At 41.8% G+C, this 115,343-nt stretch carries 93 protein-coding genes and 1 tRNA gene (1 of these 94 running past the window's edge); 57 read left to right on the forward strand and 37 right to left on the reverse strand.

Going from position 1 to position 115,343, the window contains the following annotated elements:
- The 11 genes from Q0058_RS05285 to Q0058_RS05335 form a co-directional block, all read left to right on the forward strand.
- Nucleotides 1-2,261, forward strand: a 2,261-nt coding sequence (locus Q0058_RS05285; RefSeq protein WP_298221701.1) for a T9SS type B sorting domain-containing protein, incomplete at its 5' end; no start/stop codon positions are given.
- A gap of 122 nt (nt 2,262-2,383) precedes the next feature.
- Nucleotides 2,384-2,992, forward strand: a complete 609-nt coding sequence (udk, locus tag Q0058_RS05290; protein ID WP_298221702.1) for a uridine kinase — start codon at nt 2,384-2,386, stop codon at nt 2,990-2,992.
- Between the two features lie 123 nt (nt 2,993-3,115).
- Complete coding sequence (locus Q0058_RS05295; RefSeq protein WP_298221703.1) at nt 3,116-3,445, forward strand: septum formation initiator family protein; 330 nt, start codon at nt 3,116-3,118, stop codon at nt 3,443-3,445.
- A gap of 21 nt (nt 3,446-3,466) precedes the next feature.
- Nucleotides 3,467-4,825, forward strand: coding sequence for a methylmalonyl-CoA mutase subunit beta (locus tag Q0058_RS05300; protein WP_298221704.1), 1,359 nt, complete (start codon nt 3,467-3,469; stop codon nt 4,823-4,825).
- A 16-nt stretch (nt 4,826-4,841) separates the two neighbouring features.
- Nucleotides 4,842-6,965, forward strand: coding sequence for a methylmalonyl-CoA mutase (gene scpA, locus Q0058_RS05305; protein WP_298221705.1), 2,124 nt, complete (start codon nt 4,842-4,844; stop codon nt 6,963-6,965).
- 46 nt (nt 6,966-7,011) lie between these two features.
- Nucleotides 7,012-8,064 carry a hypothetical protein gene (locus tag Q0058_RS05310; protein ID WP_298221706.1) on the forward strand — a complete coding sequence of 351 codons (1,053 nt, stop codon included), beginning with the start codon at nt 7,012-7,014 and terminating at the stop codon, nt 8,062-8,064.
- A gap of 92 nt (nt 8,065-8,156) precedes the next feature.
- A complete protein-coding gene (locus tag Q0058_RS05315; RefSeq protein ID WP_298221707.1) occupies nt 8,157-9,767 on the forward strand; it encodes a hypothetical protein in 1,611 nt (536 codons plus the stop codon).
- A gap of 163 nt (nt 9,768-9,930) precedes the next feature.
- Nucleotides 9,931-10,851 (forward strand): T9SS type A sorting domain-containing protein, encoded by a 921-nt coding sequence (locus tag Q0058_RS05320; protein ID WP_298221708.1) that lies wholly within the window; start codon nt 9,931-9,933, stop codon nt 10,849-10,851.
- Between the two features lie 186 nt (nt 10,852-11,037).
- On the forward strand, nt 11,038-11,736 hold the full coding sequence (locus Q0058_RS05325; RefSeq protein ID WP_298221709.1) for a hypothetical protein: 699 nt from the start codon (nt 11,038-11,040) through the stop codon (nt 11,734-11,736).
- Between the two features lie 56 nt (nt 11,737-11,792).
- Nucleotides 11,793-11,866: transfer RNA gene (locus tag Q0058_RS05330), tRNA-Pro, on the forward strand.
- An 829-nt stretch (nt 11,867-12,695) separates the two neighbouring features.
- The gene (locus tag Q0058_RS05335; RefSeq protein ID WP_298221710.1) at nt 12,696-13,823 is read left to right on the forward strand and encodes a methionine aminotransferase; all 1,128 of its coding nucleotides are present in this window, start codon (nt 12,696-12,698) and stop codon (nt 13,821-13,823) included.
- Between the two features lie 16 nt (nt 13,824-13,839).
- Here Q0058_RS05335 and murB read toward each other — a convergent pair whose 3' ends face one another.
- From murB to recF, 6 genes are all read right to left on the reverse strand, one after another.
- A complete protein-coding gene (gene murB / locus Q0058_RS05340) occupies nt 13,840-14,853 on the reverse strand; it encodes a UDP-N-acetylmuramate dehydrogenase (protein ID WP_298221711.1) in 1,014 nt (337 codons plus the stop codon).
- Nucleotides 14,854-14,883: 30 nt separating this feature from the next.
- Nucleotides 14,884-16,752: an asparagine synthase (glutamine-hydrolyzing) gene (gene asnB, locus Q0058_RS05345; RefSeq protein ID WP_298221712.1), complete on the reverse strand. Its 1,869-nt coding sequence runs from the start codon at nt 16,750-16,752 to the stop codon at nt 14,884-14,886.
- 2 nt (nt 16,753-16,754) lie between these two features.
- Nucleotides 16,755-17,828 (reverse strand): glycosyltransferase, encoded by a 1,074-nt coding sequence (locus tag Q0058_RS05350; protein ID WP_366869716.1) that lies wholly within the window; start codon nt 17,826-17,828, stop codon nt 16,755-16,757.
- A complete protein-coding gene (locus Q0058_RS05355; protein WP_298221713.1) occupies nt 17,828-18,502 on the reverse strand; it encodes a DUF2461 domain-containing protein in 675 nt (224 codons plus the stop codon). The genes Q0058_RS05350 and Q0058_RS05355 overlap by 1 nt, the downstream gene beginning before the upstream one ends.
- 2 nt (nt 18,503-18,504) lie before the next feature.
- Nucleotides 18,505-19,200, reverse strand: a complete 696-nt coding sequence (locus Q0058_RS05360; RefSeq protein ID WP_298221714.1) for a rhodanese-like domain-containing protein — start codon at nt 19,198-19,200, stop codon at nt 18,505-18,507.
- Between the two features lie 71 nt (nt 19,201-19,271).
- Nucleotides 19,272-20,351 (reverse strand): DNA replication/repair protein RecF, encoded by a 1,080-nt coding sequence (gene recF / locus Q0058_RS05365; RefSeq protein ID WP_298221715.1) that lies wholly within the window; start codon nt 20,349-20,351, stop codon nt 19,272-19,274.
- Between the two features lie 238 nt (nt 20,352-20,589).
- On the opposite strand from recF, the gene Q0058_RS05370 reads away from it, so the two are divergent.
- From Q0058_RS05370 to Q0058_RS05395, 6 genes are all read left to right on the forward strand, one after another.
- Nucleotides 20,590-21,375 (forward strand): tetratricopeptide repeat protein, encoded by a 786-nt coding sequence (locus Q0058_RS05370; protein WP_298221716.1) that lies wholly within the window; start codon nt 20,590-20,592, stop codon nt 21,373-21,375.
- Between the two features lie 69 nt (nt 21,376-21,444).
- Nucleotides 21,445-22,014 carry a 6,7-dimethyl-8-ribityllumazine synthase gene (gene ribH / locus Q0058_RS05375; protein ID WP_298221717.1) on the forward strand — a complete coding sequence of 190 codons (570 nt, stop codon included), beginning with the start codon at nt 21,445-21,447 and terminating at the stop codon, nt 22,012-22,014.
- 143 nt (nt 22,015-22,157) lie between these two features.
- On the forward strand, nt 22,158-24,029 hold the full coding sequence (gene mutL, locus Q0058_RS05380; protein WP_298221718.1) for a DNA mismatch repair endonuclease MutL: 1,872 nt from the start codon (nt 22,158-22,160) through the stop codon (nt 24,027-24,029).
- Nucleotides 24,026-24,775 carry a rhomboid family intramembrane serine protease gene (locus Q0058_RS05385; RefSeq protein WP_298221719.1) on the forward strand — a complete coding sequence of 250 codons (750 nt, stop codon included), beginning with the start codon at nt 24,026-24,028 and terminating at the stop codon, nt 24,773-24,775. Before mutL ends, Q0058_RS05385 begins: the two co-directional genes overlap by 4 nt.
- A gap of 79 nt (nt 24,776-24,854) precedes the next feature.
- Nucleotides 24,855-25,727 carry a rhomboid family intramembrane serine protease gene (locus Q0058_RS05390; protein WP_298221720.1) on the forward strand — a complete coding sequence of 291 codons (873 nt, stop codon included), beginning with the start codon at nt 24,855-24,857 and terminating at the stop codon, nt 25,725-25,727.
- Nucleotides 25,727-26,776 carry an endonuclease/exonuclease/phosphatase family protein gene (locus tag Q0058_RS05395; protein WP_298221721.1) on the forward strand — a complete coding sequence of 350 codons (1,050 nt, stop codon included), beginning with the start codon at nt 25,727-25,729 and terminating at the stop codon, nt 26,774-26,776. Before Q0058_RS05390 ends, Q0058_RS05395 begins: the two co-directional genes overlap by 1 nt.
- Here the strand turns inward: Q0058_RS05395 and Q0058_RS05400 are convergent, their stop codons facing one another.
- The 9 genes from Q0058_RS05400 to Q0058_RS05440 form a co-directional block, all read right to left on the reverse strand.
- Nucleotides 26,777-27,388 carry a WbqC family protein gene (locus tag Q0058_RS05400; RefSeq protein WP_298221722.1) on the reverse strand — a complete coding sequence of 204 codons (612 nt, stop codon included), beginning with the start codon at nt 27,386-27,388 and terminating at the stop codon, nt 26,777-26,779.
- 29 nt (nt 27,389-27,417) lie between these two features.
- A complete protein-coding gene (lepB, locus tag Q0058_RS05405; RefSeq protein WP_298221723.1) occupies nt 27,418-28,962 on the reverse strand; it encodes a signal peptidase I in 1,545 nt (514 codons plus the stop codon).
- Between the two features lie 74 nt (nt 28,963-29,036).
- A complete protein-coding gene (dapB, locus tag Q0058_RS05410) occupies nt 29,037-29,738 on the reverse strand; it encodes a 4-hydroxy-tetrahydrodipicolinate reductase (RefSeq protein WP_298221724.1) in 702 nt (233 codons plus the stop codon).
- A complete protein-coding gene (locus Q0058_RS05415; RefSeq protein ID WP_298221725.1) occupies nt 29,735-30,298 on the reverse strand; it encodes a DUF5683 domain-containing protein in 564 nt (187 codons plus the stop codon). The genes dapB and Q0058_RS05415 overlap by 4 nt, the downstream gene beginning before the upstream one ends.
- Nucleotides 30,299-31,198, reverse strand: coding sequence for a ParB/RepB/Spo0J family partition protein (locus tag Q0058_RS05420; protein WP_298221726.1), 900 nt, complete (start codon nt 31,196-31,198; stop codon nt 30,299-30,301).
- A 4-nt stretch (nt 31,199-31,202) separates the two neighbouring features.
- Nucleotides 31,203-31,970, reverse strand: a complete 768-nt coding sequence (locus tag Q0058_RS05425) for an AAA family ATPase (protein ID WP_298221727.1) — start codon at nt 31,968-31,970, stop codon at nt 31,203-31,205.
- Between the two features lie 246 nt (nt 31,971-32,216).
- Nucleotides 32,217-33,098, reverse strand: coding sequence for an SDR family oxidoreductase (locus Q0058_RS05430; protein ID WP_298221728.1), 882 nt, complete (start codon nt 33,096-33,098; stop codon nt 32,217-32,219).
- A gap of 46 nt (nt 33,099-33,144) precedes the next feature.
- Entirely contained in the window at nt 33,145-36,459 is a 3,315-nt protein-coding gene (locus Q0058_RS05435) for a T9SS type B sorting domain-containing protein (RefSeq protein WP_298221729.1), read from the reverse strand.
- A gap of 160 nt (nt 36,460-36,619) precedes the next feature.
- Nucleotides 36,620-36,964: a tRNA-binding protein gene (locus Q0058_RS05440; protein WP_298221730.1), complete on the reverse strand. Its 345-nt coding sequence runs from the start codon at nt 36,962-36,964 to the stop codon at nt 36,620-36,622.
- 101 nt (nt 36,965-37,065) lie between these two features.
- Between Q0058_RS05440 and Q0058_RS05445 the strand changes: the two genes are divergently transcribed.
- Both Q0058_RS05445 and Q0058_RS05450 read left to right on the forward strand, forming a co-directional pair.
- Nucleotides 37,066-38,481, forward strand: a complete 1,416-nt coding sequence (locus tag Q0058_RS05445; protein ID WP_298221731.1) for a glycogen/starch synthase — start codon at nt 37,066-37,068, stop codon at nt 38,479-38,481.
- Nucleotides 38,482-38,485: 4 nt separating this feature from the next.
- Nucleotides 38,486-39,760 (forward strand): glucose-1-phosphate adenylyltransferase, encoded by a 1,275-nt coding sequence (locus Q0058_RS05450; protein ID WP_298221732.1) that lies wholly within the window; start codon nt 38,486-38,488, stop codon nt 39,758-39,760.
- A 78-nt stretch (nt 39,761-39,838) separates the two neighbouring features.
- On the opposite strand, the gene Q0058_RS05455 is transcribed toward Q0058_RS05450, so the two are convergent.
- Both Q0058_RS05455 and Q0058_RS05460 read right to left on the reverse strand, forming a co-directional pair.
- Entirely contained in the window at nt 39,839-40,228 is a 390-nt protein-coding gene (locus tag Q0058_RS05455; RefSeq protein ID WP_298221733.1) for a cytochrome c, read from the reverse strand.
- An 85-nt stretch (nt 40,229-40,313) separates the two neighbouring features.
- Entirely contained in the window at nt 40,314-41,246 is a 933-nt protein-coding gene (locus Q0058_RS05460; protein ID WP_298221734.1) for a peptidylprolyl isomerase, read from the reverse strand.
- 109 nt (nt 41,247-41,355) lie between these two features.
- Here Q0058_RS05460 and Q0058_RS05465 point away from each other — a divergent pair, with 109 nt between their 5' ends.
- The 7 genes from Q0058_RS05465 to Q0058_RS05495 all read left to right on the forward strand — a co-directional run bounded on the left by Q0058_RS05465 (nt 41,356) and on the right by Q0058_RS05495 (nt 49,958).
- Entirely contained in the window at nt 41,356-42,711 is a 1,356-nt protein-coding gene (locus Q0058_RS05465) for a T9SS type A sorting domain-containing protein (protein ID WP_298221735.1), read from the forward strand.
- A gap of 203 nt (nt 42,712-42,914) precedes the next feature.
- The gene (gene trmD / locus Q0058_RS05470) at nt 42,915-43,592 is read left to right on the forward strand and encodes a tRNA (guanosine(37)-N1)-methyltransferase TrmD (protein ID WP_298221736.1); all 678 of its coding nucleotides are present in this window, start codon (nt 42,915-42,917) and stop codon (nt 43,590-43,592) included.
- Between the two features lie 175 nt (nt 43,593-43,767).
- Nucleotides 43,768-44,118: a 50S ribosomal protein L19 gene (gene rplS, locus Q0058_RS05475; RefSeq protein WP_298221737.1), complete on the forward strand. Its 351-nt coding sequence runs from the start codon at nt 43,768-43,770 to the stop codon at nt 44,116-44,118.
- A 211-nt stretch (nt 44,119-44,329) separates the two neighbouring features.
- Nucleotides 44,330-45,553 carry an NADP-dependent isocitrate dehydrogenase gene (locus tag Q0058_RS05480; RefSeq protein ID WP_298221738.1) on the forward strand — a complete coding sequence of 408 codons (1,224 nt, stop codon included), beginning with the start codon at nt 44,330-44,332 and terminating at the stop codon, nt 45,551-45,553.
- Between the two features lie 199 nt (nt 45,554-45,752).
- A complete protein-coding gene (locus tag Q0058_RS05485) occupies nt 45,753-48,167 on the forward strand; it encodes a TonB-dependent receptor (protein WP_298221739.1) in 2,415 nt (804 codons plus the stop codon).
- A 5-nt stretch (nt 48,168-48,172) separates the two neighbouring features.
- Complete coding sequence (locus Q0058_RS05490; protein WP_298221740.1) at nt 48,173-48,994, forward strand: DUF4249 domain-containing protein; 822 nt, start codon at nt 48,173-48,175, stop codon at nt 48,992-48,994.
- Nucleotides 48,995-49,295: 301 nt separating this feature from the next.
- Nucleotides 49,296-49,958, forward strand: a complete 663-nt coding sequence (locus Q0058_RS05495) for a thiamine diphosphokinase (RefSeq protein WP_298221741.1) — start codon at nt 49,296-49,298, stop codon at nt 49,956-49,958.
- Here Q0058_RS05495 and Q0058_RS05500 read toward each other — a convergent pair.
- A complete protein-coding gene (locus Q0058_RS05500; protein ID WP_298221742.1) occupies nt 49,955-50,782 on the reverse strand; it encodes an alpha/beta hydrolase in 828 nt (275 codons plus the stop codon). The two genes, Q0058_RS05495 and Q0058_RS05500, sit on opposite strands and share 4 nt — an antisense overlap.
- Before the next feature lie 35 nt (nt 50,783-50,817).
- Nucleotides 50,818-51,462 carry a hypothetical protein gene (locus Q0058_RS05505; RefSeq protein WP_298221743.1) on the reverse strand — a complete coding sequence of 215 codons (645 nt, stop codon included), beginning with the start codon at nt 51,460-51,462 and terminating at the stop codon, nt 50,818-50,820.
- 146 nt (nt 51,463-51,608) lie between these two features.
- Here Q0058_RS05505 and nudK point away from each other — a divergent pair, with 146 nt between their 5' ends.
- From nudK to uvrB, 3 genes are read left to right on the forward strand one after another with little or no spacing between them, the layout of a single operon-like run.
- Nucleotides 51,609-52,190 (forward strand): GDP-mannose pyrophosphatase NudK, encoded by a 582-nt coding sequence (gene nudK / locus Q0058_RS05510; RefSeq protein ID WP_298221744.1) that lies wholly within the window; start codon nt 51,609-51,611, stop codon nt 52,188-52,190.
- A gap of 34 nt (nt 52,191-52,224) precedes the next feature.
- A complete protein-coding gene (rlmF, locus tag Q0058_RS05515) occupies nt 52,225-53,172 on the forward strand; it encodes a 23S rRNA (adenine(1618)-N(6))-methyltransferase RlmF (RefSeq protein ID WP_298221745.1) in 948 nt (315 codons plus the stop codon).
- 51 nt (nt 53,173-53,223) lie between these two features.
- Nucleotides 53,224-55,215 (forward strand): excinuclease ABC subunit UvrB, encoded by a 1,992-nt coding sequence (uvrB, locus tag Q0058_RS05520; protein ID WP_298221746.1) that lies wholly within the window; start codon nt 53,224-53,226, stop codon nt 55,213-55,215.
- Here uvrB and Q0058_RS05525 read toward each other — a convergent pair.
- A complete protein-coding gene (locus Q0058_RS05525) occupies nt 55,212-55,568 on the reverse strand; it encodes a nuclear transport factor 2 family protein (protein WP_298221747.1) in 357 nt (118 codons plus the stop codon). The two genes, uvrB and Q0058_RS05525, sit on opposite strands and share 4 nt — an antisense overlap.
- Before the next feature lie 332 nt (nt 55,569-55,900).
- Here Q0058_RS05525 and Q0058_RS05530 point away from each other — a divergent pair, with 332 nt between their 5' ends.
- The 5 genes from Q0058_RS05530 (at nt 55,901) to Q0058_RS14530 (ending at nt 63,124) form a co-directional block, all read left to right on the forward strand.
- Nucleotides 55,901-58,786: a response regulator gene (locus tag Q0058_RS05530; RefSeq protein WP_298221748.1), complete on the forward strand. Its 2,886-nt coding sequence runs from the start codon at nt 55,901-55,903 to the stop codon at nt 58,784-58,786.
- A 136-nt stretch (nt 58,787-58,922) separates the two neighbouring features.
- Nucleotides 58,923-59,876 (forward strand): hypothetical protein, encoded by a 954-nt coding sequence (locus tag Q0058_RS05535; protein ID WP_298221749.1) that lies wholly within the window; start codon nt 58,923-58,925, stop codon nt 59,874-59,876.
- Between the two features lie 16 nt (nt 59,877-59,892).
- The gene (locus tag Q0058_RS05540; RefSeq protein WP_298221750.1) at nt 59,893-60,048 is read left to right on the forward strand and encodes a hypothetical protein; all 156 of its coding nucleotides are present in this window, start codon (nt 59,893-59,895) and stop codon (nt 60,046-60,048) included.
- A gap of 2 nt (nt 60,049-60,050) precedes the next feature.
- On the forward strand, nt 60,051-63,032 hold the full coding sequence (locus tag Q0058_RS05545) for a tail fiber domain-containing protein (RefSeq protein ID WP_298221751.1): 2,982 nt from the start codon (nt 60,051-60,053) through the stop codon (nt 63,030-63,032).
- A complete protein-coding gene (locus Q0058_RS14530; protein WP_366869718.1) occupies nt 63,029-63,124 on the forward strand; it encodes a UvrB/UvrC motif-containing protein in 96 nt (31 codons plus the stop codon). Before Q0058_RS05545 ends, Q0058_RS14530 begins: the two co-directional genes overlap by 4 nt.
- Here Q0058_RS14530 and Q0058_RS05550 read toward each other — a convergent pair.
- Nucleotides 63,121-63,522 carry a TerB family tellurite resistance protein gene (locus tag Q0058_RS05550; protein WP_298221752.1) on the reverse strand — a complete coding sequence of 134 codons (402 nt, stop codon included), beginning with the start codon at nt 63,520-63,522 and terminating at the stop codon, nt 63,121-63,123. The genes Q0058_RS14530 and Q0058_RS05550 overlap by 4 nt on opposite strands.
- A gap of 101 nt (nt 63,523-63,623) precedes the next feature.
- On the opposite strand from Q0058_RS05550, the gene Q0058_RS05555 reads away from it, so the two are divergent.
- From Q0058_RS05555 to Q0058_RS05575, 5 genes are all read left to right on the forward strand, one after another.
- Nucleotides 63,624-64,376 carry an alpha/beta hydrolase-fold protein gene (locus tag Q0058_RS05555; RefSeq protein ID WP_298221753.1) on the forward strand — a complete coding sequence of 251 codons (753 nt, stop codon included), beginning with the start codon at nt 63,624-63,626 and terminating at the stop codon, nt 64,374-64,376.
- A 127-nt stretch (nt 64,377-64,503) separates the two neighbouring features.
- Nucleotides 64,504-64,935 carry a DUF1456 family protein gene (locus Q0058_RS05560; RefSeq protein WP_298221754.1) on the forward strand — a complete coding sequence of 144 codons (432 nt, stop codon included), beginning with the start codon at nt 64,504-64,506 and terminating at the stop codon, nt 64,933-64,935.
- 9 nt (nt 64,936-64,944) lie between these two features.
- Nucleotides 64,945-65,400, forward strand: a complete 456-nt coding sequence (locus Q0058_RS05565; protein ID WP_298221755.1) for a DinB family protein — start codon at nt 64,945-64,947, stop codon at nt 65,398-65,400.
- 189 nt (nt 65,401-65,589) lie between these two features.
- Nucleotides 65,590-65,958: a DUF6799 domain-containing protein gene (locus Q0058_RS05570; protein ID WP_298221756.1), complete on the forward strand. Its 369-nt coding sequence runs from the start codon at nt 65,590-65,592 to the stop codon at nt 65,956-65,958.
- Nucleotides 65,959-66,549, forward strand: a complete 591-nt coding sequence (locus Q0058_RS05575) for a DUF4142 domain-containing protein (RefSeq protein ID WP_298221757.1) — start codon at nt 65,959-65,961, stop codon at nt 66,547-66,549.
- 148 nt (nt 66,550-66,697) lie between these two features.
- Here the strand turns inward: Q0058_RS05575 and sucC are convergent, their stop codons facing one another.
- Nucleotides 66,698-67,894: an ADP-forming succinate--CoA ligase subunit beta gene (gene sucC, locus Q0058_RS05580; RefSeq protein ID WP_298221758.1), complete on the reverse strand. Its 1,197-nt coding sequence runs from the start codon at nt 67,892-67,894 to the stop codon at nt 66,698-66,700.
- Between the two features lie 276 nt (nt 67,895-68,170).
- Here sucC and lysA point away from each other — a divergent pair, with 276 nt between their 5' ends.
- Nucleotides 68,171-69,373 carry a diaminopimelate decarboxylase gene (gene lysA, locus Q0058_RS05585; protein ID WP_298221759.1) on the forward strand — a complete coding sequence of 401 codons (1,203 nt, stop codon included), beginning with the start codon at nt 68,171-68,173 and terminating at the stop codon, nt 69,371-69,373.
- A gap of 1 nt (nt 69,374) precedes the next feature.
- Here the strand turns inward: lysA and Q0058_RS05590 are convergent, their stop codons facing one another.
- The gene (locus Q0058_RS05590; protein WP_298221760.1) at nt 69,375-69,752 is read right to left on the reverse strand and encodes a YegP family protein; all 378 of its coding nucleotides are present in this window, start codon (nt 69,750-69,752) and stop codon (nt 69,375-69,377) included.
- Between the two features lie 195 nt (nt 69,753-69,947).
- Here Q0058_RS05590 and Q0058_RS05595 point away from each other — a divergent pair, with 195 nt between their 5' ends.
- On the forward strand, nt 69,948-71,228 hold the full coding sequence (locus Q0058_RS05595) for a T9SS type A sorting domain-containing protein (RefSeq protein WP_298221761.1): 1,281 nt from the start codon (nt 69,948-69,950) through the stop codon (nt 71,226-71,228).
- 1 nt (nt 71,229) lies between these two features.
- Here Q0058_RS05595 and Q0058_RS05600 read toward each other — a convergent pair whose 3' ends face one another.
- From Q0058_RS05600 to Q0058_RS05645, 10 genes are all read right to left on the reverse strand, one after another.
- Nucleotides 71,230-72,474, reverse strand: a complete 1,245-nt coding sequence (locus Q0058_RS05600; protein WP_298221762.1) for a T9SS type A sorting domain-containing protein — start codon at nt 72,472-72,474, stop codon at nt 71,230-71,232.
- 14 nt (nt 72,475-72,488) lie between these two features.
- Entirely contained in the window at nt 72,489-74,108 is a 1,620-nt protein-coding gene (gene pafA, locus Q0058_RS05605) for an alkaline phosphatase PafA (protein ID WP_298221763.1), read from the reverse strand.
- A 147-nt stretch (nt 74,109-74,255) separates the two neighbouring features.
- The gene (locus Q0058_RS05610; RefSeq protein WP_298221764.1) at nt 74,256-76,136 is read right to left on the reverse strand and encodes an OmpA family protein; all 1,881 of its coding nucleotides are present in this window, start codon (nt 76,134-76,136) and stop codon (nt 74,256-74,258) included.
- 11 nt (nt 76,137-76,147) lie between these two features.
- Nucleotides 76,148-77,095, reverse strand: a complete 948-nt coding sequence (locus Q0058_RS05615) for a type IX secretion system membrane protein PorP/SprF (RefSeq protein ID WP_298221765.1) — start codon at nt 77,093-77,095, stop codon at nt 76,148-76,150.
- Nucleotides 77,096-77,105: 10 nt separating this feature from the next.
- A complete protein-coding gene (locus tag Q0058_RS05620; RefSeq protein ID WP_298221766.1) occupies nt 77,106-84,269 on the reverse strand; it encodes a gliding motility-associated C-terminal domain-containing protein in 7,164 nt (2,387 codons plus the stop codon).
- 452 nt (nt 84,270-84,721) lie between these two features.
- Nucleotides 84,722-85,147: a hypothetical protein gene (locus Q0058_RS05625; RefSeq protein ID WP_298221767.1), complete on the reverse strand. Its 426-nt coding sequence runs from the start codon at nt 85,145-85,147 to the stop codon at nt 84,722-84,724.
- Between the two features lie 17 nt (nt 85,148-85,164).
- On the reverse strand, nt 85,165-86,109 hold the full coding sequence (locus tag Q0058_RS05630) for a nitronate monooxygenase (RefSeq protein ID WP_298221768.1): 945 nt from the start codon (nt 86,107-86,109) through the stop codon (nt 85,165-85,167).
- Nucleotides 86,109-87,725 carry a S8 family serine peptidase gene (locus Q0058_RS05635; RefSeq protein WP_298221769.1) on the reverse strand — a complete coding sequence of 539 codons (1,617 nt, stop codon included), beginning with the start codon at nt 87,723-87,725 and terminating at the stop codon, nt 86,109-86,111. The genes Q0058_RS05630 and Q0058_RS05635 overlap by 1 nt, the downstream gene beginning before the upstream one ends.
- Nucleotides 87,726-87,750: 25 nt before the next feature.
- A complete protein-coding gene (mnmA, locus tag Q0058_RS05640) occupies nt 87,751-88,938 on the reverse strand; it encodes a tRNA 2-thiouridine(34) synthase MnmA (protein WP_298221771.1) in 1,188 nt (395 codons plus the stop codon).
- A gap of 86 nt (nt 88,939-89,024) precedes the next feature.
- On the reverse strand, nt 89,025-89,774 hold the full coding sequence (locus tag Q0058_RS05645) for a hypothetical protein (protein ID WP_298221774.1): 750 nt from the start codon (nt 89,772-89,774) through the stop codon (nt 89,025-89,027).
- Between the two features lie 339 nt (nt 89,775-90,113).
- Here Q0058_RS05645 and Q0058_RS05650 point away from each other — a divergent pair, with 339 nt between their 5' ends.
- Nucleotides 90,114-91,106: a fasciclin domain-containing protein gene (locus Q0058_RS05650; RefSeq protein ID WP_298221776.1), complete on the forward strand. Its 993-nt coding sequence runs from the start codon at nt 90,114-90,116 to the stop codon at nt 91,104-91,106.
- A gap of 57 nt (nt 91,107-91,163) precedes the next feature.
- Here the strand turns inward: Q0058_RS05650 and Q0058_RS05655 are convergent, their stop codons facing one another.
- Both Q0058_RS05655 and Q0058_RS05660 read right to left on the reverse strand, forming a co-directional pair.
- Entirely contained in the window at nt 91,164-92,072 is a 909-nt protein-coding gene (locus tag Q0058_RS05655; RefSeq protein ID WP_298221778.1) for a patatin-like phospholipase family protein, read from the reverse strand.
- Nucleotides 92,073-92,077: 5 nt separating this feature from the next.
- A complete protein-coding gene (locus Q0058_RS05660; RefSeq protein ID WP_298221780.1) occupies nt 92,078-94,165 on the reverse strand; it encodes a M1 family metallopeptidase in 2,088 nt (695 codons plus the stop codon).
- Between the two features lie 155 nt (nt 94,166-94,320).
- Between Q0058_RS05660 and recG the strand changes: the two genes are divergently transcribed.
- From recG to Q0058_RS05690, 6 genes are all read left to right on the forward strand, one after another.
- Nucleotides 94,321-96,423 carry an ATP-dependent DNA helicase RecG gene (gene recG, locus Q0058_RS05665; protein WP_298221782.1) on the forward strand — a complete coding sequence of 701 codons (2,103 nt, stop codon included), beginning with the start codon at nt 94,321-94,323 and terminating at the stop codon, nt 96,421-96,423.
- 103 nt (nt 96,424-96,526) lie between these two features.
- A complete protein-coding gene (locus Q0058_RS05670) occupies nt 96,527-97,588 on the forward strand; it encodes an efflux RND transporter periplasmic adaptor subunit (protein ID WP_298221783.1) in 1,062 nt (353 codons plus the stop codon).
- Complete coding sequence (locus tag Q0058_RS05675) at nt 97,585-100,680, forward strand: efflux RND transporter permease subunit (RefSeq protein WP_298221785.1); 3,096 nt, start codon at nt 97,585-97,587, stop codon at nt 100,678-100,680. The genes Q0058_RS05670 and Q0058_RS05675 overlap by 4 nt, the downstream gene beginning before the upstream one ends.
- A gap of 1 nt (nt 100,681) precedes the next feature.
- Nucleotides 100,682-101,980: a TolC family protein gene (locus Q0058_RS05680; RefSeq protein WP_298221787.1), complete on the forward strand. Its 1,299-nt coding sequence runs from the start codon at nt 100,682-100,684 to the stop codon at nt 101,978-101,980.
- 97 nt (nt 101,981-102,077) lie between these two features.
- Nucleotides 102,078-102,944 carry a bestrophin family ion channel gene (locus Q0058_RS05685; protein WP_298221788.1) on the forward strand — a complete coding sequence of 289 codons (867 nt, stop codon included), beginning with the start codon at nt 102,078-102,080 and terminating at the stop codon, nt 102,942-102,944.
- A gap of 242 nt (nt 102,945-103,186) precedes the next feature.
- Nucleotides 103,187-104,110, forward strand: coding sequence for an AraC family transcriptional regulator (locus tag Q0058_RS05690; RefSeq protein WP_298221789.1), 924 nt, complete (start codon nt 103,187-103,189; stop codon nt 104,108-104,110).
- Here Q0058_RS05690 and Q0058_RS05695 read toward each other — a convergent pair.
- Nucleotides 104,107-104,481 (reverse strand): DUF779 domain-containing protein, encoded by a 375-nt coding sequence (locus Q0058_RS05695; protein WP_298221790.1) that lies wholly within the window; start codon nt 104,479-104,481, stop codon nt 104,107-104,109. The two genes, Q0058_RS05690 and Q0058_RS05695, sit on opposite strands and share 4 nt — an antisense overlap.
- Nucleotides 104,482-104,598: 117 nt before the next feature.
- Nucleotides 104,599-106,104 (reverse strand): aldehyde dehydrogenase family protein, encoded by a 1,506-nt coding sequence (locus Q0058_RS05700; protein WP_298221791.1) that lies wholly within the window; start codon nt 106,102-106,104, stop codon nt 104,599-104,601.
- A 275-nt stretch (nt 106,105-106,379) separates the two neighbouring features.
- Between Q0058_RS05700 and pheT the strand changes: the two genes are divergently transcribed.
- The 9 genes from pheT to Q0058_RS05745 form a co-directional block, all read left to right on the forward strand.
- A complete protein-coding gene (gene pheT, locus Q0058_RS05705; RefSeq protein WP_298221792.1) occupies nt 106,380-108,800 on the forward strand; it encodes a phenylalanine--tRNA ligase subunit beta in 2,421 nt (806 codons plus the stop codon).
- Nucleotides 108,801-108,973: 173 nt separating this feature from the next.
- Nucleotides 108,974-109,363 carry a hypothetical protein gene (locus Q0058_RS05710; RefSeq protein WP_298221793.1) on the forward strand — a complete coding sequence of 130 codons (390 nt, stop codon included), beginning with the start codon at nt 108,974-108,976 and terminating at the stop codon, nt 109,361-109,363.
- A gap of 177 nt (nt 109,364-109,540) precedes the next feature.
- The gene (locus tag Q0058_RS05715) at nt 109,541-110,089 is read left to right on the forward strand and encodes a hypothetical protein (protein WP_298221794.1); all 549 of its coding nucleotides are present in this window, start codon (nt 109,541-109,543) and stop codon (nt 110,087-110,089) included.
- A gap of 77 nt (nt 110,090-110,166) precedes the next feature.
- Nucleotides 110,167-110,526, forward strand: coding sequence for a four helix bundle protein (locus Q0058_RS05720; protein WP_298221795.1), 360 nt, complete (start codon nt 110,167-110,169; stop codon nt 110,524-110,526).
- 47 nt (nt 110,527-110,573) lie between these two features.
- The gene (locus tag Q0058_RS05725; protein WP_298221797.1) at nt 110,574-111,632 is read left to right on the forward strand and encodes a nucleoid-associated protein; all 1,059 of its coding nucleotides are present in this window, start codon (nt 110,574-110,576) and stop codon (nt 111,630-111,632) included.
- Nucleotides 111,633-111,797: 165 nt separating this feature from the next.
- Nucleotides 111,798-112,040, forward strand: coding sequence for a hypothetical protein (locus Q0058_RS05730; protein ID WP_298221798.1), 243 nt, complete (start codon nt 111,798-111,800; stop codon nt 112,038-112,040).
- A gap of 68 nt (nt 112,041-112,108) precedes the next feature.
- Entirely contained in the window at nt 112,109-113,005 is an 897-nt protein-coding gene (locus Q0058_RS05735) for an ATP-binding cassette domain-containing protein (protein WP_298221799.1), read from the forward strand.
- Between the two features lie 6 nt (nt 113,006-113,011).
- The gene (locus tag Q0058_RS05740) at nt 113,012-113,848 is read left to right on the forward strand and encodes an ABC transporter permease (protein ID WP_298221801.1); all 837 of its coding nucleotides are present in this window, start codon (nt 113,012-113,014) and stop codon (nt 113,846-113,848) included.
- A 25-nt stretch (nt 113,849-113,873) separates the two neighbouring features.
- Nucleotides 113,874-115,343, forward strand: partial view of a T9SS type B sorting domain-containing protein gene (locus Q0058_RS05745; RefSeq protein WP_298221803.1) — the 5' portion only. The gene runs 813 nt beyond the window's last position; 1,470 of the gene's 2,283 nt are visible here — the first part of the coding sequence; its start codon is at nt 113,874-113,876; its stop codon lies beyond the right edge, outside the window.

Here is a 115,343-nt window from a genome sequence, read left to right on the forward strand (position 1 = left end):
CTTTACCAACTTTAAATTCGACAGGAACCATTACTTATTTCGCAGCAGCCGGAAATGGTTGTCCGTCATTAACCAGAACACCAGTAACATTAACAATAAACGCAGCTCCGGCAGCTCCAATTTCAGGTGGAAACATCACGCAATGTCAAGTATCGCCAATACAAACATTAACCGCTACAGCTAGTGTTACGTTGGGACAAACGATTACTTGGTTTGATGCGGCTACTGGCGGAAATGTTGTGGCAAACCCTAAACTCAACAGTATCGGAACCATTACTTATTATGCAGAAGCGAATGATGTGACTTGTCATTCCTTCACAAGAACTGCGGTTATCTTGACAATCAATCCTGCTCCGGCAGCACCAATCACTGGTGGCGATATATTCCAATGTGTATCGTCTCCGGTGCAAACAATCACCGCTGTGGCTACAGTCCCTGCCACACAAACGATTACTTGGTTTGATGCGCCACTTAATGGGAACATTGTTCCAAATCCTTCCATCAATACTGCGATTTCTGTGATTTATTATGCGCAAAGCAATGACGGAACCTGTAATTCCTTGACCAGAACACCCGTAATTTTGACTATAAACCCTTTACCTGTTGTACCCAATATAGGAACTATAGTGCAACCGGATTGTTTTACAAGTACGGGTTCGGTCACCATTTTCCCTGTTCAGGCTGGTGTGACTTATAGTTTAGATGGTGGCCCATTCACAACGACCGCTTTCTATGGTTCGCTCAGCGCTGGAGTGACCCATACATTAGTCGCGAAAAATACAGGAGGTTGTCTTTCAACTCCGGCTTCAGTAATCATGCAGCCACAACCTATCACGCCTAACATTCCAACTTACGTGGTTACCCAACCTACTTGTACCAATTCAAAAGGAACCATAACCATCAATGGGGTAAGCGGTGAAACTTACAGTTTTGATGGCGGCCCGTACATCAGCACCCTAACTTACGGCAACCTGTCCGACAATTCCACCCATACGATCAAAGCCAAAAATGCTGCGGGTTGTTTCTCGCCGGTAGCCACGATAGTTTTAAACGTTCAGCCTTTAACTCCGGCAGCACCAACACTGACGCCAATACAGCCCACTTGTAAGGTACCTACTGGAAGCATATTAGTTTCTGGAGTGATCGGGCAAGCTTACAGCCTTGACGGCGGTGCCTTTTCAAACAATTTGACTTATGACCTGTTATCACCCGCGATTACACACAATGTCAGAGCTATTAATGCTACTGGATGTATTTCAGCGCCGACCAACCTGACTTTAGATCCGCAGCCTCCAACACCGAATGCGCCATCTTACATGACGGCACAGCCTAATTGCACCACAGCTTTGGGTGAGATTACCATCAACGCAGTCGTAGGAGAAACTTACAGCTTTGACGGAAGTGCTTATTCGGGTACTTTAATTTACAGCAATCTAGCACCAGCCAATTACACCATTACTGCCCAAAACATATTTGGTTGTACCTCAGCCATTGCTACTGCTATTGTGAATCCGCAACCCATCACAGCCACTCCTGCTATTAAAGATGGCGTGATCTGCGTGGATCAACTCACTGGAATACCGATCAGAACTTATACTTTAGAAACAGGCATCGACCCAGCGACACATACATTTATATGGACATTAGACAATGTAGTACAAACCAACACGGGGAATACCTTCGTAGCTACACAAGCCGGTGTTTATACTGTGATAGCAACGAACACAACTACTGGTTGCGATTCGGTAACAGCCACAGCCAACGTGACCGTTTCTTATCCTGCGTTAGGAATTACCACACAAGTATTGGGTCAGTTTGATAACGATACAAGCATTATCGTCACAGTCAATACCGGAACCGGACCATTCCTCTACCAGTTAGATCACGGGCCTGTCCAACAATCCAATATGTTTGGCTCCGTGGAACCGGGAACTCATACGATCATCGTAAAAGATGAAAACGGTTGCACCTATCTGACTACGGAACTTATTGTCCTCGGTTACCTGAATTTCTTCACGCCGAACAACGATGGCTATAATGACAAATGGAACATCGTCGGGTTAAGAGACCAACCTGATGCCACCATTTATATTTATGACCGTTACGGAAAATACATCAAACAGCTCAGACCAGAAGAAGAAGGCTGGGACGGAACGTTCAACAACACGCTCATGCCCGGAACAGATTATTGGTTTACAGCGAAGTATACCGAAAACGGTCAAGCGAAAGAATTCAAAAGCCATTTCTCTCTGGTGCGATAAATTGATTCGCCATTCATGCTAAAAAATAACAGGAATTTAATTGTCCGTGATTTCCATAAAAAACAAATTCACATTCAATTAAATTCCTATTTTTGTCTTGAAAACTATAACCCAACTATTGTATGCTAATTATTGGAATTGCAGGCGGAACCGGTAGCGGAAAAACTACCGTAGTGCACCAAATCATGAATGAATTGCCCGAAACCGAAGTCGGGATCATCTCCCAGGATTCGTATTATAAAGACAATTCCAATCTCAGTTTCGACGAACGCGCCCTGATCAATTTCGACCATCCGCGCGCCATCGATTTCGATTTACTCGTGCAGCATCTCCAAGAACTCAAAGCAGGAAACACAGTAGATCAACCCGTTTATTCTTTCGTTACGCACAACAGAACCGACGATACCGTTTTCACCCATCCTAGAAAAGTGATGATTGTCGAAGGCATCCTAATCCTCGCCCATCCCGAACTCCGCGACTTATTCGACGTCAAGATTTTCGTGCACGCCGACTCCGACGAACGCTTAATCCGCCGTTTAAAACGTGACATTGCAGAACGCGGCCGCGACATGGATGAAGTGCTCAACCGCTACCAAACGACGCTCAAACCGATGCACCAGCAATTCATCGAACCAACGAAAGCGTTTGCCGACATCATCATCCCGAACGACAAATACAACACCGTAGCAATCGATGTGGTTCGCGCCGTAATTAATCAGAGAATTTCATAAATAATTCGTACTTTTATGCTGCTTTTTTTGAGGAGCTAATCCCGCTGTACGCTATATCTTTCGCGCCGAACGCCGGCACAAAAGGATGCCGCTGCCATCGGGGCTAATACATTCAGAATCCAAATGGAAGAACAACCACAGCAAGAAAAACACTGGTTCATCAAATTCGTCAGCAATAAATACGTTTGGGTATTGCTGTTCTTCTGCGCCTGGATGTTGTTCCTCGACAATTACTCCTACTTCGATCATCGTGTCCTTGACAAAGAAATCGACGAACTCGAAGCCAACAAAAAATACTATCAGGAAGAAATCAGAAAAGACCAGGAAAACATCAAACTTTTGAAAAATCCTGACCAAATTGAAAAATTCGCGCGCGAGAAATACTATATGAAACGCGACAGCGAAGACATTTACATCATCGAATACGAAGGCGACACGGTAAAAAAATCATAAAATTTCAAATCCAAAATTCCAATGGCAGAAAATCTATTCCACGACTTTGAACCTGTTTCTTCCAAACAATGGAAACAGCAAATCCAGTTCGAACTCAAAGGCGCCGACTACAACGACACCTTACTTTGGAACAGCCCCGAAGGTATCCAAGTCAAACCGTTCTACCACGTTGACGAAGCCACAATACCTTTAGCCGTAACGACCAAAGCCACGGAATTCAAAATCGGGCAAGCCATTTTCGTACACGACATAGACAAATCCATAGCCCGAGCGATTGACAGTTGCAAACGCGGCGCGGAAAGCCTTTATTTCATGATAGAAAACGAAGAAACCGACGTTGCCAAACTATTAGAAAATCTTCCTTTAGATTCGGTTGCGATCCACTTTCATTTGACGTTCCTTTCAATCGATTTCGTAAAAAAAATTGAGACCATTGCCAAAGCAAAAAACGCAAAATTTTTCATCAACCTCGACCCGATCGGGCATTTAGCCAAAGAAGGAAACTGGTTTACAACCGCTGAAAAAGACAACTTCGAAACCTTGAATTTGCTTTCTTCTGAAAGTTCAATCCTGAGCGTTGATGGCAGTTTATACCAAAACGCAGGCGCGAACATGGTGCAACAAATCGCTTACACTTTAGCACACGTCAACGAATATTTCAACCGCATTGTAACTATCGATCAACCTATAGTTTTGAAAGTTGCCGTAGGAACGAACTACTTTTTTGAAATCGCGAAACTGCGTGCGTTACGCATTTTATTCCACCTGATTGCCAAAGAATACAACCATACACAAGATTGCCATTTATTGGTCATGCCGACCAAACGCAACAAAACGATTTACGATTACAACGTCAATATGCTGCGCACAACGACCGAATGCATGAGTGCGATTTTTGGCGGTGCGGATACGATCATCAACCAGCCTTACGATGCGTTATACCACAAAGACAACGAATTTGGCGACAGAATTTCAAGAAACCAATTGCTGATTCTCAAAAAAGAAAGTTACTTCGATAAAGTTGACAATCCGGCGGACGGCAGTTATTACATCGAAAGTCTGACGCAGCAACTTGCTGAAAAAGCACTGGCATTATTCAAAGATATCGAAGCCAACGGCGGATTCCTGAAGCAACTCAGCGATGGCACCATCAAGCGAAAAATTCAAGAAAGTGCCGATAACGAGCAAAAGCTTTTCGATGAAGGCAAAGAAATCCTGTTGGGCACGAACAAATATCCGAACAAAAACGACAAGATGAAAAACGATTTGGAGTTGTTTCCGTTCGTCAAAATCAAACCTAGGAAAACCTTGATTACGCCGATTATCGAAAAACGTCTGGCCGAACAAACAGAACAGGAACGCTTAGCTGCTGAAATATAACTTGCGAGACATTACCATGAAAAGAAAAGACCTCCAACATATCACTCTCAACGATTTCGGAACTGAAAAACGTCAAGCATCAACCGATAACTTTCTGATGGCGGAAGGTATTGAACTCCAACCGAACTATTCGAAAACCGACATCGAAAACCTAGAACATATCGGTTTCGGTGCTGGCTTCGCTCCTAACTTGCGCGGTCCGTACGCCACTATGTATGTGCGCCGCCCGTGGACAATCCGCCAATACGCAGGATTTTCTACCGCTGAAGAAAGCAATGCTTTTTACAGAAGAAACCTCGCTGCCGGACAAAAAGGCTTGTCGATCGCTTTCGATTTACCAACGCACAGAGGTTACGATTCCGATCACGAACGCGTAGTTGGCGATGTAGGAAAAGCAGGCGTCGCGATTGACACTGTTGAAGATATGAAAGTGTTGTTCGACCAAATTCCATTACAGGAAATGTCGGTTTCGATGACTATGAACGGCGCGGTTTTGCCCATTATGGCGTTTTATATCGTCGCCGCAGAAGAACAAGGTGTGTTGCCAGAACAACTTTCGGGAACGATTCAGAATGATATTTTAAAAGAATTCATGGTGCGGAATACTTACATTTATCCGCCGACACCATCGATGCAGATTATTGCCGACATCTTTGAATTCACGAGCAAAAAAATGCCGAAATTCAATTCGATTTCGATTTCTGGTTATCATATGCAGGAAGCCGGAGCCACTGCCGATATTGAACTCGCATATACTTTAGCCGATGGATTGGAATATATCAGAACCGGTTTGGCGACAGGAATGAAAATCGATGAGTTCGCGCCAAGGCTTTCGTTCTTTTGGGCGATTGGGATGAACCATTTCATGGAAATCGCTAAAATGCGGGCCGGTAGAATGATTTGGGCGAAATTGGTCAAACAGTTTCATCCGAAAGATGATAAATCGCTTGCACTCAGAACGCATTGCCAGACTTCAGGTTGGAGTTTGACCGAACAAGATCCGTTCAATAATGTTGCTCGAACTTGCATTGAAGCAGCAGCAGCAGCTTTTGGTGGAACGCAATCCTTACACACCAACGCTTTAGACGAAGCGATTGCCTTGCCTACTGATTTCTCCGCACGAATTGCCAGAAATACGCAGATATTCCTTCAGGAGGAAACCAAAATTACCAAAACCGTCGATCCTTGGGCGGGTAGTTATTACCTAGAAAGTTTGACGAATGAAATCGCGCAAAACGCTTGGAAACTCATAGAAGAGGTTGAAGAACTCGGCGGCATGACCAAAGCGATCGAAGCCGGAATTCCAAAATTGCGTATCGAAGAAGCAGCAGCCAGAAAACAAGCGCGTATCGACAGCAATCAAGACGTCATTGTGGGTGTCAACCAATACCGTTTGGACAAAGAAGATCCATTGCACATTCTAGATGTTGACAATCAAATGGTGCGCAAACAACAAATTGAACAATTGCAACACATCAAAGCGTCTCGAAATACAGAAAAAGTAAAAGAATCACTGAATCAATTAACCCTTTGTGCACAGACCGGGAAAGGCAATTTACTCGAATTGGCCGTAGATGCCGCCCGAAACAGAGCCACGCTTGGCGAAATCAGCGATGCGTTGGAAACCGTTTTCGGCAGATACAAAGCACAAATCAAATCCTTTAGTGGCGTGTATAGCAAAGAAATCAAAGACGACAAAAGTTTCGAGAAAGCCAAACAATTAGCTGATGCTTTTGCCAAAAAAGAAGGCCGTCGCCCAAGAATCATGATTGCCAAAATGGGACAAGACGGACACGACCGCGGCGCCAAAGTAGTAGCGACGGGTTATGCCGATGTTGGTTTTGATGTCGATATAGGGCCGTTATTCCAAACGCCTGCCGAAGCTGCGAAACAAGCGGTTGAAAACGACGTGCACATTCTCGGTGTTTCATCATTAGCCGCAGGACACAAAACCTTAGTTCCTCAAGTCATCGAAGAACTCAAAAAATACGGTCGTGAAGACATTATGGTCATTGTGGGCGGTGTGATTCCGGCGCAGGATTATCAATATTTGTTTGATGCCGGTGCGGTAGCAGTTTTTGGACCAGGAACTAAAATCAGCGAAGCGGCGATTAAGATTCTCGACATTTTGTTGGATTGATGCTATGCTTATGAAAAATCGGTTACCACTTTATAAACTTTGCCTTTTGTTATTCGTTGTCGCACTTTCGTCATGCTCTTCGGATGACAGCGATTATGTAGCTATTGAAACCTCTCCGGTCGTGCTTAATTTAGCGGATGTTCCTTATGCGAAATTGTCCGATTACAAGTTTTTTGAGGGCGAAATGAAAAACCAACAGCCCGCTTATGGCGTCATTGCTTTCAAACCTGCGAGTGAGCTCTTTACCGATTACGCGAAGAAAAACCGCTTTGTGTGGATGCCTGACGGAACTAAAGCCACTTACATTAATGATGGCGAAATTTTGAATTTACCGGTAGGTGCGGCATTGATTAAATCATTCTATTACAACAATGTACAACCTGCCAACACTACAAAAATTATTGAAACCCGTTTAATGATCAGGAAGTCTACAGGTTGGATTTATGCAGAATATGTATGGAACGATGAGCAAACCGATGCGTTGCTTCAAATTCAGGGAAGTACGCTTTCGCTTTCTTGGATCGATCAAAATAACGCAACACAAACCATCGATTATAAAATTCCCGGAACCAATGATTGCAAAATGTGTCATGATGTTTACGGCGAAAGCAAACCCATTGGCATCAAACCTCAAAATCTAAACAGCAATTATAACTATACTTCCGGAACCAAAAACCAGCTTTCAAAATGGATTGAATTTGGTTATTTAGAAAATAATTTACCCGCAACTATAGTGTCCATAGTAGATTATAAAGACACTTCTAAAAGTTTAGATTTGCGCGTGCGTTCTTATTTCGACATCAACTGTGCGCATTGTCATCAAAATGGTGGAAATGCTGATTTCACAGCCATTAGATTGGCATTTGATCAAACTATAAACCCAACTAATATGGGCATTTGTATTGGAGGACTTCAAGTTCCCGCTATTACCCGTGGTCGTATTGTTACGCCACAAAATGCCAGTCAATCTACTTTATTTTACATGATGAATACCACAAATCCGAGTTTTCGAATGCCGCGAGTAGGCAGGACTATCGTGCATCAGGAAGGCGTTCAGCTTGTAGAGCAATGGATTAACTCGCTTCCGGCCTGTCCTTAAAGTTAAAATTCCATCTAATAAATAATTTGTAGTATATTTGGGCTTCTTCTAGCAATTTTCAACTCTCTTATTTCTAATTTAATTTATTCGCTATGAATATATTTCAGAAGTTTAGTTGCTATGTACTTCTATTTTGCTGTTGCTTAGGTTACGCCAATCCGTCCGACAATGTGCTGCTCCAAAAAGGTTGGGATGCTTTAGTGAAAGACCATGAAAACGAGGCCTTCAGTTATTTTTGGCAAGCGTTTGAAAAAGCAAGAAAAGAAAACAACACCCAAGACAAAGCCGAATCATTGTTATATCTGGGCATCTGCTCTTTCGGCGCCAGTTCCGAAAAGGGTTTGCGTTATGTAACACAATCTTTGAGCGAATACAAAAAACTAGCATCCTCAAATCCGGAGTTTGCCAAAAAAGGCAGAAGCCGTTGCTTACAGCTCATCAGTACGATTTACAGCCGACAGAAAAAATATAAAGAAGCCATTGCGTTGAGTAAAACAGTTGTAGCGGATCTTCAAGGAACTGACGACAAAGAAGGCACTTTAGGACTCGCCTATTCCAGCCTTGGAACTTTATATGAATATCAAAAGCAAAGTGATTCTTCCGCTTACTTCTTCAAACGTGCTTTAGCGGAATTTGAGAAACAAAAAAACATCGCTTATTTGCCAACGGCCTATGTAAAAATGGGCGATTTAGCGAAGAGGAACCGCCAGAAAGAAATCAGTTTTGGCTTTTACAACAAAGCGATACAACTCGCCGATACTTCCGAGAACAAGCAAGCACAGGTGCATTCGCTCGTGGCTTTGGGAAAATGGGAACTCGATTTTAATCACGATGAAGCCAAAGCGGAGATTCATTTCCAAAAAGCAAAACTGATTTCGCAAAATCTTTCCGATAAAGTATTTGAAATCAAAGCCATACAGGCACTTATTGATTTAAAAAAGAAGCAAAATAAATTTCTAGAAGTAAGCCAACTCCAAGACGAACAAATCAAAATCAAAGACCATTATTATTCCCTTGAAAGAGAACAGATTGCCAAAAATCTTGAAGTTCAGTTTGAAGTGGCCGAAAAAGACCGCAAGCTCGAACTGATTTCCAAAGAAAAAGAAGTATCTAGGCTGACCAATTATCTTTTGTTCAGTTTGGTCATGCTGCTGGTCATCGTGTTTTCATTTCTGTATTTTTTCCTCAAACGCATCAATAAGCGCGACAAACAACTGCTCAAAACTAAGGAAGAATTGTTTACTGTTTTGGAAGAACAGAAGCAACTTAAAGAACAGCAATTTGAAAACGACCTCGAGCATAAGGAAAGTCAATTGAGCGCGATTACATTGCAGATGCTTCAGAAAAACGAACTGCTCGAGGAAATCAAATCGATCATCAACAAAAAAGAAGACACCACAGAAAAACAACTGACCAAAGTCATCAACAGCCATTTTACGCAGGACAACAACTGGAACGACTTTGATAAATATTTTGAAAGCGTCAATAAGAATTTCTACAACAAGCTCAAACAGAAATATCCGGACATCAGCTCGAATGATTTAAAAATTTGTGCCTTAATCAAGCTCAATCTTTCCATTAAGGAAATGGCTTCGATTCTCAACATTTCACCAGACAGTGTCAAAACAGCACGATACCGTTTGCGGAAAAAGCTACAACTCACTACTGAGGACAACCTGACGGAATTTATTTTATCAGTGTAGTTTTTTTTTAGTAAGTCTACCCGCTATTCATCAGTATTTAAGGCATTGTATACCTTTTGTCTACCTGTTTTTTGACCTATCGTATTACAAAATGTTTACTTTTGGAATATGAAATTGCTATGAAGAAGAAGTTTCATTTGGTTCTAACTTTAAAAAAAATATCATGAAAAAAAATTATTTTTTAAACATGGCCGCCTTTCTGACTGTTGCGTATGGAAGCATGCAGGCTCAGGTAGTCAACGGTAATTTTGAGACCATAAAAGACAACGGAATGATCAGCAATTGGAATACCAATAGGTTGTTACCAGTTGCTATAGAAGTTGAAGGTGAGCCAGTAGAAAATCCGATTTCATTCGGTTGTTGGCCCGGATTTGTTTTTCCAAGTTCGGATGCCTATTGCGGTCAAAACGCGATGCAACTTACCAATGCGTGGGATATGCAACAAAACATTGTCTATCCGGGAACTTCCTTGATTTTCAATGATGCCGAACAAGATTTCCCAGGTTGGAATCAAGGGGTTCCGATCAATTCAGGAGATTCAGTAACGATGCTAGGATTTTTCTATAAGTTCTTCCCGATGGGAAATGACGTAGCCGAAGCCCGACTCATCCTTTTGGATGCCGATGGACAGGAACTCGGAAGAGCTACAGCAGATATCAGCGAGATGACTCCTGAATTTGAATATTTGTATTCGCCGGTTCAAATTACGGCACCGGGAACACCCGTTTCGATGCAGATTTTATTCTCGATGGCTAAAGAAGGTTCTACTCCGGCATTCGGAAGCACTTTGATTGTAGATGATGTTATTGTGAATTTTACAGCACTGGCCGATGATCAGTTCCAGCAAACACAGTTTTCCGTTTTTCCAACCGTGGCAAGCCATGAGATTAACATTATGAAAGGAACTGCCGCTTCCAGTGGAGCCTATGATTTCACCATCAGCAACATCGAAGGTAAAATCGTCAACAACCAAACCGTTCAACTGTCAGGCAATAACCCTGTAACCGTTGATGTAAGTCAACTTTCCAAAGGCGTTTATATTATTTCCTCAAAAGGATTTTCGACCAAATTTGTGAAGCAATAAAAAACTTAAAAATCATATAGAGCCTGACCGTCATCAAAAAACTGTCAGGCTTTTTTTATTTCCTTTTTATTTTCTATTGATTATTTTATTACTTTAGTCATACCCATATTGCGTTTTTCCCCGAAAACTGTAGCTTATCATCCTACCGATTTTAAAATCACGATGTCTTTCTATAAAAGAAATTGCATGAAACTAGTAGGTTATATCAAAGAAAAAAAAGAAAATTCGTTCAGGATTCCTGTATATGCTAACGCCAAAGGCGCTTTTTTTTTCCATACTGTCGATGAGCGTTACAACATTACTGATTTTGTTGCGGCAACTTATCCAGAAAAGAACTTCCAGAAAATATACCTGTCCAGAAAATTTGAAACGGGAAACAAAGGCGCCATTGTTTTTATAGGCTCTGAAGGTTATCTTCATTACAACGAAGCGCCTTCTGCGATTGAAGAAATCATCCATTATCTGAACGATCATAGCACCATTGCCAATATCAATGTCTTGTTAGACGAAGCGATGTTGCTCAAAAACAGAATATTTTCAGACCATTTTGTCGTTGATAATTTTGTCGTAAAAATGGACCCGACTGACGATCATATTATTTTGTCTTTTGATTTCCCATCGCCTAAGAAAAACAGTATCACCGAAAAAGAAACTACAAACGGAAATCCAGAAATACCGCAAAAAAGAAGAGAACAAACAGTACCACTGGAGCAGGAAAGCGATCCTGCCTTTAACAACGCCATCAAGCAATTGAATGCTGTAGACATGAATTTTGAGCTTAAACTTAAATTGCGTGCCGAAGAACGCAGGAGTAAACTCAAAACGTTCAATTACCAATTCAAATTGAACCAGAATACCGCCAAAAGAAAAAATTCGGCGGAATAAATTTGTCAAATAATTTTCACAAAACTCAGCAAAAAAATATATTTGCAGTCCAATTGCGGGATGTAGCGCAGCCAGGTAGCGTACTAGCATGGGGTGCTAGGGGTCGCTGGTTCGAATCCAGTCATCCCGACAACAAATCCTTTTTGCGCCAGCAAAAAGGATTTTCTATGAAAAATACAATGTAAGTCCCACTTACAAATTGTATTTTTCATAGAAAATCTCAAGGTTTTTTTTCAAAACCTTGAGGATTTGTTGTAACGACACCCCCAAAAGGATCACGCAAGTAATCCAGTCAAAACCTAAACTCAAAAACCTATAGGATTTGTTGTAACGACATCCAAAAAAGGATCACGCAAGTAATCCAGTCAAAACCTAAACTCAAAAACCTATAGGATTTGTTGTAACGACACCCCAAAAAGGATCACGAAGTAATCCAGTCGATCAAAAAAACATCCAAATAAAAAATCATTTGTTGTAACGACACCCCAAAAGGATCACGCAAGTAATCCGATCTTCAAAACAAAAACATTCCAATCAAACCTTTTATTACAACGATACCCCAAAAAAAGATCACGAAGTAATCCCGTCAAAACCAAAACTCAAAAAACTATTAAAGATTTGTCCCAACAAAACCCAATAACGATTACTTTAAAACCATTTACTTTCAATAGAAAATATCTGGGTTTTCGATTTTACAATAAGTACTTCAAAATTTGATACGACCACAAAAACCGCAATACATAAAACCAATTAAAAAACAAAAATTATAAAGTTAAGACACGGCCCTAGCCCCGATAGCAACGGCATCCTTTTGCGGCGGCGTTTACTTCGTCAGTTCACTGCACTCGTTTGACGCAAAAGATATAGTGGATAGCGGGATTAGCTTATAAAAACAAACCTTTAAATTATTTTTCAAACCAAATCCAATTGTTTATTTTTAGAACATCAATTCCATGCTAATGACCAATTCCCCACAGCCAACCACAAGCATTTTTTCCGTCATGACCCAAATGGCCAACCAATACAACGCCATCAATTTGGCGCAGGGTTTTCCTAATTTTCCCGTAGATCCGGTTCTAAAAAACATCACTTCAAAATGGGTTCAGGAAGAAATTCATCAGTATCTACCGATGGCCGGTTATCCATTGTTATTGGAAAAAATTGCCCAACTGACTTATGATTCTTATGCGAGAAAAGTAAATCCGGCTTCCGAAATTCTGATAACTGCCGGTGCCACACAAGGAATATTTACAGCCATCCAATCGTTGGTTCACCAGGGCGATGAAGTCATTATTCACGATCCAAGTTATGATTGCTACGAAACACCGATCTTACTGCGCAATGCAAAGCCTGTTCGGATTAATATGAAAGCGGATTTCACGCCAGATTGGGAAACTATTGGCGATGCGATAAACCCAAAAACGCGCATGATCGTCATCAACAATCCGCACAATCCTTCCGGTAGAATCTGGACGGAACATGACTTTATCCAACTCGAAAACCTATTGGATATTTATCCAGAAGTGCTCGTGCTTTCCGATGAAGTCTACGAATATATTACTTTTGAAAACCGTCATCTTTCCGTACACCAACGTCCGAAATTGTGGGATAAATGCATCAGTGTGTCTTCCTTTGGGAAATCATTCCACATCACAGGTTGGAAAATCGGTTATTTAGTGGCTTCAGAGCCTTTGATGAATGAAATTAAAAAAGTGCATCAATACCTGGTATTCAGTGTCAACAGCCTCGCGCAATATGCGATTTGCGAGTATCTGGATCATGTGAAGATTCATGAACTTAGGGATTTCTACCAGCAAAAAAGGGATTTGTTCCGAGAGCTGTTGCAACCTTCAAAATTTGAATTGCTGCCGTGCGAAGGTTCTTATTTCCAAACGGTTTCGTATGCCGGGATTTCAGACGAAAGCGACATCGAATTTACGAAAAGACTTGTGCGGGATTTTGGAGTGGCCGCGATTCCGCTTACGCCGTTTTATAAGGATTATAATGATTCGAAGTGCATTCGGTTTTGTTTTGCCAAAGACGACGCGACTTTAATGGAAGCGACAAAAAGAATTGTAAATCTATAATAGCAAGAGTGAATCTCTAAATCACGTTGACTTCAGCTTCAATATGGATTCCAAAAGTGTTGAAGATGGTTTGCTGAATATCTTTAGAAACATTGAGGATTTCCTGCCCTGTGGCATTTCCATAATTCACCAAAACCAAAGCCTGATTTTTATGGATGCCCGCGTCGCCGAAACGCTTGCCTTTGAAACCGGCCTGTTCGATGAGCCAACCTGCGGGAACTTTCACTTCAGTAGGCGAAACTTCGTAATATTTCATTTCGGGAAACTTGCTGTGAATCGGTTCAAAATCGCTTTTGAGCAAAATCGGATTTTTGAAAAAACTGCCGCTGTTGCCGAGTTCTTTCGGATCGGGCAATTTGCTCTGACGAATCGCAATCACCGCGCGGCTTACATCCTGAATCGTTGGGTTTTGAATGCCTTGTTTGGCCAATCCCGATTGGATGTCGCCATAAGCCGTATTGATTTTATGGTCGCGTTTGGTCAACTGGAAAACCACTGAGGTAATGATGTATTGGTCTTTCGCTTCCTGTTTGAAAATGCTTTCGCGATAACCGAAATGACAATCTGTATTGGAGAAGGTTTTCATGGTTTGGGAATCGATACGCATCGCTTCACAAGAAACCATCGTGTCTTTGATTTCAGTGCCGTAAGCGCCGATATTCTGAACCGGTGTGGTGCCTACATTTCCCGGAATCAAAGACATATTCTCCAATCCGCCGAAATTCTGCGACAAAGTCCAGAGTACGAATTCATGCCAATTTTCACCCGCTTGACATTCAACCCAAACATAATCTTCGGTTTCTTTAATAATCTTTTTGCCTTTGAGATCGATATGAATGACCAAAGCATCAATATCCTGCGTTAACAACATATTGCTTCCGCCACCCAAAATAAATTTCTTTTCGTTGGCATTTTGCTCCAAAATCAAACGCAATTCATCAAGCGAATGTACTGCCACGAATTGCTTCGCTTTGGCCTCGATGCCGAACGTGTTGTAGTGCTTTAAAGAAAATTGATTGAGGATTTCCATGTGCTTTTTTTCAAATTTACAGCAATTGGGTTAGCGTGTTTCCAATACGGTTGAAAATTTTTCGACATAATACTTCATCCAGATGTGCATCATGAACAACGGGATCACATAAGAAACCATGCGCGTGTCGCCTTGCTGTAGTTTTCCAATCAATTTCTTGATATCGATGTGTTCAAAATAAGGCATCTTGAACATATCGCTTCTTGAAAACGCTTCGAGTTCTTCACGGAATTCTGGACTTTTGGTAATGTAATCGCCCCAAGGCGTGCTCAATCCTACTTTTCTGAATTTCAAAATTTCATCTGGTAAACGATCTTGCATCGAGGATTTCAGGATGAATTTCCCTTTCTTGCCCGTGAACAACCATTTGTCTTCGAGGGAACCCAAACCGGCAATCAGACGTTGGTCTAAGAACGGCTCGCGGCATTCAATCGAAGCGCCCATCGTGCAACGGTCATTGCGGTCTAAAAGCGAGCACAAATAAGTATGCTGGTCGAAATAAAGCACTTGCCTTCTCAAATTTTTCGGATACAAAGAACGGGCTTCTTCATATATCTTTTCTCTGTAAGTATTTTTAGGTACTTGACTGATTCCAAAAGTGTTGGCGATGTCTTTTGGGAAAATATTGCAGCCATTGAACATAATCAGATCACGATTATTTTTAATCTGCGCATAACGGATCAGCTTCTCAAAACGCGGTTTTTTTGAAAACGCTTCAATGCTCGAAAGTGCGCCTACCGAATGCAGCAACGACGGATATTCCAAAGGTTTGTATCGCACGTAACCGCCCATGAGTTCGTCAGCACCTTCGCCCGAAAGCAACACTTTGACGGCCGGTTTTGCGAGTTGAGAAATCGCTAATAAATGCGGTTCGCTCAAATGCATCAACGGTTCATCTTGGAAATACGTGGCTTTCAGCAATCGGTCATACAAAGCGGAACCTTCCAATTGTAAGGTGTTGAATTTATAATCGTATTGCTCCGTAAGTTTCTTGGCGAGATGCGATTCGTTATGCTCTTCTTCCTTAAAACCAATTGTGTATGCCTGAATGTCTTTGAATTTCTGGTGGTGCAACGAAGCCAATACCGACGAAGAATCCAATCCGGCACTCAACAAAACACCAACCGGAACATCACTGACCATGCGAAGTTGGATCGAACTGTCGAAAGTCTCGCGAAACCAATCCAAAGGTTTACGGATGTCCGCATGATTCTGGATTTCACTTTTAAGATCCCACCATTTTTCAGTGACGATTTTCCCACTTTCGTGAATGGTCATCGCGTGTCCGGGCAGCACTTTTTGCACAAGCTCGAACATCGTGTTTTCCCCAGCCACAAAACGGTTGAAGATGTATTCCTCGAGACCATTGTGCGCAATCTGCAAAGGAACTCCCGCTTTGAACAACGCTTTCTGTTCCGAAGCGAAGTAAAACGTTTCCTTATAGAATGCGTAATACAAAGGCTTCACACCCATTCTGTCGCGAACTACCGTAAGTTTCTTTTCGAGCTTATCCCAAATCGCAAACGCGAACATCCCATTAAGTCGGTTCAGCATTTTGAGGCCTTGCCATTGGAACAATTTCATCAGCACTTCAGTATCCGAATGCGTCCTGATTGCGAAACCGTGACTTTTGAGTTCGCCGTAAAAATCTTTGAAATTGTAGATCTCACCATTAAAAACCATGGCGTACCTGCCATCCTCGGAAAGGAAAGGCTGATGTCCGGCTGAGGAAACGTCCAGAATCGATAATCTTCTGTGTCCCAAGCCTATATTCTGATCGATGAAAATGCCTTTGTCATCCGGTCCGCGATGCTCTAAGGCATCACGCATTTGTGTCAAAACGCGCTCCTCTACTTTTCTTTGCGATTGCAAATGCAATATGCCGTTAATTCCACACACGCTTAATTGACTTTATAATTGGTTATTAATTCGTGGTAGCGGTCGGCAATCAACTTCATATTGATCGCGTAATTGGCTTTTTCTTCCACAAATTTTCTATTTTTGATGATCACTTGTTCTCTGTATTCTTTATTTTCGAGCGCCCACAGTAATTCCCGCGCCAACATTTCTTTATCATCAACCGCTACGAGTTGCCCGTTTTCACGGTGCGTAATCCAACTTTGATTGCCCAAAACATCCGTAACAATTGGGTAACATTCAGCGGCCATCGCTTCAAATAAGGAAGCTGATACACCTTCTGTTATAGGCATACTGATGTAAAAATTGGCTTGCTGTAACAATTCCGGCAATTTGCCATTTGGGATTCTTCCCGTAAATTCGACTTGATGCTCTATATTCAGTTTTTTTGCCAATTCCTTCAAAGGCTGACATTGCGTTCCGTCGCCAACAATCGTGAGCTTGAAATCGATGCCTTTTTCATTAAGCATCGCAAATGCTTTTAAAATGGTGCTATGACGGTATTCAGGCAATAACGAACGGGTTACAATCGCATGAATGCCTTTGATTTCAGGCTTAGCATTCTTTTTAAAAAGATTGAGGTCAATACCTTTAGGCAACACCATGACTTTGTTCATATCGACCTGCGCTTTTTTCATCGAAAAAGTCATTACGGTGCCCCAAGCGTGTATCAACGTCGCTTTTTGAAACGCATAATGTTGAATGAGTTTTTTAACCGGAAACAATATCGAATTCTCAGGCCACAAATCCGTAATTCCTTGTTGTGCTATGGCGAATGGTTTCACGCCCGATAACGCTGCCAGAAAACCGTAGCTGGTCGTTCTTTCAGCAATGACCATATCGGGCTGGTTCTCGTTGATTAGTTTTTTGATGTTGATCAGCGCCTTGCAATATTCCATAATGCGCGACCAACGATTGAAAAATCCGGCACTCGAAGTTTTCAATTCCCAAGTCAGGATTTCGAAATCGCCGAATTCCTGCAGGCCTTTCATCCAGGTGATGGCGTCAGCTCGGTAAGTTTCGCCGAGAAATAGTATTTTCCTTTTTTTGGTTTTCACTATTCCTCAGAAGTTAAAGCGCGGTTGATGAAATCGTTCAAAGGTTTGAGTGCGAAGAATTTTTTACTGATCTCAGCCACAAAATCTTTTTGGGTTGCGGCAGAAGCATTGAATTTTTGAGTGGCGGTAAAGCTTTTGAGTTTGAGGTATTCAATGGCAGGATGGTCTTTTTCGTAGCCTCGTGGTGGGTTTTTAAGCGTCGAATTTTCGTCACGGTTCAAATCACCGTATGTCGATTGGAAGTTTTTATCGTGCACAAGCTGCTCCAAATCTTCGTGGAAAAAATTGATTTCCTTTCTGATTTTTTGAAGCTGTTCGGGCATCGGACAATACATTCCGCCACCCACAAATGAATTTTCCTTACTAATTTGAAGATAATATCCAGAGGATTCGGCATTCTTAACGCCCGAAGTCAGCCAAATGCCCATATGTGTTTTGTAAGGCGATTTGTCCTTAGAAAAACGTATATCGCGGTTGATGCGGAACGCACAGTCTTTCACTTCGAGCATTTCGAGCGAAGGATCTAACGGTTTCATCACGTTGAGTAAATCACCAATAAGCTTGTGATAATCGGCTTTGTAGGCTTCGTACCGTTTTTTATTGGCCAAAAACCATTCGCGGTTGTTGTTGGCTTTGAGATCTTCAAGAAATTGAAGCGTTTCCTTTGACAGCATTTCTATTGCAATTGTTTTTTCAGTTCATCTTCACTCATAAACCCTAAATGCTTCCATTTCAAAGTAGCTCCTTCATAGTATAAAAGTGCCGGAAGTTCATCCAGTTTCAATTCCGAAATCAGGGTTTTATTTTCATCGGCATTCAAACGTACGATATTGATTTTACCTTTCATATCGGTTTGCATTTGCTTGATGTAAGGCGCCATTTTTTTGCAAGGCTCACACCAATCGGCATAAAAATTAACCAACACTTTTGGATCGGCTTTGAGCAAATCGCCATATTCCTGAGAACACATTCCAATGATTTTATCGGAAGGTTTTGCGAGTCCGGCGGCGTTCCATTTCATAATACCACCTTGTAAATCATATACTTTAGTAAAACCTAAATCAACCAATTTGTCAGAAGCTTTTTTGCTGCGTCCGCCGACCATACAATACACAAAAACAGGTTTGGTCTTGTCGAGTTTTTCGGCTTTGGTGGCAAAATCGTCACCGTTCCAGTTGATGTTTTGGGCGTTGTCTAAATGCTGGCTTGCATATTCTTCAGGAGTTCGCACATCGATGACCTGAGCATTCGGTGTAGCTTTAATTTTTTCGGCAAAAACCGCAGGCGCTACATTTTCATAAGCTTGATTTTGCGCGTGGCACGAAAAAAGTAAAAAACTCAAAAAGAGCAGTATGGGATGTTGAACTTTCATAGCAATCTTTTTAAAAAAGGCATCGCAAAATTACTCAATTTTTGATACCGTAAAATAAATTTACCTTTAATTTATAAGTTAAATATTTTGTAGCTCTGATGCGTCATTTTGACAATATTCTCGGTGCGTTCCGGGTGCGTGTCCGATATGAACAACTGCCCGAATTCGTCATTGTTGACCATAGCTACAATTTTGCTGACGCGGTTTTCATCGAGTTTGTCAAAAATGTCATCAAACAGCAGCACAGGTTTTTCGCCGCATTGCTTTTTGATAAATTCGAACTGCGCGAGTTTTAAAGCAATCAGAAATGATTTTTGCTGGCCTTGCGAACCGAATTTCTTGATCGGGAAACCATCAATCTCAAACGAAAGATCATCTTTGTGTATGCCGGTTGTAGTGTAATAAACGATGCGGTCTTTAGCCAAGTTTTCTTCTAGCAACTGCAACAATCCCTTTTCGTGCAACTGGCTTTCATAAACCAACTGCACCGATTCCTCGGAACCTGTGACGGCTTGATGATGCTGGTTGAAAATCGGAATGAACTCAGCTAAAAAATGCTTTCTTTTCTCAAAAATCGCGTGTCCGAGTTCGTGCAATTGTTCGTTGTAAATCGACAACGTGTCATTTTCAAAAACGTGATTGAGCGCAAAATATTTGAGTAACGCATTGCGCTGCTGCAGGATTTTCTGGTATTGTATTAATTGCTGAAGATAATTCGAATCGGATTGCGAAATCACCGTATCCATAAATTTTCTGCGGGTTTCACTGCCTTCCACAATTAGGTCGCGATCGGCTGGTGAAATGATCACAAGCGGAATCAATCCGATGTGGTCGGAGAATTTCTCATAAAGTTTGCCGTTGCGTTTGAGGATTTTTTTCTGACTTTTCTTCAAACTGCAAACAATCTGTTCGGTTCTACCTTTAATTTCAAACGTGCCGTCAATCACGAAAAACTCTTCGCCATGCTTAATGTTTTGCACCGCCAACGGATTGAAATAGCTCTTTCCGTATGCCAAATGGTAAATCGCATCGAGCACATTGGTTTTCCCGACACCGTTTTTTCCGACAAAACAGTTGATCTTGTCGTCGAATTCGAAATCGGCTTCCGAAAAATTTTTATAATTGAATAAAGCGATTGATTTTAAATACATGGAACTAGCAAAAGCATTATATTTACTGAGGAATTAACGTTTTCTAAGCGGCTGCAAATTATTGAAAATTATCGATAAAATGGCTGTTAAAAAAATTTCTGTTCCAAAAAAAAACCACCGAAACAAACACGAATTGGCAAACCAGCCACAGTATTTGAAAAATTTTAATATAAAATCAATTTTTTTTGCGTGGGATAGAATAAAAATTTTATTTTTGCGGCTCACTAATTTAAAATAAATGGCAACATATAATAAGAGAGGTTATAAAGCTCCAAAGGAAAAAGTTGAAAACGACAATGCTTTTATCGAAGAAGATGTAAAAGTTGATGAAAAAGACAGTACCACCGCCGGTGTTTTTAACTCTTTAGACCAAACCGCTTCCAAAACTGAGGAATGGGTTGCTAACAATCAGAAATATATCTTTGGTGTTGTAGCCGCTATCGCTTTGGTGACGGTGGGTTATTTAATGTATCAGAAATTCATCGTTCAACCTAAAGAAGACGAAGCCGCAAACGAAATGTTTGATGCGCAGCAGAACTTCCAGAAAGCGGTTGATGCTACGAAAAGCACTGATTCTTTGTTCAATTTAGCGTTGAATGGAGAAAAAGGAAAATCAGGATTTAAAGCGATTGCTGAAAATTATTCAGGAACTGCTGCCGGAAACTTGGCTAATTATTATGCGGGTATCGCTTATTTAAATACCGGTAAATACACTGAAGCGATCACTTCATTGGAAAGCTTCAAATCAGATGACGCGATCTTAAGCACTTTGGCTGTTGGGGCGATTGGTGATGCTTATGCGCAGAAAAAACAACAAGACAAGGCGTTAGAGCAATATGTAAAAGCGTCTGAAATGAACAAAAACGACTTGACTACGCCGCGTTTTTTAATGAAAGCCGGACAAACTGCTTTGGCTTTGGGTAAAAAAGCGGATGCGTTGAAATATTTCACAGAAATCAAAGAAAAATACGAAAGCACTCCTGAAGGTTCTACCGTCGATGCTTTGATTGGTTTGGCACAATAATTCTAGATTTCTGATTCAGGTTTTAAATCTAAACAGTCTTAAAATCTAATCTTTTAAATCTTTAATAAAATGGCTACAGCTAATAAAAATTTATCCAATTACGATAAAAAAACAATCCCAAATGCGAAAGATTTTCGGTTTGGGATTGTTGTTTCTGAATGGAACGATCACGTCACCAATGGCTTATTTTCGGGTGCCGAAGCAGCATTAATTGATTGTGGTGCGGCGCCGCAAAACATCCTCCGCTGGAACGTTCCCGGAAGTTTTGAACTGATTTACGGTTCGAAAAAAATGATTGAAACCCAAAGCGTCGATGTTGTGATTGCAATCGGTTGCGTCATCAAAGGCGAGACCATGCATTTCGAATTTGTCTGCGACGGCGTTACGCAAGGCATCAAAGATCTCAACGTTTTATCGGATGTTCCTGTGATTTTTTGCATGCTCACCGACAACAACGAACAACAATCGATTGACCGAAGCGGTGGCATCCACGGCAATAAAGGAACAGAAGCTGCGATTGCCGCAATCAAAATGGCTTATCTTCGAGAACTGGCCAGCAGAAATTACCAGCTCAACCAACAGGAAATCACTTCTGGGCAATTCCAGATTGAAGACAAAACCCTCAAACTCGAAGAATAGTTTTAATCGATTAACCATCATACGAAACCTGCTTTTTACGAGTAGGTTTTTTGTTTTTTATGATAAACTTGGCTGTAAAAGCTAATGGAAATTAGTTAAATTTGTACGCCTTGCAAAAAATAAAGTAACCATCAAATAGCACCATGTCGAGCATCATTCAGCTTCTTCCCGATCACGTTGCCAACCAGATTGCCGCCGGCGAAGTGGTGCAGCGTCCCGCATCCGTCGTAAAAGAACTGCTCGAAAATGCCGTGGATGCCAAGGCTACCGATATCAAACTCATCATCAAAGATGCCGGAAAAACACTGATTCAGGTCGTTGACAATGGCTTGGGAATGAGCGTGACCGACGCACGTCTGTGTTTCGAAAGACACGCGACTTCCAAAATCCGTCTGGCTGAAGATTTGTTTAAACTGCATACTAAAGGATTCCGCGGCGAAGCCTTAGCGTCGATTGCCGCCATTGCCCATGTCGAACTCAAAACCAAACAGGAACAGGAAGAACTTGGCACGCACATCATCATCGAAGGCAGTAAATTCCTGTCGCAGGATGTTGCGGTGTTGCCCAATGGTACTTCATTTTCCGTAAAAAACCTGTTTTTCAATATTCCGGCGCGACGCAATTTCTTAAAGTCCGATACGATTGAATTCCGCCATATCGTCGATGAATTTCAGCGTGTGGCCCTCGCCCATCCGAACATTCATTTCGCTTTTTACCACAATGGCAATGAAGTGTATATTTTGCCGGCGAGCAATTCCAGACAAAGAATCGTAACTATTTTCGCGGGAAAGACCAATGAAAAACTAGTTCCGGTACAGGAAGAAACCGACATCCTCACGATTGATGGTTTTGTAGGCAAACCTGAATTTTCGAAAAAGAGCAAAGGCGAACAGTTTTTCTTTGTGAACGACCGGTTCATCAAAAGCGGTTATTTGCACCATGCGCTGATGAATGCTTATGAAGGTTTGCTCAAGGAAGGTGCGCAGCCAAGTTATTTCCTGTTTTTGAATGTACCGCCGAACACCATCGATATCAACATTCATCCGACTAAAACCGAAATCAAGTTTGATGACGAGCAGGCTTTGTATGCGATATTGCGATCTTCAATCAAACACAGTTTAGGACAATTCAACGTCGCTCCTATTTTAGATTTTGACCGCGATGCCAATTTAGATACGCCTTACCATTATAAAAATACCGAAGCGGCTTACCCGACGATTCAGGTCGATGGCAATTACAATCCTTTTGCGGACGAAAAACCCACGAGAAGTCATGGCGGCGAAAAATCAAAATCGAGAAAACACAGTTACAACGAAAATGTTTCCGCTTCATGGGAAAGCCTTTATGTCGGCCTAAAAGACGATATTGACAGCGTTTCAGAAGCAGGCATGCAGTTTGAAAGCGAAGATTTGACCGCGCCTTTATTCGGCGAGAATGAAATCGAACAACAAAGCAACAAAACGTACCAAATCAACCGCAAATACATCGTCAATCCGATCAAATCGGGAATGGTCATCGTCGATCAACAACGTGCGCATCAGCGCATTCTTTATGAACAGTTTCTTACAAACATGACGGTTCAGCACGCTTCAAGCCAGCAGTTGTTGTTTCCTTTGCATTTGTATTTCTCGACCAACGAAATGGAACTGATCCGCGAATTGCAACTCGCTTTATCAAACACCGGATTTGTATTCGAATCAACCAACGAAGATAATATTATAATTTCAGGAATTCCAGCGAACATTACCGAAAGCGAAGTCAATGCGGTGCTCGAACAACTGTTGCGCGATTTGCAGCATGGCGTACCCGAGAACAGCTTCAGCCAAAATGATACGATCGCCAAATCGATGGCCAAAAGCCTCGCAGTCAAAAACGGAACTTATTTAACCGAAAAGGAACAGGAAAACCTTGTGAACGGCTTATTCGCCTGCAAGGAACCGAATGTTTCTCCTTTTCAAAAACCCACGTTCATCACGATGCATGTGGAAGATTTAGACAAAAAATTCGCGCTATGATGCAGATTACCCCTACGGTCAAACAATTGTTGATCATCAATGTTTTGTTTTTTATCGGAACCCAATTTGTGGGTGAACAGGCCTACGATTATTTATCGCTTTTCTTTTTTGAGAATGCGAAATTCCAGTATTGGCAACCGCTTACGCATATGTTTATGCACGGCGGCGTGATGCACATCGCTTTCAACATGATTGCTTTGTATTCGTTTGGTTCGGCTTTGGAGCATTTTTGGGGTGGTAAGAAATTTTTGTTTTTCTATATTTCGTGCGGATTGGGTGCTGCTGCCTTGCACACTTTGGTCAATTATTTTATGTTTCATCATGGCTTGAACGCTTTGATTGAGGCGGGTTTCAATCCAAAAGAAATATATGCACTGCTCAACCAAGGGCAAATGGATACGCGTTGGGTAGACACTTTAGGCAATTCTGGTTTATCCAATTTTGCGGGATCGTTTGCTTCTCCTGCAGTTGGTGCTTCTGGTGCCATCTACGGGCTTTTAGTAGCTTTTGCGTTTATGGTTCCTAATGCGGAATTGGCGCTGATGTTCATTCCTATTCCGATCAAAGCGAAATATTTCGTGCCTGGATTGCTGGTCGTCGATTTGATCCTGGGCGTTTCAGGAGAATCGATTTTTGGCGGTGCGAGTGGCATTGCGCATTTCGCCCACATTGGCGGCGCACTTGTCGGCTTTTTGATGATGTGGTATTGGAAGAAAACCAGTTTCAATAAGAACCGATGGAATTAAAATATTGAGCCAGAATCCGAAAAGTAAAACGCGACGTATCTTATAATCTTGAAGTCTTACAATCTTACAATCTAAAAAAATGAATCTCTTAGACGATTTAAAGTTGCAATATAAAATGGGTGGTTTTGAACAAAAACTCATCTACTGGAATTGTGGCGTCTTCTTGTTGTCGATTTTGTTTTTCTACCAATTCCGGTTGGGTTTCTTCGATTTTCCGAATTGGATTGCGTTGTCTTCCAACGGCATGGAAGCGTTATACAAACCGTGGACATTCCTCACATATTTCTTTTTCCACGCGGGATTTTTCCACTTGCTGTTCAATATGATCGTATTGAATTTCGCCGGGCGGATTTTCCTGACGTTCTTCACCCAAAAACAATTGTTAGGTTTGTATTTGCTCAGCGGTATTTTCGCCGGACTGGCTTTCACTCTCATCTATAATCTTTTAAGTCCCGGAAGTAGTTCTGCCATTGTCGGCGCTTCGGGTGCGATTATGGCAATTTTAGTCGCTACGGCTACTTATTCGCCTTTTATGAATTTAAGGTTGCTGCTCATCGGGAATGTCAAGTTGTGGCAATTCACGTTTGTGATTCTATTGCTCGACCTGATTCAGATTTTTACTGAAAATACAGGCGGTCATATCGCGCATTTGGCGGGCGCTTTCTTCGGATTCTTATACATCAAACTGTTGCAGAACGGCACCGATCTGAGTAAAATAGTTTCGTTTGTTTTGGACGGAGTTTCAAATGTGACCGCTCCCAAAAAAGCAACACCGTTTAAGAAAGTACACCGAAATTACAACTCAAAACCTACCGGAAAAGTATCCAAAATCGTAACAAAAGACAAGACGCAACAACAAATCGATGAGATTTTAGACAAGATCAGTAAATCAGGTTACGACAGCCTCACCAAAGAAGAAAAGGAATTTTTGTTTAAAGCCGGAAAACAATAATGAAGAAACTATCATGGTTCAATAAAGGCATGTTTCTGTTCAATATAGTGTTGACTGTATTGACATTTCTGGCTTATGTGCTGCCGTTTCTTGCGCCAAAATTGTTTCCGTTGTTGTCTGTACTTACCTTGATTTTACCGTTGTTCCTGATTCTGAACGGACTGTTTTTTATCTATTGGTTAATCCAATTCAAAAAACAGATTCTTTTGTCGGGATTGGTTTTGCTGATGGGCATCACTTTCATCAACAAATTCTATAAATTTTCCGCCGTCGACTTACCCAAAAGCGATCAGGATTTCGTCGTGATGAGTTATAATGTACGGTTGTTCAATTTGTTCAATTGGCTTCCTGATACTGATGTCGTGTCGTACATCAAAACTTTTATCAACGACAAAAATCCTGATATTCTATGCATCCAGGAATATTCTGCCGCGGCACAAATCGACTTGAAAGTCTATCCTTACCGCTACATTTTCATGCACGGTAACAAAATCAAAACCGGACTCGCAATCTTCTCGAAATTCCCGATTATTGATGAAGGCCAACTCGTATTCCCAAAATCGAACAACAATGCCATTTTTGCCGATATCAAGAAAGGAAAAGACATCATCCGCGTGTACAATATGCAGTTGCAATCAATCAAGATTTCACCCGACGTCAATGAGATTTCCGAAAACATCGACGAGATCAATCAGGAAAAATCGCAGTTGGTGTTCAACCGCATCAGCCTTGCTTTCAGGAAACAGCAACAGCAGGCCGAGATCGTGATGAACCATAAAAACCGTTGTGATTTCCCTGTGATTATTTGCGGTGACATGAACAACAGTCCGTATTCGTATGTATACAGAAGCATCAAAGGAAAACTTAACGACACCTTTGAAGAAGCCGGAAGCGGTTTTGGCAACACCTACAATTTCAAATACTATCCGGCGCGGATTGACTATATTTTTGCCGACAGCAAGATGAAAGTCAAAAGTTTCGAGAGTTTCCCAGACTTTGTCAATTCCGATCATTATCCGATCATGACGCGGCTTGAGATTGTGGAGTAATTAGAGTGTTTGGTTTTTTAAGTAATCGAGCGCAAAACGGCCTTCATTAAAAAGCAAATCCAAAATGCTTAGATTGTTCAGAAAACCATGCTTATCGCCGAAAACCTGCGTGTAAGGTTCGAAAACCGAAGTATCTTTTTTACCGTTGGCGAGGTTTCTGAAATCCGTGAAATCGGTCACTTCATGAAAATATTCCTGAGTTTGATGGTATTGAAAAGGCATCCCCAAACATTTCGAAACAATTTCGATGGTTTCAAAATTCAAATCCATCATGAACGTATGTTTCTTGGTGAAAATCGGGGTGATTGCATCTTCAAAATATTCAAAAAATGGCGAAGTTCTGTAAGCTGCTTCAAGCGATTTGAAATGTTGTTTTTGCCAATCGAAAGCGGTTTCTAGTTTGACTTCTTTGGTTTTCTGATGCTTTTCTTTGGTATGTTTTATAGGAATATTCAAAAGTTGGATGCCGTTCGGACTGTAAATCATCGTCCGATTGCGGTTGGTTTGCTTCTGAAAATTATCTTCCATTTCCATAGTAATTGAATCCGCCTGCGCCATGGCAACGAAATGACTGATCGATGGAAAATAGGTTGGATGGATTAAGATGTTCATCGTATTCAAATCAAATAAACAAATTCTTACTAGCTATTTGATTCTCTGCGTTTGTTCAAAAAGAACGTAATGCCGAAATAAGCCGCCAAAGCAATCAGGAAAAATTTGAAGTACGAATACGGTTGTCCTTCACCGCCAACGGTCGTAAACAAACGCTCCCAACGGATTTTGGCCAAACCACTCGCATGCGAATCCAAACTCATCCAGATAAACACCGGTTTCCCGACAATATGATTTTCAGGAACATAACCCCAATAACGACTGTCTTCGGAATTGTGGCGGTTGTCGCCCATCATCCAGTAGTAATTTTGCTGGAACGTATACGAATTGGCAATTTTTCCGTTGATCCTGATTTCATCGCCGCTGACTTTAAGGTCGTTACCTTCATACTCAGTGATGATTCTTTTGTAGAAAGGCAAGGTCTGTGCATTCAAAGGCACAGTTTTTCCGGCTTCAGGAATGTAAATCGGGCCGTAATTATCTTTGTTCCATCCATTGGAAACCTGCGGAAATACTGCCGGTTCCGGATCATGTGAAATGTTTCGGGTAATATTGGTGACAATCGGATTGCTTTTTAAACGCTCTGCTGATTCCGTGGTCAAGGCTGAAAAGAGGAACGTATTGGCTGACATTTGATAGACACCATCGGTAATGTGAAGTTCTTTCAGAATATATGTAGGATCGAACGAGGAACCATTCGTGGTCACGGTATAAGAATACTGAGGTTTCGCTCTTTCAGGCAAAATAAGTTCTTTTCCATTGATGAACACGACGCCGTCTTTTATCTGCAACATATCGCCCGGTGTTCCCTGACATCTTTTGACGTAATTCGATTTTTTATCGATGGGTTTGTCAGCTTTTCTTTTCGAAGTATCGAAGAATTTGTAAACCGTATCGACCGGCCAGTTGAACACGACGATATCATTCTTCTCAATTTTCTGCAAGCCCGGAAAACGGAAATATGGCAGTTGTGGCTTGTTCAGGTAAGACTTTTTGTGTAACACCGGAATCGTGTCATGCACCATCGGCATAGCAACCGTAGTCATCGGCACACGCGCGCCGTAATGGAATTTGCTCACAAAAAGGAAGTCGCCCACCAACAATGATTTCTCTAAAGACGAAGTCGGAATCGTATAAGGCTGCATCACATAAGTATGCACAATCGTAGCTACGACAATCGCAAACAATAAAGAACTTACGGTATCAGCTCCTTTATTTGTCGGCACTAAACTGCGGTCCGGAATGTGATTTAAAGGTTGTGTGTAGTTGACATAAGCCACGTATAATCCTAAAGTAGCGATGGCTAAAATGGTATCAGTTGTAGTATTTTTCCCGAAAGAACGCAAAGTTTCGACCCAAACAACCGGGAACATAATCAGATTGACAATCGGCACAAACAATAAAATGGTATACCAAGTCGGGCGGTTGATGATTTTCATCAAAACAATTCCGTTGTATACCGGAACCGCTGCTTCCCAATGTTTTCTGCCGGCCGCTTCATACATTTTCCAGGTTCCGATGAAATGAACCACTTGAAGAATCAGGAAAAACACAAACCATTGCAATAGTGTCATAATGTAGATTTTTAGATTGTAAGATTATAAGACTTTAAGATGGCTATCGGTAAAGTCTGAATTTATTTCATTTGTTATTTTAATGCCAATACATCTTTCATTGTAAATACGCCAGTTTTGCCGACAAGCCATTCTGCGGCAAGCACGGCTCCTAATGCGAAACCTTCGCGGTTGTGTGCCGTATGTTTGATTTCAATCGCATCGACTTCAGAATTGTAAACCACGGTGTGCGTTCCGGGAACATTTTCAATTCTTTTGGCATCGATTAAAACTTCATCTTCCTTTGCATGTTCCAAAGCCCAACCCGAATAGTCCGAATTGGCGATGATATCTTCTGCCAACGTGATTGCCGTTCCGCTTGGCGCATCGAGTTTCTGCGTATGGTGAATCTCTTCCATCGACACTTTATACTGATCGAATTTCGACATGATTCTCGCCAAATGCGCATTCAATTCAAAAAAAATATTCACGCCCAAACTAAAATTCGAACCGTAAATAAACGCGCCGTTCTTTTCGTTACACAAAGCTACCATTGACTCATACGATGAAAGCCAACCGGTCGTGCCGGAGACAATCGGTACGTTAGTATGCAAACAAGCCGAAATGTTACTCACGGCCGCATCTGGAATACTGAAATCAATCGCGACGTCAGCCTTTTCAAGACCTTCAAAGGTGTTCTCGCTAGTTTTGCGCAAAACGATTTCATGCCCGCGCGATAAAGCCACACGTTCAATCACATGGCCCATTTTACCGTATCCGAGCAGCGCTATTTTCATTTGAAAGTGTAATTTAAGGCGAGGCCAAAAGTCGGCTTTCTGTATTGTTCGTCAGGATACAAATCAGGACGCACGGAAAGATTATCATTGACGTTGAATTGCCCAAGATGCGCATCGACATTGGCATCGATGATGTTTAAGGCATAAAAACCAACAGTCAGCAACATCGAAAGGTCGCGGTTTCTTCTGTAAAAACGCTGTGCCCGGATCAATCTCGAATCATCGAGATAATCGTATTTCGGATCGGGATTTCCTGCTAACCTGGCTTTATAGGCGTCACGGAATTCGTGGTATTTGTTGTTGTTTGAGGTGTAGAAGTATAGTGTTGCTCCCAAAGCACCATACACCAGAGGAATTTTCCAGTATTTTTTATTGTAAGCTTGACCCAAACCTGGCAGAATGGCCGAATAAAAAGCCGCTTTTGCAGGCGCCAAAGGATTGATGTCTTTATCTTTTACAGAATCTTTGGTAATCAGTAGCGGTGCCTCTTTCTCCTGACTGAAAACCGTGTGGTTTCCGCATTGCAACAACAATAGCAGTATGACAATATACCTCAGCACTTAGCCTTTGATGAGTTTGATGATTCTGTGAAAGTCCTCTTCGGAATGGAATGGAATCGAGATTTTTCCTTTGCCATTACCCGCCATTTTCACATCGACTTTAGCGCCGAAATAATTCGCGATCGCTTTCTTTTCGTCTTCAGCAATCGAAAAAGCAACAGTTTTGGTTACTTTCTTGGCGGCAGGTTTAAGACTTTCCTGATAACTCTTGACCAAAGCTTCCGTTTCGCGTACCGATAGATTCTGGCTCACGATTTTTTGGTAGATATCGGTCTGAACGTCTTGGTCATCGATGTTGATGATCGCGCGGCCGTGACCCATACTGATAAAACCATCGCGGATGCCGGTCTGAATGATCGGATCGAGTTTCAAAAGGCGTAAGTAATTCGCAATGGTAGAACGTTTTTTTCCGACGCGGTCGCTCATTTGCTCTTGGGTCAATTGGATTTCATCAATCAAACGTTGGTACGAAAGCGCAATCTCAATCGGATCAAGATCATGTCTTTGGATATTTTCAACGAGCGCCATTTCCAGCGATTCCTGATCATTGGCGATTCTGATGTAAGCCGGAATCGTAGTCATTTTATTGATTTTGGAAGCGCGCAAACGGCGTTCGCCAGAAATCAACTGGTATTTATTGAAATCTAATTTTCTGACGGTAATCGGCTGAATCACGCCCAACTCACGAATCGAAGTCGCCAATTCCTGCAAGGATTCTTCGTTGAAATTGCTTCTGGGTTGGAACGGATTGATTTCAATCGCGTCAATTTCAAGTTCGATGATATTGCCCACCACTTTGTCAGCATTCTTATCGTTGACCGACTGGATGTTATTTTCAGGATCTTTCAACAAGGCAGATAATCCTCTTCCCAATGCTTGTTTTTTTACTGCTTGTGACATAAATCTAAATCGTATTTTTCTTAATAATTTCCTGGGCTAAGTGCAAGTAATTTGTGGCGCCTTTGCTCGTTGCGTCGTAATTGATGATGCTTTCCCCGAAACTCGGCGCCTCGCTCAATTTGACATTTCTCTGGATAATCGTCTCAAAAACCATGTCGTTAAAATGTTTCTGCACTTCCTCAACCACTTGGTTTGACAAACGCAACCTCGAATCGAACATCGTCAATAACAAACCTTCGATATCAAGTTCTGGATTGTGTATTTTTTGGACGCTCTTAATCGTGTTGAGCAATTTACCCAAACCTTCAAGCGCATAATATTCACATTGAATTGGAATGATCACAGAATCTGAAGCCGTCAAAGCATTCAATGTAAGCAATCCTAACGACGGCGCGCAATCAATAAGGATATAGTCATATTCGTCTTTGATACTCGCTAAAGCCTGTTTGAGCATGTATTCGCGGTTTTCCTTATCGACAAGTTCAATCTCAATCGCCACCAAATCAATATGGGCCGGAATGACCCAAACATTCGGTGCCGAAGTTTTGAGAATGGCTTCCTGCGGCGTATTGCTATGCTCGAGCATCTGGTAGGTTCCCACGGTCACGTTGTCAATGTCAATGCCCAGACCCGAACTCGCGTTCGCCTGCGGATCGGCATCAATCAGCAACACTTTCTTTTCTAAAACACCCAACGAAGCCGCCAAATTTACCGAAGTCGTCGTTTTTCCCACACCGCCTTTCTGGTTGGCAATAGCAATGATTTTACCCATTTATTTTTTCAAATTTTGAGCCGTAAAAATACAATTAATTATGGGTTTTTCAAGGGTTATTTGTTAACAAAAGTTAATAAGCTGATTAATGGATAATTGGTCCTTAATAATTGATAATTAGCCCCGAAAAAGGGAAATCTAACACTACGAATTGCCCTAGCCCGGATAGTAGCGGAAATCCTTTTGCGCTGTTGTTCAGCGCTAAAGATTGTAACGGATAGCCGGAAACAGCTCCTAAAATAATTATCAATTATTTTTTTTCGCCTTAATCATCATCTCCAGCATGTCCCACATTTCCTCAGGAATCTGCTCCAATAGGTTGAACTGTCCCGCGCCTTTGAGCCATTCGCCGCCATCAATCACAACGACTTCCCCATTGATATAAGCCGAGAAATCAGACACCAGATAAGCCGCAAGGTTCGCCAATTCCTGATGGTCGCCTACCCTTTTGAGTGGCACTTTTTTCGCCATATCGAACTTCTCCGCCAAATCGCCCGGAAGCAATCGATCCCACGCGCCTTTTGTCGGAAACGGTCCCGGGGCAATCGCGTTCGAACGGATGCCGTATTTCGCCCACTCGACCGCCAAACTCCTTGTCATTGCGAGAACTCCGGCTTTCGCAGTAGCACTCGGAACGACATAAGCTGAACCTGTGAATGCATAAGTAGTGACAATATTGAGAATCGTCGCGGAAGTCTGTTTGGTATCAATCCAGTGTTTTCCGAAAGCGAGCGTGCAGTTTTTGGAGCCTTTCAGCACGATATCAATAACGGTATCAAAAGCGTTTGCGGACAAACGTTCTGTAGGTGAAATGAAATTCCCCGCCGCGTTGTTAAGCAACACATCGACTTTACCGAAAGCTTTTAAAACTTCTTGCAACATGTTTTCTACTTGGTCGTAATGGCGTACATCGCAAGCCAACGGCAGACAAGTTCCGCCGGTTTTGGTTTCGAGTTCTTGTGCCGTGTTTTTTAGTTTTTCAAGATCACGGGAAGTTATGGCTACATTAGCGCCAAGTTCTAAAAAATATTGGGTCATCGCTTTGCCCAATCCGCTTCCGCCGCCGGTAACTACAATTACTTTTCCTTTGAGCGCGTCGTCGCGGAGCATTTTTGCTGAGAAATCCATAGAATTTTATTTATCGAAGTAAAAATAGAGAAAATACCTGACGCAACTATCTTTTTAAAGTAAAATGACCACGGTGTGTCCGGCCGTCCTGCCGCGTGACCAAAAACCAGTAATCGGTGGATACGGCCTGATGCCCATTATACGTGCCGTCCCAGCTTTCGTTGGCATTCAGATATTTGATCAATTTGCCGTAACGGTCAAAAATCGCAACCGTCAAATCAGGCTCAAAACCAGCGTTATCAATAAACCAAGTGTCGTTATAAGCATCATTATTCGGCGTAAAGAAATTAGGGTAATACAACAGCCAGATGTCTTTTTTAGTGAAACCACAGCCCAACTTATCCTGCACATAAATGGTGTAAACGCCGGGTTTCAAATTTGTGAATGTGTTTTCGTTTTGGTAGTTGATGCCATCCAACGAATATTCAAAAGAACCATTGTTGGAAGTAAAAACCGTGATGCTGTTTTCATCGACAGTCCAGTCGCTGGTTTCAAAATGGTCGATGACCGGCAAATCGGAAATCGTTACTTCGATGGTTGCGAAATTGGGGCAATTTCCTGCAGTTCGGTAGCCGTTGGTAGCCGTTACATTGAGATTGGTTACCCCAAGCTGTGTGACCGTAATCGTCGGATTAGCAGAGCCGTCAGACCATAAATAAGTCGTTGTCGGTAAATTTCCCGGCGAAGCATCGAGCGTGACGGGATTCGAAAAACAACTCAAATACGTAGGATTAATATTCAAAACCGGATTTTGTCCTACGACCAAATCAAAAGAAGTCGATTCATAACAGTTCGGTAACGGATTATAAACCAAACGCGCAAAAATCGTTTTGGGATTCGTATTTGGATTATAAGTCGTGAGGTTTGAAATCGGGTTGACGTTGTTCTGAACATCCGCCAACGATTCATGATAAGTTAAGGTAAAATTGGCTGGATTTTGAGTCCCTAAAATGGTAGCATTCTGGGTAGTCAGATCGAAAACTTCATTATTGGTAATCACATCCTGACATTGCAGTAAATTCGGCATATCGTTCGGTTTTGGAATCGTAACGAGCGACAACAAACTATTGACATCAAAAGGCCTACTAACGATAAACCCGCAACTGTCTTCAATCTGAAAGGTATAATTTCCGGGCGCCAGATTGTAGAATATATTGGAATTGAAGTTGTCCAGACTAAAAGGCAAACCATCTTTCTCGATAATCGTATAATGAACCGGCGGCTTTCCGTTGGCATCAATCACCACATCGAGATTGCCATTACTGCTGCAAGGGATGCGGTAAGCATTGTTTAGTTGAAGCACCTGATTGAACGAAAGCGTCGGACTCAATAGCTCAATACATTGTTTGTCTATGGAAGCCACGGTTCCGTTATTGACATCGGCACCGTTGTTATAAGTACTGAAGATGTGCACGATACGAAAGGTGCCGTTAAAAATTAAATTGTAATTCGTAGCATTATTGACCAAAGCATAACTGTTCGAACTATCCGGAACAGTATTGTCGGGATAAATGATTTCGGTATTGGGATGCCCCCAAATGTTGTTCGCAGGATCGATCAATTTCTGCAGCCAAAACGATTCATTAATCGCGTTGCTGACAAAGTTCAAAGGAATATCAAACGAGCCGCAATTGGCCTGCAGCGAATAGGAATTGGTTGTCACAGTATAACCACGTGTAATGGTGACCAAAATCGTGTTGGTGAAATTGCATTGGTCAGTGGCGTTAAAAGTATAACTGCCTTCGGGAAGCTGGCTCATGTAGAAACTACCATCGGTGGCAATATTGGCCGTACCGTCGTAAGGCAGCGCCGGAAGAAAACCCGCTGGGGCTGCCGTAATCCTTATGGAACTCAATCCAGTATTCGCGCTTGATATCTTTATGGAGCTTTTCGTGAGATCGCAACCCGGTCTTAAATCGCTCGTGAGCCCCTGATCGACGTAGACCGGAACTGTGATGTTCACCGGATTCATCAAATCACCGCAATTGTTGGTCGTACTAATCACATAATCGCCAAGCGGTAAAGGGTCTAAAGTCAGGATTCCTGTAGTCGTATCCACGGAAGCCGTGACATCATGCGGTAAAGGAAAAGGATATGAAGCCGGAGCGCCTGTAACGCTAGCGGTCACTACTTTATAAGCCGGAATCGAAACAAAAATTTTCCCGGTATTCGTCCCGCAGCCATTATTGACGCCTATTCCCGAAGCGGCAGCGGGAAAAGCAACAATAGTAAACGGAACCGTATTCAATCGCCCGCATACGTCCTGAATACTGACTTGATAGTTTCCCACAGGGGTATTGGCTGAAGCGCCACCAAAAGTAGTTGTATCGGTCAAATAAGGCCCGGGATAGCCTGCATTAAAATTGACGGGATTGAAACCTGCTGGAGCGCTGATAAAATTAAGTGTATAAGGCGGCGTGAAATTCTCGGCTTTCAACTCGAAATAATAAGCATTACAATTCAAATCGTAGATCAGCGGTGCTAAAGAAATATTTTGATTGACCGGAAAATTCTGCGTAAAAACAGAACCACAAGAATCTGTAATCGTAACATCATAATCGTAATTCTGATTGGGAAAAGTAGGAATGGATTGGGTTATGGTCTGTGAGGTGGTATTGCCTGTAGCTAAAGTACTGTTGAAAGTCTGTGTAGATGCCCCACCCGGAGGATGAACATCAAATTGTATTTGCAACGGATAACCAATAACGGTTCCTGTCGCTGGTGTAATGGTTTGATTAGCTATGGATTGGCTGCACGATGGTGGCGTTACATTCGTAAAACTAGGTGGCCCGATAGTAAGTCCGGTGGGATTCAAAGTAACCGTAAAAGTGGAAACCACTCCAGTGCCGCAATTGTCAAAAACTCTAATTCTATAAACACCCACGGGCAATCCTGAAAACGTATTGGTAGCTTGCGGTGGGAAGGTGACCGGGCCGGAAAATATCTCATAAGAAACACCAATTCCCGAAGTAATATTTACAGAGATGTTGCTATTGCTTGAACAAGCTTGGTTAAAACTTTGAACCGAAAATACTAAAGGCACCACCTGATTGGCAATCGTTACGTCCTGTTGCTGCGTAGTGACGGCTGTCCCGACCGTTTCTTTGGCGATGATGCGGTAGGTGCCTGCGGAAAGTCCGTTATAAACATTTGTGGTTACCGTTGCCAGAGGAACTGTTGTATTGGGCAATTCATAAATTTCATACACAATCGTTCCTGCCGGATCAATATTGCTAGCAGTAAAAGTAAGCGTTCCGTTTCCGGTGCAGCTTTCCGGCGTTGGTGTTGCAGTAAATGTAAAACCAAAACCCATCAATGGCATCAGGAAAAATGCAAAAAAAAGGAGTAATGATTTCTTCATATTGTAAAAATAAATTTAATTTTCGACTGGCAATACTTTAAAAACCATCAGTTTACCAGAAGTATACTTTAATAACGAAATTAGTACTATTAAATTTTGTCATATCCCATTAAATGCGTCGAACCTTATATTCGTAAGCTAAACTTATACGCACCTCAAATTATCCAATCCGCAACCCATTATCAACTTTGAGGTCTGAAGTCAGCAATACGATGTCATTCGCGGCTCCGACCGAACCCAAAATCAGGCATTCGCTCATAAACTTTCCGATTTGCTTTTTAGGGAAATTGACCACAGCCACAATCTGCTTTCCAATCAGATCTTCTTTTTGGTAACGTTTGGTGATTTGTGCCGACGATTTCCTAATGCCGATTTCACTTCCGAAATCGATAGTGATTTGATAAGCAGGTTTTTGCGCTTCCGGAAAATCTGCAACCGTGAGAATCGTTCCCACGCGCATGTCTACTTTTTCAAATTCTGGCCAGAGCAATTGGTTTGGTTCCATTGAAATTGATTTGAATTAATGATTCTTTAATATTGTCAAGAACTTCAAAGTTCAATTTTTTTATCTAAATTTAGATTTTTAAATCGATTTTATCTTACTGCATGGAAATTTTTCACCTCAGCGCCGAATGTTATCCCGTAGCCAAAGTAGGCGGTTTAGCCGATGTCGTCGGAGCTTTACCCAAATACCTCAACCAGTCCGGACAATATGCGAAAGTCGTCGTGCCGGCTTACAACAATAAATTCTTTCAGGAAAATGAGTATGACATTGTACATCAAGGGCAGCTCAAATTAGGTTATTTCCTGTTTTCGTATTCAATTGCCAAAGAGAAAACCAACAAACTCGGCTTCGAATTATACCAGATTGCCATTCCGGAATTGTTCGACCGCCCAAATGTCTATTCATATGAAGACGACACCGAACGCTTTCTTTCTTTTCAGATTGCCTTTCTGAATTGGCTTGTGGAAACCAACCAATATCCTGACATTCTACATTGCCATGACCATCACACAGGTTTGATTCCTTTTATGGTGCAGCATTGTTTCAATTACCAGCACTTAAGAAATACACCTACACTTTTGACGATTCACAATGGCCAATATCAAGGTTGGTTTGGTTACGACAAGTTGCATTATTTGCCACAATTTGATTTGTCTAAAATCGGTTATCTCGAATGGAACGGCACGATCAATCCTTTAGCATCGGCGATCAAATGCGCCTGGAAAGTGACGACGGTTTCGCCGAGTTATCTCGATGAAATCAGCAACCACGCCAACGGACTTGAAAATCTTTTGCGCTGGGAACGCCCGAAATCTCTCGGAATCCTGAACGGTATCGACACTGAGGTCTGGAACACCAAAACCGATCCGCTGATCGCGAAAAATTATACGCTCAAGGATTTCAAAAAAGGAAAAGCCGAAAACAAAGCGTTTTTGTGTTCGCATTTTAATCTTAATCCGGACAAACCTTTGTTCACATTTATTGGTCGTTTGGTTGGTGAAAAAGGAGCTGATTTATTGCCGCAGATTTGCAGCGTCGCATTGCATCAGCATCAAGGTGAAATTAACATCCTGATTTTAGGTTCGGGCGATCCGAATGTGGAAAAGGAACTTTCGGGCTTGCAAAATTTCTATCACGGAAATTACAATGCTTACATCGGTTATAATGAAAAACTCGCGCACATTCTTTATGCAGGCGCAGATTTCCTTTTGATGCCTTCGCGTGTGGAACCTTGCGGCCTGAATCAAATGTATGCTTTGCGTTACGGAACCATTCCGATTGTCAGAAGAACCGGCGGTTTGCGTGACACCGTGATTGATATGGGCGACGGCGGTTTTGGGATTTGCCATAACGAAACCAGCGTTTTCGATGTGACGCATTCCATTTCACGAGCGATTGTATTGTTTCAGGATGCTAAAAAATTCGACGCAATGCGCAAAACCGTCCAACAAATTGACCATTCATGGGACAAAGTCGCGACACAATATATTGAAGTATACCAATCTTTAAAAAATTAACATCATGAATAAATCTACGTTGGCGATCATTTTAGGCGGAGGACAAGGCTCACGATTGGCGCCGCTTACCGAAAGTCGTTCGAAGCCTGCCGTTCCGATTGCAGGAAAATACCGTTTGGTGGATATTCCGATCTCGAATTGCATCAACTCACAGATACAGCGCATGTTCGTACTCACGCAGTTCAATTCGGCTTCGCTGAACCAGCACATCAAAAACACTTACCATTTCAGCACTTTCAGTTCGGCTTTTGTCGATATTCTTGCAGCCGAACAAACGCCTGATAACCCGCGTTGGTTTCAGGGAACCGCCGATGCCGTGCGCCAATGTATGCAACATTTCTTAAACCACGATTTTGATTATGCGCTGATTCTATCTGGCGATCAGTTGTATCAGATGGATTTCAATGAAATGATCCAGGCGCATCATAAGAACGGCGCCGCGATTTCGATTGCGACTTTGCCCGTGACCGCTAAAGAAGCTCCGGAATTTGGTATCTTAAAAACCGATTCCGAAAACTGGATCACTTCATTTATAGAAAAACCGGAAGCCAGTTTATTACCGCAATGGACTTCTGAAGTCAGCGATGAAATGAAAGCGGAAGGCAAGCATTATCTGGCTTCGATGGGGATTTATATCTTCAACCGCGAGCTGCTGATTGAACTCATGAACAATCCCGACACCAAAGATTTCGGAAAGGAAATCATTCCTCAAGCGATTGGAAAACATAAAATTCTAAGCTACCAATATGAAGGCTACTGGACCGATATCGGTAACATCGATTCGTTTTTTGAAGCGAATTTAGGATTGACCGATGATCTTCCTAAGTTTAATTTGTTCGACAATTCGAGCAAGATTTATACGCGTGCCAGGGTTTTGCCGCCGTCAAAAATTACGGGCGCATCGACCATTGACCGCTCTGTAATTGCGGAAGGTTGCATCATCAATTCCGCGACGATTGAACATTCGGTGATTGGCATCCGGAGTCGCATTGGTTATGGCTCGACGATTTTCAATTCTTACCTGATGGGAAATGATTATTATCAGAACCTTGAGGAAATCCGGACCAACAGTTTAAACAACATTATGAATGTCGGTATTGGCGAAAGATGTTTCATCAACTATACTATCGTCGATAAGAATTGTAGGATTGGCAATGATGTGAAACTCAATGGAGGTGCGCATTTAGCAGATGTCAATACGGATTTGTATACCGTGAAAGATGGCATTATCGTCGTGAAAAAAGGTGCGGTATTGCCTGACGGATTTTCAGTGCAGTAGTAATAAAATTGAAATAAATACCTTTAATAAAAAAAGCATCCTCATTCAGGATGCTTTTTCAATTAGAATAGTTGTAAATTATAAATGGGTATAAATATAATTCGTAATCGGTGCCATTTCGGCGTCGGTTAAATGTGCTTTCTTTTGCATTGTTACTAGAATCGGAGCCCATTCTGCTTTAGAGAAATCCCTTGGATCGAATAGTTTGTGGCATTTGGCGCAATTGTTTTCATAATTAGTTTTTCCGGCAGACAATTCCGAAGTCACTGCTGCGATGTTGCCTTTAGAATCTTTTGGTGGCGTGGGTGCTGCCACTTTTTCCATTGATTTTCCTATAGCAACAGCTGGAGTTGCTGGCGTTTCGGGAGCCGCAGGGCTTGCCTGAGACGATGAAGCTACGGCTGATTTTGAAGCGCAAGAATACACTACTGCTGCGATGACTGCCAATCCTAAAATTTTTAGTTTCATATTGTTGATGTTTGTGAATCAAATATAAAAAATCCCGATAATAATTTACTATCGGGAAGTTATTTTGTTGCTTTTTTTGTGTTCTTTATTTGACATCCATCAATTCGACATCGAAAACCAACGTCGCATTAGGTGGAATCACACCACCGGCACCACGCGAACCGTAACCCAAATGCGATGGAATGACGAATCGCGCCTTATCACCTACCTGCAATAGTGCGATGCCTTCGTCCCAACCTTCGATCACGTTGCCTTGTCCTAAAGGAAATTCGATTGGTTTCTTTCTGGTGTAGGAAGAATCGAAAACCTTTCCGTTTTCTAAAGAACCTGAATAATGCACAGAAACCGTTTTCCCATTTTCCGCTTTTTTCCCGTTTCCTTTCTGGATCATTTTATAACGCAAACCGCTTTCCGTTTTTTCGAAACCCGCAGAGAGTTTTTCCATTGCGGCTTCTGCAGCTTCGCGTTCTGCGGCTTCTCTTTTGGCACGCGACCCTTCAAAAGTTCTGAAAGCTTCCACGGCGTTCCATTCTTTGGCTTCGTCGCCTTCGCGGATGATTTCAACAGAATCAATCACGTCGCCTTGTGCAATCGCGTCAACAACATCTTGTCCTTCAACCACATTTCCGAAAACGGTGTGTTTGTCATCGAGCCATGGTGTTGCGATGTGTGTGATGAAAAATTGAGAACCGTTGCTTCCCGGACCCGAATTCGCCATAGACAAAACGCCCGGCGCATCATGACGCAAATCTTTGTGGAACTCATCGTCAAAGTTGTAACCCGGACCACCGGTTCCGATGCCTTGCGGACAACCGCCCTGAATCATGAAATCAGGAATGACGCGGTGGAATTTCAATCCGTTGTAGTATGGCGTTCCTTGCGGTTTTGCTTTATTTTCGAGGTTTCCTTCGGCAAGTGCTACGAAGTTTCCGACCGTTCCCGGTGTTAAGTCGTGGGTGAGTTTTACTAAAATCGACCCTTTGGCGGTGTTGAATTTAGCGTATATTCCGTTTTCCATGGTTTTATTTTTTTTTAATTTGAAGCCACAAATTTATAACTTAATCACGTTTTTTTGTCGCACTTTTAGAAAGTATTTTTTAATTATCTTGTGGCACAAATAATTACACATGAGAATTCTTCTTTCTTTCTTTTTTATGAGCAGTTTCTGCATCAACGCTCAGGTAATTGCCATTGGACAGGGGCACAGTGTTTTCCTTTGCGAAAGCGGCATTCCGCAATCCAGCGGATGGAATTATCAAGGCGTATTAGGCACCGGCGACGGCACCGGTCATGCAACGCCTGTAACGGTTGCAGGCAATATTTCAAATATTATCTCAGTTTCCGCCGGAAGTAACAGTAATCTTTTTTTGGACAATCAGGGAAGGATTTGGGGATGCGGTCTAAATTTTTACGGACAACTCGGCGACGGCACATTCACCAATAGACCAGTTCCAATCCTTATTCCCGGAACATCTGGATTTATTGCAATTTCAGTCGGAGAAAGTCATTCCTTATTACTCAAAAATGATGGAACTGTCTGGTCTATGGGGCGAAATTTTGAAGGAAAATTGGGTTACACGACAGCAAATGAAAGTTCATCTGTGATTCGACAAATTCCTACATTATCGGGAATAACTGCAATTGCCGCAGGCAATTACCATTCTCTTTTCCTTAAAAATGACGGGACAGTTTGGGCATGCGGGCTTGGTTCTTCAGGTCAATTGGCCAATGGAATTTCGGCTTCGCGCATAATTCCTTACCAATGTAATATCACTGACGTTGTGGATATTGCGGCCGGCTCTGAACACTCACTCTTTATAAAATCTGACGGAACGGTATGGGCGGCAGGAAATAACTATTATGGCCAATTGGGAGACAATACCGTTATAAACAGGAAAAACCCTGTAGCGGTAAGCAATCTGACTGGCGTGATTAAAGTAATTTCATGCCCTACGAGCAATGGCTCTTATTTCTTAAAAAGCGACGGGACTTGTATGGCAACCGGAGACAACGTGGGCATGATCGGTAACGACGTCGCACAAAGTTTGGTTCCAGTTCCTGCTGGTCCTGACGGAAATATTAGAGCCATTGCAGTAAGTTCTGATCAGGCTTTATTTTTAAAAAATGATAGCAGTGTTTGGGGTATCGGTAATAGTGCAAGCGGACAATTGGGAATTGGAACTTTTAGCTTTGCCAGTACACTCCAACAATCTTTGAGTTGTAATATTTTGCTGGATACACATGAGCCGACAAAACAGGAAGCATATCTCATTTCCCCAAACCCTGCTACCAATATGCTTCACATCAATCACAAAGGCCAAATTGCCAACAGCATCATTTACGATTCTTTGGGAAAAATAACAGCGGAATTTGGCAATGAAGATGAAAGCCTTGATATAAGTTCTTTAGAGCCGGGGTTATATTTTATTCGCATCATTAGCATTTATAATGAGGCATTTACAGCAAAATTCATCAAAAAATAATCAGCTATCCTACTTCATATTTATCTGACTGAATTAAAATGTTTTCATTTATGAAATAGCCCTAGCCCCGATAGAAGGGAAAATCCTTTTTTGTTTTTGTCAATGCATGATTTACGCAAATACGTCAATAAAACAAAAAAGATTGGAATGATAGCGGGAACAAGCTCCTAAAAAAAACTTCAAAAACTTTGTACCTTTGCGCCATGAGAATTGATATTATCACAGTATTACCCGAATTATTGCGCAGCCCGTTTGAAGTTTCGATTATGAAACGCGCCATTGACAAAGGTTTGGTCGAAGTTCATATCCATAATTTACGCGACTATACGACCAACAAACAAAAAAGTGTGGATGATTATCCGTTTGGCGGTGGCGCGGGCATGGTGATGATGGTGCAGCCGATTGATGCTTGCATTACGCATCTCAAAAGCGAGCGTGAGTACGACGAGATTATTTATATGACGCCTGATGGGGAAACGCTCGACCAGAAAATGGCCAATACGATGTCGATGCTGAAAAATATCATTATTCTATGCGGGCATTATAAAGGCGTGGACCAACGCGTGCGCGATCATTTTATCACGAAAGAAATTTCGATTGGCGATTATGTTTTAAGCGGCGGTGAATTGGGCGCTTTGGTATTGTCGGATGCCTTAATCCGTTTGATTCCAGGCGTATTAAGCGACGAAACTTCAGCCCTTACGGATAGTTTCCAAGACGGATTATTGTCACCACCGATTTATACGCGGCCTGCGGAATATAAGGGTTGGAAAGTACCTGAGGTTTTGACAAGCGGCCACTTTGCCAAAATTGAACAATGGCGCGAGGAAATGGCGTATGAGCACACAAAAAACAGAAGGCCTGATTTGCTTGAGGATTAAGCTATTATGAATTTTAAATGCTGAATTTTGAATGTAGGACATGCTGGGTAAAATAATTCAAAATTCATCATTCAAAATTCAAAATAATTTTTATCTTTGCGCCCACATTAGACCAACCTCTGGCGAAATCCGTGTATGTTGCTCTGAGTTTAAAACCATCATTAAAACAATTATCATGGCAGATTTATTAAAATTCGTACAGGACGAATTAGTAGCTAGAAAAGATTTCCCTGATTTCGGAGCTGGTGATACCATCACAGTGTACTACGAAATCAAAGAGGGTGAAAAAACAAGAACGCAGTTTTTCAAAGGCGTTGTGATCCAAAGAAGAGGTTCTGGAAATACAGAAACTTTCACGATTCGTAAAATGTCAGGTGCTATTGGAGTAGAGCGTATCTTCCCGGTAAACTTGCCTGCTTTGCAAAAAATCGAAATCAACAAAAAAGGTCATGTTCGTAGAGCTAGAATTTTCTACTTCAGAGAACTTACCGGTAAAAAAGCAAAAATCAGAGACAAAAGAAGATAATCTTCGTCTCGAGCATTATAGAAAGTCCCAATGTATGTTGGGACTTTTTTTTTGGCAAAAATTAAAGGTTAAAATTACGGCTTTCGTATTTTTAAAGAAGTAAAATGACAAATCGATAAATCAATCGATTTCGCCAGCCAACTTCATTGTATGTACTTGATTTTACTATATTTGTCTCCACAAAAAACACAAAACCCAAAAACGATTTATAATGGCAAAAATTAAAGTAGCCAATCCGGTAGTAGAATTGGATGGCGATGAAATGACTCGAATTATCTGGACTTTTATCAAAGAAAAATTAATTCTTCCCTATTTAGATTTAGACATCAAATATTACGACTTAGGCATCGAAAGCCGAGAAGCCACCAAAGATCAAATCACGATCGATTCGGCAGAAGCCATCAAAAAATACAACGTAGGAATCAAATGTGCGACGATTACGCCCGATGAAGAACGCGTCAAAGAATTCAACCTTTCCAAAATGTGGAAATCCCCGAACGGAACCATCAGAAACATTGTAGGTGGAACTGTGTTTAGAGAGCCAATCATCATGAGCAACGTTCCAAGATATGTGCAAGGCTGGACGAAACCGATTGTTATTGGGCGTCACGCTTTTGGCGATCAATACAAAGCGACGGATACCGTAATCAAAGGAAAAGGAACACTGACGATGAGCTTTACCAACGAAGCCGGGGAAACACAATCGTGGGAAGTGTACAATTTTGAAGGCGATGGCGTGGCGATGGCGATGTACAACACCGACGAAAGCATTTACGGATTTGCACATTCTTCATTCCAGATGGCGTTGACGAAAAAATGGCCGTTATACCTTTCTACAAAAAACACGATTCTTAAAGCTTACGACGGACGATTCAAAGATATCTTCGAGGAAGTTTACCAACAACACTACAAAGCCGATTTCGAAGCCAACGGCATGATCTACGAACACCGATTGATTGACGACATGGTCGCTTCGTGCATGAAATGGAACGGCGGATTTGTTTGGGCTTGTAAAAACTATGACGGCGATGTACAATCCGATACCGTAGCACAAGGATTCGGATCATTAGGATTGATGACTTCTGTATTAGTAACGCCGGACGGAAAAACCGTAGAAGCCGAAGCGGCGCACGGAACCGTAACGCGTCATTACAGAGAACACCAAAAAGGAAGAGCCACTTCAACCAACCCAATCGCTTCTATTTTCGCCTGGACACGCGGCTTGGAACACCGGGGTAAACTCGACAACAACCAACCATTAATTGATTTCTGTTTGGCCTTAGAGCAAGTTTGCATCGATACCGTAGAAAGCGGAAAAATGACCAAAGATTTGGCGATGCTTGTAAAACCGGAAGGATTGACGAGCGCTGATTACCTGACTACAGAAGGTTTCTTAGAAGCCATCAAAGAAAATTTAGACAAGAAACTAGCGTAAGCTTTTCAAAATTCAATCACGAAAGACAACTGTTTCCAGTTGTCTTTTTTGTTTTCAAAAATCAATGTACTTTAAAATAACATTTCTTTAACAACCGCGTTAGTAACAAAGGCTATTTTAGTCGGACTTAGAAAGCACCCGAACCAAGCATATGTGTTTGGAGCGCGGAAAAAAAATCAAAAAAACCAACATTAATCAAATGATTTCAAAAGTAACTTATTTAACAACGTTCTTATTCGTGCTGTTCATCAACAGCGTATGGGCACAAAAAGGGATTTCGCCTGAAGACCCGGGCCTAGAAAAATTCACCATCAGCGGCACCATCACCGATGCCAAAAACAACGAGACCTTAATTGGCGTCAACGTTTACATTCCCGAACTCAAATCAGGAACCACAACCAACGAATATGGTTTTTATTCGATTACGATTCCGAAAGGAAACTACACCCTTCAGATCAGTTACATGAGTTACCAGACCATCACTGAAACAATCAATCTTGACAAAAACATCAAGAACAACTACAAACTTTCAAGCTTTGAAGAGCAATTGCAGGAAGTCGTCATCACCGACAACCGCAAAGCGACGAACATCCGTAAAGCCGAAATGAGCGTCAACAAACTCTCGATTGCCGCGATCAAAAAAATGCCGGTCGTGATGGGCGAAGTCGATGTTTTGAAATCGATTTTACTATTGCCCGGTGTGACGAATGCAGGCGAAGGCGCTTCAGGATTCAACGTGCGTGGCGGTGCGGCAGATCAAAACCTGATTTTGCTTGACGAGGCGAATATTTTCAATTCCTCGCACGTGTTCGGTTTCTTTTCAGTATTCAATCCTGATGCAATTAAAGATTTAAAACTCTATAAAGGCGGCATTCCTGCGCGTTACGGCGGTCGTGCTTCTTCCGTTTTGGATATCTATCAAAAAGACGGCAGCAGCAAAGCATTCCATATGAATGGTGGAATCGGTGTCATCTCAAGCCGCTTGCTCGCCGAAGGCCCGATCGTGAAAGACAAAGGTTCGTTCCTGATTGGCGGCCGCGCTTCGTATGCGCATTTGTTTTTAAAACTCAACGAAAAGCAAAAAGACAATACCGCATATTTCTACGACCTCAATACCAAACTGAGTTACAAACTCAACCCGAACAACAATTTGTATTTGTCGGGTTATTTCGGTCGCGACGTGTTCAGCATCCAGAAAAGTTTTACGAACAAATACGGAAACGCCACTTTGAACCTGCGTTGGAACCATTTGTTCTCGGATAAATTGTTCTCGAACTTATCGCTCATCTACAGCGATTATTATTACGGATTGGATTTAGGATTCATCGGATTGCGCTGGGATTCGGGCATCAAGAATTACAACATCAAATACGATTTCAAGAATTACATCAGCGACAATTTCAAGCTCAATTATGGTGTGAATGCGATTTATTACGATTTCAATCCCGGAACCGTCAAACCGCTCAACAGCGATTCGGGCATCAATTACAAACAACTCGAAAAGAAAAATGCCTTCGAGCCCGCAGCTTACCTTGATGTCGAACAAAACCTTTCCAAAAAAATCTCGTTGTCTTATGGTATGCGTTTCAGCTTGTTTTACCGTTTGGGAGAATCGAATGTAAATACTTACGCCGACAACAATCCGGTCGTGTTCAATCAGGAACAGCAGATTTATGAAAAAGCTAAGCCAACAGGTTCGGTGCATTACGGGAAAAACAAAACCATCGCCGATTTCAGCAACTTCGAACCGCGCGCTTCAATCGCTTACCAGCTCGACGACAACCAATCAGTTAAGGCAAGCTACAACCGCATGGTGCAATACTTACAATTGCTTTCGAACACTTCATCGCCTACGCCTTTGGATGTCTGGACGCCTAGTGACGAATTTATCAAACCGCAGATTGCCGACCAAGTGGCTTTGGGCTATTTCAGAAATTTCAGCGATGAAAAGTACTCGCTTGAAGTAGAAACTTTTTACAAAACCATCAAGAACCGTCTGGACTACATCGACGGCGCAAACCTGATCGCCAACGAAGCCATCGAGCAAGTGATCCTCAACGGCCGCATGCGTTCGTACGGACTCGAAGTCATGTTGCGCAAAAACGAAGGACAACTCACGGGTTGGATTTCTTACACTTTATCCAAATCACAACAGCAAACGCCGGGCAGAAACGCTTCGGAAACCGGAATCAACAATGGCGAATGGTATAATTCTCTGTATGACAAAACGCACAACGTCGCCGTCACAGGAAATTACACCTTGACCAAAAAATGGAGTTTCGGCGCCAACTTCGCCCTGCAAACCGGACAACCTGTGACTTACCCGACCGGACAATACGAATACCAAGGCATCAACGTGCCGAGTTATGGGTTGCGCAACGAAAACCGATTGCCGCTGTACCACCACCTCGATATTTCCGCTACTTTAACGCCGCATAAAAACGCCAACCGAAACTGGAAAAGCGAATGGGTGTTCAGTATCTACAACCTTTATGGCCGCAAAAATGCCGCTTCGATTGCGTTCCGCGAAAATGTCGATACCGGCATCAACGAAGCTGTAAAAACCTCAATCTTCGGATTCATTCCAGCCGTCAGTTATAATTTTAAATTTTAAGTATTATGAAGAATATATATATCATCACCGCAATCCTTTTTTCATTCTTCCTGCACAGCTGCGAAGAAGTCGTCGATGTTCCGCTCAAAACCGAAAAACCAAGGCTTGTCGTCGATGCCGGAATCAATTGGTATAAAGGCAGCGCGGGTGACCAACAGAAAATCAAACTGACCACAACCACAGATTACTACAGCCAAACGATTCCTGTGGTTTCAGGCGCGACGGTTTACATCAAAAACAGCGTGAATACGGTTTTCGATTTCATTGAAATCCCGAACAGCGGCGAATACGTCTGCACGAATTTCATCCCGCAACTCGACGAAACGTATACGCTTACGGTCATCAGCAACGGACAAACTTACACGGCTACCGAAACTTTAAAACCCGTAACGCCGATTCAAAGCCTCGAGCAAAAAAATGACGGCGGCATCACAGGCGAGGACATCGAAATCCGTACGTATTACAACGACCCGATTTTAGAGGAAAATTATTATATGTTCAAGTTCAAATATTCAAATCAGACCAAATTGCAGTATTATGTCGATGAAGACCGATTCTACAACGGCAACATTTTTTTCAGCGTTACGGATAATGATGATTTAAGCGTCGGTGACAATGTTGAAATCACGCATTATGGCATCTCAAGATCGTACTATAACTACATGAATGTATTGCTGAGTGTCGCCGGAAGCAATGGCGGCGGCCCGTTCCAATCGCCTCCCGCAACCGTGCGTGGCAACCTTGTGAATCAGACGAATTTCGACAATTACGCGCTCGGCTATTTCAGGCTCAGTGAAGTCGATACGCGCAATTACACGATTCAGTAAAAGATTTTAAGATATAAGACTGCAAGATAACACCATTCGATCTTACAGTCTTGCAATCTTATCGTCGCACAGTCTCTTCAGCAGCTGATCCGGCTGTTCCCTACAAAAAAACCGCGTCTTGCCCACAATGGTAAGGCTTGCCAAGAGCTTCCTTCGGGCGCTTTGTCAAACCAACCAAAGTAATGGCCAAGACGCGGTTTTGTTTTCCGGTGCCATCCGGGCTATGGCATCGTGCTATTTTGACACATTTCGTTATCTTTACTGACATTCAAAATTTATAATTTATAATTCAAAATAATAAATGTCTTCCCACCACATAGTCCGCGACGACCAGGAACCCGCACTCATCATAGCCAACGGCGCCGCCTGTAATGACGAATTGCTCGGCCAACTGCTCGAATGGCAACCATTGGTCATCGTTTTGGATTCGGCCATCGAACGCGTCATCGGCCTCAACATCAAAGTCGATGTATTACTCGGCGATTTCGACCGCGGTTTCAATCCTGAGGAATTCCTAAAATCACAATACCCGATTGAAATCGTCCATGCTCCGAACCAGGACAAAACCGATCTCGAAAAAGCTTTCGATTATTTAATCCAAAGGAAGATTCCAGCAGCAAATGTCATTTGGGCTACCGGACGCCGTGCCGACCATACGATTACGAACCTGACGAATATTGTGCGTTATCGCAACAGTCTTAAGATTGTGATCCATGACGACCATTCCAAAATATTTGTGTTGCCGAAGTATTTTCAGAAATGGTATCCAAAAGAAACGATTATTTCACTGATTCCGATTGGGCAAGTCGATGGCATCACCACGCAGAATTTAGTCTATCCGTTGCATGACGAATCCTTGATGATGGGTTATCGCACCGGAAGCAGCAATGCCGTTGCTGAAGATGGCATCGTCACCATCAGCCACAGCGAAGGCGATTTGCTTTTGATGGAGTGTATAGATTAGATTTTCAAATCCAATAAAGCATCGCGAATCAAATCAAAATGTTCCCAAGGAATAAAGTGGTTGGCGTTTTCAATCGAGATATTCCGAATCGATTTTGCTTTTACAAAAGCCTTGTTCATAAACGCCATATTGCGGTAAGGCACGAGCGGATCTTGGGTTCCATGGATGATGACGACATCGGCTGTGATTTTCTTTAAGTCAGGTTCCATAGCCACCAAGTCGCTTTTTAACCACCACAATTCATCATTCGCCGTACGCAAAGTACCCGGAATCAGATAGCGAAGCGGTTTTGACATGATAACGCCACGCCAGCGTTCAGGTTTTTCAGCACGAGGATCGACGGCACCAGCCAAAATCACTAAATGTTGAAACAAAACCGGATTGTCAGTCGCCATTTTTACAATCACTGGCCCGCCTAATGAATGTCCGACCAAAACGATCTGTTGATGGTTGTCAATTTGCGTGATGAATTTTTCGAGAATTTGTGCCTGCGTGGGTAAATCTTCCGCCTCGCCAAAATTGCTGTAGCCAAAACCCGGGCGGTCCATGGCAATCATGCGGTATTTTTTTAAAAGCAGCGTGTCGCTTAAGTAACTTTTATACGCATCCCAACTTCCGGGCGATCCGTGTACAAAAAACAAAGTGGGTTTGTCAGCATTTCCAGTCTGCAGGTAATGGATTTCGTGCGCATCGACTTTAAGGGATTTACTAACGAAAGGGATTTTTAAAGTATCGAAATACTTATGGGTTTCTTTGGAAGACAGGCGCATCGTCATACACGACTGGCAAAACAGCACGTACAGGAATAAAATTCCGAACAGCATATATTTAAGGTAAGGTCGCAATGGCTATGAATTTATTATTCCCTGAGAATCATAAACGAGGCTTTAAAGCCTGTGGCGAGATTCCATTGCCCCATCGTAATGAGGTTGCCCTTATCATCAAAGACTTGAAATTCTGCCGTATTCGGAACCGAAAGGCCTTCGTTGAGCGCTTCGCATTCGATTTTGTTGAAACCCTTTTCGAGCCCGAGTTCGATGCTTCTGGTTTCACCTTGTAACGTGATTTCAGAAATCATCACGCTTCCGTTGACTAAAAGTTTGATTTGGTCGCCATCGACATAACCAAAATCGCGGTAGGTAATTTTGACGTGATCGGCCTTGAGTTTGTATTCCCCGAAATACTCGTCTTTTCTGAAAATTTTATTGTCCTGCCCGCCTTCCTGCAAACTGTTGTTGAGCTTTTCCTTATAGGAATCGCCAGGGTTCGCAAAATTGTTATTCTGTGCAAATTGTAATTTTTTATCCTCTAGAATCGATGAAGTATTGTTCGGTTTTGGTTTGGCATTTGGCGTAAACACTGAAGGCGTAAAGGTTTTTGGCGCACTCATGCTGCTGCCTTTTGGGGCAATGGAATTGGAGTGATTGAGGAATTCGCCCTGTGCCAATCCAACTGTAGATATGCAGCAAAATAACAATGTCCTAATCTGATTGAATGTTCTCATTATAAAGTAAAACCGATTTGCAATTCCGGCGATAAAATTATAGTTTTTAGCACCAAGCCAACACTTTTTATCTTTTTTTTATCATTTATTTCGCAAAGCAATTTTCAATAGTTACTTTCGTTAAGATTCCATCAAATCCATCTTTCATGTCAAATCCGAACATTAAAATCACCAACACCGAAGTGCTCGCCAACAACTGGTATACTTTGCGCAAAATCACTTTCGATTATCAAAAAAAAGACAACAGCTGGGAAACACAAGTGCGAGAAGCTTATGACCGCGGCAATGGCGCTACAATTCTACTCTACAACAAAGCCAACAAAACCGTAATCCTGACCAGACAATTCCGCATGCCGACTTATCTCAATGGTAACGAAACCGGAATGATGATTGAAGCCTGCGCCGGATTGTTAGACCAAGACAACGCCGAGGATTGCATCAAACGCGAAACCGAAGAAGAAACGGGCTATCATGTGAATGATGTCCGCAAAATTTTTGAAGTCTATATGTCGCCGGGTTCCGTGACTGAAATCGTCCATTTTTTTGTCGGTGAATATACCAAAGACATGAAAGTCAATGATGGCGGTGGCGTGGCTGACGAACAGGAAAATATCGAAGTGCTTGAATTCCCTTTCGACCAAGCTTACGACATGATTGCTTCCGGTGAAATCAAAGACGCGAAAACCATCATGTTGCTGCAATATGCTAAAATCAACAGTATTCTGTAATAAGGTTCGCTATCTTTGCGGCTAATTTACTTCGATGAAAGCCCAAAATCCTACAGAAAAAACCCATTTGCATCCGAGAAATGCGCATAGAAACGGCTATGATTTTGAGGCCCTGATTTTAGTGTGTCCGGAACTTGAACCTTTCGTGTTCACGAACCAATACAAAACGCAAACTATTAATTTCAGTGATTCCGAAGCCGTAAAGCAACTCAACAAAGCACTTTTGATTTCTAATTACAAGATCCGCTTTTGGGATATTCCTACGACTTATTTATGCCCGCCGATTCCTGGGCGTGTGGATTACATCCATTACCTTGCAGATTTACTCGCTTCAAGCAATAATGGTACGATTCCGACTTCTGAAACGGTTCAAGGTTTAGATATCGGAATCGGCGCAAACTGCATTTACCCGATACTCGGAACCGCGCTTTACCAATGGAGTTTCGTCGGCACGGACACCGATGAGAAAGCATTGCAAAACTGCAAGAAAATCATCAGCCAAAACCCGCAACTGATTGATGCGATAAGCCTGCAACTGCAAACCGAACCGAGATTCATTTTTAAAAATATCATTTTGCCCGAAGACCGATTTGCGTTTACGATGTGCAATCCGCCTTTTCATGCGTCGCAAGCTGAGGCCAATAAAGCGAACCTCAGAAAAATCAATACGCTGCAAAACGCCAAAAGTGTCAAACCGGTTTTGAATTTCGGTGGTCAAAATGCCGAATTGTGGTGCGACGGCGGTGAAATCAAATTCATCACGCAAATGATTTTCGAAAGCGTCAAATTTGCCAACCAAGTCCTTTGGTTTACGACTTTGGTTTCCAAAAAAGACAATCTCACCTCAATTTACAGAACGTTACAGAAAGTCAACGCCTCGGAAATCAAAACCATCGACATGGCGCAAGGGCAAAAAAACAGCCGCATCGTCACCTGGACATTCTTGACACAAACGCAACAACGCGATTGGAAATTCGCTTAATTTTTCTTGAAACTTTGTTAACTTAGCAACTCAGTAACTCAGCAACTCCAAATGAATTTCCAAGTCATCTCCGATTACCAGCCCAAAGGCGACCAACCGCAAGCGATTGAAAAACTAGCACAAGGCATTATCGATGGCGAGAAATACCAGACTTTATTAGGTGTAACGGGTTCCGGAAAAACTTTTACGGTAGCCAATGTTATCGAAAATGTGCAAAGACCAACGTTAGTTTTGGCGCACAACAAAACTTTAGCGGCACAACTCTATTCCGAGTTCAAGCAGTTTTTTCCGAACAATGCCGTCGAATATTTCGTTTCCTATTACGATTATTACCAGCCTGAAGCGTTTATGCCCGTAACTGGCGTTTTCATTGAAAAGGATTTGTCCATCAACGAAGAGCTCGAAAAAATGCGAATGTCGACCGTGTCATCCTTATTATCGGGGCGCCGCGACGTCATTGTGATTTCTTCGGTTTCGTGTCTGTATGGCATCGGAAACCCGACCGAATTTCAAAATAACATCATTCCGATTGTAAAAAACCAGCTCATTTCGCGAACCAAATTGTTGCATTCTTTAGTGCAGAGTTTGTATTCAAGGACAGAAGCTGATTTCAGTCCCGGAAGTTTCAGGATTAAGGGCGATACGGTCGAAATCTATCCGAGTTACGCCGATGACGGTTACCGAATTCATTTTTTTGGTGATGAGATTGAAGAAATCGAAAGTTTTGATGTCAAGAATTCGAAAGTCGTCGATAAATTTGAACAATTGAATATTTATCCCGCCAATATGTTTGTGACTTCGCCGGATACACTGCAGCATGCGATATGGGAAATCCAGCAGGATTTGGTGAAACAGGTCACTTATTTCAATGAAATCGGAAAAAACCTCGAAGCCAAACGACTCGAAGAACGCACCAATTTTGACTTAGAAATGATTCGCGAATTGGGTTATTGTTCCGGTATTGAAAACTACTCACGATATCTTGACGGCCGATTGCCCGGCACGCGTCCGTTCTGTCTGCTCGATTATTTCCCGAAAGATTATCTGATGGTGGTTGATGAAAGCCACGTCACGCTTTCACAAGTGCATGCGATGTATGGCGGCGACAGAAGTCGAAAAGAAAACTTAGTAGAATATGGTTTCCGTTTGCCCGCCGCAATGGACAACCGCCCGTTGAAGTTCGAGGAATTCGAATCGATGCAAAACCAGGTGATTTATGTTTCGGCCACTCCGGCTGATTATGAATTGCAGAAAACTGATGGCGTTTATGTGGAGCAAGTGATTCGTCCGACGGGTTTGCTCGATCCGATTATTGAAATCCGTCCGAGTTTGAATCAGATTGACGATTTGATTGAGGAAATCCAACAACGCGCTGAAATCGATGAGCGTGTGCTGGTGACAACTTTGACCAAACGAATGGCCGAAGAACTCGCAAAATATTTGACGAAAGTGAACATCCGTTGCCGTTACATCCATTCGGAAGTCGATACTTTGGAGCGCATCGAAATCATGCAGGATTTGCGAAAAGGCATTTTCGATGTTTTGATCGGTGTGAACTTATTGCGCGAAGGTTTGGATTTACCTGAAGTGTCGCTTGTGGCGATTCTAGATGCCGACAAAGAAGGTTTCTTAAGAAGCCACCGTTCGTTGACGCAAACGATTGGCCGTGCCGCGCGAAACCTCAACGGAAAAGCGATTATGTATGCGGACAAAATCACCGTGAGCATGCAGAAAACCATTGACGAAACGAATTACCGCCGAACGAAACAGATCAATTTCAATAAGGAACATCATGTCGTTCCGATGGCATTGAACAAGAAAATCGAAAGCGCGTTCACCAAAATTCCGCTGATTGATTACGAATTGGGCTATGTAGCCCCGAAAGCGTCAGAACCGGTTACCGAATACTTATCGAAAACCGAAATCGACAAACGCATCCGCGACAAACGCAAAGCCATGGAAAAAGCGGCGAAAGATTTGGATTTTATGCAGGCGGCGAAATTCCGTGATGAAATCAAAGTCTTGCAAGGAAAATTGGATTAGTAATAGAATTCCTCACTAATTATTTTTCCGTCTTTCACTTCGTATTTGCACATTTCTCTCATGTCCATTCGTCCCATTCCTTTCATGGTGACGTCCATGCCCATTTCCATAAAAATGTACGGTCCGAAAACTTTTGGCTCGTGGTTGTAAGCGGAATGCACTTCCTCAATACCAGCATTAAAACCTTCAGATTTTGCTCGGATGGCCGCCAATCCTTTTACAGATTGCATTCCTTGTGCATGTGGTGGTTCAATGTTTAAAGCGTCCTCTGAGAACAATTCATTGTAGGCTAATTCGTGTTGGTGGGTTGAAGTCAATTCAAACAGTCTGGTTGCTATTTCTTGTGTTGTCATGATATGATCATTATTAGTTATACCATTCAAATATAAAAAAAACATTCATTTAGCAAAATCAATTATGTATTAAGCTATCTTAAAGAAATGATGAATCAAAAAACTAACAATTTTTAATTTGTATATGAACTGAAATCATCAAAATAAGTAGCGATAAAGATTTAGACTTGATGCAAACCGCAAAATATCGTAATGAGATTAAAACGTTGCAGGACAAACTGTAAGCAAAAAAAAGAATACGCTATTGTAACCTAAAAATGTTACATAACATATAAAAAAGTAGCTTTTATTTTAATAACATTGTATAGATTTACGCTTTTACAACTTCATACATGAAAAAATCACTACTTCTTTTGTTTTTTATTTCGAGTTTTTCGTTTGCTCAAAGCGATCAAGGAATTGATTCCTTAAAAACGATTATAGCTTCTAAAATTCCTGAAGAACAAAAATTTGCTGCTTATGATGTACTTTTATCCGCCTATTTAAACCAGCCCTCCGAATTTGAAAAGCTCTATGCTGCTTTAATTAATAAAAATAAAAACGGGAAATGTCCGAAATGTGAATACTTAGCATTGTATTATAAAGGCCATTTATACAATCAAAAAAGTGATTTGAAAAACGCTGTGCTCTACATGGAAAAATCAGCAGAAAAAAGCCTATTAAAAAAGGATTATAAATATTATCAAAATGCTAAAAATTGGATCATTCAGTTTTATTTGAATGACGGAAAGCTTAAAGATGCTGAAACTAATTTGAATCGTTTATTTCAAAAAGTTAAAGAATTTGAACCCCAAGCGGATTATGATAAAATGTATTTCGTTAAAGGAATTCTGGATTATAAAAAAGGTTTTTTGAACGCTGCCATTCAGGATTACCTTGATGCAACACGTTTTTTAGAAAAATACTATCCCGAAAGTGTCTCTTTTAGAAGTTCCATCACAAACAATATTGCACAGGTTTATAAAGAACTGAAAAATTACGAGAAAGCGCAGTTCTATGTCCATCAAGCCTATAAAATCATCAGCAAGTCGACTGATTCCCTTAATATTATGGCGATTACTTTGCACCGGGGTGTTATAGAGACTGACTTTAAAAATTATAAGGCTGCCCATCCGTATATCACGAAGAGTTATCATTATTTCAAGAAAAATTTTTACCCCGAGTATTTTGCATCGAGTGCTTATTATATGGGCATTCTAAATTATGAACAATCCCATTATGATGTTTCGAAACAATATCTGATGGAAGCCAAAGCATTGTATGAAGGAAACGATGATTACGGATTAGCACAAATATTATCTTATTTAGCATTAATTGATGCTTCAAAAGCGAATACGAATGAGGCCATAAAAGAAATTAATGATGCCAAGAAATTATTAATCGACGACAAAGAATCACCCGTTTATTTAGAATTACTAAGCTCCGAAGTTAAAGTATATGAAAAATTAAATCAATTAGATTTAGCCTATAAAACCTTAAAAATAAGAGATTCCTTTGACGCCATTTTAAAAAAGAAAACCAATTTAGACAACCTTAATAAACTTGAAGCTCAATACCAAACCGAGAAAAAAGAACAACAAATCAAACTGCTTTCCACTCAAAACGAACTGGCTCAAAAACAAAAATTTATTTATATCGGTTTACTCGGTTTACTGGTCTTAATTGGAGGAAGTTTGTTTTATGGCTACCGAAATAAAATTAAAACAGCCGAAAAATTAAAGGAGTTAAACGAATTGAAATCGCGTTTCTTTGCCAATATTTCACATGAATTCCGAACGCCGTTAACTCTGATCAAAAGTCCTGTTCAAAGTATGTTGGGTGAAACATCCGACAGCAACCAAAAAAACAAATTGCGATTGATTGACACCAATGCTTCACGAATGCTAGAATTAGTAGATCAACTGCTCGAACTTTCTAAAATTGACGGCGGCAACCTAAAGCTTATTTTAAAAGAGGGAAACATAAGTACTTTTCTAGCTTCCATTGTTGAATCTTTTGAGTTTCAGTCGAAAGAGCAAGGCATGATGTTCACGTCGAATATTCAAAAAAGGAGCGAAAACAATTCTTTTGACAAAGACGTCATCGAAAAAATTGTAATGAATTTAGTATCGAATGCCTTTAAATATACGCCTTCAAACGAACAAATTACTTTTAGCGCTGCTGTAGAAAATTCCAATTTAAAGTTAGTAGTTTCCAATTCAGGAAGCGATGTCAAAAAAGAGGATTTGCCTAAATTATTTGAACGTTTTTATCAGAAAAACGAAAGCCAGCAAGGCATCGGAATTGGTTTGGCATTGGTGAAAGAGTTGGTCGATTTGTATCAAGGAACCATTGAAACCAAAATGGAAAGCGGCGAATTATCCTTCATAGTGCATTTACCTCTGAGTGAAGCCAATGAGAATGCGGTGGTGATTCCGGCAAAAGCTGAAAACATCACTGTTCAAAATTCAATTGCTGAGGATGTCGAAATTCCGGTTTTGTTGATTGTAGATGACAATAATGAAATCCGAGCGGTTTTAAGAGACATTTTTAAGAACGACTATCAAATTATTGAAGCGCAAGACGGTGAAGAAGCTTTACAATTGGCTCAAAAAGAAATTCCAGATTGCATCATTTCGGATGTGATGATGCCTAAAATGGATGGTTTTGAATTTACTGCCGCGATCAAAAACAATGAGTTGACTTCCTTTATTCCTGTAATTTTATTGACGGCTAAAACCTCCGATGAAGCGCATTTGGATGGATTGAAAAGTACCGCCGACGCTTTTTTAACCAAACCGTTCAACAACGAAATTGTAAAAGCCACCGTAAATCAATTGATTGCCGAGCGCAAAAAATTGCATTTGCGATACAGTCAAGAATTGGTTTTAAAACCTGTAGATATCGTCATCAACTCTGTTGAAGAGAAATTTATTGTGAAACTGCAACAGATTCTTGAGAAAGAACTCTCCAATTCAGAATTCTCATCGGAAGATTTTGCCAGTGCTGTTGGCATGAGTCGCATGCAATTGCATCGAAAATTAAAATCACTTTTGGGGGTTTCAGCCACTGAATTTTTGAGAAATGAACGGCTAAAAGTGGCGGCAGATTTACTTAAAAAAGGCAACGGCAACATTTCTGAAATTGCTTACACGGTGGGTTTTAATGATGTGTCGTATTTCTCGAAATGCTTCAAGGAAATCTATCAATGTACTCCGAGCGATTATAATCATAAATAATTTCGCTTCCTTAACCCCCTATTTTATTGGCTTGTAACTCGATGTTACATAAGTCATAACTGTTGTTACATGCTTCATAGTGCTGCTGTTGGGTTTATATGATATTTGCTTTATTCATGAACCAAATATCTATATTATGAAAAAAACAATACTACAATTTGCGTTATTATTGGGCTTTGTTAGTCTTTATGGGAATACCATTTCAAAGAAAAGTTTAAACTCAGAAACCGTACTTGACCCTTGGGTTGAGATCTATACCCAAGCCAATTATGGCGGCGTCAGAACAATCGTTACCGGCGCCACGAATACTGTTAATTTACCCATTCCCAACACACCGGGCTACAAAACAATCTCGGTAAAAGTACAACCCGGTTACGTGGCTTACATCAATACCTGTAATGAATTCAATGACGAGGTTATGATATATGGCAATCGCCCTAGTCTCACTTTATATGCCTTGTGTCCTATAACGATCAAAGCGGAACGTGCTGATTTTATTCGAGTACAATTTCAGGGTTTTACAACGAACATCCACAATAATGACTGTAGAAAAATATTTGGTTCTGTTCGATTAAAAATGTTTGAAAACCGGCCCGGAGGCGGAACTGTTACCAACGTTGTCACCATGCAAAACGGTGCTGACGTTAGCACTTTAAATCGAATTGAAGCTTTAGTTTTTAATCGAGCAAGTGCTAGTGATACTAGCCTTCCGAATTGTGTAATTCCGTATGTTTTTGACAGTTCTTTTGTGCCCAATTTTAATGAAGCTATTGTAAACCAAGAGCGTACATCGGGCATTTTTGTAGTTTTTGTTGCGGGGGAATCTGCTATTGCTGAGCGACGAATCGGTTTCACATCGAATTCTAATTTACGTACGGCACACAAGATGAATGATTTTGCTACATACTACTCGAACATCCAATTATCACCGACATTACCAATGTCAAGACTAATTACAAGTTTACCCAATATTCCGGGATCGACTAGTTTGACGAGAGATAAAATATTGCAATTCGGTTTTTATAGCAATCCACCTCAAAATAGCGGCGATAGTGGGCATTTAGTAAAAATTTTAATGTCCGTTTTCTAATATTGATCTTATTCAGATGCCTCAAAAGAAAAGCAAATACGAAGCGGAAATTGATGCATTGCCTTCCAATAAAATCTTCATCAACATTAATAAGATGGAAAAAGGCGACTACGAACTCAACATCATTCATCAAAACAAATTGATTACGAAAACCACTTTTAAAAAAAAGTAACCATGAAAAATTGGCTGTTATTGCTACTGCTCTTCCCTACATTATTAATCGCGCAAGTGGGTGTAAACACTACTACTCCCAATGCCGCCCTCGATATTCAATCGGCCAACAATGGCGTTTTGATTCCGAGGGTTCAATTGACGGATGCTTTAGATGTTACGAATGTGGTCAACCCAGCTGGTGGCGCATTACCAACCTCAACATTAATCTATAACATTGCCGCAGCAGGTGTTGCTCCAAATGATGTGGTTAGTGGTTTTTATTATTGGAATGGCGCGCGATGGACAGCAATGACAAACTCGACCGACCACGATTGGTATGAAGAAGGAACTACAGCATCGCCCGATGCCATTACCGATAATATGTTCCATACAGGAAATGTGGCTATTGGTAAAAACACCGCCAACACCACGTTAGATATAGAAACCACTGATCGGAATGGGAGTATCAACAATAATTTCATCCAAAATTTAAGTTTTGGAACCAGCTACAGCATTGATAATACCATAACGATCAATGCCAATGACGATGTTCATGGGATAAGAAACTCTTTTTTCGGAACGGGAACAGGAACAAAAATTGGTTTGACTAACTTTTCAATTCCTGCTATGCTGGGTTCAAAAACTGGAATCTCCAATAATTTTACAGGAAACAATACGGACGATATTACCGGTGTTTCAAGCCTATTGGTTCAGAACAACGATGGCAGAAGTTATGGCATCCATAATCATTTGATTAATCCTGCAGGCTCAACTGGCCTTGCCTATGGAATGTTAAACACTTTTAATAATAATAGCACCAATCCTCTATTTGGCGTCAGTAATGAAATCAACAGCAACACCGGGGCAGGTGGTACTTACGCCATATCCAATAGCATACAGGGCGGAAAAACGGGTGGGAAATTCGGTGTTAAAAATAACATTACTTCAAGCGTTTCTGACACCATGATAGGAATCTCAAATACGATCACTTCAACAGTAGATGGTGGCAATATAACCGGGATCGAAAACACGATCAATGCCAATAGTGACACCGCCGTTGTTGGGAACTATAACCAACTTGGCGGTAGCGGGAATAACAACGTATCGGCAGTTTATTCGTTTATCACCAACTCGGGAGATGGTGAACATATTGGCATTTTTAGTAATCTTTCTGGTGTCGGAATAGGAAGAAAATATGGTACTTATAGTAATATAGAAACGACTGCCGGGGGACAGCATTTCGGGGTTTTTGCAAGGGTATTAAAACCTGGAGCCAATTACGCAGGATATTTCAATGGCAAGGTGGCCATTGGTAGTAATATTAGCTTTGGCATAGACGATTATATACTTCCTTTGTCCCGCGGAACAAATGGCCAAATCATGCAAACCGATGGTATTGGGAATGTTACTTGGCAAGATATCAATAGTACAGCATGGTCACTTACTGGAAATACTATAAATAGTACCCTGAATTTTTTAGGTTCTGTTAACGATGATGATGTAATTTTCAAAAGATACAAGGTGAAAGCTGGCTTTATAGGATTAAACAGTACTTCCATAGGAAATGGAGCATTACTAAATTACACCTCACTTATCACGAATAATACTGCTCTTGGAAATGCTGCCCTAAGTGGTGATGCAAATACAGCTCTTAACACGGGTACATCTAACACTTCTGTTGGATATGGTGCATTAACTTCCAATACTGCCGGAAACCAAAATACGAGTATTGGTCATCTCAGTTTAAATTCCAATATCGCAAATAGTGGCAGCACTGCTGTAGGGTTTGAAGCCATGAGATATGCCCATAATAGTACCTCTAGTGTTGATACCTATAATACTGCTATTGGCTATTGGGCATTAAGAGGAAGTACTAACCCAGCAGATAACATTGGTCGCTTTAATACTGCTCTTGGTGATAGTACGTTGTTAAATAATACCTCTGGCTTAAACAACACTGCTGCAGGCACTCGATCTTTAAGGACAAATACAACCGGAAATAACAATACGGCTTTAGGTTTTAGTGCTTTATATACAAACAATGCCAATAGTGGAAGTACTGCAATAGGATATGAAGCCATGAGGTATGCAGATAACAGAACCGTTGGACGTGATACCTATAACACAGCTGTTGGTTTTTGGGCATTAAGAGGTAGTACTATTCCAGCAAACAACACAGGACAGTATAATACGGTAGTTGGACGTTCAGCATTATACTCAAATTCTTCAGGAAATTCAAATACAGGAGTTGGCTATACTGCACTTGGATTAAATGACACGGGTACAGGAAATTCAGCAGTTGGACAAGGTGCATTATTCTCAAATATCTTAGGAAATGAAAATACTGCCTATGGATTTAACTCTTTGTACAATAATATTGGTTCTTATAATACTGGATTAGGCAATCAAACGCTTTTTAATTTAGGAAGTGGATTTTATAACACAGCAGTAGGTATCAATGCGCTTTATAATTTATCAACTGGCGATCAAAATTGTGCTTTAGGATGGAATGCCTTGGGTAATGTCACTTCTGGTGGAAACAATATTGGTATTGGGACTGGTTCACAAGTACCAAATCCAACGGGAAACAATCAAATACGAATGGGCAATGTAAATATTGGGTATGCAGGCGTCCAAGTAGCTTGGACCATAACATCCGATAGCCGCTGGAAAGATAATATTAAACCCTCAAATTTAGGTTTGGATTTTATTAGCAAACTAAATCCTGTTTCCTACATCCGCAAAAATGATGAAAACAAAAAAACAGAATATGGTTTTATCGCCCAAGAACTTGATAAAACATTAATCGATTTTGGCGAAAATAACAACGGGATAATTTCTAAAGACGATAAAGGAATGTATGGTGTAAGATATAATGATTTGCTTGCACCCATAGTCAAAGCCATACAGGAATTGAAAACTGAAAATGAAGCCTTAAAGCAACTCAACGAAACACTAAACAGCCGATTAAAAGCGATTGAAGAAAAAATAAATGACAAATAAAATCAACAGAAAAAGCAGCCAAAGATTTAGATTTTATGCAAGCGGTGAAATGGCGTAATGAGATTAAGGCGTTTTATGAACAACTAACTTAATTGCATTGCTCCTGAAAAACTTCGAGCAAAAATTCAGGTGAAATCATTCCAGTTGGTGAAATTTCCATCGCTTTTAAAACACGTCTGATTGCAAAAGGATTCAAACCCATATTGATGCCGATTTCGTGGATCGCATTTTTTTCACGTTCGTGCAAAACACCATCGCAATGCATCAACAAAGCCAAACGATAGAATTGCTGGATGCGTTGAAATTCTGACTTCATCACCGTCGGATAAAATTCCTGATGAAACAATTGCTTAAAATCTTCGGGTTTGATCTGAAGTTCATCGGCCACCAAAGCCAAAAATTGCAGTTCGCGATCGTGCAGTTTCCCATCGACCACAGCGAACGAAACCATTTCGCCTAATAAACTGAGTTTTTCTTCGTAGCTATTCATCAATTGCTTATTTTTAGCTAAAATATCATTTTTTGTTTAATCTGAATAATATTGCCTTGAAATCAGTCTTTCCCTTGCTTTTTTTCTTTATAATAAACGTTTTGAACGCGCAGGAAAGCACGGCATCCAAACAAGTTTCGACTTTTACGATAGACGCGCCACAACTGAAATCCTCAAAGAAAATCTGGTTGTATTTGCCGAAAAATTACGCAACATCAACTAAAAAATATCCGGTGATTTACATGCACGATGCGCAAAACTTATTCGATGCCAAAACGTCTTTTGCAGGCGAATGGAATGTCGATGAAAAACTCGACAGCCTCAACGCACAAGTCATTGTAGTCGGAATCGAAAACAACGACAAACGCATGGAAGAACTCACGCCATTTCCGCATCCAAAATACAATGGCGGTAAAGCTGACCAATATTTAGACTTCATCGTCTCGACCTTGAAACCCGAAATCGATAAAAAATACCGCACAAAATCTGACGCCAAACATACGACGATTATGGGCAGTTCTTTAGGCGGATTGGTGTCGTTTTACGCGATTCTGAAATATCCCAAAGTGTTTGGGAAAGCGGGTGTTTTCTCGCCTTCCTTTTGGTTCAACCGCAATCAGATCAATGAAATGCTCGAGAAAACCAAAACACTCAAAGCCAAAATATATTTTATGTGCGGCGATAACGAAGGCGACGCTGACGTGATTCCCGATTTGAATAAAGTGGAATATCTCGTCAATTCCATCCGCTGCCAGTGCAAGATGCTCAATAAGAAAACCATCGTCAAAGGTGGACAACATAACGAAAAATTGTGGCGCGATGGATTTGTAAAAGCGTATCTTTGGCTTTTCTAAGTGACTGAGTTGCTGAGTAACTGAGATACTGAGAATGAAAAGCGCAACAAATTACTAAATACCCGTTTTAAAAGTCAAAATTATAACTCAGAGACTCAGCAACTCAGTCTCTCTGCAACTAAAAAATATGAATAACAACGATATTTTTAAAAAACTCCGTGTCGCACTGATGCTGCGCGATGACCAGATTATAGAAATTTTAGAACTGGTAGATTTCCGTATGTCGAAAGGTGAAATCGGGAACATTTTCCGTAGTCAGGACCATCCCGATTTCATGGAATGCGGTGATCAGGTGTTGCGCAATTTCCTTAACGGGCTTGTGATTCATTTGCGTGGCACGAAAGAAAATCCTAAAAATCCTAACGAGGTTTTGGCCAAACATAAAGCGGAGATTCCGGTAAAGGAAAATTTCAAATCGAGACCGGAATTTAAAGCCGCACCTAAAAACGATTTCAAGAAAAAACCCGCATCGAACGCTAAATCCCGCGAGAAAAAACCGGCGCCCAAAATTCAGGTCGTAGAAAAAGTACAATTCAAAAACGGAAAAAAGAAGCCTTAAACGAATCTGATGGAAGCGCTGCATCCTATACTAAACGAACTTGAAAGTAAAATCGCTTCGAAAGATTCGATCAATACCGAAATTTCCCAAAGTGATGTTTCGTGGCACATTGCGCATAGTCTGAAAGTGGTTGCTAACATCACCAAAGTACTGCAAAGTTCCGACCCGAAAGAATACCGTTGGCAATTCAACTGGATTAGAAGCTTAGTTTTTATCTTTAATAAAATTCCGCGCGGGAAAGGAAAAGCGCCGAAATCGGTCATTCCGGAAGAAAATAAATCTGCCGCGGAACTGCAACAAGAATTAGATTCAGTAAGAACATTGACGCATGCTTTGGAAAATTTACATCCAAAAAACCATTTCAAACACCCTTATTTTGGTGTATTAAATCTGAAACAGACCCAAAAGTTTTTGGTTTTGCATACGAAGCATCATCTCAAAATCATCGATGATATTATAAAATAAATCATAAGAACTTCCTATAAACAAAGGCGCTGCGACAAATTCGAGAGCGCCTTTTTCGTTGTTAAAATACTGAACGTGAAAAATATGTAAGTTATTTAAAGAATCGTGTAAGAGATTTTAAGCTCAAACGGGTGAATTTTACCATGTTGAAATTTTCGCTGGAATGTAAGCACTCAAAAAAATAATTTCATGGATTCGGACAACATTAAAAAATACAACATCATGAAAAAGATTTTCTTCACCATCGCAGCAATGATCATCACTTGTGGTGTGTTTGCACAAACTGATTCCGAAACCAAAAAATTGGATACTGACAAAACGATTCAGAAACAATACCGCCATCCCAATGGTTATATGATGAAAGACGGTAAACTGATGATGGTCAAAGACGGCAACATGACGCTCGTTCAGAACGACATCACGCTCAGCAACGGCACCGTCATTATGGCGGATGGCAGTTATATGGAAAAAGGGAAAAGCAAAACCAAGTTCAAAGACGGTCAGCAGATTGACATGAATGGAAATTGGGTGCCGATGAACAACACTAAATCAAAATAGATGAAACATTATAAGTTTTTCAAGACCAGCTTACAGATTGCCTTTACGATTGTATTGAGTTCTATGATTTATTCGTGCCTTAATTCCAAAAAAGAGGAAGTCGTTATAGAATTGCCAGCGGAAAAGAATGAAGCCAAAATAGCCGATATGCACAAAGAAGCCGATGCACAGTTTTTAGTGAATGCGACGCAAATCAGTTTGGCGCAAATCAAACTAGGAAATCTTGCTCAGCAACTCGGAAGCAGCAAAACCATCCGCGATTTAGGCAAAATGACCCAAACTGAGCATACCCAATCGCTTGCTGAAGTGACGGAACTTGCCAAATCAAAAACGGTTACAATTCCGACCACGCTCACTTTTGATGGGGAAGCCGCTTTCAATGCCCTCAACACCAAAAGTTCAAAAGATTTCGACAAGGCTTATTCCGATATGATGATCAACAGCCATCAGAATGCGATTGCACTATTCGAAAAAACATGCAACGATTCTAAAGATACTGACATCCGGGAATGGGCCACCAAGACGCTTCCGACATTAAAAATGCATCTTGCACAAGCAGAGCAAGCACAAAAGGAAGCCAATAGGAAATAACAACTAACTATGAAAACAATAATGAGTGCGCAATATAACGCCGTGCCGTAACAATCCATGGTGATGCGTGTTGTTCGTGCTGTTATTGCAAAAAAAATCCTAAGTGCTTCTGTACTTAGGATTTTTTATATCTATTGGTTTTAATTGCTTAAGAACCTAAAGCTTTTTTCACTTGATCCGCAGCTTCCTGGAACTGCACCGCAGATAAAATCGGCATTCCGGAATTGTCAATCATTTCTTTTGCCATTTCAGCGTTGGTTCCTTGCAAACGCACGATGATCGGCACTTTAATCGAATCGCCCATGTTTTTGTACGCATCGATAACACCTTGCGCTACGCGGTCGCAACGCACGATTCCACCAAAAATATTGATTAAGATTGCTTTTACGTTCGGATCTTTTAAGATAATTCTGAAAGCCAATTCCACACGTTTTGCGTCAGCCGTTCCTCCAACATCCAAGAAATTCGCTGGCTCAAAACCGGCGTATTTGATCAAATCCATCGTAGCCATCGCCAAACCTGCTCCGTTGACCATGCAACCTACAGTTCCGTCAAGATCCACGTAATTAAGACCTGCAGCTTTCGCTTCCACTTCAATCGGATTCTCTTCACGGATGTCACGCATTTCAGCATATTGCGGGTGACGGTATAAAGCGTTGTCATCTAAATTTACTTTAGCATCCACCGCGATGATTTTATTATCAGACGTTTTCAAAACCGGATTGATTTCGAACATCGTCGCGTCACAGCCTACATACGCATTGTATAAAGCCGGAACGAATTGGGTCATTTCTTTAAACGCAGCGCCAGACAAACCAAGATTGAAAGCGATTCTTCTCGCTTGAAAACCTTGCAAACCAACCGCAGGATCGATTTCTTCTGTAAAAATCAAATGTGGCGTGTGCTCGGCAACTTCCTCGATATCCATTCCACCTTCTGTAGAATACATAATCATGTTACGGCCTTTGCCTCTATTCAATAAAACCGACATATAAAATTCTGAAGTTTCACTTTCACCAGGATAATACACATCTTCGGCTACCAAAACTTTGTGCACTTTCTTACCTTCAGCCGAAGTCTGTGGCGTGATCAATTGCATGCCGATAATCTGCTCAGACAATTCTTCTACTTGTTGTAAGTTTTTCGCGAGTTTCACACCACCACCTTTTCCGCGTCCACCGGCGTGAACCTGCGCTTTGATCACATGCCAACCGGTTCCGGTTTCAGCCGTCAATTGTTTCGCAGCCGCAACGGCTTCCTGAGGATTGTTGGCAACATAACCGCGTTGCACTTTCACACCATAACTGGCTAATATTTCTTTTCCTTGGTATTCGTGTATGTCCATATTGAAGTGATTTGACTTTTTTAAAGTGCCACAAAAATAATAAAATCCATCAAATTAATGATGCTGATTTCGTGTTTTATTTTGTATTTTTTTAGGAGCTAAATCCCGCTATCCACTATATCTTTTCCCGCTTCAAGAAAGCGGCAAAAGGATGCCGTTACTATCGGGGCTAGTGCACTGCAATAAACAGGCACTACATCGTTTGATTTGCTAATTCTTCTTTAATTATTTGGAAGTCAATCGCGGGAACAATAGATTTGCTTAAAAACAACTCCAATGCAGCCCAAAGAACTAGTCGCCTTAGCAGAACAATTCGGTTGTCCGTTATACGTTTACGACGCCGAGAAAATCAAATCGCAATACGACCGATTGAAAAATGCGTTCTCAAAAGTGGAACGCGTACGCATCAATTACGCCGTCAAAGCGCTTTCAAACGTGGCGATATTGCAATACATCAAAAGCATCGGCGCAAGCCTCGACACGGTTTCTATTCAGGAAGTGCAGCTTGGTTTACACGCCGGTTTCAAAGCTGAAGATATTATTTACACACCCAACGGCGTTTCGAATGAAGAAATCGAAGAAGCCGCAGCTCTAGGCGTCCAGATCAACATCGACAATCTTTCCATACTCGAACATTTCGGCACCAAACATCCGAAAATTCCGGTTTGCATCCGCATCAATCCGCATGTGATGGCGGGCGGAAACACCAACATCTCGGTCGGTCACATCGATAGCAAATTTGGAATATCCATTCACCAAATGCCGCACATTTTGCGCATTGTTGAGAATACCGGCATGCACATCAACGGCATTCACATGCACACTGGTTCTGACATTCTCGACATTGAAGTGTTTTTGTATGCTTCTGAAATTTTGTTCGAAGCCGCCAAGCATTTCAAAACCTTAGACTTTCTCGATTTCGGAAGTGGTTTCAAAGTGCCGTACAAAAAAGGCGACATCGAAACCAACATTGAGGAATTCGGGCGCAAATTGTCCAAACGCTTCAACGCTTTTGAGAAAGAATATGGCCGTCCATTGACTTTAGCTTTCGAACCCGGAAAATTCCTTGTGAGTGAAGCCGGTTTCTTTTTGGCTAAAGTGAATGTCGTGAAGCAAACCACATCAACGGTTTTTGCAGGCATCGACAGCGGTTTCAACCATTTAATCCGTCCGATGCTTTACGGCTCACAGCATTATATTGAAAACATCTCGAACCCGAAAGGCAAAGAGCGTTTTTACAGCGTAGTCGGTTACATTTGCGAAACCGATACTTTTGCGAACAACCGCCGTATAGCAGAAATTAAGGAAGGTGACATTTTGTGTTTCAGGAATGCGGGCGCTTATTGCTTCTCGATGGCCTCGAATTACAATTCGCGGTACAAACCCGCCGAAGTTTTGTGGAAAGACGGCAAAGGCATCCTAATCCGCGAGCGCGAAACTTTTGAGGATTTGTTGAAAAACCAGATTTTATTAGATTAGTTTATTCTTCAACAGTTTCAAAAACCGAATCGGCATCGGGAAAGACAAAATCATTTTCGGAGAAATCAAGAATTTCCGCAATTGGACTGTATTTCATGATTTCATCAACGCCTTTGAGCATCAAAAGTTCCGTAGTATATTTTCGGCTGTTGGCGAGAATCAATCCGTCTTTCGACAGCCTGAAAAAATACTTTCCACCGACATTTTTGACTTTGGTAAACGTAAACAAACCCAAGTTTTCTTTAAACCAAACGATCATTTTCTCGCAATCATCCTTGTGCTTATAATGGATGCTTGTGAAAACAGTCTTGCCTTTTCGTGAGGCGTAAATGAATTTATAATCGCCGTTGTCGCGCTTGTGAATGACGAATGTTCCCAATGTAAATGCTTTGTTTTTTGAAAGCGCTAAACTAAACAAAACCAATGCATCATCAAGGAAAAGATATAAACAGTAAGGTTTGTTTTGGTGAATAAAACAGGCACACCATTCATTACAAAGCAGTTACTGAAATCTGATTCCACCATTTCATTTGAAAAAATCATTACTTTTATGCTTCGCAAAAAAAAGAAACTCATGAAAACAAGATTATCGCTATTCATTGTATTGCTTACGAATCTTACCCTATTCGCACAACCTGTTTGGCATGAAGTACTTGCTACATCAAGTGGCGGAAGGTATGATGATGTCTTTTTCCTGAATCCGAATTTAGGCTGGGCTGCAGGAAGTGGCGGTTACGTATACAAAACAACGGACGGCGGAGCCCATTGGAACGAACAACTGTTCCTAAATGATGCCTATATCAGAAATATTGAATTCTTAAACGAAAATGTTGGATTTCTGGGCATTTTACAAGGCAAATTATACAAAACCATAAATGGAGGAACCACCTGGACTTTGGTTTCAGATATTATTCCTCCCAATTCCGTGAACACGGCGATCAACAATGATGTGATTTGCGGCATGGATGCAATTGGAACCCATACCATATATGGCTGTGGCGCTTATTTTGGCCCTGCTTACGTCATAAAATCAATCGATAGCGGCGCAACCTGGCAATATATTGACATGAGCGCTTATGCGGAAAGTCTCGTAGAAATTATGTTTGTGGATGAAAATACTGGTTTTGCATCTGGAGGCAATTCGAACGGCGGGATTATTTTAAAAACTACGGATGGCGGGACTTCATGGACAGAAATTTACCATACCGGAATCAACGGGGAATATGTGTGGAAATTGCAACGCTTATTTTCCAAGCCTGATGTCTTATTCGGATCGGTGGAATCTATATCGCCACTCAATGGGAAACTTCTGAAATCTGTCGATGGCGGGCAAAACTGGGTATCGAAAGAAGTGCCCGATACCGATATTCAGGCAGTAGGATTCATCTCTGAAACCCACGGCTGGATGGGCGGACATCACACCGGATTTCTCGAAACTTTTGACAGTGGCGAAACCTGGACCAACACCGGATTCGGTGGAAGCCTTAACCGCATTCAGGTATTCAATGAAAATCTGGTGTATTGCTCGGGAACGGAAATTTATAAATTCTCGGATGAAAATCTCGGCACCCAGAACTTCAACCCCAATACAGAACGCGAAAGGCTCGAAGTAACGATTGCGCCGAATCCGGTAGAAAATCAATTGGAGTTTTCAGTGAATTTTAAAACCGACGATCACATCATTTTAAGGTTGTTTGATGTCAACGGAAAAATGCTTCAGGAATTCAAAAGAGAAGTGATTTCGGCAGCAGCCAAAAAGAATTACAGTTTCCCGTTTCCTTATCCGGCAGGAACTTATTATCTGAACCTGCACAATGACACCGGTGGACAATCTGAAAAATTTATAAAAAAGTAGGTTACTGTTTGCTGAATTTCAACCTGCGGCTATTCCCGTTTTGATTGATTTCAAGTACATAAATTCCGGTTTCAAAAGACGTGACATCCAAAATCAAAGTTGCAGTATTTGGGTTTCCTTTTTTCAAAATCAATTGTCCTAAACCGTTGTAAACACTGATGATTGAGTTTGCCACAGCATTTCCTGAAACTGTCAAAAGGTTGGAAGTCGGATTCGGATACAGATCGATTTTATCAGCCAATTCAAATGGATCATTCGACAAAGGCGTACAAGTTCCCGCCGCATCAAAAGGATTGAACCAACGCAACGCATCCTGTCGTATCGTAGACGCCTCATTACTCTCAACATCACGGCACAACCAAGCCGTTAAAGCTCCGGTTTGCTGGCATTTTGGAGTTAAGGCAAATCCTTCGACATTGTCATTGTTGCCAGACGGATTGGGAATATTATATTCGTTTGTAGCCGTAAATTTTCGGTCGCTTCCTACGATGGCGGAAGATAAATCGGTTACTTCTAAAGTATTGGAACCTGAAATATTGTGCAAAATATACATCAATCCCGTACTTCGGTCAAACGATAAATCACAGCTTTCTTCCTGATTGGTTTTGTATTTCCCAACGTAAGCAAAATCGTTGTTGGTATTAGGATTCACATCAAAAACCCAGACATAACCACCGTCCTGATGCGCGACGAAAAACAATCCGCCCAAGCCTTTCACTGAAGTATACAATTGTCCGGTTGCTTGGCTGACAAATCCAATAGAAGTTAAAAAACTGTCAGGAATGAATACGATGCCTTCAGGCCCGGTGTTTCCGGTATCTTCCATCGGCGAAGGCGCGTTGAGCAGTTTCCAGTGCTTGAATTCCGTTACGGTTGAAAAATTAGTGGTATGGGTATAGCGTCTGATTTCGTAGTTGTTTTCATCCATCGTATAGAATTCATTCGCCGCTAAATTCGCTTGCGTAATGCCTTCCGGTCCGCCGACAATCGTTTTGTTTGCGATTTGCGTGAACGTATTGCTTGTTGTATTCCATTGCAAAACCCTGATGTGTCCATCGCCTTGAACCGCATACAAGCGATTGTTCGTCGGGTTGAAATGCAATCCGCTCAAATCCGTAATTCCGGCGGCATCCATCGTATTGGTCAGATTGATTCCTAATGACCAAGGCGTGCCAGGCCAACTTTGAGCTTGCACAACTGAAATCGATACCAAAAAAAAAACACAACAATAATTAAGAATTCGCATAAATCAGTTTGATATTAATGAGTATCTAGAATCTCGGTGAGCACATGAGCTTCCGTACCATTGGGCAAAGTGATTCCTATTTTTTGAGCGATGGTCGGCGCAATTTCAGTAATGACTTTCCTGTCAGAAGTGTTTCCGGGTTTGATGTTCCAGCCGTAGAAAATGAGCGGTACGTGCGTGTCATAACTGTAAGTCGTTCCGTGGGAAGTTCCTGTCGCGCCATATTCGATATAAGCCGGTTTATCAATCAGTACCAAGTCGCCATTTTGCGTCACGTCATAACCTCTGGCGATGCAATGCAAGTGAAAATCGTTGCCATTGTCGGCCAGAATTTCTTCTTCGGTGTAAACGCGTTTGACTTGTTCCTGTGTCATCAGATAAGCTTTGAAAGATTGTTTAACTGAATTCAGATCAAGATTCTTAACTTTGATTTTATCGCAGTTCAGAAATACGTTGAAGTTCGAATAGTTGAGCAACAGATCTTCCCCAAAAGTATCCGTCGAGAATTTTCGCAAGCCTTTTACGATTTCTTTAGGTTCAATCGGTTGCACATTATACTTGTTATCCGACAGAAATTTAGCATTTTCAGCTCCGGCATGGTCAGCAGTCAGAAACAATAAATAATTGTCTTTGCCCACAGTTTTATCGAGGTAATTCAGAAAATCTGCAATGGTCAAATCGAGTCGAAGATAAGTATCTTCAAGTTCCATCGAGCGCGGACCCAAAATATGTCCGACATAATCGGTTGATGAAAAACTCACCGTTAAGAAATCCGTAATGTCGTCTTTGCCGAGCTGTTCTTTTTCAATCGCACGCTTGGCGAAAAGTTCGAGCAGATCGTTTCCGAAAGGCGTCGAACGGATTACGCCAGCATCGTTCTTTTCATACATGCTTTTGAGATCGTACGGAAATACCGGTTTATCGGCTTTGTATAATTTCCCTTCATACGGATTATCATCGGCCAAACTTTCGTCGTAAGCCGCGGCTGGTTTTAGCAATTCCCATGGTTTGTTAAGGTAAGTTTCGTAGTTTTTCTCCTTGTTGAAATCATTAACCCAATCCGGCAACGCGGTTCCGTAAAAAGTGCTCGAAATGAAACTTCCGGTTTTGCTGTACCAAAATGCCCAGTTCGCAAAATGTCCAGCTGGCAATATCGCGCCACGGTCTTTAAGGCTCATGCCGATGACTTTGCCTCTGAAGTTGGTCGATAAGCGCAGTTCGTCTGTAATGGTAGTCGACAATAAATTCTTAGGCGACATTTTTCCTTCTTCTTTAGAACCGTTGCCCAATGTTTCGACCGCGTCATCGTCGGTACAATAGCGTTCTTTTCCTGTAGTTCGGCTAAACCATTCGTTGCCCACGATACCGTGAATGGCTGGCGTGGTTCCTGTGTAAATCGAAGCATGTCCTGGAGCCGTATAAGTCGGTAAGTAATTGTAATGCGTATTGCTGAACGTATGTCCTTGATTCATCAAACGTTTGAAACCATTGTTTGAAAAATCGCCCGAAAAGCGGTACAAGTATTCCATTTTCATCTGATCGACGACGATGCCGACCACGAGTTTTGGGCGTTGTTGCTGCGCAAAAGTTGCATACACCGACAGAAACATTAAAGCAAAAAGTACTTTTCTCATAAGCTAAGACTGAAAATTAACCGCTTACAAATATAAGGTTCTAAAATCGGAAGCCCGAAAAATAAAACACAATTTGTTGATTCCTTTACATTGAAACAAAAAAAAAATGCCACTATCCCTAGTGGCATCTTTAACCCAATAAAATAACTATTTCAAAATTATAAACTCACAACGTCGGTTGATGGAATGTTCCTGTTCGGTACAGCTGTTTCCACATCTTACTAAAGGAACCGTTTCTCCGAATCCTTTGTAACGGAGGCGTTTCCTTTTGATGCCGTTCTTCACGAGATACTCTAAAGTCGAGGCAGCCCGTTTGTTTGAAAGCATCATATTATAAGTATCGGTCGCACGCGAATCGGTGTGTGCGCCAATCTCGATTTCCATTTCCGGGTATTTCTTCAATAAATCTACTAAGACATTTAAGATTCTTTCCGCGTCAGATTTGATATCCCATTTGTTAAGATCGAAATAGATGTTTTCCAAAACAATCTGCACTTTTCCATCCTGACGTTTGGTGATGATTTCTTCGGCATCGTCGTAACATTCCATGAAAAGTTCGATGGTGTAACGCAGTTTTCCGTCTTCATTGGTCATGAATTCTTCGCTGTGCGGAATGTAGAAATCACGCATGGCTTCAATCCTGTACTTTTTGTTCGGCTCGGTCGCAAACACATAATCTGCTTCTGCGCCGACAACCATTTGCCCGATCAGGATGTTGTTTTCATCATACAACGACACCAAAGTTCCCGGCAATAGGTTTTGAGTGTTTTTATCTTTGACCTCACCTTCAACGACGTAACGTTCTTCGTTTTCCGTTCTGGTGAAACTGTATAAAGCATCGCCGATTTTTCTATTGGAAGAAAAGTAACCCAGATTTCTTTTTTCGTCAACCACATAGCTGAAATCGTCCATGTTACTGTTGATGGTTTCCCCTAAATTCAGCGGTTTGGCAAATGGTCCGCCATTAAGCGATTTGCTCATGAAAATGTCCAGTCCACCCATGCCTTGATGTCCGTCAGAAGCAAAATATAAAATACTTCCGTCATTCGAAATTTCGGGGAATTGTTCGCGGTGCATCGTATTCACGGCATTGCCTAAATTAACTGGCGTTCCGTAAGTTCCGTCTTCATTCACGTCAACCACAAAAAGGTCAAACGAACCTAAAGTTCCTGGCATATCGCTCGAGAAATATAGTTTCTTACCGTCTTTGGTCAGCACAGGATGTTCAGTAGAATACAAATCGCTGCAGAAAGGCAACGCTTTGATGTTGGTCCACTTGCCATCGACAAATTCGGCTTTATAGATTTTGATATTCGCAATCTTCTCGTCGCCTATTTTTACTTTTTTATCGTTGGTTCGGTTGAAATACATGATATGACCATCTTGGCTAAACGTGACGGAACTCTCATGCGTTTTAGTATTGATTTCTTTCGGGAAAGGTTCGATGTTGGTCAGCAATCCTTTTGAATTGACTTCAGCGCTGAACAGGTCGAGATACGGTTTTTCATTCCAGCCGAACGATTTGGAATCGGCATTTCTAAGCGACGCAAACGCTACTTTATCGCCGTAGAACGACATTCCAAAATCGCCATTGGAAGTGTTTTTCGCCATCGGCTGCACCACATAATTAAACGGCACATTGGTTTTAAGATTGTTGATGAATTTCGGCGTACTGACGTTAAATTTAAGGTATTCACTCATGATCTGATCGGCCTTGTCATAATCCGCCATTCCCAACAACGAATGGGCATATTTGAAATAATATTCCGGATTGAGCGTGTCTTTTTTATAGGTCAGGAATAACTTTCCGTAAGCGCGGACGGCTTCCTTCATTTGGGAATTGTTGTAATAGCAATCGCCTAAATTCTGAAGCACATTTCTATTTTCACCAAGCTGCTCGTACATTTCGGCGGCTTTCACATAAGATCGCTTGGCGAACAATGCATTGGCTTTCTTCTCGCTTCCTTTTTGGGCAAACAGCGAAAGATTGAAACAAAGTATTAAAAGTATAAAATAGTGTTTTCTCATTTTTTTCGTTGTTAGAAGAACCTTGGTGATTTTTCGTAGCCTTTAGATGAAAGATTCGAGGTGTCCAAATCAAACAATAAAAATATTTCGTGCGAACCTGAATTGAAATTACCCAGGTTACTCAATGTGTAATCGTAAGAATAACCGATGCGTAAATTCGGTGTAATGGAGAAAGCAACCAAGCCACTCACAGCATCATCCACGCGATAACCGGCACCCAATTCGAATTGGTTGTCAAATAAGAAATTGGCGGTCAAATCCATCGATAATGGCGCACCTGAAACGGCTTTGGTCATAAACGCCGGTTTGAATTTGGTGTTCGGACTCAAATCGAAAACATAACCTCCGGTGAAGAAATAGTGTATTTCTTCTACGCCGGTTGCTTTGATGCCATTTTTAGTTTCGAGGTGTTTCGTCGTTAATAAATTAGGAGCCGACAAACCTATGTAATAATGGTCGCTGAAGTAAAATGCTCCTGCACCAACATTCGGGAAGGTCTCGTTGATGTTTTTAGAAAAGGCTTCATCTGGTGTGGTATCGGTATATTGGAAACCACCAAAATCCGCATCAAAAAGCGTGACGCCGGCTTTAAGTCCGAACGATAATTTATTGTTTGGCGAAACCGGAATCACGTAAGCTGCATCGGCATAAATGTTATTTTCATGGACGACATCTCCGATGACATCACTTACGACAGACAATCCTAATTCGATTCTTTTGGCCACCGGCGCATGCACGAATACAGTAGCGGTTTTTGGCGCTCCTACTACTCCAACCCATTGGGTTCTGTATAATCCACCAGCGTTTATGACACCTTCGTTGTCAGTTGCATAACCCGGATTGATGATGCTCATGTTATACATATAATGTGTAAACTGAGGATCCTGTTGCGCTTTTGCCAGAGTAGAAACCAGGAAAATGCCGATAAAAACCAAATATGTAAAACTTCTTTTTTTCATCTTATTTCATTTATCTACTTAAATATAGTCGGCCTTGTTTGTCATCCATCACACCGTCATTGTATTGCAGGATGTAAAAATACACGCCGACCGGAACCGTTTTGTCGCCGAATTTGATACCGCCTTCAGAGGTTGTTCCGTCCCAATTTGGGGTATTGATATCGCCTTTGTAAAGAATATTACCGTAACGGTTAAAGATTTCCAATTTAAAGGCTGGATATTTCGTAGTTAAGTTTTTGATTTCAAAAGTATCATTGACGTTATCTCCATTAGGAGAGAATCCGTCAGGAATCAAAATATCATCACATGGATCAAGCGTCACCAGAACCGGAAGACGCGTTTCGCTTTCACAACCTGTTGCTGCTTGAATCGCTGCAAAATAAGTAGTCGCATCAACCAATAAATCAGTACTTGCGTATGCTGTTCCGCCTGTGTTTGCATTATACCAAACGATGGTTTGCGTTCCTGTAATATTAGCGGTCAAAGTAGCAATCGTTGGGTTGGTTGGGGCACAGAATTTACTTCCGTTAGGCCCTAACACCGGCGTGTCAACTGCTGTAGACACTTCAAAAGTGAACGGAGCAATGCCAATATTTGCAGTATTACAAAGCCCTACGACACCAACAATTTGGGTGATGGTCACCGTGACATTTCCGGCAGTGGTTAAGTCCGCTGCAGGAATCGTAAACGTTCCGGTGCCGCTGACTACCGTAACCAAATCAGTATGGGTTGCTGTAGCGGCTCCTGATAAATCGTAGGTGATATTATAACTTCCATCTTGTAAAGGTATTGCCGTTTGGCTCGCAAGCGTAATTTCATTTGAAGTATTCAAACAAGCCGTTGCCGCTGTCATGACGCCATTCGATAAATCCGGTAATGGGCTTACAATAAACGAAGCATTAGCCGTTTCCGTCAAATTATTACATCCGCCCGAAAGGTTGACGATGGAGCTAATAGTAAGTGTAAAAGTTGCTGAAGTGCTTAAAGTAGCCGCAGGGATTGTAAACTGTCCTGCACCTCCGGCTATTGCAATTACACCAGTGGTGTCTGTATTTGGAGTTCCCGATGGAATGCTGTATACAAATTGATAATTTCCATCGGTTAATCCGGTTGCGCCGTTAATAGAAACCACTGCAGGGTTTCCGAAACAAATGTTAGCTATACTCAAATTGGCATTGTCAAGATCAGAAGTCGGTTTGATAATAAAATCAGCACTCACGTTCGGATTGATTGGCACCGTACACGATGTTGTGGCGTTGGTAATATTCAGGAAGGTAACTCTTGTGGTTCCAGTGTTTGGAATATCACTCGCACTGATCGTAAGAATTCCGGTTCCTCCTGAAATGGTTACCGGTGCATTTTGATTGACCAAGATATTGCTGATCGATAAATCATAGTTTAAAACATATGCGCCATCAACCATACCATTGAAAGTGACTGTTACATTATCGCCTTTACAATTTGGCGAAGACACGCTAATATTAGCCGCATCTAAAATTGGATTGGTCAGTATCGTAAATTGAACCGTAGCAGCATCAGTCCCGCAAGTATTGGTAATCGTATAAGTGTAAGTGTAAGTTGCCGGTGCTAAAGTAGTAACATCAACCGTGTTGGTTACGACCTGATTGGTAGCGTCAGTCCAGATGCCTCCGGTTTGCGCTCCGATCAACAAAGAATTCAAATCGAACGTTCCCTGAGAATTGCAGACATCCTGATTCCCAGCAGACGTTCCCGCATCCGGAATTGGATTCACCGTAACACTAACGATTGCGGAATCATTATCGCACGGATCATTTCCGCTTAAAGTATAGGTGTAATCTTGCGCAACATCCACTGCAGGGTTAAAAACTCCGGTACCACTTGCTAATGCAGGCGACCATGTTCCTCCCGCTTGAGGCGTACCGTTAAGGCTTAAAAACAAATCACGTGGTGCATCAGTGATACAGAAAGTAGTGGCTCCATTTGCTCCTGCTTCAGGTCCCTGACGTACAACGACGGTAAGATCGGCATGATCCGGTGCACAAAATGGATCTCCAACGGTGTAAGTATATACTCCAGATAAATCTACTGAAGGATCAAACATATTTGTGCCGCTCGCTAAAGCAGGTGACCAAACGCCGCCCGGTTGTGGTGTGCCGCCAAGTCTGGTTGTCAAATCAACTGGAGCAGAATTAGAACAAATGTTGGTGCTGTTATCATCTCCTGCATCCGGTACTGGATTTACGATAACAGTTACTGTAGCGGTATCATTATCACAAGGAGCATTTCCGCTCAAAGTATAAACATAAACATTGGGCGCATCAACAGCAGGATTGAACAGATCGGTTCCACTAGCTAATGCCGGCACCCACGTCCCTCCGGCTTCCGCTAAAGGCCCTAACAATGGAAATAAATTTATTGGGGCACTGTTGACACATAAAGTCGTGCTCGCAGGAGCTCCAGCATTTGGACCAACCCTAATGCTAACGGTTACTGTTGCGCTGGCACTTCCGCAAGGCGCTGTACCATTAACCGTGTATGTATAGTTTCCAGCTACATCTACAGCTGGATTAAACATATTAGTTCCACTGCTCAAGGCTGGCAACCAAGTTCCTCCGGCTTGAGGGGTTCCTCCTAAATAAGTCGTTAAATCAACCGGATCAATATTGGAACATAACGGAGCGTTCCCATTCGTTCCTGCATTTGGAGCAGTTACTATCGTAACCATCACTAAAGCAGTATCATTAACACATGGTGGTGTTCCGGCTACCGTATAAATATAAGGACCGGCGGCATCAACAGCAGGATTAAAGAAACCTGTTCCGCTAGCTAAAGGCACGCCAGTAGCACTTGCCCATGTTCCGCCCGGTTGTGCTGATGCTCCTAACAGTAAAAACAAATCCTGAGGCACATCGTTACTGCATATACGAAGATTTGCGTTGCTTCCTGCTGAAGGAGGTTGCGTCACGGTCATCGTGGTCGAACCTGTCAGAGTCTGTGTACAGCTTGGTGGATTGGTCAAAGTAACGCTGACCAAATTAAAAGTGGTAGTCACTGATAAAGGAATGCTCAAAGTAGCGGTTCCTGATGCACCGATATTAATAGTTGCAGGATTCACTCCATTGATGTTGTAAACCACTGTAGAATTTGGTGTTCCTGTAAAAAGTATCGCTGCGATTGTTCCCGAACAAACCGTTCCGCTTGACGAAACTGTAGCCGTCGGCAATGGATTGATGGTGATGGTGATGCTATCGGTGAGCAATTTAGTACATGATGGCGTTCCTGCAGAAACTACATTTACCAATGTGTAAACTGTAGTTGCCGATAACGAACCGGTTAGTGTTGCCGTACCTGAACCATCCAGAACAATGGTCTGATTAACGCCATTATTCACAGTATAAGTTACTGTAGCATTCGCTGTCCCTGTAAAAGTAACTGTCGTGTTAGCTCCCAAACATACACTTGAAGGACCAGCAATCGTCGCATTTGGCAATGGCGAAACAGTTATTGTAACGCTACCCGTTTGAGGTTGACTGCAACCCGGCGTTCCTGTTGTTGAGATGCTCACCAATGAAATAGTCGTTGTGCTTGAATAAGTATTGGTATATGTTGCGACTCCCGAAGCGTCTAAGGTGATGGTCTGACTGTTTCCGCCGACCGTGAAAGTTACGATAGCATTTGGTGTTCCGGTAAAAGTAACCGAAGCACTCGAACCTGAACAAATCGTAGCATCTGAAGTAAGGACAACTGACGGCACAGCTTGGACTGTTATTGTACTAGTAGCCGTAAGCGGTTGCGTACAACTTGGCGTTCCAGAAGTCGTCGCATCGACCAAACTAAAAACGGTTGTGGCATTGTAAGTATTGGTTATTGACGCTGAACCAGAGGCATCTAAAACTATCGTTTGATTAGCCCCACTGTTGATGGTATAAGTAACGGTAGCATTAGCGGGACCAGTAAATGTCATGATAGCACTAGAACCAAAACAAATGGTAGCATCCGGAGATAAGGTCACTACCGGCAGAGGAATAACCGTTATGGTTACGCTTCCGGTTTGAGGCTGTGTACAAGGCGTTGTTCCTGAAGAAGTAACGCTTACCAAAGTATAAACAGTAGTTGCAGTATAGGCATTTGTTATTGAGGCCGTTCCTGAAGCATCTAAAATAATGGTTTGGTTCGCCCCGCCATTGACCGTATAAGTAACAGTCGCATCAGCCGTTCCTGTAAAGGTAACAGTGGCATTCGTTCCCTCACAAATAGTAGTGTTGTCTACAGCAATGGTCACTGTTGGCAACGGCAATACGGTTATGGTAACGGTTCCTGTTTGAGGCTGACCACAACTTGGCGTTCCGGCAGTGGCAACACTTACTAAATTAAAGGTAGCGTTTGCTGAATAAGTATTGGTCAATGTTGCAGATCCTGAAGCATCTAAGGTAATGGTTTGGTTCGCTCCACTATTGATGGTGTAAGTAGCAATAGCATTAGGCGTTCCTGTAAAAGTCACCGTTGCTGAACCTCCAGAGCAAATCGCCACATCTGAAGCTATGCTAACTATTGGCAAATCAACGACCGTTATGGTCACAGATCCTGTTTGCGGTTGCGTACAGACTGGTGTTCCTGCGGTGGTAATATCAATTAATGTGAAAGTTGTCGTTGTAGTATAAGAATTGGCAATAGTAGCTAGCCCAGCAGTATCTAAAGTTATCGTTTGATTAGCTGAACCGGTAGTATAAGTCACGGTAGCATTGGGCGTTCCTGTAAAAGTCACCGTAGCGGTCGAACCGGTACAAATCGTTTGGCTTGAAGCTATCGTAACTGTAGGCAATGGCAAAACTGTAATGGTCACCGTACCCGTTTGAGGTTGTACACAAACCGGAATCGTCGGTGTAGCTACACTCACTAAATTAAATACGGTTGTCGCGGTATAATTATTTACAATAGTTGCTATTCCGCCCGCGTCGAGCACGATCGTTTGATTCGCTCCGCCATTGACAGTATAAGTTACTGTAGCATTCGCCGTTCCTGTAAAAGTTACTGTTGCTGAACTATTAGGACAAATATTTTGACTTCCTGAAATACTCACTGTAGGAAGCGGAATGACTGTAATCACCACTGATCCCGTTTGTGGTTGCACACAACTTGGCGTGCCAGCAGAAGCGACACTTACCAACGCAAATGTTGTTGTTGCTGAATACGTATTGGTTACGGTAGCCGTTCCGGCAGCATTTAAAACAATGGTTTGGTTCGTGCCGCCATTAATAGTATAGGTAACCGTTGCATTCGCCGTACCTGTAAAAGTCACTGTAGCCGGAGTTCCTAAACAGACCGAAGTACTCGACGCGATGGTAACCGTTGGCAATGGCAAAATGGTAATGGTCACAGAACCTGTTTGTGGCAAAGTACAAACCGGAATGGTCGCCGTAGCAATGCTCACTAAATTAAAAATTGTTGTTGCACTATAAGTGTTCGTAATGCTTGCAGTTCCTGCCGCATCCAAAACAATAGTTTGATTCGCCCCACCATTAATAGTATAGGTAACTATAGCATTTGCAGTTCCCGTAAAAGTAACCGTTGCCGGACTGTTAGGGCAAATATTTTGACTCGAAGTAATGGTTACTGATGGCGGCGGGATAACCGTAATAACCATCGAAGCCGATTGCGGTTGTATACAGACCGGAGTGGTTGCTGAAGCGACACTTACCAATGTAAAGGTAGTTGTAGCCGTATAAGTATTGGTTATCGATGCGGTTCCTACAGCATTTAAAACGATGGTTTGATTCGCTCCGCCATTGACCGTATAAGTTACCGTCGCATTGGCTGTTCCTGTAAAAGTAACCGTAGCTGTGGAACCCGAACAAATCGATACGTTAGAAGAAATTGTTACTGTCGGCAGCGGCAAAACCGTTATTGTTACCGAACCAGACAAATTCTGTCCACATACCGGCGTCCCTGAAGAAGCGATACTTACCAAATTAAATACCGTATTAGCAGTGTAAGTATTGCTAACAGTACCCGAACCGGAGCCATCCAATACAATTGTCTGATTAGCCCCACTATTAATTGTATAAGTTACCGTTGCATTAGGTGTTCCAGTAAAAGTTACGACAGCATTCGAACCCGAACAAATCGTCGGCGTATTGACAGCAATAGTAGCAGTTGGCAAAGGCAAAACATTAATGATTACCGTTGAAGAAGCCGGCGAACAAACCGAAGCAGTTACATTATAAGTAAAGGTATACGAACCAACCGCCAGAGAAGAAACATCAATCGTTCCTAAATTTCCATTAGTGGTTGGCAACGGGCCTGTCCATGTTCCGGTAGCGTCAGGCGTTCCGCCCAATTCATCAAACAAATTGAAAGGCGCGGTGGTCGGAATATCAGAAATACAAATACCTCTTGTAGCATTTGAACCAGGATCATTGGGGTCGTTAAAGATGACTGACACATCAAGACGGGTGATGCTTTCACAAAACTCATCAGAAGACGCGGCGTAATAGGTTTGCCCTTCAATCAAAGGCGTCGACAAAGGTATTTCTACTCCTGAAGTAGAGCTTAAGTACCAAAGCACGTTGCTTCCACTGACTACAAAGTCAGCCACCGTAGGCGTGGGCGTAGAACAAAGCACCTGAACATTATCTCCAGTCGGCGGTGGCAAAATCCTTACAGCCACAAAAACCCTTTGCCTTGATGTTTCACAACCCGTATTGGGATTGATCTGGCTCGCGTAATAAAAAGTATTGTTGATTAAAGAAGTCGTCGGCGCCAAAGCGGTTCCACCAGTCGGAGACAAATACCACTGAATCATATTTCCCGTCGCCTGAAGATCCTCAACAGTAGATTCCTCACAAAATCCTTGTTGCTGCGCTACTACCGAAGGCTTAGTATAAATACTCACTACCACCGGCTGGCGAACACAGGTTCCCGTATTGTCATCGGCAAAATAATCTTCGCCATTATTCAAAGCAATTGAAGGAGATAAAGCCACACCCCCAGTAGCATTAGCATACCATTTAACTCCACCTCCATTATCCGTTGCAGCAAGATTGGCAATAGTCGGCGACTCGGTATCGCAAAATGACTGAGCAGGATCGTTGACCGACGGACATTGCCCAAACGAATTTAAAGCAAACCCGAAACAGGCTAAGAACAAGTAAAGATGAAGTGTGTTTTTTCTACCAAGAGTATTAATTCCCATAAGCATAACAAATTGACCAATTAAGAAATTTACAGCACCAATAAAGCGGCTTTCATAATAAAAATCTAATGTCTTCGAGTCTTTGAATCACCTTTGTATACGGCCAATTCAGACTAAAAACTATAGTCCAGATTACAGTTACTATATTACTGCAATTAATCTTTTCAAAATTTGAATCATTTTAATGTTATGAACAAAATCATCAACAGCCTGTTGATAAAAAACAGTAGCGGAATTAAATTTTAAATTATTGTTTTTCAATATTTTAAAATTTAAAAATAAAAATAACAGTAAAAAAAAAGTGTTTTTAGAGGCAAAAAATAAAGTTTTCAACAGCAGGATATTCACAAAAAAAACGACCTAAAATACAGTCGTTTTGATTAAAATTGATGCTAAAACTACCTTCAAAAATTTCAACAGAAAAAAGTAGCATCATCCAAAAAATTAAAAAACTAGCGCTCGCCTTTTTCGATGTAATTTACGATGTTATACACCACGATAAAGTTTTTCTGATTGATGTAAAGTTGTTTTCGGTTGTCTTGTTTTTTTCTGGTGATAATCGAAATTGTAAAAGGATTCCCATCATCATCTTTGCAAGTAAAAGGGTAAATGATATCGTTGTCATTCTCTTCCTTGTCTTCATAATTCAGGATGTCGTATAACTGAACTTCCTGCGAGTAAATAACGATGCGGTTTTTATTGGTATCTAAAGTGATTACTATAGATGTATCTTTGAGATCAGACCATTTCCCCCAATCGCCTTTGGAATCTTTTTCCATGACGCTAAAACCAGTCGTCAGAAATTTATAGGTTTGGGCTTCTGTGTGCAAAGCAATAAAAACGATCAGAAAAAAACTGTAGATATACTTCAACTTCATAGTTTTGAATTTACGATTTAAAAATGAATCCGCGATATCGATTCTTTTACTTGATCAAACTCCGCCATAACCTCATCGATGATTTGCGCTACAGGTTTGATTTCATCAATCAGTCCGGCGATTTGACCGATTTCAAGTTCGCCTTCAATCAAGTCACCCTCAAACATACCGCGCTTGGCCCTCGCCCGCCCTAACAAAGTTTTCAATTGTTCAGTGGTCGGACATTGGTTGTATAAATCCTGCAAATCATTATAGAATTTATTCTTGATCAAACGCACAGGTGCAAGTTCTTTTAAGGTCAATTGTGTGCCGCCTTCTTCGACTTCGATAATGGTTTTCTTGAAATCCTCATGCGACGAAGATTCGACCGTTGCTGCAAAACGGCTTCCCATCTGAACGCCATCTGCGCCCAAAACCATTGCCGCTAACATGCCTCTTCCTGTAGCGATCCCTCCCGCGGCAATCAAAGGAATGGTGATATTTCTTCTGACCATCGGAATCAGCGTCAAGGTTGTAGTTTCTTCTCTTCCGTTATGACCACCGGCTTCAAATCCTTCGGCTACGACCGCATCGACTCCGGCTTCCTGCGCTTTCAACGCAAACTTGGAACTGCTCACCACATGAACTACCGTGATGCCGTTTGCCTTCAAATGCGATGTCCATGTTTTTGGATTTCCAGCGGATGTGAACACGATTTTCACGCCTTCTTCTATAATGATGTTGATGATTTCTTCGATGTTCGGATACAGCATCGGCACATTGACCCCGAAAGGTTTGTCGGTCGCTTTTTTACATTTCTGAATGTGTTCGCGCAAGACTTCCGGATACATCGAACCGGCTCCAATTAAGCCTAATCCTCCGGCGTTACTGACTGCGCTAGCCAATTTGTAACCGCTATTCCAAATCATTCCGCCTTGTATAATCGGATACTGGATGTTGAAAAGTTGCGTAATCTGATTCATTATTGCTTCGAAATTTTCCCGGATTGCGAATAGTTATTGGACTGTATGGTATAGAGATACATACCTGAATTGATTTCATTCAAAGTGAAAGTCGCATTCTGATCTGAAACTTTTTGTTGCAAAACCAATTGGCCTAAAGTATTGTAAATGCTCACATCAGCACTATCATATCCGTCTGGAAAAGAGATCGTAATATTGTCTTTTGTCGGATTTGGGAAAATTAAGAACTTAGATTCCGTCTGATTCTGAACAGCCAACAATCCATTGTTCAACGCGAGGTTAAAATCCGGGATTCCATAACCCAATTCGGCATCAGGGTTGGCATACTGACTAGCCGATTCTTTAATCAATCGCACTATGGTTTCGTTGGTGTAATTGGGTAACGCCTGCCACAGACAAGCAACCATTCCAGCAATAATCGGACCCGAAAAAGAAGTCCCGCTTGCCGTAGTAATGTTTCCGTTAGTATTCGACAATACGGATTGCTGTCCTTGCGCCACGACATCAGGTTTTACCCTTCCGTCAAACGATGGTCCTTGTGAACTGAAACTCGCGTAATTGCCCGCAGCATTGACTGCACCAATCGTTAAAGCATGCACCGCATCAGCCGGAGCGGAGATATAATGCCAGTCGCTATTGCCTGAATTTCCGGCAGAATTCACAGAAATGATGCCTCTACTGAAAGCCATATCAACGCCTTTAGAAATGAAAGCGGTGTGGCCATTCATATCTTCATAAGTAAAATTATAATTGGGATTGTCGAATTCGGTATAACCGAGTGAAGTCGTAATGATATCAACACCTAAACGGTCAGCTTCTTCAGCGGCTTCGACCCAAAGCGACAATTCTAAAGGCCATTCGTTATTGCCGTCTTCAGTGATGAACAAGTAGTACGAAGCGTCTGGCGCCGTGCCCACCAATTGACCGTCTTTGTATCCTCCCATGGTGGAAAGCACCATAGTTCCGTGCGAAATTCCGCTGTAAAAATCAGCATTTCTGTTCACATAATCATAGCCGCCCAAAATCTGATTGTTATCTCTTAATCTTGCAAAAGGTTCTGCCGTATCAACACCCGGAAAACCACCATCCATCACGGCAATGATTTTTCCGGAACCTGTATAATCCTGCTGGTGTAATAGTTGGCCGTTGAGCATCTGGATCTGGTTAGAAGAATTTCCATAATTGAACAATGACATATTCTTAAAAAAAGTTTTTCCTTTTTTATTTTTTTTGACTGTGGCTGTTCTGCCGCCTACATTCAAAGACCTGTCGGCAAAATCCAAGTGATCCACAAATGGCAAAGTACTTAACGCATTGATAGCTTCGACGCTTCCCTGAACGTGCAATACATTAAACCACTTTGACTTGGCCATCACAGCAATACCGTTGGCAGCTGCAATTTGGTCAATGTAGGGTTGGTATATCGGCGCATCATGAATATCCAAAGCGATGTTTTGTGTCGTTCTTCGATCTAACGAACGTTGGGACAATTCAGACAACGGATTGTTGAAAAAATCCTGCGCATTAGGCTTCGCATTCAAATAGACCCAAGCATCCTGTTGCGAGAAAACCTGAACCGAAATTAAAATCAACAATAGAATAATATATTTTTTCATAGCCCTATTATTTTAAAATGTAAACTTACGAAATTACTCCAGAACCTACTAATTCCTCATCGAGATACCAAGCGACAAATTGTCCTTCGGTGATTGCGGATTGCGGTTCATCAAAAGCGACGTACAATCCTTTTTCAAATTGGTGTAAGGTGGCTTGCTGCAAAGGTTGACGGTAACGGATTCTCGCCATCACCTGCATCGATTCGCCGTTGTTCAACTTCAAATCCTGACGCACCCAATGCACTTCGGAAGCCTCAACAAACAAAGCTTTCCTGAAAAGTCCGGGATGATTGCTGCCTTGTCCTGTATAAATCGTATTGGTTTCTACATCAGTCGCAATCACAAATAAAGCTTCAGGTGTGCCGCCAACGTTGAGCCCTTTTCGCTGCCCGGTCGTAAAATAATGCGCGCCCTGATGTTTGCCCACGACTTTTCCCATGGCGGGTGTGTAAGCAATGGCCGCGGCTTCAAGTTCGAGTTGTGCTTCTATCGAATCGGCGCTTGGTTTTGGGTCGAGATATACGGATTCGGTAGCTTCGACCTCGAAAATCAATCCTGCTTTTGGTTGCAGTTTTTGTTGCAGGAATTCGGGCAAACGCACTTTTCCGATGAAACACAATCCTTGTGAATCTTTCTTTTCAGCGGTCACGAGTTCCATTTCGGTGGCGATGGCGCGCACTTCGGGTTTGGTCAATTCGCCAATCGGAAATAATGATTTCGATAATTGTTCCTGCGACAATTGGCAAAGAAAATACGATTGGTCTTTATTGGTATCAACACCGGCAAGCAATTGATAAACCAGTTGACCATCGACTTCGATTTCACCTTTGCGGCAGTAATGTCCGGTAGCAACAAAGTCGGCGCCCAAATCCAAAGCGATTTTCATGAACACATCGAATTTGATCTCGCGGTTGCACAATACATCGGGATTCGGCGTGCGGCCTTTTTCATATTCATTGAACATATAATCGACGATTTTCTCTTTGTATTGCTCGCTGAGATCGACCGTCTGGAAAGGAATGCCTAGTTTCTGCGCGACCAAAAGTGCGTCGTTGCTGTCTTCAAGCCAAGGACATTCGTTGGAAATTGTCACAGAATCATCGTGCCAGTTCTTCATGAAAAGCCCGATCACTTCATAACCTTGCTGTTGCAACAGATAAGCCGCAACACTCGAATCAACTCCACCGGAAAGCCCGACAACTACACGTTTCATTTCGCAAAAATTTAAGCTGCAAAACTACGATAAAATTTTATTTCGATTTGGGTTTTACGAGATTCTTAACTTTAGCCTTTGGTTGGCTAATTTTCGATAGGATTCTCTACAGGACGCGCGGGTTTTCTGCGCTTGATTTTGTCCATGTTGTCTTTCTTGACGAGTTTGCCGTCTTGGTAAAATTCCCAGGTTCCGGATTTCTTCCCGTTTTTGAAATTGCCCTTGGAAACCAGATTCCCAAGCGGATCATTGTAAACCGCAGGGCCGTCAAGTTGGTCTTTTTTATAATTAGAATCTTCCAGTATGGTGCCTTTTAAGGTATACTTTTTATAACTCCCGTTTTTAAGCCCATTGCTGTAATAGGCTTCTTCAGCAACATTCTCCTCACCTTTGACACCTGAACCTCTATAAAAAACCGTTCGCTTTCCTTCTAATTTTCCGGCTTTGTAATTTTCTATCGTCATCACATCAGGCGAACTTTCGTGGTAATATTTCCATTCGCCTTCGTTGCGTTTGTTGACCTGCTTCCCTTCGCTGACTTTGTTTTTGGTCTGGTCGTAGAAAATCGTGTAAACGGAATTATCTTTCGAATTGAACTCGCGCGTGGCTATGACTGTGGGTGTTTTAATGTCGTCGTAAAATTTAAACACACCGGTTTCTTTGCCATGGCTGAAAGCACCTTCGTAACGCAATCTTTTCGATTCGGGATAATAACCTTTCCACAAGCCGTCTTTGTTGCCTTTTGCATCGAGTTTGTTGATATCGGTTTGGGATGCAACAGATTGATGAACGCCAAAGATAATCATCAAACATAAAAAATAAATCTTGTTATTCATCAAAATCGATTTAAGAATAGTATACATAACTGAAAGCAGTAAGGTTTTATTTTGTCAAAAATACATTATTATTTCAACAACATTTTGAGTAATAGTTTTTGTGGGGACTTTGGTTACGGCAAATTTTATTTTGTTTGACGCCAAGCAACGACATCAAGAATACAAATCAGTCTTTAGCGCCTAAAAACCATAAGCCATTGATTATTAACGCAAAATACAGAAGTAAACACACGTTAAGAAAGTGCTAAATTTTAATTTTGTTTATTCTTTTTAACAAAAAATTAGACAATTACATATTTTTGTTTAATAGTTTAGCCAAATAACCAAACAATAATTCTTATGAAAAAAAATCTTAAACTCAGTTTACTAGCCTTAGTGGCTTTTATGGCGTTCACAACAATTTCATGTAGTAATGACGATGATGATGACACTCCAGCAGCACCTCAAACTATTACACAAATTGCACAAGGAAATGCAAATTTATCGCTTTTAGTACAGGCTCTGACCAAAGCAGGTCTGACCGAAACTTTAAATACTGCCGGAACTTACACAGTATTCGCACCAAACAATGATGCTTTCAATGCTGCCGGTTATACAAGTAGTGCAATTGCTGCGCTTACAACACCAGCGGAAATTGCCGGATTAAAAAATATTTTACTCAACCATGTAATTGGAACAAAATTTACAGCTTCTCAATTGACAACTGGTTACAAAAAGACACTTGCAGTTTCAGCTGCAGATGCTCCAAATGGTAAAATAGACATTTACATTAACACCTCTTCCGGAGTTAAGTTGAATGGCGGGGCAAATGTAATCACCCCAAATGTCAATGCTTCAAATGGTGTTGTACACGTTGTAGACAAAGTGATTGCGTTACCTACGATAGTTACTTTTGTTGGAGCTGATCCAAATTTTTCATCACTATTAGCTGCACTAACAAGACCAGACCAATTGGATGAAGGTTTTGCAACACTATTATCAGGAACTACATCTTCTCCATTTACCGTTTTTGCTCCAACAAATGCTGCTTTCAGCAGTTTATTAACAGAATTAGGCCCTGGAACAACATTGGCAAACATTCCTGAACAAACATTAACCAACACCTTAAAATATCATGTCAAAGCTGGAGCAAATGTGCTTTCTTCCAGTTTATCGAATAACTTACCAGTGAGTACATTTTTAGGTCAAAATTTCACCATTGAGATTTTACCTACTACTGGCGCACAAATCAGAGATGCCAGTAACAGAGTTTCAAAAATAGTAGCGGTAGATGTTCAATCGAATAACGGAGTTGTTCATGTCATTGACAAAGTGTTATTACCCACTCCATAATAAATCATTTAAAAACAAAAAAGCCTTCAAAATTGAAGGCTTTTTTTATGGATAAAATTATTTATCAATGATGTTATCACTCATCAACTCGCTTTTATTCTTCGCGTATTCATAACCTTGCAACCACCATTCTTTCATTTTATTTTTATTGAAAATCAAGGCGTTATTCGTCAGTTGAATCGGCGTGTAATATAAATTAAGCTTGACATCTTTGTTTTTCGCCGCTAATTTCCCAATGGTGATGTCGTGCTTTTCAACCTGATCGAGCAAAGTTTGAAACAGATCGACCATCAACGAAAAAGGATTTCTTCCGATGCGTCTTGGCGCGGTTTGCGTTTCAGTTTCCAAAATGATCACATCGATTTCAGTGGCGCCGCGGTTGATTGCTTCCCGGATTGGAACCAAACTGGAAAATCCGCCATCCCCGTATTCACAATCGTTTTTCGAAGCCAAAGTCATGAACGGAATGTAATTGCACGAAATCCAGATCCAGTCGCAGAATTCTTCATAATCGAAATCGCGAATGCATTTGTATTCGACCTCGTTTTTGGAAAGATTCGTCACCGTCACAACAATATTGGTTTTCGACATTTTAAGTTGGTTGAATTCCGACAAAGTGAAATTTTCCTTGATGTAATGTCGCAACCGTTGGCTTTCCCCAAAAGTCCGTTTGCCGCGAAAAAACTGAAGCAACACGTTAAAATGGTTGATCCCGACCGAATCCATTCCTTTCTTATGCCTGACCACAAAAGGATTGACATCGAAAATATGGTGCATATCGACTTCGGTGTAAACGTTACGGATTTTTTCGACATTGCCCAAAGCAAGGTGTGGAATCAGCAGGCTTCCCGTTGATGTGCCGAGCAACAAATCATATTCACAGCGTTTTTCCTGCAACAGATATTGCGCTACGCCGCCTCCGAAAGCACCTTTGCTTCCTCCGCCTGATATGACTAATGCTTTCATTCCCTCTATTTTTCGTCCAGCAAACGCTGCAAATGGGTTTTCTCACGAATGGGCAATTGCCCGCGTATGGTCACAAAGATATCCCGATATTTTTGTTCTTTGATGAGTTCCCTGATATTGTCTTTACAAAATTTCACATACTGCCAGCGATGGTTGGCGGTTCCGTAGGCCAAACCGCGAAAAACATCTTCTGTGTAAAGCTCTAAGTTCAACAATTTTTGTAAAGCTTGCTGTTGTACGTTCGAATCGTAGTTTGTTCCTGTAAAGGCAAGCAATTGAAGGTAAATCTTAATTTTTTCCTTTTGGTTTTTGGTCGTCAGATACGCGAGATACAAATGCATCAATTTTAAGTTTTTATCCTGAAAACCGATCCAGTCTTTCGAAAGTTCGATATAACGTTCCTGATGCTCCGGAAACTGCTTCCACAAATGAAACAAGGCCGCTTCCTGCGTTTCATAAGAGCGGTCTTTGAGCAAAGTTTCATAAGATAGACGAAACGATTCCGGGATTTTTACCAATGTATTGGCTACTGCTTGACGCACATGAATTTCATTGGTTTGTAAAGCGGCGTTTAACAAATACTCTTTCTCTTCAAAAGGAAGCGAAACCGACTGGTAAATTAATAATTCCTTAATCGGATAATACGCATCGCTTTTCATAATGTCAAGTATCGCCGCACGATCTTTAGTCAATGACAAAGGTTCATTGATGAGCTGCACATACTTTTTCATGAAATCATTCTTGAGCAGAATCTCCATATCGGCTTCAGGGAACACAGCGCTTTCGAGCCATTTTTTTCGGAATTCTGTCGTATTGAAATCAGAAACCAGATTGACTTCATCGAGAAAATCCTTCGTGGTCACATTTTGATATGCGTACTTTTTGAGATAATTTTTGATAGCCGCATCAAACTTCTCATCACCTATCGCTTCGTGCATAACGTGTAATGCCAACGCGCCTTTCTGATAAAAACTTAACGAACTCGCTTTTTCATTCAAGACAGGAATCGTATCGGTTTTGGAAGCCTCTAACAATTGCTTGGAAATGTTGTACAATTTATTGTAGAAATAATCGTCGCCATACACATATTTTTCCGCCAAAAGCGCGTAATAAGTCGCAAAACCTTCCTGCAGCCAATGGTCTTTTCCTGATTTCGCCGTGACCATATCGCCGAACCACTGATGCGCCAGTTCGTGCGCATTGACATTGAGATAAGTCCGGTCGTTATAGCCAATACTATCAACTACAAAATCTCTCGAAAATACTGTTGCTGAAGTGTTTTCCATACCGGCATACAAGAAATCGCGCACCGGAACCTGACGGTAAATCTTCCACGGATAAGGCACACCAATCTTATTTTCAAGAAAGTCAAAAACGTCACGGCTGTTGCGATAAGTTGGCTCTACTTTGTTGCCGTCTTCCTTTTCATAATAAAAAACCAGCGGCGTCAAGGAGTTTGAAACAATTTCCTGTTTGCGAAAATGCCCAATGGCGACCATCACGAGATAACTGCTCATCGGATGGTTCATGCGGTAATTCCAAACGATATCGTCGCCTTTGTTTGTCTTTTTGACGAGATCGCCGTTGGAAATCACTTCGAAACTTTTGTGGAAAGTAATCTCCAAGCTGAACTCGACTTTTTCATTGACATCATCAAAACTCGGTAGCCAATGGCTCGTGTATTTGCCTTGCCCCTGCGTCCAGATTTGACCCTGCACTTCTTCTGGCGTATCGATTTGTTTGTTGAAATCCCAGTTGACGAAATACATCGTTTGGGTCGGAAAAGCCTCATAAGAAAAAGTGAGGATATTGCTGCCGGTTTTGAATCCTTCGAACAACAAAAGCTCCTTTTTGTTTTCTTTGAATTTTACGTTTTGGTCATTGATTTTGACATTCGTAAAAGTCATTTTCTGGGCATCAATTCTGATGGTATCAATCTTGTTTTTGACTTCAAAGTTGTAGGTTACGTTTCCGACGACATTGCGTTTTACAGGATTGATTTCGAGCGATGCCTGCAGGGTTTTAAAATCAACCGATTGGGTTTGCTGCGCGATAAGAATCGACGTGAACAAAAGCAAAAAACAATAACGCATAGTATGGGTTTAAGGCATTGTGGCCTACAAATATAAACAGAGTTTATGCAATTTTTGCAACTTTAAATTTACATGTTTCCCACTTTAAAATTAAAACTTATCTTCGCTATACTTATTTCCTAACCATTCAGCGATACCCAAAAGCAATCATCACGATGTCGAATCTGCTCCAAACTCCTATCGAATACCTCAAAGGCGTCGGCCCGAATCGCGGCGGATTGCTTCGGAAGGAATTGGGCATCAACACCTATGAAGATTTGATTCAATGTTATCCGAACCGCTACATCGACAGGACGCGTTATTACAAGATCAATGAGTTGCGAAACCAACCTGCTGAAGTGCAATTGATTGGCAAAATCATTTCTCTCAAAATGGTTGAGCAAAAAAGAGGTAAAAGACTGGTGGCGAGTTTTGTAGATGATACAGGTCAGATGGAATTAATTTGGTTTCAGGGCCACAAATGGATTAAGGAAAACCTGCAATTAAACGTGCCGGTAGTCATCTTCGGAAAGTGTACTTTGTTCAACAATACGTACTCGATGTCGCATCCTGAAATCGAACTTTTGAAAGAACACGAACAGAATTTGCGCTCTGCGATGCAACCCGTTTATCCTTCAACGGAAACGCTCACCAACCGCGGATTGACGAGTCGTGTATTTTCGAGATTGATGCAGCAGTTGTTCCTCGAAACGCACAATCTTTTTGCGGAAACGCTACCTGATTATCTGATTGCTGAACTGAAATTGTTGCCGAAAAAAGACGCATTGTTCAACATCCATTTTCCGAAAAGCACAGAAGCTTTGGCAAAAGCGCAGTTCCGTTTGAAGTTCGAGGAATTGTTTTTCATCCAACTGCAACTGATCACCAAAAACCTGATACGCAAACATAAAATCAAAGGCCACGCATTTACGCAGGTTGGCGATTATTTCAATACTTTTTTTCAGAACCATTTGCCCTTCGATTTGACCAATGCCCAAAAAAGAGTGCTCAAAGAAATCAGGAACGATATGGGAAATCCCGCGCAGATGAACCGGTTGCTGCAAGGCGATGTAGGTTCTGGAAAAACCATCGTGGCGTTCATGAGCATGTTGTTGGCTTTGGATAATGGCTTCCAATCGTGCTTGATGGCGCCTACAGAAATCTTAGCGAACCAACATTTTATCGGTTTGAATGAATTGGCTAAATCGCTTAATATCAATATTAAAATCCTAACCGGCTCCACCAAAACTTCCGAAAGAAAAATCATTCACGAAGAACTCGAGAACGGCAATCTGCACATCATCATCGGCACGCATGCGCTACTCGAAGACAAAGTGAAATTCAAAAATCTAGGCTTGGCAATCATTGATGAACAGCATCGTTTCGGCGTAGAACAACGCTCGAAATTGTGGCAGAAAAATGAGATTCCGCCGCATGTCTTGGTGATGACCGCGACGCCGATTCCGCGCACTTTAGCGATGAGTTTGTATGGCGATTTAGACATTTCCGTCATCGACGAATTGCCACCAGGACGTAAACCAATCCAAACCGTACACCGGTTTGACACGAACCGTTTGAAAGTCTGGAAATTCATTAAAGATGAAATCGCCAAAGGCCGTCAAATCTACATCGTATATCCGTTAATTCAGGAATCCGAAAAAATGGATTTCAAAGATTTAATGGATGGTTATGAAAGTATTTCGCGCGATTTCCCTTTGCCATTTTATTCCATATCAATCGTTCACGGTAAAATGAAACCCGCCGACAAAGATGCCGAAATGAAACGTTTTTCAGAAGGCAAAACCAACATCATGGTCGCTACAACCGTTATTGAAGTTGGCGTCAATATTCCTAATGCCAGCGTCATGATTATTGAAAGTGCGGAACGTTTTGGCTTATCGCAACTGCACCAATTGCGCGGTCGTGTCGGTCGTGGCGCCGAGCAAAGTTATTGCATCCTGATGACCTCGCACAAACTATCGAGCGACAGCAAAACCCGAATGGAAACGATGTGCCGCACCAATGACGGTTTCGAAATTGCCGAAGTCGATCTCAAGCTTCGCGGCCCGGGCGACTTGATGGGGAAACAACAAAGCGGTGTTTTAAACCTTCAAATTGCCGATATCGTTCGCGACAAAGACATTTTACTAATCGCAAGACACGAAGCCGTAAAGCTTTTAAAAGACGACGCGCCCATGGAAAAACCCGAACATGCTAGTTTGCGTGCGGTTTTCATGGCATTGTCAAAAAAGAAAAACATCTGGAATTACATCAGCTAATTCTATTCACAAATCTGTACCTACAAACGTTAAATAAAATTAAACGCCCCGAATTTTCCAATTTGTAACCGTAAATTTGTTTGCTACACGTTATCCCACTACCATGAAAATAAAATACCTCGCCTATATTCTCATCATTATTGGCTTTGGCGCCTTCATCACCTACCGAATCAGCGAAAACAAAAAGAAAGACGACACTGGTAAAGACAAAAACGGAAAAAATAAAACGATGAATGTCAGCGGCATCGTGGTTAAACTGCAAACTTTCGACAACAATCTTTCGCTCTCAGGCGCTATTGAAGCCAACGAACAAGTTGAAATCCGCAGCGAAGTTTCAGGCATTGTGGAAAGCATCAATTTTCAGGAAGGCAGCAACGTCAGCAAAGGGCAACTGTTGTTCAAAGTGAATGACGTCGAGCTCCGCGCCCAACTCGGCCAAGCCAAAACCAAAGAAGGATTGGCTGCAGAAAATGAAAGACGTGCCAAATTACTACTCCAAAAAGAAGCCATCAGCCAGGAAGAATACGATATTGCCAGAGCCGATTTCAAATCAGCCCAAGCACAAAGCCAACTGATCAGCGCACAAATCGGAAAAACATCAGTCAGAGCGCCGTTTTCAGGAAAGATCGGATTGCGCAACATTTCTCCTGGAACTTACATTACGCCAACCATTTTAGTGGCCAATCTCGTCAATAGCGGGAAATTGAAAATCACTTTTTCGATTCCTGAAAAGTATGCAACGGAAATTAAAATGAATTCCAACCTGACGTTCACCGTAGCGAATTCAGAAAAAAAATATACCGCAAAAATCTACGCCATCGAGCCCGGAATTGAAGCCACTACCAGAACTTTACAAGTCCGCGCGATTGCCGAAAACAGCGACGGAAAATTACTTCCCGGGACATTCGCCAACGTCGAATTGCCTTTAGACATCATCAAAGACGCGATTGTCGTTCCTACAGAAGCCATTGTCCCAGTACAAAATGGCAAGAAAGTTTTCATCTCCGACCATGGAAAAGCTAAGGAAGTTATTGTTGAAACCGCCACGAGAACCGACGCTTCGATTTTAGTACTTTCAGGTTTAAATGCGGGCGACACCTTAATCACGTCGGGCGTTATGACCTTGAAAGCAGACGCCGGAGTTAAAGTAAAAGTCAAATCATGAGTTTATCCACTATAAGCATCAAACGCCCGGTACTCACGATTGTACTGAATCTGACGATTATTTTGTTCGGTTTGATTGGGTATACTTTTCTGGGTGTACGCGAATTTCCATCAATTGATCCGGCGCAGATTTCAATCCGAACAGATTATGCGGGCGCAAATTCTGACATCATCGAATCGCAGATTACCGAGCCTATTGAAAAAGCAATTAACTCGATTGACGGAATTAAAAACATCACTTCCTCGAGTGTTCAAGGGACAAGTAATATTACTGTTGAATTCAACCTGAATAAAGACCTAGAAACCGCTGCGAATGACGTGCGCGACAAAGTAGCGATAGCTGCAAAAAGCCTTCCGAAAGATATCGATGCACCGCCGGTAGTTTCGAAAGCCGATGCCAATGCCGATGCGATCATTTCGATGACGGTTCAAAGTGATTCCAGAAGTCCTTTAGAGCTTAGTGATTACGCTGAAAATGTGATTGCGCCAAGGTTGGAAACGATTCCGGGCGTCAGCGGCATCCAGATTTGGGGGCAGAAAAAATACGCGATGCGCTTGTGGATTGATCCAATAAAACTTGCCGCTTATGGTTGTACGGTTTCGGATGTCAAGAATGCATTAAACCAGCAAAACGTCGAATTGCCTTCAGGAAAATTGACTGGAAACAACACCGAACTTACCGTAAAAACTGTTGGGAATCTGGACAAACCCGAGCAATTCAACAACATCATCATCAAATCCGATGGCGAAAAAACCGTGCGTTTCAGCGATATCGGTTCTGCCAATTTAGGACCGGAAAACCTCGAAACGCAAATGTCACAATCGGGTTTGCCTTTGGTCGGTGTGGCGATTGTGCCGCTTCCGGGTGCGAATTATCTTGATATTTCGAAAGAATTCTACAAAAAATTTGAAACGCTGCAACGCGATTTACCCAAAGACATAAAACTTAACATTGCAATTGACAACACGCTTTTCGTCAAAAAATCAGTACTTGAAGTGGCGGAAACCTTAGGTATTTCATTGTTGCTCGTGATTCTGATTATCTATTTATTTTTCAGGGATTGGGCGATTGCGTTCCGACCGCTGATTGATATTCCGGTTTCTTTGATTGCCACGTTCTTCATCATGTGGATGTTTGGTTTCTCCATCAATGTCTTGACATTGCTCGCTATCGTACTAGCAACAGGACTCGTCGTCGATGACGGAATTGTAGTCACTGAAAACATCTTCAAAAAAGTCGAGGAAGGCATGTCGCCGATTGAAGCCGCGATCAAAGGATCTAACGAGATTTTCTTTGCTGTGATCTCGATTTCAATTACACTCGCAGCGGTGTTCTTACCGGTAATTTTCCTTGAAGGATTTGTCGGCCGTCTGTTCCGGGAATTCGGCGTCGTCATTGGCGCTGCGGTTTTGGTTTCCGCTTTTGTTTCCTTGACCTTAACACCAATGCTGAACGCTTACCTGATGAAAGGCGGCGAACAAAAGAAATCGAAATTTTACAATTTTACCGAACCGTTTTTTGTCAAAATGAACCAGACTTATGCGAGCAATCTGCAAAGTTTTATGAAAAGGAAATGGCTTAGTTTTCCCATTTTGATAGCATGTTTCGGATTGATTTACCTGTTTTTCAACATCATCCAAAAAGAAACCGCGCCTTATGACGACCGCAGCGGTATGATGATGTCGATTACCACGGCGGAAGGTTCTTCGTATGAATACACAAACCGTTTCATGCAGGAAATTTCACAGCTGATTGACGATTCGATTCCCGAAAAACGAGTGGCACTTGTGATTACGGCACCGGGTTTCAACGCTTCGGCAACCAACAGCGGAAGGGTTCGACTTTCTTTAGTGCAGCCTGAAGACCGCGAACGTTCGCAAAAAGAAATCGCTGAGAAGCTCACCAAATGGACGAAAAAATATCCCGAAGCCAAAACATCCGTGACCGAACAACCAACTATTGCCGTGAATAAACGCGGCGGTTTGCCGATCCAATACATCATTCAGGCACCGAATTTTGAGAAATTACAGGAAAAAATTCCTCAGTTTATGGAAGAAGCCTCGAAAGATCCTACGTTTGCAATGGTCGATGTAAATCTCAAATTCAACAAACCCGAAATCAACGTCACGATTGATCGCGAGAAAGCTGAAAGCCTAGGAATTTCAGTACTTGATATTGCACAAACCTTACAACTTTCGTTCAGCGGACAGCGTTTCGGTTATTTCATCATGAATGGAAAACAATATCAGGTTATTGGGCAATTCGACCAGAAAGACCGCTCGAAACCGCTCGATCTGACTTCGATTTTTGTGCGCAATGCCAAAGGCGATTTGATCCAGATGGACAACGTCGTGAGCATTTCTGAGAAAAGCAACCCGCCGCAATTATACCACAACAACCGAAATATGTCGGCTACGGTTTCCGCTGGATTGTCGCCCGGAAAAAGTATCAGCGACGGAATTGACGCCATGGATCGCATCAAAGCGAAAGTGCTCGACGATTCGTTTACGACGGATTTGGGTGGCGAATCGCGCGATTTCGTGGAAAGCAGTTCGAATACTTCGTTCGCATTTGGCTTGGCATTGCTGTTGATTTTCTTAATTCTTTCGGCGCAGTTTGAAAGTTTTATCGATCCGTTTATCATCATTTTAACGGTGCCGATGGCAGTGGCCGGAGCTTTATTTTCGTTGTGGCTGTTCGGTCAAACGTGGAATATTTTCAGTCAGATCGGAACGGTCATGTTAATCGGTTTGGTGACGAAGAACGGAATCCTGATCGTTGAATTTGCGAACCAATTAAGAGAACAAGGCAAACCGAAACTCGAAGCGATTTTAGAAGCCTCAGAAGCGCGACTTCGACCAATTTTGATGACGAGTTTAGCGATTTCACTCGGAGCATTACCAATTGCATTATCGCTCGGAGCAGCCTCAACAAGTAGAATCGGAATGGGCGTCGTGATTGTCGGCGGAACGATTTTCTCATTAATACTAACCTTGTTTGTAATTCCTGCCATGTATTTAATGTGGTCGAAAGCCAGAAAACACCATCCGGAATTTGACCATATAGAAGACTTTGAAAAAGAAACCAAATAGTATGAAAACGATAAGCTTTTTGATGTTGTTGCTGGGTGCTTTCGGTATGAATGCGCAGGAAATTCTGACGCTTGAAGACGCCATCAAAATCGCCTTTGAGAATAATTACGAGATTAAAATCGCGGCGAACAATTCCAAAATCAACCAAACGAATACTGCCGTTGGAAATGCCGGAATGCTTCCTTCGGTTACCACTTCTTTCGTTGATAATAACGGTATTCAGAATTTGTCTCAAACCAGAACTGACGGCACGACCACTTCGCTCGACAATGCCAAAAACAACAGCCTGACATACGGCGCGAATTTAGACTGGACGATTTTTGACGGCTTTACGATGTTCGCGAAATATGACCAATTAAAGGAATTGCAGAAACTCGGCGAAGTACAACTCAAGCAAACAATCTTAAATAAAGTAAGCGATGTAATCTCGATTTATTACGATTTGGTGCAACAACAACAGCAATTGAATGCACTTGATACGACGATTGTCATTTCAAAACAACGGTTGACTTTGGCACAAAACCGATATACGATTGGCAAAGCTTCCAAACTTGAAACGTTAAATGCTCAAGTCGATTTGAATACCGACACGACGACTTTATTGCGTCAGAAAGAATTGTTTGCGAATACCAAAATCGCTTTGAACGAACAGCTTGCGAGAGATACCAAACTTGATTTTAAAGTGATTCCCGAAATCAAAATCGACGACCAATTGGAACTTGCCAACCTGACACAGCTCGCATTCAAACAAAATCCTGAACTCGAAGCTTTGGTGATTAATAAACGGATTTCTGAATTGCAGTTGAAACAGGTCAAAGGCACGCGTTATCCAACGGTCAGAGTCAATACAGGTTATAATTTTGGCGAAACGAAATCGGATTTGGGATTCACGACCGCGACTTCTTCGCGTGGTTTGAATTATGGTTTCAGCGCTTCGTTGAATTTGTTCGATGGCTTCAACCAGAACCGCACGGAAAAAGTGGCGAAACTGCAGATCGAGAATTCTCAAATTGCGATTGAGCAGCAGAATAAAACTTTGGAAAGCCAGTTGAATTCAGCGTTTCAAACCTATTTGACCAATCTTGAATTGGTAAAACTTGAAGAAAAAAATGAAGCGATTGCCCAACAGAATCTCGACATCACTTTGGATAAATTCAGGATTGGGACGATTACGACTTTAGAGTTCCGTACCGCGCAACTCAATTACATCAACGCCAAAGTGCGCAACACCAATACGCAGTTTCAGGCGAAATTGTCTGAGATTGCTTTGAAGGAATTGGCGGGAAATTTGGGTTTTTAGTTTAAGTTTGCACTTCATGGAACGCGAATATCACGGATTTGGCGGATGGCACTGATTTCTTTTGATGCGTGAATTACAAACAGCTACTTATTGAAATATGATTTCCTACAACACCAAAGATTGGTTTACTTTTATATTCAGATTCCACAAGGCCGATACGTTTAGAACGCTGTTTCCTATTATGATTGCGATTGGAATTTATTCTGGTTTCGTCGGTTATATGGAAGTGGAATATTGGCAACTCACTGAGAAAAGCTATATCAAAAACATTACGATCATGCACGGCATGCTGGGTTTTGTGATTTCATTGTTGCTCGTTTTCAGAACCAATACCGCTTACGACCGTTGGTGGGAAGGCCGTAAAATGTGGGGCGCGTTGGTGAACAACAGCCGGAATTTTGCGCTCAAACTCGCGGTGATTTTAAAAGATGAAAAAGACAGCCACTATTTCAAAAAAATGATTCCGACTTATGCGGCGGTGTTGCACCAACATTTGAGCAATGAAGAAACAAGTCAGCAATTGTTTGATGGTGTTGATTTGGAAATCGACCACCATTTGCACAAACCCAATCAGGTGGCCAAAAAGATGTTTCAGAAAATCAATGATTTGTATGATTCTAAAAAAATATCAGGCGACCAGTTGATTATTTTGAATGCCGAAATCCAGTCGTTTACGGATATTTGTGGCGCTTGTGAACGTATTAAAAACACGCCTATTCCCTACTCTTACAGCGCGTTCATCAAGAAATTCATTTTCTTTTATGTGATGACTTTGCCGTTTGGCTATTCGTTTAGCTTGGGATATTATACTGCGCCCGTAGTGGTTTTTATCTTTTATGTTTTGGCAAGTTTAGAACTCATTGCCGAGGAAATCGAAGATCCTTTTGGTGGCGATGCGAATGATCTGCCGACGAAGAAAATCGCCGAGAATATCAAAAAACATGTCGCGGAACTGATGCCCTAGCCCGGATCGCAACAGCATCCTTTTGTTCTGGGGTTCAGAACAAAAGATATTGTGAAGAGCCGGAATCGCTTCTAAAAAAGGGCACGCTGATTACACTAATCTTACGGATTTACGCTGATTAAAAATCCGTGGCCATCTGTGTCATCCGAGTTATTTGAGTTCCATAAATTATAACGTTTTCGATTGCTGATTTTAAGTATATTTTCATACATTTAAACGCTTGTTTTGAAAATTCAACCGCTATGAACCACCAACGTTCTTTTATCCATCCGCCGCATTTATCGAACGAGAAATCGTTGAAGACTTTAGTCGAAAACCGCACCGTGTACTCGCTGAACCATTGTGAACTCAATCTTTTCGAGACTTATGAAGCTTCGGCTTTGGTTCCGTTGAAATTTAATGACCTGGTCGTGACCAGCATGTTGCGCGGCAAGAAAGTGATGCACCTTTTTGACGATCCGGAGTTTGAATATTTGCCTGGTGAAACGGTGGTGATTCCGTCGAATGTGGAGATGAAGATTGATTTTCCGGAAGCAACTAAAAACAATCCGACGCAATGTCTGGCTTTGGCAATCGATCAGGCGAAGATTACCGATACTTTGCATTTCCTCAACGAGCGTTATCCGAAAGAAGGCAACAACCAATTCTGGCAATTGAACTATCAGAATTATTTTTTCTATAACAATGTAGAATTGGCGGCCACGATCAACAAACTCATCAAAGAATGCACAAGCACTTCGATTACGAAAGATGCTTTGGCCGATTTGACATTGCAGGAATTGCTGATACGAATCATTCAGACGCAAACGGCAAAAGCCATTGATGACGGCTTATTGCTGGACCAAAAAAATCCGATGTCGCATGTCGTGGAATTCATTCGGATGAATCTTAAAGAGAACATCAGCATGAAGAATTTGAGTGAAAAAGCTTGCATGAGCACGACTTCTTTCTATCGTTTTTTCAAGCGCGAATTGGGCATGAGCCCGCTGGAATTTGTATTGAATGAAAAAATAAAATGCGCCAAGCAACTGTTGAAAAACCCTACGATACAAATTAACGAAGTGTGTTATTTGTCGGGCTTTGAAGATTGCAATTACTTCATTCGACTGTTTAAAAAGCACGAAGGCATTACGCCGAAACAATATCAGTTGCTGTATGTGAATTAATCTTCGAGGAAATGCAGCGGCGTCAAATCTTCTAATTCTTCGGCTGTAAACATTCTGGACTGCGTCAGAAATCTCAAACCCATAGGGATTTCAAGTGAAAAACTGGAGCCGCGGCCTTCGACAACGTGAATGGTCAAATGAGTGAATTTCCAGTATTCAAATTGGTCTTTGCTCATCCAGAACTCGCAATCGTCAATACTTCCGAGGCAAACATCGCTTTGCCCGATTTTGAAATCGCCTTTTTCGAAACACATCGGTTGCGAACCGTCGCAGCAACCGCCACTTTGATGGAACATGAGATCGCCGTATTTGGCTTTCAGTTTTGCAATCAACTCGCTGGCTTCGGGTGTTAAAGATACTCTTGGTGTCATATTTTAGAATTAAAATGGAACGCGGATAACACTAGTTTTACGGATTAACACTGATAAAAAATTCGTGAAAATCTGCGTCATTCGTGCGATCCGCGTTCCTCAAAGGACTACTTTCTACTAAAAGAAACCTAACTTATTTTTGTCATAAGAAATCAACATGTTTTTCACTTGACGGTAATGGTCGAGCATCATTTTGTGGTTTTCTCTACCGAAACCTGATTTTTTATAACCACCAAACGGAGCATGTGCCGGATAAGCGTGGTAACTGTTGACCCAAACGCGTCCGGCCTGAATCGCTCTTGGCACTTGGTAAATTTCGTGTGCATCGCGAGTCCAGACGCCGGCACCCAATCCGTATAGAGTATCGTTGGCGATCTCTAGCGCTTCTTCGACGGTTTTGAAAGTCGTCACGCACAATACCGGCCCGAAAATTTCTTCCTGAAATACACGCATTTTGTTGTTGCCTTTGAAAATCGTCGGTTGGATGTAATAACCGCCCGCCAATTCGCCATCGAGGTGGTTGATTTCACCACCGACTAAAACTTCTGCACCTTCTTCTTTTCCAATTCTCAAATACGATTGAATTTTTTCATATTGATCATTCGATGCTTGTGCGCCCATCATCACGGTTCCATCTAACGGATGTCCGATTTTGATGGCTTTTACACGTTCTATAATTCTTGGCATCAACTTATCGTAGATATCTTCTTGGATTAACAAACGTGACGGACAAGTACAGATTTCGCCTTGATTCAAAGCAAACATTACGGCGCCTTCAATCGCTTTGTCGAAGAAAGCATCGTCTGCATCGGCTACGGATGAAAAGAAAATATTCGGAGATTTTCCGCCCAACTCCATCGTTACCGGAATCAAGTTTTCTGAAGCATATTGCATGATCAATCGACCTGTGGTGGTTTCTCCAGTAAATGAAACTTTCGCCACGCGATCGGATTGCGCAAGCGGTTTTCCGGCTTCTAAACCAAAACCGGTGACGATATTCAAAACGCCCGGTGGCAAAATATCCTGAATCAATTCCATCAAAACCATGATTGATGTTGGTGTCTGTTCGGCTGGTTTTACGACGCAACAGTTTCCTGCCGCTAAAGCCGGAGCTATTTTCCAAGTGGCCATTAATAGCGGGAAATTCCATGGAATGATTTGTCCTACAACGCCTAAAGGTTCGCTCAGACAAATGCTGACCGTATTTTCATCGTGTTCTGAAATACTACCTTCTTCAGCGCGGATCACGCCTGCAAAATAACGGAAGTGATCGATCACTAAAGGCAAATCGGCGGCACGTGTTTCGCGGATGGCTTTTCCGTTGTCGATGGTTTCTACGATCGCGAGGTATTCTAAGTTTTCTTCGATGACATTCGCAATTTTATTCAACAGATTGCTTCGGTGCGCTGCGGATGTTTTTCCCCAGGTTTTGAATGCTTCGTGTGCGGCATCGAGTGCGAGATTGATGTCTGCTTTGGTTGATCTCGCAGCTTTAGTGAACACTTTTCCGTCAATCGGGGAAACATTTTCGAAATACTCACCACCTACTGGTGGAACAAATTTCCCACCGATAAAATTGTCATACTGTGCCTTAAATTGAGGTCTTTGTACTATGTTACTCATGTTTTATAGTTTTTTTGGTTTGTCCAAATTTAATTTCATCAGGACCATTCGAATAGCACAATTCGTTCAACTAATAGCATGAAATTACCACATCCACGTTTTATAACTTATTTTTTTAATTGATTCGTAAAATTGATGGCTTTAATTTAACGGATTCCTATTTTTGAAACCAAATTAATCCGGTTTTCTCAATCCTAAAAAACCAAAAAAAATTGTTTCGGGTTCCCACGCGCAATTCCTATATTTGCACGCGCATTTAAGACTTATTTAGCATTATGAAAATCTCGTACAACTGGTTAAAACAATTTATCAAAATCGATTGGAAATCTGATGAAACTGCCGCTTTGCTGACCGACTTGGGTCTTGAGGTGGAAGTCGTTGAAAAATATCAATCCGTCAAAGGCGGTTTAGAAGGTATTGTCGTAGGTCACGTACTCACTTGCGTACAGCATCCGAATGCCGACCGTTTGAAAGTGACGACCGTTGATTTGGGCGATGGCGCTCCGGTGCAGATCGTTTGTGGTGCTAGTAACGTAGCCGCCGGACAGAAAGTACCAGTCGCTACGATTGGAACGACTTTATACGACAAAGACGGAAATTCATTCGTGATCAAAAAAGGGAAAATCCGCGATGAGGAAAGCCACGGGATGATCTGCGCTGAAGACGAATTAGGTTTGGGAACAAGCCACGAAGGCATTATGGTTCTTGATGCGAACCTGAAACCCGGAACTTCCGTCGCCAAAGTATTCAAAATAGAAAACGACGAAATATTCGAGATTGGTCTGACACCAAACCGTGCCGACGCCATGAGCCATTTAGGAACCGCAAGGGATTTACGCGCAGGATTAATCCAAAGCGGTGTGAATGTGGAATTGATTACGCCATCGGTCAGCAATTTCAGAATCGACAAACGCACGCTCAAAATTGACGTGAAAATTGACAATAATAAATTAGCACCGCGCTATTGCGGCGTTACGATTTCAGGAATCAAAGTGAAACCTTCTCCCGAATGGTTGCAAAACCGTCTGAAATCAATCGGATTGAATCCGAAAAACAATATTGTTGACGTTACGAATTATGTGCTTCACGAACTCGGACAGCCTTTACACGCTTTTGATGCTTCGAAAATCAACGGGAAAATTGTGGTGAAAACGTTGCCAAGCGGAACCAAATTCACGACGCTTGACGATATCGAGAGAACCTTGCACGAAGAAGATCTGATGATTTGCGACGACAAAGGACCAATGTGCATTGCCGGTGTTTTTGGCGGTAAAGATTCGGGAGTCACTGAAAACACCACGAACATCTTTTTGGAAAGTGCTTATTTCAATCCTGTGAGCATTCGTAAAACGGCGAAAAGACATAGTTTGAGCACTGATGCTTCGTTTCGTTTTGAAAGAGGCATCGACCCGACTATTACAGAATATGCGCTGAAACGTGCGGCTTTGTTGATTCAGGAAGTGGCCGGCGGCGAGATCACTTCGGACGTCATCGATATTTATCCTAAGAAAATAGATGATTTTCCTGTGTTTTTGAATTTTGCCAAAACCGCGAAACTCGTCGGGCAGGAATTGTCCAAAGAAATCATCAAGAAGATTTTGGCTTCGCTTGATATTAAAGTGAACAGCGTGACTGATGCCGGTTTGGGATTGACGATTCCAGCTTATCGCGTGGATGTTCAGAGAGAAATCGATGTGATTGAGGAAATCCTTCGCGTGTATGGTTACAATAACATCAACTTCACGAAAAAACTCAATGCGACCGTTTCGAATTCGGCGCGCACGGAAGATTATAAAGTGCAGAATATCGTGGCGACGCAATTGAACTCGAATGGGTTCCATGAAATGATGGCCAATTCGTTGACCTCGCCCGAATATGTGGCGCTTTCTGAAATGCTCAAGGAAGAACACAACGTGACGATGTTGAATCCGTTGAGTAATGATTTGTCGACGATGCGTCAATCTTTATTGTTTTCAGGATTGGAGGCCATTTCATACAACATCAACCGTAGAAATTCAGATTTGAAATTATTCGAATTCGGAAAATCTTACCACAAATACGAGTCAGGTTACGAGGAATTGAAGCACTTGACGTTATTCCTTTCGGGAAACCGAACTTCAGAAAACTGGACGAGCCCGCAAAAACCGACGGATTTTTTCTTTTTCAAAGGTTATGTCGATGCGATCGTTGCAAGACTTGGTTTGGAAAAAATCAAAATCGAACCCGTAAAATCGGATGTTTTCGCTGAAGGCGTAGCGATGGTAATTGGCGAGGAAATTTTAGTCGAATTTGGTACAATCAAAAAATCGATCCTCAAACATTTCGACATCAAACAGGAAGTTTTGTTTGCGGATTTCAACTGGAATCTGGTGTTGAAACAGGTTTCGAATAAAATCAAATTTGCCGACATTCCGAAATATCCAGAAGTCAGAAGAGATTTGGCTTTGCTGCTGGACGAAAACGTAGCATTCGATGCGGTGTATAAAATCGCGCGCCAAACGGAGAAATCATTGTTGAAGAACATTTTATTGTTCGACGTGTATACCGGAAATAATTTACCTGAAGGCAAGAAATCATACGCCGTGAGCTTTACATTACAAGATACCTCCAAGACACTGACCGACGAGCAGATTGACAAAGTGATGGGCAAACTGCAGAAGAATTTAGCGGCGGAACTGGGCGCGACATTGCGATAATTATGGCACGTGGGCCACACGGATAACGCAGATTTACACGGATACAATAAATTTTATCGGCGTAAACCCTTAAAATCCGCACCATCAGCGTTCCTTTTTCTTCGTTATGATTTAACCAATGAAAGAAAAAATTATATTTGTGTATCAAATTATTAATCTAAACACACGATAAAATGAAAATCAAATCTTTAGCCATCGTACTGTTCGTATTGGCGATCAACAGCGTAAGCGCACAATCCACTATGGACAAATGGCCGGCCATCAAGACATTCCACGAAGTCATGTCGCAAACGTTCCATCCATCAGAAGAAGGTAATTTGCAGCCCATCAAAACCCGTTCGGAAGAATTGATGAATAAAGCGGTCGATGTATTAAAATCGGACATTCCCGCAGATTACAAAACTCCTGCTATTTTGGCTTCGGCTGAAAAACTGCAACTCAAAGCCAAAGCCTTGCACAAAATGGTCGTAGCCAAAGCATCGGATGCCGACATCAAAAAAGCATTGTCGGATCTTCACGATGTTTTTCATGATATTGTCGGACTTTGTTCCGAGAAAAAATAAGAAATCCTAGACCGAAGTGGTGAATCAAAATTTAGCCACGGATTTGCGAATAAAAGTTTGAATGCTATTTCAAAAAAATTCGTGAATCCGTGGCTAAAATCTTTTCAACAAATGCGAAATCCTAAATCTAAATGTAAAATTAAATTTTACCTTTGGCCTTTCAAAAAATAAGACATTATGGTTTATAAATTCAGAGTAATTCTCGACACTGAAGAAGATATTTTTAGAGACATTGCCATTCTTGAGGACGATACTTTAGAGGATTTGCACAATGCGATTGTAAATGCTTTTGATTTTGACGGAATGGAACTGGCTTCATTTTACACTTGCGACAACCAATGGAATCAGGATGAGGAAATTCCTCTTTTTGATACAGGCGATGTGGCCGGCGAAATGAAAACCATGGCGGACTATCCGCTCGCTTCGATTCTTGATAAAGAGCACACCAAAATCATTTACGTCTACGATTTCCTTAACATGTGGACGTTCCTTGTGGAATTGGCCGCAATCGAAGAAGTTGCTGTGAATGAAACTTACCCAAGTACTTTATTTTCGCACGGAATCATGCCGTTGGATGCGACAGACAAATCGTTTGAAGCCGATATGACCGATGACATTTACGGCGAATTTGAAGACGATCTTGACGAAGACGACCTGGATATGTTTGACGATAATGAAGGCGGCGAAAGCTTTGAGGATTATGGGTTTGAGGAGAATTGGAATTAGTCATAAGTCACTAAGGTTCTAAGTCGCTAAGGTTCTGAGGTTTTTGAGTATCTTTGAGATGTCTAATCCATACAACCATGAGCAATTACAGAAATCTATTAGTGTGGCAAAAAGCCATGAGCCTGACCACAATCATTTACCAATCAACAAATCAATTTCCTAAAGAAGAAATTTTCGGATTAACTTCACAAATCAGAAGAGCATCAATTTCAATTCCAAGTAATATTGCCGAAGGATACGGAAGGGATAGCAATAAAGAATATTTGCGTTTTTTAAACTTTTCGATTAGTTCTCTTTTTGAATTACAAACCCAACTTGAGATTGCCAAAAACATTACTTATTTAAAAGAGACCGAATTTAATAACTTATATGAAGACAGCCGTGAATTAGAACGGATGCTGGTTTCATTCATAAACAAAATTAAAGAACGAAATTAAAAACCTTAGTGCCTGAGCGCCCTTAACCTTAGAACCTTTCATAAAAAATGATCAATTTATACAACACCCACATCGAAAACCTTTCGATCCACAGAGTCGGAAACAAAAGCCGCAACGAAGCCATTTTCCTTTCGGAACAGCCTTACAACCTCAATGATGAAGTCGTTCCTTTGCTCAAGGAATATTTCTTCAAGCCTTTTCGCGAAAAAGAGGAAAACTATTTCCAGTTTGCACATGAAGTTGATTTGGATTACAATGACATGTACAAACTCGCATCGGAAGTTTTCGACAATCCTAGTGCAATTCATGAAGTTTCGAAAAAAATCACCAAGCATTTGTTTGAGCAGTCGAACCATCCGCACATCAAGAATGGTGAAGTGTATGTGACTTATCTGACGAACCTCAACATCGACAACAATGTCGTGGATGCGATTGGAATTTTCAAAAGCGAAATACAGGCTGATTTTATGCAGTTTGAGGAAAAAGGCAACACGCTTGAAATGATTTTGCAGCAAGGCATCAACCTTAACAAACTAGATAAAGGCTGTCTGATTTTCAATTATAAAAAAGAAGAAGGTTATAAAATTCTGACCGTGGATTCCAACCGATATGATGCGAGATATTGGCTTGAACATTTCCTTTCCGTGGATGCTTTTGAGGACGAGAATTTCATCACCAAAAAATACCTGAAGTTCTGCCAAGGTTTTGCCAAAGACGTTGTTTTTCCTGCCGAGGACAAGAAAGAAGAAGTGATGTTTATGAACCGTTCGGTGAATTATTTTGCGAAAAATGATCAGTTCGAAGAAACGAATTTCCTCAATGAAGTGCTAGACAATCCTGATTTGATTCCGGAATTCAAAAACTACAAAGTCGATAAAGGCGAAAAATACAGCATCGAAGACGTGACGACATTCCCGATTGCGAATGCTGCGGTTTCTGATGCGCGAAAATCGATTAAAAACGTCATCAATCTTGATACGCACATCCAAATCAAAATGGATTTCATCAACCCCGAAAGCGCCGAGAAATATGTCGAAAAAGGCTGGGATGAAGAAAAGCAGATGTATTATTATCTGGTGTATTTCAACAAAGAACAGAAAAGCTAGAAGCTTTATTTCAATGAATTAAATCCTCAAAGGCAAAACCGTTGGGGATTTTTTGTGTTTTGTAAGTATTGAATTACTCTTTCGTTAAAAAAAAGCATTTCATCGATATAATTTGCTTTTTACCAGCTACTTAGCTAGGTTTGATTTCTTAATGCACCCCAGATTATGAAAGCATCCCAAACCAAACCCCTGCAGACCGTCGGAAAAGTATGGTGCGCCTTTTTTGGCCATAGGTTTTATACCTCGCGTAATGTGACCGACCATTTCAAGGAATACAAATGCAGCCATTGCCAGCTCGAACTGACCAATGACGAGAAAGGGCATAAAATCTATTTAACGCCTGAGCTTAAAGACATTAATGAAACGCTGGTCAACTTCTACCAAAGAAGGCATCACTTGGTATCATAATTTGATGTCGTAATTGGTAACTTTTCCATAACTTGTTCGTCGAATACGCAATCTCAAAAACGAACACTTTGGAAACCATCCTCAGCATTGAAAACCTCAACAAACGTTTCGGCCCGATCCACGCCGTGAAGAACGTTTCCCTCGAAATACAAAAAGGCAATGTCTACGGAATTCTAGGCCCTAACGGCTCCGGAAAATCAACGACTTTGGGTATTGTCTTAAACGTCGTCAACAAAACATCAGGAAATTATTCGTGGTTTGGAGGCACAATGCAAACCCATGAAGCTTTGAAGAAAGTCGGCGCCATCATAGAACGCCCGAACTTTTATCCTTATATGACCGCGCGCGAAAACCTCGAACTGGTCTGTAAAATTAAAGGTATTCCGTATACCAAAGTGCATGAAAAGCTCGAATTGGTGGGCTTGTTAGATCGTGAAAACAGCAAGTTCAGTACTTTTTCGCTTGGGATGAAACAGCGTTTGGCGATTGCTTCTGCCCTATTGAACGATCCTGAAATCTTAATTCTTGACGAACCCACTAACGGTCTTGATCCGCAAGGCATCCATCAGATCCGCGACATCATCAAACTGATTGCAGCACAAGGAACCACTATTTTATTGGCTTCGCACCTTCTTGATGAAGTCGAGAAAGTCTGCACGCACGTTCTCGTATTGCGTAAAGGCGAAGTTCTTTACTCCGGCCGCGTCGACGGTATGTCTTCTAACGAAGGTTTTTTTGAATTGCAAAGCGATGATTTGGCGCAATTGAAATCTGCGTTATTATCAATTCCCGCGATTGAAAAATGCACCGAAGAAAATGGAAAAATTCTCGCCTATCTCAAACAGCCGCTGGAAGCCAAAGAACTGAACCGCATCCTGTTTGAGGAAAAAATCGTACTGAACCATCTCGTGAAACGCAAACACAGCCTCGAAGAACAATTCCTGGCGCTGACCAACAAATCCTAAACCGCCATGAAAAGATTACTCGCCATAGAATTACAAAAAATCTGGAAGAACAAAGCCAGCCGGATTTTGACTTTGTCTTATTTTATATTGCTGACGTTTATTGCGCTCGTGGCTTCGATCAAGTTTGATTTGGGCGCGTTCCAGTTCCATCTGGCTGAAATGGGGATTTTTAATTTCCCGTTCATTTGGCATTTCAACACTTATATCGCAGCGATTCTGAAGTTTTTCCTTGCCATTGTCATCGTATCGATGATGGCCAATGAATACAGCTATGGCACGCTGAAACAAAATTTGATTGACGGATTGAGTAAGAAAGAATTCATCGCCTCAAAGTTCCTTACTGTTGTAGTTTTTGCTGCAGTATCAACCATTTTTGTGTTTGTGATGTCGCTGATTCTCGGGTTGAGCTTTTCGTCATATACCGAACCATCAATCATCTTTTCCGAAATGGATTATCTCGTAGCCTATTTTGTAAAACTCGTCGGGTTCTTCTCGTTCTGTTTGTTCTTGGGGATTTTGGTCAAACGTTCCGCGTTCGCCATCGGTTTCTTGTTGGTCTGGAACATTCTGGAAGGCATCGCGAAAGGCATTCTGACCTTCAAAATATTTCCGAACAATAACAACGATGTATACATCACGCAATTTTTCCCGCTCGAAGCGATGTCAAACCTGATTATTGAGCCGTTCACCAGATTGTCGTTGGTCAAATCCATCGGGACGCAGATTGGCATCAACAATATCAAGGATTATAGCGTACATTGGTTCGGAATTTTGATTGTTTTGGTCTGGACATTTATTTTTATGTTAATGTCTTACAATTTGCTCAAAAAAAGAGATTTATAGTATCTTTGCCGATGCTATGAATCGGATGAAGAAACTTCTTATTACCTTAATTTGTTGTTGTTTCCCTACAGTATTGCTAGCCCAATACATTCAGGTTGATGATACTTATACCGCACAACGGCTCGTCGAAAATGTGCTGATCAATAGTCCGTGCGCGAATGTTTCGAACTTCAGTGTCAGCGGCGATCCGTTCAGTCCTGGCGAACAAAGCTATGGCTATTTCAATGGAAGCAGCAGTACTTTCCCGTTCGCGCAAGGCATCGTATTGAGCACTTCGCGCGCCAAAAGAACCGAAGGCCCAAACAACAATCTTATCGATGAAGGAAGTTCGGCATGGGTTGGTGATTCTGATTTGGAGCAAGCATTAGGAATCAGCAATACATACAACGCTACGGTATTAGAGTTTGATTTTACACCACTTACGAGTGCTATCAGTTTCGATTATATCTTTGCTTCTGAAGAATATCAAGGAAACGCACCTTGCAGATATTCCGACGGATTCGCCTTCCTGTTGAAAAAAGCCAATACTACTGATACTTATCAAAATTTGGCTTTAATTCCAAATACTACGACACCGGTTCTTGTGACTACTGTGCATCCAACAATTTCAGGTTGCCCTGCCATTAACGATGCATATTTTGGTGGTTTCAATGGCAATAACGCACCCATCAACCTCAACGGGCAGACCACAGTGATGACTGCAAAAGCGACCGTCATTCCCGGTGTGACATACCATATCAAATTGGTGATTGCCGATCATGAGAACATACGATATGATTCCGCGATATTTCTCGGAGGCGGAAGCTTCAATGTAGGAACCGATTTGGGTTCGGACCGATTGGCTGCTACCAACAATGCGATTTGTCAGGGAAAACGCTACCCGCTTGATGCAACGGAAGCGGGCACGAATTCCTATCAATGGTTTAAGAACGGAAGTCCACTTTCGGGCGAAACCAATCCAACCTATGATGTCAACGACGCCGGAACTTACTCCGTGGAAATCACACTCGGCACCACTACCTGTATCGCCACGGGCGAAGTCACCATCGAATATATCCCGACACCAACACTGACCAACACGACGATCGTGCAATGCGATGAAGATAACGACGGGACCACTTTGTTCAACCTAACCAAAGTCGATGGCATCATTACCAATAACGACAGTACTTTTAGCGCCGTAACTTATTACGAGAATTTACCTGATGCACAGAACCAGATTACGGCCAACGCGATATCCAACACAACTTCATACCTCAGCACTGCAAAAACAATTTATGCTACGTCCGCTAATGCTTCAGGCTGTTATGGTGTTGCGAATGTAGTGCTTCAAATTTCCAATAATACTTTTCCTTTTGTGGTAGATTATGAAAGTTGCGATCTGGATTCCGTCATAGATGGTTACTATGCTTTCCCGTTGAGCGATGTTGATACTAAAGTACTCAACGGATTGCCTGCCGGACTTATCGTCAACTACTATCCTACATATAACGAT

The organism is Flavobacterium sp. (genome assembly GCF_027484705.1).
Lineage (GTDB): Bacteria > Bacteroidota > Bacteroidia > Flavobacteriales > Flavobacteriaceae > Flavobacterium.

What these genes read in the sequence shown, in the direction of transcription:
- udk (WP_298221702.1), top strand. Translation starts at nt 2,384, where the DNA reads ATGCTAATTATTGGAATTGCAGGCGGAACCGGTAGCGGAAAAACTACC.
- Q0058_RS05295 (WP_298221703.1), top strand. Translation starts at nt 3,116, where the DNA reads ATGGAAGAACAACCACAGCAAGAAAAACACTGGTTCATCAAATTCGTC.
- Q0058_RS05300 (WP_298221704.1), top strand. Translation starts at nt 3,467, where the DNA reads ATGGCAGAAAATCTATTCCACGACTTTGAACCTGTTTCTTCCAAACAA.
- scpA (WP_298221705.1), top strand. Translation starts at nt 4,842, where the DNA reads ATGAAAAGAAAAGACCTCCAACATATCACTCTCAACGATTTCGGAACT.
- Q0058_RS05315 (WP_298221707.1), top strand. Translation starts at nt 8,157, where the DNA reads ATGAATATATTTCAGAAGTTTAGTTGCTATGTACTTCTATTTTGCTGT.
- Q0058_RS05320 (WP_298221708.1), top strand. Translation starts at nt 9,931, where the DNA reads ATGAAAAAAAATTATTTTTTAAACATGGCCGCCTTTCTGACTGTTGCG.
- Q0058_RS05325 (WP_298221709.1), top strand. Translation starts at nt 11,038, where the DNA reads ATGAAACTAGTAGGTTATATCAAAGAAAAAAAAGAAAATTCGTTCAGG.
- Q0058_RS05335 (WP_298221710.1), top strand. Translation starts at nt 12,696, where the DNA reads ATGACCAATTCCCCACAGCCAACCACAAGCATTTTTTCCGTCATGACC.
- murB (WP_298221711.1), bottom strand. Translation starts at nt 14,853, where the DNA reads ATGGAAATCCTCAATCAATTTTCTTTAAAGCACTACAACACGTTCGGC.
- Q0058_RS05355 (WP_298221713.1), bottom strand. Translation starts at nt 18,502, where the DNA reads ATGCTGTCAAAGGAAACGCTTCAATTTCTTGAAGATCTCAAAGCCAAC.
- Q0058_RS05360 (WP_298221714.1), bottom strand. Translation starts at nt 19,200, where the DNA reads ATGAAAGTTCAACATCCCATACTGCTCTTTTTGAGTTTTTTACTTTTT.
- recF (WP_298221715.1), bottom strand. Translation starts at nt 20,351, where the DNA reads ATGTATTTAAAATCAATCGCTTTATTCAATTATAAAAATTTTTCGGAA.
- Q0058_RS05370 (WP_298221716.1), top strand. Translation starts at nt 20,590, where the DNA reads ATGGCAACATATAATAAGAGAGGTTATAAAGCTCCAAAGGAAAAAGTT.
- ribH (WP_298221717.1), top strand. Translation starts at nt 21,445, where the DNA reads ATGGCTACAGCTAATAAAAATTTATCCAATTACGATAAAAAAACAATC.
- mutL (WP_298221718.1), top strand. Translation starts at nt 22,158, where the DNA reads ATGTCGAGCATCATTCAGCTTCTTCCCGATCACGTTGCCAACCAGATT.
- Q0058_RS05385 (WP_298221719.1), top strand. Translation starts at nt 24,026, where the DNA reads ATGATGCAGATTACCCCTACGGTCAAACAATTGTTGATCATCAATGTT.
- Q0058_RS05390 (WP_298221720.1), top strand. Translation starts at nt 24,855, where the DNA reads ATGAATCTCTTAGACGATTTAAAGTTGCAATATAAAATGGGTGGTTTT.
- Q0058_RS05395 (WP_298221721.1), top strand. Translation starts at nt 25,727, where the DNA reads ATGAAGAAACTATCATGGTTCAATAAAGGCATGTTTCTGTTCAATATA.
- Q0058_RS05400 (WP_298221722.1), bottom strand. Translation starts at nt 27,388, where the DNA reads ATGAACATCTTAATCCATCCAACCTATTTTCCATCGATCAGTCATTTC.
- lepB (WP_298221723.1), bottom strand. Translation starts at nt 28,962, where the DNA reads ATGACACTATTGCAATGGTTTGTGTTTTTCCTGATTCTTCAAGTGGTT.
- dapB (WP_298221724.1), bottom strand. Translation starts at nt 29,738, where the DNA reads ATGAAAATAGCGCTGCTCGGATACGGTAAAATGGGCCATGTGATTGAA.
- Q0058_RS05420 (WP_298221726.1), bottom strand. Translation starts at nt 31,198, where the DNA reads ATGTCACAAGCAGTAAAAAAACAAGCATTGGGAAGAGGATTATCTGCC.
- Q0058_RS05425 (WP_298221727.1), bottom strand. Translation starts at nt 31,970, where the DNA reads ATGGGTAAAATCATTGCTATTGCCAACCAGAAAGGCGGTGTGGGAAAA.
- Q0058_RS05430 (WP_298221728.1), bottom strand. Translation starts at nt 33,098, where the DNA reads ATGGATTTCTCAGCAAAAATGCTCCGCGACGACGCGCTCAAAGGAAAA.
- Q0058_RS05435 (WP_298221729.1), bottom strand. Translation starts at nt 36,459, where the DNA reads ATGAAGAAATCATTACTCCTTTTTTTTGCATTTTTCCTGATGCCATTG.
- Q0058_RS05440 (WP_298221730.1), bottom strand. Translation starts at nt 36,964, where the DNA reads ATGGAACCAAACCAATTGCTCTGGCCAGAATTTGAAAAAGTAGACATG.
- Q0058_RS05445 (WP_298221731.1), top strand. Translation starts at nt 37,066, where the DNA reads ATGGAAATTTTTCACCTCAGCGCCGAATGTTATCCCGTAGCCAAAGTA.
- Q0058_RS05450 (WP_298221732.1), top strand. Translation starts at nt 38,486, where the DNA reads ATGAATAAATCTACGTTGGCGATCATTTTAGGCGGAGGACAAGGCTCA.
- Q0058_RS05455 (WP_298221733.1), bottom strand. Translation starts at nt 40,228, where the DNA reads ATGAAACTAAAAATTTTAGGATTGGCAGTCATCGCAGCAGTAGTGTAT.
- Q0058_RS05460 (WP_298221734.1), bottom strand. Translation starts at nt 41,246, where the DNA reads ATGGAAAACGGAATATACGCTAAATTCAACACCGCCAAAGGGTCGATT.
- Q0058_RS05465 (WP_298221735.1), top strand. Translation starts at nt 41,356, where the DNA reads ATGAGAATTCTTCTTTCTTTCTTTTTTATGAGCAGTTTCTGCATCAAC.
- trmD (WP_298221736.1), top strand. Translation starts at nt 42,915, where the DNA reads ATGAGAATTGATATTATCACAGTATTACCCGAATTATTGCGCAGCCCG.
- rplS (WP_298221737.1), top strand. Translation starts at nt 43,768, where the DNA reads ATGGCAGATTTATTAAAATTCGTACAGGACGAATTAGTAGCTAGAAAA.
- Q0058_RS05480 (WP_298221738.1), top strand. Translation starts at nt 44,330, where the DNA reads ATGGCAAAAATTAAAGTAGCCAATCCGGTAGTAGAATTGGATGGCGAT.
- Q0058_RS05485 (WP_298221739.1), top strand. Translation starts at nt 45,753, where the DNA reads ATGATTTCAAAAGTAACTTATTTAACAACGTTCTTATTCGTGCTGTTC.
- Q0058_RS05490 (WP_298221740.1), top strand. Translation starts at nt 48,173, where the DNA reads ATGAAGAATATATATATCATCACCGCAATCCTTTTTTCATTCTTCCTG.
- Q0058_RS05495 (WP_298221741.1), top strand. Translation starts at nt 49,296, where the DNA reads ATGTCTTCCCACCACATAGTCCGCGACGACCAGGAACCCGCACTCATC.
- Q0058_RS05500 (WP_298221742.1), bottom strand. Translation starts at nt 50,782, where the DNA reads ATGCTGTTCGGAATTTTATTCCTGTACGTGCTGTTTTGCCAGTCGTGT.
- Q0058_RS05505 (WP_298221743.1), bottom strand. Translation starts at nt 51,462, where the DNA reads ATGAGAACATTCAATCAGATTAGGACATTGTTATTTTGCTGCATATCT.
- nudK (WP_298221744.1), top strand. Translation starts at nt 51,609, where the DNA reads ATGTCAAATCCGAACATTAAAATCACCAACACCGAAGTGCTCGCCAAC.
- rlmF (WP_298221745.1), top strand. Translation starts at nt 52,225, where the DNA reads ATGAAAGCCCAAAATCCTACAGAAAAAACCCATTTGCATCCGAGAAAT.
- uvrB (WP_298221746.1), top strand. Translation starts at nt 53,224, where the DNA reads ATGAATTTCCAAGTCATCTCCGATTACCAGCCCAAAGGCGACCAACCG.
- Q0058_RS05525 (WP_298221747.1), bottom strand. Translation starts at nt 55,568, where the DNA reads ATGACAACACAAGAAATAGCAACCAGACTGTTTGAATTGACTTCAACC.
- Q0058_RS05530 (WP_298221748.1), top strand. Translation starts at nt 55,901, where the DNA reads ATGAAAAAATCACTACTTCTTTTGTTTTTTATTTCGAGTTTTTCGTTT.
- Q0058_RS05535 (WP_298221749.1), top strand. Translation starts at nt 58,923, where the DNA reads ATGAAAAAAACAATACTACAATTTGCGTTATTATTGGGCTTTGTTAGT.
- Q0058_RS05540 (WP_298221750.1), top strand. Translation starts at nt 59,893, where the DNA reads ATGCCTCAAAAGAAAAGCAAATACGAAGCGGAAATTGATGCATTGCCT.
- Q0058_RS05545 (WP_298221751.1), top strand. Translation starts at nt 60,051, where the DNA reads ATGAAAAATTGGCTGTTATTGCTACTGCTCTTCCCTACATTATTAATC.
- Q0058_RS05550 (WP_298221752.1), bottom strand. Translation starts at nt 63,522, where the DNA reads ATGAATAGCTACGAAGAAAAACTCAGTTTATTAGGCGAAATGGTTTCG.
- Q0058_RS05560 (WP_298221754.1), top strand. Translation starts at nt 64,504, where the DNA reads ATGAATAACAACGATATTTTTAAAAAACTCCGTGTCGCACTGATGCTG.
- Q0058_RS05565 (WP_298221755.1), top strand. Translation starts at nt 64,945, where the DNA reads ATGGAAGCGCTGCATCCTATACTAAACGAACTTGAAAGTAAAATCGCT.
- Q0058_RS05570 (WP_298221756.1), top strand. Translation starts at nt 65,590, where the DNA reads ATGGATTCGGACAACATTAAAAAATACAACATCATGAAAAAGATTTTC.
- Q0058_RS05575 (WP_298221757.1), top strand. Translation starts at nt 65,959, where the DNA reads ATGAAACATTATAAGTTTTTCAAGACCAGCTTACAGATTGCCTTTACG.
- sucC (WP_298221758.1), bottom strand. Translation starts at nt 67,894, where the DNA reads ATGGACATACACGAATACCAAGGAAAAGAAATATTAGCCAGTTATGGT.
- lysA (WP_298221759.1), top strand. Translation starts at nt 68,171, where the DNA reads ATGCAGCCCAAAGAACTAGTCGCCTTAGCAGAACAATTCGGTTGTCCG.
- Q0058_RS05595 (WP_298221761.1), top strand. Translation starts at nt 69,948, where the DNA reads ATGAAAACAAGATTATCGCTATTCATTGTATTGCTTACGAATCTTACC.
- Q0058_RS05600 (WP_298221762.1), bottom strand. Translation starts at nt 72,474, where the DNA reads ATGCGAATTCTTAATTATTGTTGTGTTTTTTTTTTGGTATCGATTTCA.
- pafA (WP_298221763.1), bottom strand. Translation starts at nt 74,108, where the DNA reads ATGAGAAAAGTACTTTTTGCTTTAATGTTTCTGTCGGTGTATGCAACT.
- Q0058_RS05610 (WP_298221764.1), bottom strand. Translation starts at nt 76,136, where the DNA reads ATGAGAAAACACTATTTTATACTTTTAATACTTTGTTTCAATCTTTCG.
- Q0058_RS05615 (WP_298221765.1), bottom strand. Translation starts at nt 77,095, where the DNA reads ATGAAAAAAAGAAGTTTTACATATTTGGTTTTTATCGGCATTTTCCTG.
- Q0058_RS05620 (WP_298221766.1), bottom strand. Translation starts at nt 84,269, where the DNA reads ATGGGAATTAATACTCTTGGTAGAAAAAACACACTTCATCTTTACTTG.
- Q0058_RS05625 (WP_298221767.1), bottom strand. Translation starts at nt 85,147, where the DNA reads ATGAAGTTGAAGTATATCTACAGTTTTTTTCTGATCGTTTTTATTGCT.
- Q0058_RS05630 (WP_298221768.1), bottom strand. Translation starts at nt 86,109, where the DNA reads ATGAATCAGATTACGCAACTTTTCAACATCCAGTATCCGATTATACAA.
- Q0058_RS05635 (WP_298221769.1), bottom strand. Translation starts at nt 87,725, where the DNA reads ATGAAAAAATATATTATTCTATTGTTGATTTTAATTTCGGTTCAGGTT.
- mnmA (WP_298221771.1), bottom strand. Translation starts at nt 88,938, where the DNA reads ATGAAACGTGTAGTTGTCGGGCTTTCCGGTGGAGTTGATTCGAGTGTT.
- Q0058_RS05645 (WP_298221774.1), bottom strand. Translation starts at nt 89,774, where the DNA reads ATGAATAACAAGATTTATTTTTTATGTTTGATGATTATCTTTGGCGTT.
- Q0058_RS05650 (WP_298221776.1), top strand. Translation starts at nt 90,114, where the DNA reads ATGAAAAAAAATCTTAAACTCAGTTTACTAGCCTTAGTGGCTTTTATG.
- Q0058_RS05655 (WP_298221778.1), bottom strand. Translation starts at nt 92,072, where the DNA reads ATGAAAGCATTAGTCATATCAGGCGGAGGAAGCAAAGGTGCTTTCGGA.
- Q0058_RS05660 (WP_298221780.1), bottom strand. Translation starts at nt 94,165, where the DNA reads ATGCGTTATTGTTTTTTGCTTTTGTTCACGTCGATTCTTATCGCGCAG.
- recG (WP_298221782.1), top strand. Translation starts at nt 94,321, where the DNA reads ATGTCGAATCTGCTCCAAACTCCTATCGAATACCTCAAAGGCGTCGGC.
- Q0058_RS05670 (WP_298221783.1), top strand. Translation starts at nt 96,527, where the DNA reads ATGAAAATAAAATACCTCGCCTATATTCTCATCATTATTGGCTTTGGC.
- Q0058_RS05675 (WP_298221785.1), top strand. Translation starts at nt 97,585, where the DNA reads ATGAGTTTATCCACTATAAGCATCAAACGCCCGGTACTCACGATTGTA.
- Q0058_RS05680 (WP_298221787.1), top strand. Translation starts at nt 100,682, where the DNA reads ATGAAAACGATAAGCTTTTTGATGTTGTTGCTGGGTGCTTTCGGTATG.
- Q0058_RS05685 (WP_298221788.1), top strand. Translation starts at nt 102,078, where the DNA reads ATGATTTCCTACAACACCAAAGATTGGTTTACTTTTATATTCAGATTC.
- Q0058_RS05690 (WP_298221789.1), top strand. Translation starts at nt 103,187, where the DNA reads ATGAACCACCAACGTTCTTTTATCCATCCGCCGCATTTATCGAACGAG.
- Q0058_RS05695 (WP_298221790.1), bottom strand. Translation starts at nt 104,481, where the DNA reads ATGACACCAAGAGTATCTTTAACACCCGAAGCCAGCGAGTTGATTGCA.
- Q0058_RS05700 (WP_298221791.1), bottom strand. Translation starts at nt 106,104, where the DNA reads ATGAGTAACATAGTACAAAGACCTCAATTTAAGGCACAGTATGACAAT.
- pheT (WP_298221792.1), top strand. Translation starts at nt 106,380, where the DNA reads ATGAAAATCTCGTACAACTGGTTAAAACAATTTATCAAAATCGATTGG.
- Q0058_RS05710 (WP_298221793.1), top strand. Translation starts at nt 108,974, where the DNA reads ATGAAAATCAAATCTTTAGCCATCGTACTGTTCGTATTGGCGATCAAC.
- Q0058_RS05715 (WP_298221794.1), top strand. Translation starts at nt 109,541, where the DNA reads ATGGTTTATAAATTCAGAGTAATTCTCGACACTGAAGAAGATATTTTT.
- Q0058_RS05720 (WP_298221795.1), top strand. Translation starts at nt 110,167, where the DNA reads ATGAGCAATTACAGAAATCTATTAGTGTGGCAAAAAGCCATGAGCCTG.
- Q0058_RS05725 (WP_298221797.1), top strand. Translation starts at nt 110,574, where the DNA reads ATGATCAATTTATACAACACCCACATCGAAAACCTTTCGATCCACAGA.
- Q0058_RS05730 (WP_298221798.1), top strand. Translation starts at nt 111,798, where the DNA reads ATGAAAGCATCCCAAACCAAACCCCTGCAGACCGTCGGAAAAGTATGG.
- Q0058_RS05740 (WP_298221801.1), top strand. Translation starts at nt 113,012, where the DNA reads ATGAAAAGATTACTCGCCATAGAATTACAAAAAATCTGGAAGAACAAA.